Source organism: Pseudomonas sp. S2_E02 (genome assembly GCF_054668355.1).
On record NZ_CP162761.1, the window covers coordinates 5,347,501 to 5,462,843 of the forward strand.

The window sequence follows — 115,343 nt, forward strand, 5'->3', positions numbered from 1 at the left end:
GGAAAGGCGAAAAGAACCCCGGAGAGGGGAGTGAAATAGATCCTGAAACCGTATGCGTACAAGCAGTGGGAGCAGACTTTGTTCTGTGACTGCGTACCTTTTGTATAATGGGTCAGCGACTTATTTTCAGTGGCGAGCTTAACCGAATAGGGGAGGCGTAGCGAAAGCGAGTCTTAATAGGGCGTCTAGTCGCTGGGAATAGACCCGAAACCGGGCGATCTATCCATGGGCAGGTTGAAGGTTGGGTAACACTAACTGGAGGACCGAACCGACTACCGTTGAAAAGTTAGCGGATGACCTGTGGATCGGAGTGAAAGGCTAATCAAGCTCGGAGATAGCTGGTTCTCCTCGAAAGCTATTTAGGTAGCGCCTCATGTATCACTGTAGGGGGTAGAGCACTGTTTCGGCTAGGGGGTCATCCCGACTTACCAAACCGATGCAAACTCCGAATACCTACAAGTGCCGAGCATGGGAGACACACGGCGGGTGCTAACGTCCGTCGTGAAAAGGGAAACAACCCAGACCGTCAGCTAAGGTCCCAAAGTTATGGTTAAGTGGGAAACGATGTGGGAAGGCTTAGACAGCTAGGAGGTTGGCTTAGAAGCAGCCACCCTTTAAAGAAAGCGTAATAGCTCACTAGTCGAGTCGGCCTGCGCGGAAGATGTAACGGGGCTCAAACCATACACCGAAGCTACGGGTATCATCTTCGGATGATGCGGTAGAGGAGCGTTCTGTAAGCCTGTGAAGGTGAGTTGAGAAGCTTGCTGGAGGTATCAGAAGTGCGAATGCTGACATGAGTAACGACAATGGGTGTGAAAAACACCCACGCCGAAAGACCAAGGTTTCCTGCGCAACGTTAATCGACGCAGGGTTAGTCGGTCCCTAAGGCGAGGCTGAAAAGCGTAGTCGATGGAAAACAGGTTAATATTCCTGTACTTCTGGTTATTGCGATGGAGGGACGGAGAAGGCTAGGCCAGCTTGGCGTTGGTTGTCCAAGTTTAAGGTGGTAGGCTGAGATCTTAGGTAAATCCGGGATCTTAAGGCCGAGAGCTGATGACGAGTGTTCTTTTAGAACACGAAGTGGTTGATGCCATGCTTCCAAGAAAAGCTTCTAAGCTTCAGGTAACCAGGAACCGTACCCCAAACCGACACAGGTGGTTGGGTAGAGAATACCAAGGCGCTTGAGAGAACTCGGGTGAAGGAACTAGGCAAAATGGCACCGTAACTTCGGGAGAAGGTGCGCCGGTGAGGGTGAAGGACTTGCTCCGTAAGCTCATGCCGGTCGAAGATACCAGGCCGCTGCGACTGTTTATTAAAAACACAGCACTCTGCAAACACGAAAGTGGACGTATAGGGTGTGACGCCTGCCCGGTGCCGGAAGGTTAATTGATGGGGTTAGCTAACGCGAAGCTCTTGATCGAAGCCCCGGTAAACGGCGGCCGTAACTATAACGGTCCTAAGGTAGCGAAATTCCTTGTCGGGTAAGTTCCGACCTGCACGAATGGCGTAACGATGGCGGCGCTGTCTCCACCCGAGACTCAGTGAAATTGAAATCGCTGTGAAGATGCAGTGTATCCGCGGCTAGACGGAAAGACCCCGTGAACCTTTACTATAGCTTTGCACTGGACTTTGAATTTGCTTGTGTAGGATAGGTGGGAGGCTTTGAAGCGTGGACGCCAGTTCGCGTGGAGCCATCCTTGAAATACCACCCTGGCAACTTTGAGGTTCTAACTCAGGTCCGTTATCCGGATCGAGGACAGTGTATGGTGGGTAGTTTGACTGGGGCGGTCTCCTCCTAAAGAGTAACGGAGGAGTACGAAGGTGCGCTCAGACCGGTCGGAAATCGGTCGTAGAGTATAAAGGCAAAAGCGCGCTTGACTGCGAGACAGACACGTCGAGCAGGTACGAAAGTAGGTCTTAGTGATCCGGTGGTTCTGTATGGAAGGGCCATCGCTCAACGGATAAAAGGTACTCCGGGGATAACAGGCTGATACCGCCCAAGAGTTCATATCGACGGCGGTGTTTGGCACCTCGATGTCGGCTCATCACATCCTGGGGCTGAAGCCGGTCCCAAGGGTATGGCTGTTCGCCATTTAAAGTGGTACGCGAGCTGGGTTTAGAACGTCGTGAGACAGTTCGGTCCCTATCTGCCGTGGACGTTTGAGATTTGAGAGGGGCTGCTCCTAGTACGAGAGGACCGGAGTGGACGAACCTCTGGTGTTCCGGTTGTCACGCCAGTGGCATTGCCGGGTAGCTATGTTCGGGAAAGATAACCGCTGAAAGCATCTAAGCGGGAAACTTGCCTCAAGATGAGATCTCACTGGAACCTTGAGTTCCCTGAAGGGCCGTCGAAGACTACGACGTTGATAGGTTGGGTGTGTAAGCGCTGTGAGGCGTTGAGCTAACCAATACTAATTGCCCGTGAGGCTTGACCATATAACACCCAAGCAATTTGCGTCGAAGAGACCAGATTGCGGTGTGTGAAGACGAAACGAACCGAAAGTTCGATGTTCACAAACACCGAAAGCTGTCACATACCCAATTTGCTGAAGCGAGGCCACAAGGTCACGAGTCAGTACCCGAATTTCTTGACGACCATAGAGCGTTGGAACCACCTGATCCCATCCCGAACTCAGCAGTGAAACGATGCATCGCCGATGGTAGTGTGGGGTTTCCCCATGTGAGAGTAGGTCATCGTCAAGATTAAATTCCGAAACCCCAATTGCGAAAGCAATTGGGGTTTTGTTTTGCCCGCAGGAAAGTTCGTACAGCATTCAAGGATGTCGTCCGGCTGTCATACCCTGTCGACAATGCTAAGGTTCTGCCCTGGCTTTTGTACTTCTCCAAGGAAACCCTTATGCCGGACGCCCAGTCCCTCAACGCTGCATTCATGGTGGTCCAGAGCAATAGTCTGGACGAACTGCGCAGCCTTGTGATCAGCATAATGCGGCGCTATCCACTGGCCCCGCTGGAAAACGAAATCGCTCTGGTGCAGAGCAACGGTATTGCCCAGTGGCTCAAATTGGCCTTGGCTGAAGATCCAGAGGACGACGATCTCGGAGGTTGCGGTATTGCTGCCGCGATAGATGTGCAACTGCCGGGCAGTTTCATGTGGCAGCTTTACCGTATGGTATTGGGTCGAGATGAAATTCCTCCCAAATCCCTGCTCGATAAGGCCCCGCTGACCTGGCGCCTTATGCGTCTGCTGCCACAGGTCATTGATCGCCCGCATTTCGAGCCGTTGCAACGCTTCCTTACCCATGACACCGACCTGCGCAAGCGCTATCAATTGTCCGAACGCTTGGCGGATCTGTTCGACCAATATCAGGTGTACCGGGCCGACTGGCTGGAAGACTGGGCCGAAGGCCGGCATCAATTACGCACGGTCAGAGGTGAAGTAAAACCACTGCCCCCGACCAGTTGCTGGCAGGCAGAACTGTGGCGCGCGCTGCTAGATGACGTAGGCGAACAGGGCATGGCGCAGAGTCGTGCTGGCGTCCATCAACGGTTTCTCGAACGCATCAATAACCTCAACGAAGCACCTGCGGGATTGCCTTCGCGAGTGATCGTTTTCGGGATTTCTTCGCTGCCAGCCCAAGTGCTTGAAGCGCTGGCCGGGCTCGCACGTTTCAGTCAGGTTCTGCTGTGTGTACACAACCCGTGCCGGCACCATTGGGCCGATATCGTCGCCGACAAGGATCTGCTGCGGCATCAATACAAACGGCAATCGCGCAAGACCGGAATGCCAGCAGTGCTGGATCCTGAAACACTGCATCAACACGCCCATCCACTGTTGGCTGCGTGGGGCAAACAGGGCCGGGACTACATCAACCTGCTCGACAGTTATGACGATCCCAATAGCTATCGGGCGGCTTTTCGCGACGGCCGCATAGACCTGTTCAGCGAAACTCAGCCGCACAATCTGCTCAATCAACTACAGGACGATATCCTGGAGTTGCGCCCACTCAATGAAACCCGTGAGCACTGGCCTGCTGTCGATCTGGCACAGGACGAGTCGATCCGCTTTCATATTGCCCACAGCGCTCAACGTGAAGTCGAAATACTGCATGACCAGCTCCTGGCACGCTTCAGTGCCAATCCGGATCTGCGTCCGCGCGATGTGATCGTCATGGTGCCTGACGTCGATAGCTATGCCCCGCATATCCGCGCGGTTTTTGGTCAGCTTGACCGGCATGATTCGCGGTTTATCCCCTTCACATTGGCGGACCAGGGACAACGTGGCCGTGATCCACTGCTGATCGCGGTCGAACACCTGCTCAAGCTTCCCGACAGTCGTTTCCCGGTCAGTGAAATTCTCGACCTGCTCGACGTTCCCGCACTCCGCGCTCGCTTTGGTGTAGAAGAGCGCGACCTGCCGACACTGCATCGCTGGATCGAAGGCGCGGGCGTGCGTTGGGGCATGAGTGCCGAGCAGCGAGCGGGTCTGGGTTTACCCGACGAGCTTGAGCAAAACAGTTGGCATTTCGGCCTGCGTCGCATGCTTCTAGGCTACGCCGTCGGCAGTGCCAATGCATGTGAAGGGATTGAACCCTACGATGAGATTGGCGGACTCGACGCCGCACTGATCGGGCCGTTGGTGGCTCTGCTCGATGCGCTGGAACTCGCCCATCAACAGCTCACCCAACCCGCTCAACCCAAGGAGTGGGGATACCGTTTGCAGGCCCTGATGCAACTGTTCTTCAAGGCCAGTAACGAGCATGACGACTACTTGTTGACCCAACTCGAAGAGCTGCGCGAAACCTGGCTGGAAACCTGTGACGCCGTAGGTCTGGCGGATGAGCTACCACTGACCGTGGTTCGTGAAGCATGGCTCGCCGGCCTGGACCAAGGGCGTTTGTCTCAGCGTTTTCTGGCCGGTGCCGTGAATTTTTGTACGCTGATGCCCATGCGTGCCATACCGTTCAAACTGGTCTGCCTGCTGGGAATGAACGACGGCGACTATCCACGCGCACAGCCGCCGCTGGACTTCGACCTCATGGGCAGCGACTACCGTCCGGGAGATCGCTCACGACGTGAAGATGACCGTTATCTTTTGCTTGAGGCGCTTTTGTCGGCGCGCAATCAGCTGTACATCAGTTGGGTGGGACGCAGCATCCGCGACAACAGTGAGCGACCAGCCTCCGTGTTGATTGGCCAACTGCGCGATCACCTCGCCAGCGGTTGGCGATTGCTCGATGAAAACCGCGATCTGCTGAGTGCCATGACGCAAGAGCACCCGCTGCAGCCGTTCAGTGCGCGCTATTTTCATGAGGGCGATCAACTCTTCAGCTATGCCAGCGAATGGCAGGTTCTGCATCAACAGCATGAGTCTCAAAACGAAGCGCAGGTGCTGACGCCTTATGTACAAGATGAGCCGCTGAGCCTGGCGTTGTTGCAGGACTTTTTGCGCAACCCGGTCCGGCACTTTTTTACCCAACGTCTCAAAGTGTATTTCGAAGCGGCCGAAGCCCCCCTGGCCGATGAAGAGCCCTTCGTGCTGGACGCATTGCAGCGTTACACGCTCAGCGACAGCCTGCTCGAAGCTGCTCTCAGGCAACCGGACAATGTCGAACAGGCGCTGACTGCCCAGGCACGACGTCTGCAAAACAGCGGTCTGTTGCCAATGGCGGGTTTTGGCGAGTGCCTGCAACGAGAGCTGATCGAACCTCTGCCGGATCTACTGCAGCGTTATCAGCAACTGCTGACACTGTGGCCGACCCCGTTGAGCAGTGCCACGCCGGTCAACCTTGAATTACAGGGCTTGCGACTCGAAGGCTGGCTCGCCGGTTTGCATCAGCGTGCTGACGGAGGCCTGTTGTCGGTCACGACCATTCCCAACAGCATTGGCTCGATAAAAAGCCGTAAATGGCATCGTCTGATCAAACCCTGGGTCAATCATCTGGTGGCCTGCGCCAGTGGACTTTCCCTGAGCACCGCATTGGTGGCCAGCGATGACACGCTGCTGCTTGAACCGATGGAGCCGGATCGAGCGGTACGTTTCCTCGGCGATTTGCTCCTCGCCTGGCAGGCCGGGATGCGTCAGCCACTGCCGATCGCGGTAAAAACTGCCTTCGCGTGGCTCGCTCAGAGCGACCCGCTGAAGGCCGAAGCGGCCGCGCGTAAAGCCTATGAAGGTGACGGGCAGACCAGCGAAGGCGAGCGCCGCGAGAGCCCTGCGTTGTCACGGCAATTTGCCGATTTTGACGCATTGCTTGCCGAAGAGACGTTCTCCGGTTGGTGTGACGCCTTGTATCGCCCGTTGTTTGAAGCGCCCTGGCGTTCGCTGTCCACCGAAGGGGCTCGCGCATGAGTACCAAGACACCCCTCGCACTGGCATTCCCGCTACAGGGCAGCCAGTTGATCGAAGCCAGTGCCGGTACCGGTAAAACCTTTACCATTTCGGCTTTGTATCTGCGGCTTATCCTCGGGCATGGTGACGAGGCGTGTGGATTCGGCCGAGAATTGTTGCCACCACAGATTCTCGTGGTGACCTTCACCGATGCCGCGACCAAGGAACTGCGCGAACGCATACGCACGCGTCTGGCTGAGGCCGCGCGATTCTTTCGTGACGAAACGCCTGCGCCCGACGCGCTGATCGCCGAATTGCGTGATCAATTCGACTCCCCACAATGGCCCGGTTGCGCCAACCGCCTCGATGTCGCCGCGCAATGGATGGACGAGGCAGCTGTCTCGACGATCCACAGTTGGTGTCAGCGCATGCTGCGTGAGCATGCGTTCGACAGCGGCAGCTTGTTCACCCAATCCCTGGAAACCGATCACAGCGAGTTGCTCGGCGAAGTGCTGCGCGATTACTGGCGGCTGTTCTGTTACCCGATGCAGGGCGATGCCTTGAATTGGGTTCGCAGCAATTGGGGTGGGCCGGCGGCGTTGTTGCCTCGCGTGCGCGGCCTGTTCGCCAGCGAGCGTGACAGCGACGAGGGCAAGGCGCCTGCGGAGCTGATCGATGAATGTCTGCAAGAACGCCGTGCCGCGCTGATCGAGCTGAAAAGGCCATGGCGTCAGTGGGCAGACGAATTGCTCGCCATCTGTCATCAAGGTGTTGCGAGCAAAACTGTCGACGGTCGCAAGATGCAGGCGCGTTACTTCGAACCGTGGTTCGAAAAGCTCAAGGCATGGGCCGAAGATGAGTCCCTGGAACAACTGGATATCGGCACTGGTTTCACCCGACTGACTCCCGACGGGATGGCCGAAGCGTGGAAAGGCCATGCTCCCAGTCACCCCGGCCTGGACGCGATGCCGAAGCTCAAGTCGAGTCTCGATGCATTGCCAACCCCTGATGCCGCAGTGCTGCAACATGCCGCCAAATGGGTAGGCGCGCGCTTTGAAGAAGAGAAGCGGCGTCGCGCCGAGATGGGCTTCGACGACATGTTGTTGCGCCTGGATGCCGCTCTGCAATCCGACGGAGGCGAACGTCTTGCGACGTTGATTCGCGAGCAGTTCCCGGTCGCGCTGATCGATGAGTTTCAGGACACCGACCCGGTGCAGTACCGAATCTTCGAAAGTATCTATCGCATCGAAGACAACAGTCCTGAGACCGGCCTGTTCCTGATTGGTGATCCGAAGCAGGCGATCTACGCTTTCCGTGGTGCAGACATCTATACCTACCTGCGCGCGCGTCAGGCCACCACTGGCCGGCTGCATACGCTGGGCACCAACTTCCGTTCCAGCCACGGCATGGTCAACGCGGTCAATCATGTTTTCGCACGCGCCGAGTCCCGAGAGCAGGGCCGCGGAGCGTTTTTGTTCCGCGAGAAAAACGGCGACAACCCGGTGCCGTTCCTCCCCGTCGAATCTCAAGGTCGCAAGGAACAGCTGCAAGTTGCCGGGCAAGCTGTCGCGGCGTTGAATGTCTGGCTCTTGTCCACCGACCAGCCACTGTCAGGTGCGGTCTATCGTCAGCAGTTGGCGGCAGCGTGCGCCAGCGAAATCACCTCGCTGCTCAATGGTGGGCAAAACGCTAGCGCAGGGTTTATTCAGGACGGCAAAGATTTCAGAGGCCTGAGGCCGTCCGACATCGCGATTCTCGTGCGCGACGGCAAAGAAGCCCAGGCCGTGCGCGGAGAACTCGCCGCCCGTGGCGTTCGCAGCGTTTACCTGTCGGACAAGGATTCGGTATTCGCGGCACAAGAAGCCCACGACCTGTTGTCCTGGCTCAAGGCCTGTGCCGAGCCGGATGTCGAACGCTCCCTGAAAGCGGCATTGGCCTGCATCACCCTGAACCTGCCATTGGCCGAACTGGAACGTCTGAACCAGGACGAACTGGTCTGGGAAACCCGGGTCATGCAGTTCCGTGGCTATCGCGAGCTATGGCGCAAGCAAGGCGTGCTGCCGATGTTGCGCCGCCTGCTGCACGACTTCCATCTGCCGCAAACCTTGATGACGCGCACCGATGGCGAGCGTGTCCTGACCAACCTTTTGCACCTGTCGGAATTGATGCAGCAAGCAGCAGCGGAGCTGGACGGTGAACAAGCGCTGATTCGCCATCTGGCTGAACTGCTGGCAGTGTCTGGCCAGGCCGGCGAAGAGCAGATTCTGCGTCTGGAAAGTGATGAGCAATTGGTCAAGGTCGTGACCATCCACAAGTCCAAAGGCCTGGAATATCCATTGGTGTTCTTGCCGTTCATTTGTTCGGCAAAACCCGTGGATGGCAGTCGCCTGCCACTGCATTACCACGATGCAGAGGGCAAGGCTCAGATGAGTTTGAAACCAACTGCCGAGTTGGTAGCGCAAGCGGACGATGAGCGTCTGGCCGAAGACTTGCGCTTGCTCTACGTTGCGTTGACTCGCGCACAACATGCCTGCTGGTTGGGCGTGACGGATCTCAAACGGGGCAATAACAACAGCTCGGTGCTGCACCTCTCGGCGCTGGGTTATCTGCTTGGTGGTGGCGCATCGCTTGGCGAGTCCAGCGAACTGAAACGCTGGCTGCAAGATCTGCAACAGGATTGCCCGGCTATCCATATCGATGAAATGCCCCAACCCACTGACGAGCATTACCAGCCGCCACACAATGACGCCGTGCTGAGTGCCACACTGTTGCCCAAGCGCAAGGCCAGCGAAAACTGGTGGATCGCCTCCTACAGCGCTCTGCGCATCAGCGACGTGTTGAGTGGCGGCAGCGATGAAGCACCGGACAGCCCGCAAGCGCAAAAGCTGTTTGATGACGAACGCCTCGACCCCGATGCTCCACGGGAAATCATTGCCGGCGGTGCCGATATTCACCGCTTTCCGCGCGGTCCCAATCCCGGAACGTTTCTCCACGGTTTGCTGGAATGGGCCGGAGATGACGGCTTTGCCGTTTCCCGCGAGGCGCTGGAGGATGCGATTGCCCGACGCTGCAACCTGCGCGGTTGGGAGGGTTGGATCACCACCTTGAGTGACTGGTTGCAGCATTTGCTCAAATCGCCACTGCCGATTGCCGGCGGGCAGCCACCGGTTGTACTCGAACAACTGAAGCAGTATCGGGTCGAGATGGAGTTCTGGTTCGCCAGCCATAAAGTCGATGTAGTCAAACTCGACGAACTGGTGCGTCAGCATACGCATCGGGGCGTGGCCCGCGTGGCAGCCGAACCGGTGCAACTCAACGGCATGTTCAAAGGCTTCATCGACCTGACCTTTGAACACGATGGCCGTTATTACGTGGCGGACTACAAATCCAACTGGCTAGGTGTGGATGATCAGGCCTACACCGAGCAGGCCATGGAACAGTCAATCCTCGACAACCGCTATGACCTGCAATACGTGTTGTACCTGCTGGCGTTGCATCGCCAGCTCAAGGCGCGGCTGCCTGATTACGATTACGACCGACATGTCGGCGGCGCGTTGTATCTGTTCCTGCGTGGCACGCGTGCTGACAGTCGTGGTGTGTATTTCGCCCGTCCACCCCGTGAACTGATCGAGCGTCTCGACCGTATGTTTCAAGGAAAACCTGAACCCAAGTCCGAACCCGCCTGGGAACAGGGAGTCCTGCTATGAGCCGCACCTTTGCCGATTTGCTCCCCACGCCGTTGGCAGCCGACAGCCTGTCGAGGCTTTCGCCGCTGACTCGCGCCGATGACCTGTTGATATTGCTGACTCGTTGGGTCGAGCGTGGCTGGCTGCGTGCGCTGGACAAAGCGTTCGTCGCGTTCCTGCACGAACTTGAGCGCGACACCGATCCGCTGGTGCTGCTGGCTGCCGCCCTGACCAGCCATCAACTGGGCCACGGTCATGTCTGTCTTGATCTGTACGAAACCCTGAAGGCTCCTGACTTCGCGCTGTCGCTGCCCCCCGAAGGCGACGTGCAAGGCGGTGTGCTGTTGCTGCCGTCGCAATTGCTTGAGGCGCTCGACGGTGCTCACTGGTGCAAGGTTTTGGCCGGCAGCTCTTTGGTCGCGCTGGCGGCGGATACCAGCGATTTCGCACAGCAACGCCCGCTGGTATTGTCGGGCAAACGTCTGTATCTGCGACGCTACTGGACCTACGAACGGCGCATTGATACGGCGTTGCGCGAGCGCCTGCAGCAAGTCGAAGCAACACCGGACGATCTGCCGCAGCGCTTGAACGAACTGTTCGGATCAGCGAGAACGGGTGAGGTGATCGACTGGCAGAAACTCGCCTGCGCCATTGCGACTCGTGGTGCCTTCAGCATCGTCACCGGGGGGCCGGGGACCGGCAAAACCACCACGGTCGTGCGTTTGCTGGCCCTGCTGCAAGCACCCGCAGTCGCTACCGGTCATCCGCTGCGGATTCGTCTGGCGGCACCGACAGGCAAGGCCGCGGCGCGGTTGACCGAGTCCATCAGCCAGCAGGTGCAGTCGCTGAAAGTTACCGAAGAGGTGCGGGCGAAGATTCCTTGTGACGTCACCACCGTGCATCGCCTGCTGGGCAGCCGTCCCGGCACCCGCCATTTCCGCCACCACGCCGGCAATCGCTTGCCACTGGATGTGCTGGTGGTCGACGAAGCCTCGATGATCGACCTGGAAATGATGGCCAATCTGCTCGATGCCTTGCCACCCCATGCACGCCTGGTTCTGTTGGGCGACAAGGACCAACTGGCCTCTGTGGAGGCGGGCGCTGTGCTGGGGGATTTGTGCCGTGACGCCGAGGGTGGCTGGTACAGCCCGCAGACCCGACAGTGGCTGGAGTCGGTCAGCGGTGAGTCGTTGCAGGGCAGCGGCTTGCATGAAGACGTCGAAGGCGCTCACCCGCTGGCGCAGCAGGTGGTCATGCTGCGTCACTCCCGGCGCTTCGGCGAGGGCAGCGGGATCGGTCAGCTCGCGCGTCGGGTCAATCAACAGTTGCCGGATGAAGCGCGTCAGTTGCTCACCGCCGGACACTATGACGACGTGTATTCGTTGCCGCTCAAGGGCGAACAGGATCACAAGCTGGAGCGCCTGCTGCTGGAAGGGCACGGCGACGGCCCGCAGGGTTACCGCCATTATCTGAGTGTGCTGCGTGACCAGCGCCCACCCTCGGCTCGGCCCCTCGAACATCCGGACTGGGTCGTTTGGGCCCGCGAAGTCTTGCAAGCTTTCGACACTTTCCAGTTGCTGTGCGCCGTGCGCAAAGGGCCGTGGGGCGTCGAAGGTCTGAATCAGCGCATCACCGCCGCATTGCTCAAAGCACGTCTGATTGAAAACGATCAGCAATGGTACGAAGGCCGTCCGGTTCTGATGACTCGCAACGATTACGGTCTGGGCTTGATGAACGGCGACATCGGTATCGCCCTCAAGCTGCCCGAGCGCGAAGGGCCGGACGCGGGAAAACCGGTATTGCGCGTGGCGTTCCCGCGCAACGACGGCCAGGGCGGCGTGCGCTTTGTACTGCCCAGCCGCCTGAACGACGTTGAAACCGTCTACGCCATGACGGTACACAAGTCCCAGGGCTCGGAGTTTGCCCACACGGCGCTGATCCTGCCGGATGCCTTGAACCCGGTGCTGACCAAAGAATTGATCTACACCGGTATCACCCGCGCCAAGCACTGGTTCACCCTGATCGAATCCCGCCCGGGGGTGTTCGAGGAAGCAGTGCAGCGCAAGGTCAAACGCCTGAGTGGGCTGATGCTGGAACTGGAAGAGGGCGCCGTGCCTCGGGGGTGAAAATCCAGACGATTGACGGCGATTACTGACCGACCGGTCAGGGGGCGCTGTCTCGCTGGCGTTCCAGTGCTGTGCTATCGTTGCGGCATCATTTCGCTACGATCCAAGAGAATCCCTGCATGAAGGTGTCTGTCTGGGCGACAGAGCGCGTAGTTGTCTGCAAGCACGCGTTGCTTGTCGGTCTGCTCTGGTTGTTGACGGGTGCGGCTGTCGCACAGTCGCAAGCGCCGACGGGCATGGCCGAACAACGGGCCAAATCTGTCACTCAGGTTGTTCTTGGCATTCTCAGCTACGCGCGCTGGCCGGTGGAACCGGCGCAATTGCGCTTGTGCATCGTCGGCCCCACCGAATACACCGATGATCTGGTCAAAGGCACCACTCAAGCCACCGGCCGGCCGGTGACCGTACGTCGCCTGCTGGCCGACAACCCGGCCATCGTCAGCGACTGCGATGCGGTGTACATCGGCAAACTCACGGTGGATGAACGCGCTCGCTTGTTCGCTTCACTGATCGGTCATCCGGTGCTGAGCATCAGCGAAGGCGGCGATCAGTGCACGGTTGGCAGTCTGTTCTGTCTACGCGTTGGCGATGAACAGGTGTCTTTCGAGGTCAACCTCGACTCTGTTGCCCGCAGCGGCGTGCGTATTCATCCAAGCGTGCTGCAATTGTCGCGTCGCAAACCGGCGGCGCCATGAAACTGTTCCGAGCGGAAAAACGCCCGACGTTGGGGTCGGTCATCGGCCGAGGGCATTTGATTGTTGCGCTGGTGGGCGTGGCGATGGCCAGTGTTTCGCTGACATTGCTCGGTGTATTGGCGTTACGGGTTTACGCCGACCATAACCTGCACTTGATCGCCCGTTCGATCAGCTACACCGTGGAAGCTGCGGTGGTGTTCAACGACAAGACGGCCGCCAACGAATCGCTGGCGCTGATTGCTTCCGCCGAAGAGGTCGCTGATGCCCAGGTGCTGGACAGCCAGGGACAACTGCTCGCGCATTGGCAGCGACCGGAAAACGGCTTGTTCTCTGAGCTGGAAATGGAGATCACCCGCGCCGTCCTGGAAAAACCCATCAGCCTGCCGATCGAGCATCAGGACCGTGAAATCGGTCGCGTATTGCTCACTGGTCATGGCGGTAGCCTGATGCGCTTTCTGCTCAGTGGTCTGGCGGGGATCATCCTCTGTACCGCGATCAGCGCCTGGGTCGCGCTCTACCTGGCGCGGCGCCAGTTACGCGGCATCACCGGCCCCCTGCGCAGCCTGGCCGCCGTCGCCCACGCCGCACGCAGTGAACGTGCGCTGGACCGCCGCGTGCCGCCGGCGCAGATCGCCGAACTCGATAACCTCGGCAATGACTTCAACGCCTTGCTCGACGAACTGGAGTCGTGGCAAACCCATCTGCAAAACGAAAATGAAACCCTCGCTCACCAAGCCAGTCACGACAGCCTGACCGGTTTGCCAAACCGCGCCTTTTTCGAAGGGCGGTTGATCCGCGCGTTGCGCAATGCTGGCAAACACGATGAGCGCGTGGCCGTGTTGTTTCTCGACAGTGACCGTTTCAAAGGCATCAACGACAACTTCGGCCACGCTGCCGGTGATGCGGTGTTGGTGGCCGTAGCCAACCGCGTTCGTGCGCAGTTGCGCGAAGAGGATCTGGTGGCGCGGCTGGGCGGTGACGAGTTCGCTGTGCTGCTCACGCCGCTGCACAAGGTCGAAGATGCCGAGCGGATTGCCGACAAGATCCTCGCCAGCATGGACATGCCCATCGCGTTGCCGGGCGACACCAGTGTGGTGACCTCGCTCAGTATCGGCATTGCGGTTTTTCCCGATCATGGTGCCACGCCGGGGGCCTTGCTCGATGCCGCCGATGCGGCGATGTATCAAGCCAAGCGCCTGTCGCGCGGCGCCCAATTCACGGCCGGGGCGGAGCACCCGGTCGATTCCGTGCAAACCAGGAGCTGACTCTCGTGTCCACACTGACCATTCGATCTTTTTACGCTGTGCTGTTGATGGCCGTACTGGCCCTGACCGGTTGCCAGACCGCCCCGCAAAAAGGCCTGACCCCGGCGCAAGTCGCCGTGCTCAAACAACAGGGCTTTGAACTGACCGACGAGGGCTGGGAGTTTGGCCTGTCCGGCAAAGTGCTGTTTGGCAGCGACGTCGAAAGCCTGAACACGCAAAGCACCGAGATCGTTGAACGCATCGGCAAGGCATTGCTGGGCGTCGGTATCGAGCGCGTGCGGGTCGATGGCCACACTGACGCATCGGGCAAGGAAACCTACAACCAGCAACTGTCCCTGCGCCGTGCGAAAAGTGTCGCCAACGTCCTGCGCACAGTCGGCATGAAGGACGAGAACATCCAGCTGCAGGGCCTGGGCAGCAAAGAGCCGGTGGCGTCCAACGATACGGCAGCCGGTCGTACGGAAAACCGCCGGGTCTCGATTGTGGTCAGCGCCGACTAATCGGCGAACTGCATGTCGCGGGTTTGCCCCATCAGCAGGCCCTGATTACGCTCGGTCACCTCACGGATGTAATCCCACAACAGGGTGATCCGTTTCAACTTGCGCAGATCCTCCCGGCAGTACATCCAGAACTGCCGGGTGATGTCGATGTCCTTCGGCAATACCGGCAGCAGGCGCGGATCCTGTGCGGCGAGGAAGCACGGCAGAATCGCCAGAGAACGCCCCTGCTGTGCGGCGACGAACTGCGCGATCACGCTGGTGCTGCGCAAATGCGCGCTGGCGCCCGGCAACACGTTCGCCAGGTACAGCAGCTCCGAGCTGAACGCCAGGTCATCCACATAACTGATGAATTGATGCTTGCCCAAGTCTGCCGGGCGGCGGATCGGTGGATGTTTGTCGAGATATTCCTGAGTCGCGTAGAGCTGCAAACGGTAGTCGCAGAGTTTGCAGCAGACGTACGGCCCATGCTCCGGGCGTTCCAGGGCAATGACGATGTCGGCCTCGCGCTTGGACAGGCTGATGAAGTGTGGCAGCGGCAGGATGTCCACCGAGATGGCCGGATAGGCGTCGACGAAATGGCTCAGCTGCGGCGTGATGAAAAAGCTGCCGAAGCCCTCCGTGCAGCCCATGCGCACATGCCCGGACAACGCCACCCCGGAACCTGATACCTGCTCGCAGGCCATGTGCAATGTGCTTTCAATCGACTCGGCATAACCGAGCAAGCGCTGGCCTTCGCTGGTCAGGACGAAGCCGCTGGTGCGCGACTTTTCAAACAACAGCGTGCCGAGTGCCGCTTCCAGCGAACTGATCCGCCGCGACACCGTGGTGTAGTCGACAGCCAGCCGTTTGGCCGCGGTGCTGGCCTTGCGGGTGCGGGCGACTTCGAGGAAAAACTTGAGGTCGTCCCAGTTCAGCGAACCGAGGGAGGTGATGTTTTTTTGCATGATGGACGGGCTTATATGTGCGTTCTTATTAGAAGTTTGCACATCTATACTCCAAAAACAGTCCGACAACCAATTCGTGACACACGCCTCATCTCAAGGCGAACCCTTCGCCTTGGCTCCTACGATAAAAACAAGTTTCGGAGACCAGCATGAACGCATCGCTTACGCCCAACGACACCACGCTGCAGAAGGTCAAACTACTGATCGACGGCGAGTGGGTCGAGTCGCAGACCACCGAATGGCACGACATCGTCAACCCGGCCACCCAACAAGTGCTGGCCAAAGTGCCGTTTGCCACCGCCGCTGAAGTCGATGCCGCCGTCAGCGCCGCCCAGCGTGCTTTCCAGACCTGGAAACTGACTCCGATCGGCGCGCGCATGCGCATCATGCTCAAGCTGCAAGCGCTGATCCGCGAGCACTCCAAACGCATCGCCGTCGTCCTGAGTGCCGAGCAGGGCAAAACCATTGCCGACGCCGAGGGCGATATTTTCCGTGGTCTGGAAGTGGTCGAGCACGCGTGCTCTATCGGCAGCCTGCAAATGGGCGAGTTCGCTGAAAACGTCGCCGGCGGCGTTGATACCTACACCCTGCGTCAGCCAATCGGCGTGTGTGCCGGCATCACCCCGTTCAACTTCCCGGCAATGATTCCGCTGTGGATGTTCCCGATGGCCATCGCTTGCGGCAACACTTTCGTTTTGAAGCCTTCGGAGCAGGATCCGCTGTCGACCATGTTGCTGGTGGAGTTGGCCATTGAGGCCGGCGTTCCGGCGGGCGTGTTGAACGTGGTTCATGGTGGTAAAGATGTGGTCGATGGCCTGTGCACGCACAAGGACATTAAAGCGGTGTCCTTCGTCGGTTCGACGGCCGTCGGCACCCACGTTTATGACCTGGCCGGCAAGCACGGTAAACGCGTGCAATCGATGATGGGCGCGAAGAACCACGCCGTGGTGCTGGCCGATGCCAATCGCGAGCAGGCGCTGAATGCACTGGTCGGCGCCGGTTTCGGTGCCGCCGGGCAACGTTGCATGGCCACCTCGGTAGTGGTGCTGGTCGGCGCGGCGAAACAATGGCTGCCAGATTTGAAAGCGCTGGCGCAGAAACTCACCGTCAACGCCGGCAATGAGCCGGGCACCGACGTCGGCCCGGTGATCTCGAAGAAAGCCAAGGCGCGAATTCTCGACCTGATCGAAAGCGGCATCAAGGAAGGCGCCAAGCTGGAACTGGACGGCCGCGACATCAAGGTGCCGGGCTACGAGCAAGGCAACTTTGTCGGCCCGACCCTGTTCTCGGGCGTGACCACCGACATGCAGATCTACACCCAGGAAATCTTCGGCCCGGTACTGGTGGTGCTGGAAGTCGACACCCTTGATCAGGCGATTGCGCTGGTCAACGCCAACCCGTTCGGCAATGGCACTGGCCTGTTCACCCAGAGCGGTGCGGCGGCGCGTAAATTCCAGACGGAAATCGACGTCGGCCAGGTCGGCATCAACATCCCTATCCCCGTGCCGGTACCGTTCTTCAGCTTCACCGGTTCGCGCGGTTCGAAACTCGGCGACCTCGGTCCGTACGGCAAACAAGTGGTGCAGTTCTACACGCAGACCAAGACGGTCACGGCGCGCTGGTTCGATGACGACAGCGTCAACGACGGCGTAAACACCACCATTAACCTGCGCTGAGGAATCGACCATGAAAATCGCATTTATCGGTCTGGGCAATATGGGCGCGCCAATGGCACGCAACCTGATCAAGGCCGGCCACTCGCTGAGTCTGGTCGACCTGAACAAAACCGTGCTGGCGGAACTGGAGCAACTGGGCGGCAGCATTCGTGCTTCGGCCCGTGAAGCTGCTGAAGATGCCGAACTGGTGATCACCATGCTGCCGGCGGCGGTGCATGTGCGCAGTGTCTGGCTCGGTGAGGACGGTGTGCTGGCTGGCATCCGCCAAGGTGTGCCAGCGGTGGATTGCAGCACCATCGATCCGCAGACCGCTCGCGATGTGGCTGCCGCTGCGGCGAAACAAGGCGTGGCCATGGCCGACGCGCCGGTGTCCGGTGGCACCGGTGGCGCGACGGCGGGGACGCTGACCTTCATGGTCGGCGCCACCCCGCAACTGTTCGCCACCCTGCAACCGGTGCTGGCGCAAATGGGCCGCAACATTGTGCATTGCGGCGAAGTCGGCACCGGGCAGATCGCCAAGATCTGCAACAACCTGCTACTGGCGATCTCGATGGTCGGTGTCAGCGAAGCGATGGCGCTGGGCGATGCGTTGGGCATCGACACCTCGGTGCTGGCCGGGATCATCAACAGCTCGACCGGGCGTTGCTGGAGTTCGGAGATGTACAACCCGTGGCCGGGCATCGTCGAAACGGCGCCGGCCTCGCGTGGTTATACCGGTGGGTTCGGTGCGGAACTGATGCTCAAGGATCTGGGGTTGGCGACCGAAGCAGCGCGTCAGGCGCACCAACCGGTGGTGCTCGGCGCGGTGGCGCAGCAGTTGTATCAGGCGATGAGCCAGCGCGGTGACGGCGGGAAAGACTTCTCGGCGATCATCAACAGCTATCGCAAGCCTGCAATTGAAGGGCAGCGCTGAACAAACTGCGGGAGCGAGCCTGCTCGCGATGACGGCGGTTGCTTCAACAAGGAAGTGACTGACGGTCCGCTTTCGCGAGCAGGCTCGCTCCCACAGGGGATTTGCGTATATCAGACATTGTTTGCCGGGAAATCACGTCGGGTGATCTCCCGGCTTTTTTGCATCAGGCAAACACGAAATATTTACGCACGGTCTCGACCACTTCCCACGTGCCTTTCATCCCCGGCTCAACCACGAAAATATCGCCGGCGCGCAGATGAATCGGCGCCATGCCGTCCGGAGTAATCACGCAGTAGCCTTCCTGGAAATGGCAGTACTCCCACTTCACATAATCGACGCGCCATTTGCCCGGTGTGCAGATCCACGTACCCATGATCTTGCTGCCGTCTTCGCTGGTGTAGGCGTTGAGGTTGACGGTGTGCGGGTCGCCTTCGAGTTTTTCCCATTTGCAGGCATCGAGTACCGGCAGCGGATGAGTGTCGCGTAGAACGGTGATAGGGGCGGTCATGTGTCGGCTCCAGACAAGGCGATCAAACGGAAGCTGCACCCTATAGCGCCGTGCCTTGGCCCAGATGTCTGTGCTCGACATGCAGATATCCAGAAACGCTGCCAGGTTTTACGAATGGAGACGTAAACCTTCCAGCAAAATCAATTAACGGCAGTATTGATCTAAAACAAAGGCTATGAAGTTATAACTATTTTACTTGTCTGGTTTTTACTTTTAGTACGTCTGTTCCGTTGCGTCCTTAGTTGCTTTCGATAGTCAACCTGCCTGATACCGCGGGCGCCCCACCATACCCCGTCTTTGTTAAGTAAATAAGTCGCTCACCGCAACAAGGAGGTGCGGTTTCAGTGGGGGGTTGCAGACTTTTTTCGAGTTGTAAAAAAACCTTGAATAGTTCGTTGACTCTCCCCTTAAGGGCAGAGTTTAGATTCCCGCCGCGTGAGAAGTTGCTGTGGGAAAAGTTACTTTTCATAAGTCGAATTCATGAAGTAGTCACGACATATAGGGAGATAGAAATGAACAATCCATTGGACTTGGAACATGTCGTTGCCAGCACTCGCGAAATCCTCGCACAGCTGTTGGTGATGGATGCGAATGACATCGAAGAAAACAGCAGCATCGTCGAAGACCTCGGTGCCGACTCGCTGGACATCGTCGACCTGAGCTTCCAGCTGGGCCGCCAATATGGCTGCACACTGCCGAAAACCAGCGTGCTTGACCATGCGGTGGCGGTTTGCGGGGATGCCAGCGAGTTTCTCGCCAGCGGTCGCATTACCGAAAGTGGCAAGCACCTGCTTGAGCAAAGCCTCAGCGCCTACACCCCGGATCAACTGAAAGCGGGCATGCAGCCGGCTCAGGTCTTCGCTGCGACCACCGTGCGTAACTGGGCCAACCAGTGCCGCAATCTCTTTAACTACCTGCCGGCAGCGTGCCCGGATTGCAACGCTCACCAAGCGGTTCTGAACGAGCGCCAACAAGTGGTCTGCGGCGCGTGCAGTGCACGTCTGGTGCCGGCGGATGGCGATGAAGTGTCCCGTCAATTGGTTGAGCAGTTTGTCACCACTCACACCAAAGAAGTGGTGTAGGAGTTCTCATGCGGGCACGAGAAGTCTATGTGAGCGGGTTCGGTCTGGTGGCGCCCATGGCGCTGGACGCTGCCACGTTGTTCGAGCGGATTTGCCGGAAGCAATCCTGTGTCCGCGAACATCCTCGGTTCAAGGCGCTGGGATTCAACAACAGCGCCGCCGGTTTTATCGACGATACGCAGTGGCAGCGCATCGGGGCCGGTTTCGGTGGCAACGCCGCGCTGCACCCACGGCAAAGTGTGCTGGCCGAATACGTTGCCCGGCAGGCGCTGGAGCATGCCGGTCTGACACCGGCAGACTTTGCCCACAGTCGCAGCGGTCTGTTTCTGGGCGCCAACAAGTACTGTGCCGACAGCCACGACCTGCAGCGGCTCAGCCGGTGCATGGATGAGGCCGGACGCGTCGACCTCGACCGTCTGCTGGACAGTCCGGCAGCGTCCAGCGCGACTTTCACCCGGCGGGTCGATCAACAGACGCAGCACCTGGCCGATCGGCTCGGCATCCGCGATCACATCTCGACCCATTCCGATGCCTGTGCCGCCGGCACCATGGCCATCGGCAGTGCTTACCGGGCGATCGAGCGCGGAGAGATCGATCTGGCTATCTGCGGCGCCGTCGAACTGATGGCCAACGAACTGCCTTATTACATGTTCAACAGCCTCGGCGCGCTCTGTCAGGCTGACTTGCCGGCGAGCGAACAAAGCCGCCCGTTTATGCCTGACCGTAGCGGTTTTGTCCTCAGCGAAGGCTCGGCGATGGTCATTCTCGAATCCGCTGAACACGCCCAACGGCGCAAGGCTGCGCCACTGGGCCGGGTGTTGGGTTACGCGAATGTCTGCGAGGCGCAGAAAATGACCTCCAGCAGTCGCGACGGCAGTAAATACGAGGAATGCATGGAAGCAGCAATCGAAGACGCCGGGCTGCTGCGCAGCGCCGTGCAACACGTCAACACCCACGGTACCTCCACGCAGGCCAATGACAGTTGTGAAGCGTTGGCGCTGCAGCGTCTGTTCGGCGGCTGCCAGGACTTCATGACATTCACCGCCAACAAGTCCGCCATCGGGCATTCCCTGGCAGGCAGTGGCGCGATCGAAGCGGTGCTGTCGCTGATGAGCCTGCGTGACGGTGTGCTGTTGCCCACCCTGAATTACGACCCCGAGCGCGCCGAATACCCTTCGCTGAAGTTCTTGAGCGAGCCGGTGCGACAGCCGATCAGCGTGGTGATGTCCAACTCGTTCGGCTTTGGCGGCATCAACAGCTCGCTGGTTCTGGGGAGGGCATGACATGAACCGAGCCATCTACCTGAATGCCGCTGCGGTGCTGAATGTGGCGGGCAGTGAATGCGCTGACTTGCTCGGCACACCCTGCGCGGCGCAACCGCTGGCCTTTGACGCACAGCGTCAGGCGTTTGCCTTGCCGACGCCGCGACTGGCCAGTGATCTGTTTGATCGCAAGATCCAGCGCAGCGTCGAACCGCAGGGCTTGCGCCTGTTGCATTGCGCCGCACGGCTGGCGCCAGCGCTGGCGGCGCTGCAATTGTCCGCGTCACGCATTGCCCTGACAGCGGCCATTCCTGAAGTCGACGCGCCGAGTCCTTGCTGGGATGCGGTGCAGGCGATCATCGAACAGCCGCAAAAACAACTGGCGCAGTTATTGGCCAACACACCGCCCCTGCATGCGCTGACCCTGCTCAACAGCAGCGTCATGGCCTATGTGGCTGAAGCATTGAATTGCCATGGGCCAATGGGTGGATTTTGTTCTCAGGACAACGCCGGGCTGGATGCGCTGATCGAAGCTTGCCAGCAGATTGGCGAGCGACATGCCGACGCCGCGTTGGTGGTCAGCAGCAGCCCGAACCTGACCCCGGCCCTGTATCTGCGCGAGCCCGATCAGGCGAACGAAGCGATTTTCGGTGAGGGCGCCGCCGCGCTGTTGCTGGCGTCGACACCAGCACCGGGTGCGGCACACGCCGTGCGCATTGCCGGATTTGCCCGTGGTTACAGCAACGATCCGCAACGCTCTGTGGCGGTGGGTCGGCGCGTCATCGATCAGGTCCTGAGCGTCGAAAAACTGCGGGTCGGCGACGTCGAGCATATCGTCGGTAATTGCGCTGACGGGCAAGTGATGAAGTTGCTCGAAGCTTTCCCGCGCGAGATTCGCAGTACCCGCGCCATGACCGGCGAACTGGGCGCCAGCGGCTTGCTGACAGAGGCCGCACTGACTTTGCATCTCAGCGGTGATACGGCGGCGGCACCGGGTTACACGCTGCTCGTCAGCCACATTCGCGCCGGTCATTGGGGCGCATTGCTGTTGGCCAGTGAAACCATGGAGAAGCACGCATGAGTGCGACACGGATTGTGATCACCGGCATGGGCGCCGTCACCGGTTTCGGTTTCGAATGGCAGACCCTCTGGGAAAAAATGCTCGGCGCCGAACATTGCGTGCGGCCATGGCAGCCGGACGACTTGCAAGAGGCGTCGTTCGCGGTGCGTTATGCCGCGCCTGTCGACATGCGCCTGTTGCCGGAAAAACTGCACAGCCATCCGGCCTGGACGATGCCGCTGGAAAAGCGCAGTCGGTTTGGCTGGGTGGCTGCCACGCAGGCAGTCGGTGACAGCGGCTTGCAGCCAGAACAGTTGCGGGGCGCGGCGGTGCTGTGTGCTTCGGGAGCACCGCAGCACATGCTCGCCGACATGCTGCTGACTGAAGCCCCGAATGGCGGCACCCCGAGTTGGTCGTACCTGATGCCGCGGGCCGGGCAAGTGAATGCCGATGGCTCACTGCGCCAGAGCAACGATCGTCTGGCGCGGGTAATCGCCGACGACCTGGGCTGTGAAGGACCGGTGATCAATATCAGCAGTGCCTGTGCCGGTGCTTCACAAGCCATTGGCAATGCCTTCCAGATGATTCGTCGCGGAGAAGTCAGCGTTGCGCTGGCGGGTGGCGCCGACTCGGTGCTCAACCTCGACACCATGGCCGCGTTGTATCTACTCGGTGCCGCGTCGGGCGAGCAGCGCTGGGGCGCGGATCTGTGCCGTCCGTTCGATCGTGACCGCAGCGGTCTGATTGCCGGCGAGGGCGGTGGTTTTGTCGTGCTGGAAAGCCTCGAACATGCCTTGGCCCGTGGCGCCACGCCGTATGCCGAGGTGTTGGGTTTCGGCAGCAGTCTGGATGCCTACAAAGTCACCGCACCGCAACCGGAAGGACGCGGTGCGGCACTGGCGATGCAGGCCGCGCTGGATGACGCCGGTTTGCGCGCGCAGCAGATTGATCTGATCAACGCCCACGGCACTTCGACACCGCTCAATGACGTGGCCGAGACCCTGGCGATCAAAAGCGTGTTCGCCGAGCACAAGCATTATCGAACCCTGGCCGTCAGCGCCAACAAATCACAGTTCGGTCACCTGATCGCGGCCGCTGGCGCCCCTGAATGCATCGTCACCGCGTTGGCCTGCCTCAACGATCTGGTCACGCCAACGGTGAACCTGCATGACGCCGACGAACAGTGCGATCTGGATTACTGCGCCGGGCAAGCCGTCAGCCGCCGAGTGGATTACGCGTTGAGCAATTCCTTTGGTTTCGGTGGCCTCAATACCTCGCTGGCCCTTGGCAAATATCGGGAGCATGGAAAATGACTGACGCCACTGTACGTGTCGCGATCGCCGGCAGCGGTTGTGTATTGCCCACCGGCTGGGGCGTTGAGGGTTTCTGGGCGGCGGCCCGCGAAGGGCGCAGCGCAATCTCGCCCCTGAACTCGTCGCTGTTCCGCAGCGAGCGGGTGACTGCGTTCGGGCACATCGCTGATCGAGATCATCAACGTAGCCGTCAGGACGTTGCGCAAAACCTCCAGCGTTACTGCCCGCCGGCGGTGATCTGGGGCGTCAGTGCGGTGCGCCAGGCGTTGGCCGAGGCCGAGCTTGAACCGGGCCGCGACAACGTGCGTTTTGGTCTCTATTGCTGCCAGGGCGGTTACACCCATCCCTCGCTCGCGTCTTACGGTGAACTGCTGCACGAATGTCAGACCGAGAGCGGTGCCGACATGCAGCGTCTGGCCAAACGTGTGTTGCAGGAGCGCGCGCTCGATCCGTTTCTGGTGCTCAAGAGCCTGAGCAACGGTTTGCTCGGCGTCGTCAGTCTGGCCTTGAAGCTTGAGTGCGAATGCAACGCCTACATGCAAGGCGTGGCCGGCAATCTGGCGGCGCTGCGCGAAGCCTGCGCGGCGTTGCAGAGCGGTCGGATCGATGCGGCCATTGTGGTGGGCGCGGGTAGTGAACTGGATCCGCTGGCCCTCGCCGCACTGGCCGAGGCGGGGGTGATCAGCACCGACGGTTCGCCAAGCCTGCGTGCCTTTGATCGCCAGGGCCGTGGCGGCATTGCCGGCGAAGGTGCGGCGGCGCTGGTACTGCGCCGCGCCGATGATCTGCCGGGCGGGCCGCAAGCCTGCCTGACAGCACTGTTCGCCCATCCGCGTCTGGACTCGCTGAGCTTGCCGGACAAACAGGTGGATCTGCTGATCAGCAGCGCCACTGGCGATCCGCACAAGGATGCCGATCTGGCCCGCACGCTGGCGCGAACCGGCGCCGCGCACATCACCAGCAGCACGCCGCTGACCGGCATGCTCAGTGGTGCACCGAGCCTGGTTGATCTGATCTTTGCCCGGCTGGCTTTGCAGGCGCAGAGCATCCCGCCGGTCAGTGGCCTGGAGCAACCGCTGGATGCGCATCTGCCGTTCGTTATCGGCGGGCCGCGCGATGCCGTGCTCCACGATTGCCTGGTCATCAACCGCGACGACAACGGTTTTAGCGCCGGTTACCAACTCGAATTTCACGCGGCTGACTGACCGTCGGCACGCAACGAAACGCAGCTGATTTTTTACTCAAGGGATAGAACTGTCATGGATTACCGCGATTACGTACGGCCGAAATTCGTTGAATTGATGCAGGCCCTGGGCCTGGAGTGCCAGTTCCACAGAGCGCTGGGCAGTAAATTGTTTTACCGCGACCGCCAGGGCGAAGAGGTGACGGTTACTGACTTCCTCGGCGGTTACGGCGCCGCGCTGTATGGCCACAACGATCCGCAATTTGTCGATCAACTCGTCGACCTGCTGCGTGCCGATGTGCCGTTCAATGCGCAGATGTCGGTGCGCGGTGCGGCCGGTCAATTGGGGCGTGAGCTCAGTGAAGCGTTCAACCGTGAGCTGAACAACAGCGAACGCTACATTTCGACCTTCTCCAACAGTGGCGCAGAGTCGGTGGAAATCGCCGTCAAGCACGCCGAATACCGTCGTCAGAAAAACCTGCAAAAGCAATTCGACGAGCGTGATTTCGCCCTCGCCAATCTGGTTGCCAGCGACAAGGCTTACGTCGAACTGGACATCGACGATCTCGATTTGCCCGCCGGCCTGCTGCCGCAGAATCTATCCTGCGTCACCGTGCGCCAAGTGGCCGAAGCGGTGCGTCAGCACAACCTGGCGCAACTGCATGTCGAGCCGGTGTTCCTCGCTGTACGCGGCAGCTTCCACGGCAAACTGGTGAACACCGTTCAGTTGACCTATGGCAAGCAGTACCGCAAGCCGTTCGCCCGTTTCGGCCTCAACGTCGAGTTCATCGACCCGCAGCAACCCCAGCAATTGCAAGAGCTGCCGGCCCGCCACGTGCGTCACTGGCTGAGCCTGGAATGGAGCGGCGAAACCCTGCAGGTTCGCCGTGAGGCGTTCAGTGCGATCACCGCCGTATTACTTGAGCCGATTCAGGGCGAGGGCGGCATCAACGAGTTTGCCAATGAGTTTTATCTGGGCCTGCGGCGTCTGTGCAACGAGCAGCAATGCCCGCTGATCATCGACGAAGTGCAATCGGGTTTCGGCCGCACTGGCACCTTGCTTGGCGCCAGCCATTTCAACTTGCAGGGTGATTACTACTGCCTGTCGAAAGCGCTCGGCGGTGGCCTGATGAAAATCGCCGCGACGGTGATTCGCGCCAGCCACTACGAAAACGATTTCAGCTACATCCACAGTTCGACCTTTGCCGAAGATGACGCGTCCTGCCACATCGCCCTGTCGGCCTTGCGCCGTCTGTTCGAGAACGACAGCGCGATGCTCAAGGACGTGAACAAGAAGGGCGAGTACCTCAAGGCTTCGCTGCTGGAACTCAAAGCAGCGTACCCGGACGTCATCGCCGACGTGCGTGGGCGCGGCTTGCTGCTGGGCTTCGAACTGCACGACCTGACCGGCACCAGTTCACTGGTTCAGGCCTCGGCGCAGTACAACGATGCGCTGGGCTACATCATCGCCGGCTACCTGCTGCAATTCGAATCCCTGCGCGTGGCGCCGTCGGGCAGCAACGCCAATGTGATTCGACTGGAGCCGCCGGTGTGCATCACCTTCGAAGAAATCGACGGCTTGATCGGCTCCCTGCAGAAAGTCTGCGACATGTTGCGCCGCCGCGATGCCTTCCCGCTGGCCGCCGGGGTGTGTGCCGACAGCATCGCTGATGTACCGGCGCGTGAGGTCAGCTTCAAGGAGGCCGAAACCCGCCCAAAGTCTGATGAGAACGTGCGCGTGGTGGCCCGCGTGGCGTTCATCAACCATTTGATTGATTCGGACATGCTCAGCGACGTCGATCCTTCACTGTCGACCCTGAGCGCTGAACAGAAACGCGAGTTCATCAAACGCATGGCCCCCGAGCGCCGTGCCGCGCCAATCGGCCCGGTGCAGATTCGCTCGAAACTCGGCACCGCCGTGGAGTTCACCCTGTACCCGCTGTGCATGGATTCCGACGCCATGGCGGCGTACATCGCCAGCGGCGATCTGCAAACCATCCGCGAAGAAGTCGGCAACCGTATCAAGGATGCCCGCGCCGAAGGCTACAGCGTCGCCGGGCTGGGCATGTACACCTCGATCGTCACCAACAATTGCCAGGCGCTGCAGATTCCCGACATGGCGCTGACTTCCGGCAACGCGCTGACCATCGGCATGGGCCTGGAAGCCATCGAACAGGGCTGCAAACAGCAAGGCCTTGAGCTGGGCGAGCAGACCGCTGCAGTGGTCGGTGCCGCCGGCAACATCGCCTCGACCTACGCCTCGCTGCTGTCGACCAGCGTCGAGCACCTGATCCTCATCGGTAGCGGCCGCGACGGTTCCCTGCGTCGTCTGGAAAAAACCGCGCAACAGATTTACGCCGAAGCCGCCCGCGCGATTCTCAAGGGTGTCGCCGAACACGATCGCCTCGCCCGTCGCCTGCAGCAAATTGATGGAATCGATGCGCTGTTGCAGGCCCACGGCAGCAGTGCCGATCTGGGGCTGCGCGTAGCGAAACTGGTCGAAGAACGCTTGGGCGCGAGCGCCTTCATCACCGTCAGCAACGATCTTGATGTGCTGAAACAGGCGCGCATCGTGCTCTGCGCGGCGAACGCACCGCAGCCGTTTCTCTTTGCCGAACACTTCGCCGAAAACAGCGTGATCTGCGACATCGCCGTGCCGCTGAACGTTGACCAGAACCTCACTAGCCAGCGCTCCGACGTGCTCTACATGCACGGCGGCATCGTGCAGACGCCGCTGGGCGATGGCCTGGTGAAAAACGTTCGCGCCTATCTCAAACAGGGTCAGTTGTACGCGTGCATGGCCGAGTCGGTGCTGATGGGCCTGTCCGGGATGAAACAGCACTACTCCTATGGCGACATCAGCCGCGAGCAAGTGCAGCAGATTCGTGCACTGGCGGCGACTCACGGCTTCAGCCTCGCGCAGTTCAAAACCGACAACTCGCTTTAAGGAACGGTCATGCCGAATAAAGTAGCAGTGGTGACCGGTGGCAGTCGCGGCATCGGCCGGGCGATTGTCCAGACCCTGGCCGGGGCGGGTTATCAGATCGCGTTCAGTTACGTGCGCGATGAAGTCGCGGCGATGGCCTTGCGCGATGAGGTACAGGCGTTGGGCATCGATTGTCTGGCGTTGCAGTGCGATGTCAGCAGCGGCGACAGCATCAAGGCGTTTTTCGAACGGGTCGATCAGCATTTTCAGCGTATCGATCTGCTGGTCAACAACGCCGGCATCACCCGTGACGGCTTGCTCGCGACGATGTCGGCGCGCGACCTGGTCGAGGTGATCCAGACCAACCTGATTGGCACGATGCTCTGCTGTCAGCAGGTGGTGCCGGGCATGTTGCGCCAGCGCAGCGGTTGCATCGTCAACATCAGTTCGGTGGCGGCGCAGAAGCCCGGCAAAGGCCAAAGCAACTATGCCGCCGCCAAGGGCGGGGTCGAATCGCTGACCCGTGCCTTGGCGGTGGAGCTGGCGCCGCGCAACATTCGCGTCAACGCGGTCGCCCCGGGCATCGTCAAGACCGAGATGAGTACGGCGCTGATCGGCAGTCAGGAAGAAGAAATCCAGTCGCGTCTGTTGATCAAACGCTACGCCGAACCGGAAGAAATCGCCGAAGCGGTGCTGTACCTCGCCGATCGCGGTTTGTACCTGACCGGGGAGGTCCTGTCGGTCAACGGCGGGTTGAAAATGCCATGAGCCGGACCATTCTGATCACCGGTGCGGCCAAAGGCATCGGCCGCGCGGTTGCCGAGAACTTTGCCGCCGACGCCGACAATCGCCTGATCCTGCTGGATCTCGATCTGGCCGAACTGCAGCGCTGGGTCGATGAGCAACAGGAGCAAATCAAGGCGCGGGTCGAAACCCACGCGGCGAACATTGCCGACCTGCCGGCCATGGAGGCGTTCTTCAAGAAGCTCGGCTCGCAAGTCGAATACGTCGATGTGCTGGTCAACAGCGCCGGCATCTGCAACGAGAACGAACCGGAAGATCTGCACAACTGGCACAAGGTGATTTCGGTCAACCTCAATGGCACGTTCTACGTGACCTCGTTGTGTCTGGCGCTGATGCCCGACCGTGGGCGGATCATCAACATGTCGTCGATCCTCGGTCGTGCCGGCAAGGTGCGCAACACCGCGTACTGCGCGTCCAAACACGGCATCGTCGGCATGACCAAGGCGCTGGCGCTGGATCTCGCTTCGCGGCAGATCACCGTCAACGCGATTCTGCCAGCGTGGATCGATACGCCGATGTTGCAGGGTGAACTGGCGACGCAAGCGGCAATTGCCGGTTTGACCCAGGAGCAGATCGTGCGTAACGCGAAGAAGAAACTGCCGATGCGCCGTTTCATCCAGAGCGAAGAAGTGGCGGCGATGGTGCGTTACCTGGCCAGCCCCGAGGCTGGCGGGGTGACCGCGCAGAGTCTGGTGATCGATGGCGGTGTCGGGTTGGGAATGTAGCGATGCTTCGATTTCACAACAGTCACATTGTGGGTGCGGTGTGGGCGTGCATGGCTGCGCCCGCCGCGATGGCCGAATTTACCGTCGCTGATCTGAAGCCCGATTACGCCGACGGAGAAGTCGGCGTGGCCACGGCCATGCGTCTGCACGGCGACGATCAGGTCACGCAAAAAGCCGTGTATTTCAAAGCCAACCTGGAAGACAACTGGGAGGGCGGTTACTACAAGGCCAAGGGGCGCGTGCGTTACGACGCGCGCTATGACGGCAACAATCCGTACAGCGAACGGGCGCGCGACAAGTACCGTTTCGACGCTGATTGGCGGCACCTCTACGTCGGCCATTCGCTGGGTGACGGCGAAGTGACGGTGGGCTGGCAGCAAGTGGTCTGGGGCCGCGCGGATGAATTGCGCGTGCTCGATCAGATCAACCCGCTGGACTATCGCGACGGTCTGACGCCGCTGCTCGAAGACAGCCGCATCGCCGTGCCCATGGTGCGCTTTGCGCAACCGCTGGGCGAGTGGGAGCTGGAGGCGCTGTGGATCACTGACTTCGTGAAAAACCAGGCGCCGGTTGAGGGCAGTGAATTTGCCGCGCCACTGTTTGCTACGCCGGACCCGCAGTATTTCCTGCTCGACTCCAAGCCCGGCTATGACGGCGACAAAGGCTATTCCTATGGCCTGAGCGCCAACGGCCGGATCGGCGCGGTGGACACCAGTTTTGTCGCCTTGAGCGCGCGTCAGCAGGACCCGGTGTACGCGGTCGAAGGCCTCGCCGACGACGGCCGTACGCGGCTGGAACGGCAGTTTCCCCGTTACACCATGGGCGGTGCCGGGCTGGCGATCGACGCCGGGCACAGCATCGTGGTGCGCAGCGAGGTGGCGTATTTCGACAACTGGCGCGTGACCAATCCGACGCGTGCCTACGGTGCGGACAGCACGCCTATGGTCAAGTCACTGCTGGGTGTCGACTACCTGTTGCGCGACTGGCTGATCTCCGCGCAATGGCAGGAGCAGGTGTTGCTCGACTGGCAGGACGGCATGTTGCAGGACAAACGCGAACCGCTGTTCACCCTGTCGGCCGAAGGCACCCATTGGCAGGACCGTCTCAAGAGTCGTCTGGTCGCTGCTGCCTCACCACCGTTTCAGGACAACGCATTGCTGCAAGGCATCTTCACCTACAAGCCGGTGGACTACATCAAGCTCGGCCTGGAAGTGGATGTGTTCTTCGGCAAACCCGACAGGTCTTTTGGCGAGTACAGCAAGCGCGATCAAGTGCGGCTGTCGGCCGGTTATCTGTTCTGACCCATCACGCCTGCCGCGCTCGCGCAGGTGCACTCATCCAACGAAAAGGAAGTTGTTATGTTGCCGTTTTTGAAAAGTCTGACCACCGCCGCTTTGATCCTTGGCAGCGCCTGCGCCAGTGCCGCCGAGGCTGGCAATGCCGATGAGATCATCCGTCAGGTACGCGATCGCAATGACGGGAACAGCTTCATGTCCCAGGTTTCGCTGATCCTGCATGACAAGAAAGGTAATACCCGGGTTCGCGAGTTCACCTATCTGCAAAAGGATTACCCGGACAGCGACAAGTTCAGCATGTACTTTTCCGCGCCGACTGACGTCCGTGACGTGGCCTTCCACATCGAAAACCCGCACGAAACCCTCGGCCTGGAAGACAGCCAGTGGATGTACCTGCCAGTCAGCCGCCAGACCCGCCGCATCTCCACCACCGACAAGCGTGGCTCGTTCATGGGCAGTGAGTACTCGTACGCCGATCTGGACAAGATCCGCGTCAAGGATTACTCGCAGAAGCTCGTCGGCGAAGAACAGATCAAGGGCCGCGACTGCTACGTGATCGAGCGCGAACCGGCGTCCCCCGAAGTGCTGGCCAAGACTGGTTACAACAAGCTGAAGGTGTGGATCGACAAGCAGAACTTCCTGGTCATGCGTCAGGATTTCTTCGACGTCAAAGGCGTGCTGATCAAGCAGATGCGCACGCAGAAAGTCGCGACCATCGATTCGATCGACAGCATCGTGCTCAGTGAAACCGAGCACTTCATCGACGGCACGCGTTCGGAAATGCGCTTCAACCAGTTGCAGTACAACGTCTCTCTGGAAGACCGCCTCTTCACCCAGACCGCCATCAAACGCGGGCTGAAAACCGGTGACCTGCCGGACTTTGCCGTGTCTGCCCGCTAAGCGCCGACCCCGACGACCTGGAACCGCATGATCATGGAAAGATATCTGAATTTCGTCGAGCGCTATGCGCGGGCGATTGTTTTCCTGCTGGTGGCGATTACGGCGTATTTCACTTATACGCTGGGCGCGCTGGTGTCCGACACCAACCCTTATCTGCTCAAGGAAAGCCACCCGGCGCGCAAGACCATCATCGATTTGCAGGGTGAATTCACCGGCACGTTCGACTCGGTCATGGTGGCGCTGAACAACCCGCAAACGGTGTTCAACAAATCGACGCTCAACGCACTGTTTTCGATGTCGCAATCAGTGCGCAAGATGATTCTGGCCAACGATGCCGACAAGGAGCAGTTGGCGCAAATCGTCGCCCGGCATGCAGACGACAGCCGTGCGCAGTTGTTGACCCGGGACATTCTCGAGGATGGCTTTTCGCAGAACGATTACGCTAACGCCAAGGCCTTGCGTGATCATGCCCAGAGTCAAAACTGGGATTCCCATGATCAGCTGTTCCTGACCTTTCTCGCCGAGCGGATCAACCCGATCCGCGAAATGGCCTCGATGGGCGACCTGGAAAACATCGTCCTGACCGACGACGGCGAGCTGTTGATCCACAAAACCCTGAATGCCTATGACATGGACCCGGCGCTGGTCGAGTCGCAGATCATGGGCAACGAATTGATGGTCGACGGGGTGGTGTCCAAGGACAAGAAAGTCGCGATGCTGGTGGCCGAACTTGGCACCAAGCAGGACGACGCTCAGGCGCAATTGCGCGCCTATCAGATCGTGCGCGGCATCGTCGCGCAATATCAGGCCGAACACCCGGAGTACAAGGACGAAATCTTCATTGCCGGCATGCCGATCTTCATCGCCGCGCAGCAGGAGATCATCGATCATGACCTGGCCGTGCTGTTTCCGATCGTGTTTTTGCTGATTACCTTGCTGCTGATTTTCTTCTTCCGCAAACCACTGGGCGTGCTGCTGCCGCTGTTCAACATTCTGTTCTGCACCATCTGGACCTTGGGCCTGATGGCGCTGTTGCGGGTGCCGTTCGACCTGTTGACCAGTGTGCTGCCGGTGTTCCTCTTCACCATTTGCTGCTCCGATGCGATCCACGTGATGGCTGAATATTACGAGCAGAAAAACGCGGGCAAGAGCAATCGTGAGGCCAACCGTGAAACCCAGCGTCTGATGGTGGTGCCGGTGGTGTTGACGACCGTGACGACCATCGCCACGTTCATGATTTCCACCACCAACAACATTGTCAGCATCCGCAATTTCGGCGTGTTCATGTCGATCGGTCTGACGGCAGCGTTAATCATTTCGCTGCTGCTGATTCCGGCGTGGATCGCGATCTGGGGCAAGGATCAGCCGCAGCAGGCCAAGGCTGAAGTACACAAGGAATCGATCATCTCGCGGTATCTGGTGGCGTTCTGTGCCTGGATGATCCGCTTTCGCAAACCGATCCTGATGGTCATTCTGCCGCTGCTGGCACTGGCTACCGTGTTCACCTTCCGCGTCGATATCGAAGACTCCGGCATTGCTTACTTCAAGCCGGAAAGCCACATTCGCGTGTCGGATCAGTTCATCAACCACGCCAAAGTAGCGGGCACGGCGCCGGGCTGGATCGCGATCGACAGCAAAGAGCCGCGCGGCGTGCTGACCACCGAAGTGGTGCAGTTCATCGACAAGCTCGACCACTTCATCAAGCAGCAACCGAACGTCAGTTACGGCTACTCGCTGGCCACGTACGTCAAGCGCATGAACCTGGTGCTCAACGACATGAACCCGGAGTATCTGCGGGTGCCGAATGCCGTGGAGAAGGTCACCTCGGTCAATGACGACGGGCAGGTCGAGCAGTTTGAAGTGCCGGGCAATTCGCTGATCGAGCAGCACGTGATGCTGTTCGAAAACGGCGGCGGTTCGGACCTGAACAACGTGCTCAACGCCGATTTCTCCAAGGCCTTGACCCTGTACACCATGACCTCGTCCGTCGCCAGCGACTATCAGGGCATGCTCGATCGCCTCGATGCCTGGTTGCTGGTGAACAAACCGGCCAACCTGGAAGTGACCCACGCCGGCACGCCGTTGATCTGGACCGGGGTGTTGCAGGAAATCACTCAGGGCCAGGTGCTGAGTTTTTCCCTGGCCTTGCTGGTCGTCACGCTGATGATGATGTACTGGCTCAAATCGGTGCGCCTCGGTGTGCTCGGCATGCTGACCTTGCTGACCACGTCGGTGACGGTCTATGGCTTCATGTTCCTCTTCGGTATTGAGCTGAACATCGGCACGACGCTGGTGACGTTCCTGGTGGTCGGCGTGGTGGATTACGCGGTGCACCTGCTGTCGCGCATCAAGTTGCTGGTGCAGCAGGGCATTGAGATCGACGCGGCTATTTTGCAGGCGATGCACAGCGTTGGCCGCTCGACGGTGATCAACGTGGTGATCTTCTCCGTAGGCTTCATGGCGCTGCTGTTTTCCGACTTCAAGCCGATTGTCGATCTGGGTGCACTGGTGGCGATGGCGCTGTTTTCCAGCGGGGTCATGACCATTGTCCTGGTGACGCTGGTGTCACCGTGGTTCTTTGCGGCGATAGCACCGGTGCATGCGCCGGTTCAAGCGCTGCGCACAGAAGGGGAGGCGGTACCGGGCTGATTCGCCAACGACCGGGCGCGCCTGCCCTGAGACGACGGGCGAACCCGGTCATGCGGCGCAGCAGGGTTTTCAGTTCAGTGTATTGACCGGGTTTTTTTCGCCATAGCGGGCGATGCGCTCGAACTGACATTCCTGGCGGGCGTCGTTGAGGTTGTGTTCAAACGCCTCAAGGCCATCATGCAATTGCTGCAAATCGCCGATCTGGGTCACCAGTTCGGCTTTTTTTTCGGCAATGGCTCGTTGCGCCATGTCCCACGGGAATTCGTCGCCGCGGTAGTTGTTGAGGATCACCTGCAGCTCTTTGAGCTTGAAGCCCAGTTGCTGGGCGCACTTGATGAACGTCAACACTTCGACACTTTGTTGGCTGTAGATACGGTATTTGCCTTCACGCTTGGGCTCGGGCAACAGACCGATTTCTTCGTAATGGCGAATGCTTTTGACTGTGGTGCCCGACAGCTGGGCGGCTTTGCCGATATACATAAGGTCCGTCTCGATGGTCAAACATAGCGTAGCGCGATCGGGCGTCATGCCGGATCGGCGGCGATTATATGTCCAATATCATCTGAAAATGGCAACTGCGCGTAAATGACGTGCACAGGCGACGGACGGGCTCGTGGAGGAAGCCCGAAGAGGCACTGACGGCGACTTGTGCGCCGTCAGTTGAGGCGGCTGGAAAGCCTTAGACGGCGGCGGTCACGCGCGCCTGTTCCAGCCAGGCATCGCGCTGGTTTGGCTTGGAGCCAAGGATCGGCCCGAAGGTCAGGGTCTTCAGTGGCTTGATGCCGCAGAATTCCAGCGTGGTCTTGCGCATCTGATTCAGCCCCGGCATGCCGTAAATCCATTTGTAGTACCAGTACGGCGTGTCCATGGTCACCAGCAAATGCGCGGTGCGGCCTTTGAGCAGCTTGTCGGGGAAGGCTTTGCCTTCGCGGTATTTGAAGGCGAAACCCGGCAGGAAAATCCGGTCGACGAAGCCTTTCAACAGTGCCGGAATCCCGCCCCACCAGATCGGATAGACGAATGTCAGATGTTCAGCCCAGGTGATATCGGCCTGGGCTTGCAGCAGGTCCGGCTCCAGTGGTTGCACCTTGTTGTAGCCTTCGTGCAGGACCGGGTCGAACTCCAGCGCATCCAGACGCAGCAGCCGCACTTCATGCCCGGCGTCCTTGGCGGCCTGAACGTAAGTCTCACTCAATGCCCCGCAAAAGCTGTCGGTGGAGGGGTGACCCAGTATCACGAGCATTCGTTTGCTCATTGTGTGTACTCCTGAAATGAAGCTCACAGGATAGAGTCTGCCCCTAGCGGTAGAGTCAAGGCACCAGCGCATCAAACAAGGCCCGGGCGTAACCGGGCAGGTGGTCGAAGTCCCGTGCGCACAGTTGCAAGGTGCGATGCGCCCAGACTTCGTCCAGCGGCCGGCACGTTACCGAGTGCACCGCCGCCCAGCGCTCGATGGCCACCTTGGGCACGATAGCCAGCCCCGCACCTCGCGCCACCATGCGCATGACGCCCTCGAAGCCATCGGCACGGATCCGGATCGACATGCGCTGGCCGATGTGCAGCGCCTGTTCCTCCAGGTGAATCGCCAACGCGCTGTGGCTGCCAAGCGCTACGTAGTCGTGCGCCAGGGTTTCACCAAACGTCAGCGACGCCTGACTCGCCAAAACATGCTCAGGGGGCAGGATCAGCACCAATGGATCGTCGCGAAAGGGCCGGGTCTGCAGACCGTGGGTGTCGACCGCATCGGAGACGATCCCGAGGTCCGCCGCGCCTTGGCGCAAGGCATGGGTGATGCGCGCGCTGGGCAACTCCTGCAAGTCGATGTCGAGATTGGGATGATCGCGCAGGAAGTCCGCGAGTACTTCCGGCAGGTATTCGGTGATCGCCGTGGTGTTGCACAGCAAACGCACCTGACCTTTGACGCCTTGGGCATAGTCGGCCAGATCCTGCTGCAGGCGTTCGGCCTGTTGCAGGAGGATGCGCGCGTGCTGGGCCAACGCTTTACCGGCCGGCGTCGGGGTGACGCCACGACGGCCGCGTTCGAGGAAATCGATGCCGAGCGAGGCTTCCATTGCGCGGATTCTGGCGCTGGCGGCGGCCAGCGATAAATGGCTGCGGACGGCGCCAGCGGTGATGTTGCCGGTGTCGAGGATGTGCAGGTAGAGGCGCAGGTCGGTGAGGTCGAAGTGCATGAGGGTGGCCTCTGGTTTTAGGGTGTTCGGGCTGGCCCCTTCGCGAGCAAGCTCGCTCCCACAGGGAGTTGCGTACGACACACATCCAATGTGGGAGCGAGCCTGCTCGCGAATGGGCCAGAAGCCTCAATGGAATAATCAGCCTCTTGCTAAAAGAGAGGCACCATCAGTATATGGCAGATTTTCAGCCAACCCCGACTGGCGCACAGTAGCGCCATGAACACACTCGCGGACTTCTATCAAAACCTCGGTCTGGCCCTGTCCTTACTGGTCATCCTGACGTTCATCCTCGCCGGCCTGATCAAAGGCGTGATCGGCCTCGGCCTGCCCACCGTCGCCATGGGCTTGCTCGGTCTGGCTATGGCACCGTCGCAGGCAGCCGCGTTGCTGATCATCCCGGCAACACTGACCAATGTCTGGCAACTGGCATTCGGCGGGCACTTGAAAGGACTGAGCAAACGCCTCTGGCCGATGCTGCTGATGATTTTCCTCGGCAGCGGAATAGGCACGTTATCGATCGGCATGGCGGGCGGGCATTGGGTGGTGCGCGGGTTGGGCGCGGCGTTATTGCTCTATGCGTTGAGTGGTTTGTTTCTGCCAACGCTGAGCGTCAATCCGCGCCATGAAGGCTGGCTGGGTCCGGCGTGCGGTTTGATCACTGGCGTAATCACCTCGGCCACCGGCGTCTTCGTGATTCCGGCGGTGGCGTACCTGCAAGCGCTGGGCTTGAACCGCGATCAACTGGTGCAGGCACTGGGCCTGTCATTCACCGTTTCGACGCTGGCATTGGCCGCAGGATTGCTCTGGCGTGGCGCCCTCGGTGGCGGCGAACTGAGTGCTTCGCTGCTGGCGCTGATCCCGGCCATTCTCGGTATGTTGCTGGGCCAATGGCTGCGCGAACGCATCAGCGCCGTGCTGTTCAAGCGGGTGTTCTTTATCGGTATGGGCGCGCTTGGCGCCCATTTATTGATCAGCGGTTAGCCGAAGCTTCGCTGAGCATTTCAATCTGGCGGATATCAAAATCACGTTCCAGATAATCCATGCGCCGCTCAAAGAAAGCCTTCATATGCGGCAGGTTCGAGTGCACATCCAGATGCGCCTGCGACGCCCAGATCTCGTAGAAGATAAACAGCGTCGGATCTTCCTTATCACGCAGCATGTGGTACTCGACGCAACCTGGCTCGGCGCGGCTCGGTTCGACGTAGGCGCGAAACAGCGCTTCGAAAGCCTCGGATTGTTCCGGGCGGGTCTTGGCGTGCAGGATAAAACCCAAACGTTCACTCATCACAACGACTCCTCACATTCAGAATGCCGCGGATGTTATTGCAACAATCGGCGATGGATTCGTGCTTTTTGATCAAATGTATTTTGCGCGATCGGGCCTTATTCCGCGCGAGGCGGATCGTTAATCTGCCGCCATTCCAGTTTCCCTTCTCCATCCAGCCCAATGGCTGCGCCGAGGCTTTCTCATGAAAAAAGTGCTGTTGCTCAATGGCGGTAAAAAATTCGCCCACTCTGACGGTCGCTACAACGCCACTCTGCATGAAGCCGCGTTGAGCGTGCTGGATCGTGGCGGCTTCGATGTGAAAACCACCTTCATCGACGAGGGCTACGACGTTGCCGAAGAAGTGGCGAAATTTCTCTGGGCCGACGTGATCATTTATCAGATGCCGGGCTGGTGGATGGGCGCGCCATGGACGGTGAAAAAGTACCTCGACGAAGTCTTCACCGAGGGCCACGGCAGCCTCTACGCCAGCGATGGCCGCACCCGTTCCGATGCGTCGCAGAAGTACGGCAGCGGCGGTCTGATTCAGGGCAAGCAATACATGCTGTCGCTGACCTGGAACGCACCGCAGCAGGCCTTCGATGACCCGACTGATTTCTTTGAAGCCAAAGGCATCGACGCGGTGTACTTCCCATTCCACAAGGCCAACGAGTTTCTCGGTATGACCGGGTTGCCGACGTTCCTTTGTGTGGATGTGATGAAGCGGCCGAACATCGAGGCTGATGTGGCGCGTTACGAGCAGCATCTGACCGAGGTGTTTGGCCTCAAGGGCTGATGCTCGGCTACTATCGAAGGCCTGAGCCTGCGGAGCAGGCCAATCGATTTGAGGACACCCGTGAAAGCCAGATCCGATGAGTTGCAGATTTTCGTCTGCGTGATCGAATGCGGTTCGATTTCCGCTGCCGCCGAACAGGTCGGGCAAACGCCGTCGGCGGTCAGCCGCACGCTGTCGAAGCTGGAAGCCAAACTCGACACCACACTGATCAACCGCACCACGCGGCGCATGGATCTGACCGAAGAGGGCAAGTATTTCTTCGAGCAGGCCAAGCTGATTCTCGATCAGATGGATCAACTTGAAGAACGCCTGTCCTCGCGCCAGCAAACGCCGTCCGGGCGCCTGCGGATCAACGCCGCGTCACCGTTCATGCTCCACGCAGTGGTCCCGTACATCGACGAATTCCGCCGCCTCTATCCGGACATCCAGCTCGAACTCAACAGCAATGACCTGATCATTGACCTGCTGGAACAAAGCACCGACATCGCCATCCGTATCGGCACCCTCGCTGACTCGACGCTGCATGCGCGCTCGCTCGGTTGCAGTCCGCTGCTGATCGTCGCCAGTCCGGCTTACCTGAAAAAACATGGCGCGCCGCAGCAAGTCGCGGACTTGAGCGAACACACCTTGCTCGGCTTCACTCAGAACGAAGGCCTCAACCAATGGCCGCTGCGCTACGTGCACGGTGACCGCTGGCCGATCAACCCGGCGATCGGCGCCTCCAGCGGCGAGACCGTGCGCCATCTGGCGCTGGAAGGGCAGGGCATCGCCTGCCTGTCGCACTTCATGACCATCGATGACATTCGGGCCGGGCGCCTGAAAGTCTTGCTCGCTGAATTCAACAGCGGTTATCGCCAGCCGATCAACGCCGTGTACTACCGGAACTCGCAACTGGCGTTGCGCATTCAGTGTTTCCTCGACTTTATCCAGAGCAAACTCGCCGCTTACGCCAGCGCCGATTTCAAGGGCTGATTCGTGACCTCTGCGCAAGAGTGAATTGGTCGAGGGCGGGTTTTTCCTCGGACCCACAGGCCGATACTCGACCCATCACTTATTCACGCAGGGAGTTTCTCCATGAACGTATTCGTCACCGGCGCTGCCGGTTTTATCGGCGGCTCCATCGCTAGCGGTCTGGTCAAGGCCGGGCATCAAGTCACCGGTCTGGTGCGCAACCCTGAACAAGCGGCTGAGCTCAAGGCGCTGGGCATGACCCCGGTCATCGGCACCCTCGACGACAAAGCATTGCTCGCCGAACAGGCCCGTGCTGCCGACGCAGTAATCAACGCCGCCAGCAGCGACCATCGCGGCGCCGTCGAAGCGTTGCTCGATGCTTTGCGCGGTTCCAGCAAAGTGTTCCTGCACACCAGCGGTTCGAGCATCGTCGGCGATGCATCGGGCGGCAAGTCCAGCGATGTCATCTACTACGAAGACAACTTGCCAGAGCCGACTGTCGACAAAGCAGCGCGCGTGGCAATCGATAACCTGATCCTCGCAGCGGCGAACGACGGCGTGAACTCGGCGGTGATCTGCAACACGCTGATCTACGGCCACAGCCTGGGCGTTATCCGCGACAGCGTGCAATTGCCGCGTCTGCTCAAACAGGCGCGTAAAAGCGGTGTGGTGCGCCACGTTGGCACTGGCCAGAACATCTGGTCCAACGTGCACATCGAAGACGTCGTCGCCCTGTACCTGCTGGCGCTGACCAAGAACGTATCGGGTACTTTCTACTTCGTCGAAAGCGGCGAAGCATCGTTCATCGACATGACCACCGCCATGGCCGAAGCCCTGAACCTGGGTCAACCGCAAGACTGGCCGTTGCAAGACGCCGAAGCCGAATGGGGCTACGAAATGGCCAACTACGGCCTCGGTTCCAACAGCCGCGTACGCGGCAAACACGCCCGCGAACTGCTGGGCTGGGCACCGAAACGCACGTCGGTGGTTGAATGGATTCGTAACGAAATGGTGTGATCCGTACGCTACGTCCCACAGGTTTTGCGCATTCTGTCTGGAAGAGTGCGATCAAAACTGTGGGAGCGAGCCTGCTCGCGAAAGCGGTCATTCAGCCAATGATGATATTGACTGTTACGACGCAATCGCGAGCAGGCTCACTCCTACAGGGGGCTGTGTTGGCTGTAAAAGTATGTAAATCCCGCCCCGAAATTTTCATTAGTCACGACAAGACATATCCATTAGCGACACGTCTTGCCTCTCCACGAAAATTACTTTCATGCGGTTTGAAATCTCGATCTCGAAATGATTTATGAGTTTCACAACCCATTCGAACGTGACCCTTTCGAGGAGTACCGCATGACGCCTTCCTTCGGCTATTGGCTGCTGGTCTATGCCGCCGTCGCCATCATTGCGCTGATCGTGTTGATCGCCCGTTACCGGCTCAACCCGTTCATCGTAATCACCCTGATTTCCATTGGTCTTGCGCTGGTCGCGGGGATGCCGCCGTCGGGTGTGGTAGGGGCGTATGAGGCCGGGGTAGGCAAGACGCTGGGGCATATTGCGCTGGTGGTCGCGTTGGGGACGATGCTCGGCAAGATGATGGCCGAGTCCGGCGGCGCCGAGCAGATGGCGCGTACGCTGATCGACAAGTTTGGCGAGAAGAACGCGCACTGGGCGATGGTCTGCATCGCCTTTTTGGTCGGGCTGCCGCTGTTCTTCGAAGTCGGTTTTGTGTTGCTGGTGCCGATTGCCTTTACCGTGGCACGTCGCGTCGGCGTGTCGATTCTGATGGTCGGCCTGCCGATGGTCGCCGGCCTGTCGGTGGTGCATGCGCTGGTGCCGCCGCACCCGGCGGCGATGCTCGCGGTGCAGGCTTATCAGGCATCGGTCGGGCAGACGTTGCTGTATGCGATCGCCATCGGCATTCCGACCGCAATCATTGCCGGTCCGCTGTACGCCAAATTCATCGTGCCGCGCATTCAATTGCCGGCGGATAACCCGCTGGAAAAACAATTTCTCGACCGCGAACCGCGCGACAAACTGCCGGGTTTCGGCATCACCATGGCGACCATTCTGTTGCCGGTGGTGCTGATGCTGATCGGCGGCTGGGCCAACCTGATTTCTACCCCGGGCAGCGGTTTCAATCAGTTTCTGTTGTTCATCGGCAACTCGGTGATTGCGCTGCTGCTGGCGACTTTGTTGAGCTTCTGGACGCTGGGTATCGCCCAGGGTTTCAACCGTGAATCGATTCTGAAATTCACCAACGAATGTCTGGCACCTACCGCCAGTATCACCCTGCTGGTCGGTGCTGGCGGTGGCTTGAACCGCATTCTGGTGGAGGCTGGCGTCACCGATCAGATTGTCGGTCTCGCCCACGAATTCCACCTGTCGCCGCTGATCATGGGCTGGTTGTTCGCGGCGTTAATGCGCGTCGCCACCGGTTCCGCGACCGTGGCCATGACCACCGCATCCGGCGTGGTCGCACCAGTGGCCATTGGTCTGGGTTATCCACACCCTGAACTGTTGGTGCTGGCGACCGGCGCTGGCTCGGTTATCTTTTCCCACGTCAACGACGGCGGCTTCTGGTTGATCAAGGAATACTTCAACATGACGGTCGCGCAGACGTTCAAGACCTGGACCGTGCTCGAGACGTTGATCTCGCTGGTCGCGTTCGGCCTGACCGTCGGCCTCTCTTACCTGCTGTAACCGGAGCCCGCCGCCCATGGACATCCTCTACCAGATCCGCGCCCGCCAGGATTCCTTCAGCGCCGGCGAAGGTCGCATCGCCCGGCTGATGCTCGACGACGTCGGTTTTGCCGCCAGCGCCAGCCTCGAAGACCTCGCGCAACGCGCCGAAGTCAGCACCGCCACGCTGTCGCGTTTTGCCCGCACCGTGGGCTGCCGCGACCTGCGTGATCTGCGCCTGCAACTGGCTCAGGCCAGCGGCGTCGGCAGCCGTTTTCTCGACCCGGCGGGCACGCCTGAGCAGTCGGCGTTTTACGGGCAGATCGTCGGCGACATTGAATCCACGCTGCGCCAGCACCTGGCCGGATTCGACGAATCGCGCTTTGCCGATGCGGTGAAAATGCTCGGTCAGGCACGGATGATTCACGCCTTCGGCATGGGCGGTTGCTCGACCCTGTGCAGCGACGAATTGCAGGTACGCCTGGTGCGCCTCGGCTACCCGATTGCCGTGTGCCATGACGCGGTAATGATGCGCGTCACCGCCGCCAGCCTCAACGCCGAGCAAGTACTCATCGTCTGTTCGCTGACTGGCATCACCCCGGAATTGCTCGAGACTGTCGAACTGGCGCGCAACTACGGCGCACGCATTCTGGCGATCACCCGCGCCGACTCGCCACTGGCGCAATTGGCCGACATCGTCCTGCCGCTGCAAGGCGCAGAAACCTCGTTCATCTACAAACCGACGGCGGCCCGCTACGGCATGCTGCTCGCCATCGATGTGCTGGCGACCGAGCTGGCACTGGCCAATCCTGAAGACAATCAAGAACGTCTGCGGCGGATCAAACTCGCCCTCGACGAATACCGTGGCGGCGACGATCACCTGCCGCTGGGAGACTGACATGCTGTACGACACGCTGATTCGCAACGCCCTGATCATCGATGGCAGCAACATGCCCGGTTACCGCGCCGACGTGGCGATCCGTGAGGGCCGCATCGAGCGTATCGGTGACTTGCACAACGTCACGGCAACCGAAGAAATCGACGCCGCTGGCCGCGTGCTGGCGCCGGGTTTCATCGATGTGCACACCCACGACGACACGGTGGTGATTCGTCAGCCAGAGATGCTGCCCAAGCTCAGCCAAGGCGTGACCACGGTGATTGTCGGCAACTGCGGGATCAGCGCTTCGCCCGTGACATTGAAGGGCAATCCACCGGATCCGATGAACCTGCTCGGCACAGCGGCGGCATTCGTTTATCCACGCTTCAGCGATTACCGCGCGGCGGTGGAAGCGGCCAATACCACGCTGAACGTGGCGGCACTGATCGGCCACACGGCGCTGCGCAGCAATCATCTGGATGATTTGTTCCGTACCGCGACGCCAGAAGAAATCGCCGCGATGCGCGAGCAGTTACGCGAAAGCCTTGAGGCTGGTGCGTTGGGTTTATCCACAGGTCTGGCGTACGCCAGCGCCTACAACGCCTCCACCGATGAAGTGATGCAACTGACCGAAGAACTGACGGCATTCGGCGCGGTGTACACCACGCACCTGCGCAGCGAATTCGAACCGGTGCTGGAGGCGATGGAAGAAGCGTTCAGCATTGGCCGTCACTCGCGTTCACCGGTGATTATTTCCCACCTCAAGTGTGCTGGCGTCGGCAACTGGGGGCGCAGTCCGCAATTGCTCGCCTCATTGGAAGAGGCCGCTAAAACCCAGCACGTGGGGTGCGACTGCTATCCCTATGCGGCGAGTTCTTCGACGCTGGACCTGAAGCAAGTCACCGACGCGCATCGCATCACCATCACCTGGTCGACGCCGCACCCGGAAGTCAGCGGTCGCGACCTGATCGACATCGCCGCCGAATGGAATCTGCCGCTGCTCGATGCCGCCAAACGCCTGCAACCGGCCGGCGCGGTGTACTACGGCATGGACGAGGCGGATGTACGAAGAATCCTCGCCCACCCGTTGTCGATGGTCGGGTCTGACGGACTGCCGGAAGACCCGTTCCCGCATCCGCGCCTGTGGGGCGCTTTCCCACGGGTGCTCGGACATTTCAGTCGTGACGTCGGGCTTTTCCCGCTGCACACCGCCGTGCACAAGATGACCGGATTGTCGGCGGCGCGATTTGGTTTGAAGGAACGCGGTGAGATTCGTGAAGGCTATTGGGCGGATCTGGTGCTGTTCGATCCGGCGACCGTGCGTGATGTCGCGGACTTCAGTGATCCGCAGCGGGCTGCGCAGGGGATTGATGGGGTTTGGATCAATGGCGTGTTGAGTTACCGCGATGGACAGGCGAATGGCAGGAGAGAAGGGCGTTTTCTGGCACGCGAAGGTGATTTGCGCCAAGGGTTTCATTGATTCTGATGGCGCCACGTCTCATGGTGGCACTCTGAGATTAAAGAAAGTCATCAACAGGCCGAATTGCTGACATCCACCCCGTCTACACTGTCGGGCCAACCAGTCAGGGAGCACCCCATGAGCTTCGGCAAAACCACCCCGATCCTGCGGATCTTCGATGAAGCCAAAGCTGTCGAGTTCTACGTCGATTTTCTGGGTTTCAAGATCGACTGGCAGCATCGCTTCGAGGCGAATTTTCCGTTGTATCTGCAGGTGTCGCGTGGCGAGTGTGTGCTGCATTTGTCCGAGCATCATGGCGACGCGTGTCCGGGTTCGGCGCTGCGGATCGAGACGGATGAGCTGGAGGCGTTTCAGCAGCAGTTGGAGGCCAAGGATTACAAGTTTTCGCATCCGGGTATTCAGGCGATGCCGTGGGGGAGCCAGGACATGACGATCGTTGATCCGTTTGGTAATCGGTTGGTGTTTACCAACGCGATTTGTCTCTGAACTGAACAGCCCCTCACCCTAGCCCTCTCCCGGAGGGAGAGGGGACCGATTCGGGGATGCTTGAGAGATGCACCGACCTGAACCTGCTCGGTCGAATCCATAATCAACTCGGTCATTCAGGTCGATGTCTAGCGCCAGACAACTCGGTCGGCCCCCTCTCCCTATGGGAGAGGGCTGGGGTGAGGGGAAAATGGCACACCGCAAAAAGAAGCCCGCCACCTAACCATCACAGTTGGGGCAGCGGGCTTTTTTCGTTACTCGGTCGGCACTAACCTGTCCAACACGCGATTGACGGCCATTTCCGCCACCATCACCACTTGCGCAATACCCTGCAGCGTCTTGCGGTGTGTGCCTTCAACCTGCGCGGCATGGTTGTTGAGCATGACGGTCGCCGAGCCAAGCGTTTCGCTGGCGTCGGCCAGCAGGGATTCGGTGCCTGCCTCGGGATTGGCCATGTACAGCGTGTTGGGGGAGTAGGGCGTTGCCATGAGGTCGGCGTTCGTCGGACCGAGGTAGTGGTCGAGCGCGCGCTCGGCGGCTTCGTGGAATTTCTTTGAATCGGCGGATTCGTAGGGGGAGGCCGGGTCGGTGACCGGCGGGTTTGGCGTTATCTTGAACATAGCTGTGTTCCCTTTGTTGAGCGGCAACCCTTTGGCTACTAAACGAAAGGGTGGCAGCTGCACGCAGGTTAGTAGACCGGGGAACTCAGCTAAAAGCCGGCGCGCCGAAGCGCCCTGCGTACAGCCACCATCAAGCTCAGGTACGCGAGTACCTGTGATGAATGTACGACCAGCAGAATTACCGCCGGGCTACTAAACCCGATCACTGGGAATCAGTGACGCAATCAAGTTACGCAGCATGCTCAGGGCGCACAAGCCGGCGGATTCTGGCGCAGGCGTAGGTTACGGCGCAAGGATTTGTGGGCTGTTTCGCGTAACGCTGAGTGTCTTTAAACACCTGTGATGCGGGATGTTTATTGCGCTCAAGTATCGAGGATTTGCCTGTAGGAATTGGGTGCTGCAGTTGGCGCATTCGCGAGCAAGCTCGCTCCCACAATGGATCTGCAGTGAACATCGAATTTGTGAGCCGCCGAGATCTACTGTGGGAGCGAGCCTGCTCGCGATGAGGCCCATGCATTCACCCCCGATGCATCTGCCGAAACTCCCCCGGCGGCATCCCGCGCCGACTCTTGAACGTGCGGTGAAACGAGCGGGGTTCGGTAAACCCCAGATACTGCGCAATGTCCTGAATCGGCAGCGTGCTATTGAGCAAATAATGCTCAGCCAGCTCCTGACGCAAATCATCGAGAATCTGCTGATACGACGTCCCCGCCTGATGCAACTGCCGCTGCAACGTCCGCACCGAAACGCTCAACTGTTCGGCGACCTGTTCCTTGCGCGGCAACCCCTCCTTGAGCAACTGCCGCAGGATGTTTTTCACCTGCTGCTCAAGCGACGCATCCTCCAGCGTCGCCATCAAGCCCAGCGCATGTTCTTCCAGCGTTCGCAGCAACTGCGCATCGGCCTGACGCAACGGCAGCTGCAAATACGCCAGCGGCACGACCAGCGCCGAATACGGCTGATCGAACAACACCGGGCAATCGAAAAACGCCTCGTATTGCGCAGGCGTCGCTTCGGCCGGGCACGAATGTTCCAGCCAGACACCGGCCGGCGACATCTGCGTGTCGGCGATCCAGCGCGCATAGTGCAGCCAGGAACCGAGGACGTTTTCCACCAGATGCCGACGAATGCGCGGGCGCTGATAGCGGCAGGTCCAGATCAGATGCACGTGACCGTCCTGCACCTCGGCACGGCTGACGCCCATGTCGCCGACCAGTTTCTCGAACGGCATGATCCGGCTCATCGCATCGCCCAACGTCGCGCAGTTCATGGTGATGTAACCGAGCACGCTCCACGAATTGGGCAGGACGAAATTCGCCGCGTTGAGCCCGAACAACGGATCGCCCGAGTGCTCGCAGAAATAATCCAGCAAGCGTTCATGCGCTTCACCGGGCAAACGCAGGGTGTTGTCGCTCAACTGCTGCGCCTGCAAACCCGCCGCCGCCAACGCCGGCTCGATGGCCATGCCCAGTTGTTCGGCGTGGCGCAGGTATTTGAGCAGGGGCGGAACCGAGGTGTAGCCGAGCGATTGCATGATCCCATTCCTTTGATCAACGGCAGCGGAGGCGGACGAAATAGCCTGAAAGGTAATTTGAAACCCCGACTAAAGTAAATGGCTGACGCTTGCGCGACGTTTGACTCAATTGGCTACACGAACTGGCCGGATGCGACCGTGACACTTGGCGGCCGCTGGCTAGTATGGAGGCCTGAAATATCACTGATCTGACGGTAAGAAGGACACACGCATGCGACGCTGGAACGGCTGGGGAGATGCAACCACGGTGGTCGAACTTCCGGCCCAGGGCGCGGAGTTTCTTCATGAGCGCCTGGGCGAGGGGCGCGCGCTGCCCGATGCGACGCTAGAGGCGGCGCTGGCGCGTGTGCCGAATTCGCGGTTGCAGGCGCACACTTTGTACAGCGTCGATGCCCATGATCGTTTGCTGCATGCGCGGGGCCAAAGTCTGCCGGACTGGCTGGCGTTGCGCGAAGGTGCGCTGGGCCATTATCCCGATGCGGTGGCCTTTCCCGAGACCGCTGAGCACATCCGCCAGTTGCTGGCACTCGCCCATGAACAAGACGTGTGCCTGATTCCTTATGGCGGCGGCACGTCGGTGGCCGGGCACATCAATCCGCCGCAGTCGTTGCGGCCGGTGGTGACGGTGTCGCTGGCGCGGATGAACCGCCTGATCGACCTCGATGAACAGAGCCTGCTGGCGACGTTCGGCCCCGGCGCGAGTGGGCCGCAGGTCGAAAGTCAGTTGCGTGCGAAAGGCTACACGCTGGGGCATTTTCCGCAGTCCTGGGAGCTGTCGACGCTGGGCGGTTGGGTCGCCAGCCGTTCCAGCGGTCAGCAGTCGCTGCGCTATGGCCGGATCGAGCAGTTATTCGCTGGCGGAACCCTGGAAACCTTCGCCGGGCCGCTGGAGATTCCAACCTTCCCGGCCTCTGCCGCCGGTCCTGATCTGCGCGAAGTGGTGCTCGGTTGCGAAGGCCGTTTCGGGATCATTTCCGAGGTTAAAGTGCGGGTCAGCGCGCTGCCCGCCGATGAGCGTTTCTACGGTGTATTTCTGCCCGACTGGCCGCAAGCGCTAAGGGCGATCCGCCAATTGGCTCAAGCGCGCGTACCGCTGTCGATGCTGCGCCTGTCCAACGCCGTGGAAACCGAAACGCAACTGGCGCTGGCCGGTCATCCGCAACAAATCGCCTGGCTGGAAAAGTATCTGAAACTGCGCGGCGCCGGTGCGGGCAAGTGCTTGCTGACCTTCGGCGTGACCGGCAATCGTCGACAAAACGCGCTGTCGCTGAAACAGGCGCGACAACACCTCAAGGCCTTCGGCGGCGTGTTCACCGGCACCTTGCTCGGCAAGAAATGGGCGCAGAACCGCTTCCGTTTCCCCTATCTGCGCGAGAACCTGTGGAACGCCGGTTACGTGGTCGACACGCTCGAAACCGCCACCGACTGGAGCAATGTCGACCACCTGCTCAACCTCGTTGAAAACAGCCTGCGCGAGGCCTTGGCCGCCGAAGGCGAGCGCGTGCACGTGTTCACCCACCTGTCCCACGTCTACGGCGAAGGTTCGAGCATCTACACCACCTACGTGTTTCGCCCAGCAGCGGATTACCCCGCGACGCTGGCACGCTGGAAGGCGCTGAAACACGCGGCCAGCCAGACCATCGTCGACAACCACGGCACCATCAGCCACCAGCACGGTGTCGGCAAGGATCACGCGCCGTACCTGCTGCGCGAGAAGGGCGCATTGGCGATGGACACCTTGCAGGCGCTGAGCAAACACTTCGATCCGGCCGGGCGCCTCAACCCCGGCACGCTGCTGCCGGAGTGACGGCCATGAGTCAGGACTGGAACGCCGCGTGGCGCCAGCAGATTCTGCCGACGCTGGCCGAGGAAAGCTGGGATCTGATCGTCATCGGCGGCGGTATCAGCGGCGCCGGCATCCTGCGTGAAGCGGCGCGTCGAGGTTGGCGCTGTCTGTTGCTGGAACAGCGCGATTTTGCCTGGGGCACGTCCAGTCGATCTTCGAAAATGGTTCATGGCGGTTTGCGTTATATCGCCAAAGGGCAATGGCGCCTGACCCGTGATTCGGTACGCGAACGTCAGCGCTTGCTCGACGAAGCGCCGGGGCTGGTCGAGCCGATGAGTTTCCTGATGCCGCACTATCGCGGCGGCTTTCCCGGGCCTCGTGTACTGGGCGGTTTGCTGAGCGTGTACGACGCCTTGGCGGGACGGCGCAGCCATCGCTTTCATGATGCACAACAACTGCGTTATCTGGCGCCGGGCGTGAGGGAAAACGACTTGCTCGGTGGCACCTGTTTTGTCGATGCGCTGACCGATGATGCGCGGCTGGTGATGCGTGTGTTGAGCGAGGCGCGGGCCGAGGGTGCGGTCGTGGTCAATGGCGTGCGCGTCGAACATCTGCTGCGGGAAAACGGCCGAGTGTGTGGCGTTCAGGTCGAGGATTGCGAATCCGGTTCGTCACTGCGATTGCGCTGCGACGTGCTCGCGGTGGCTACTGGCGCCTGGGCTGAACGCCTGCGCCCGGCAGAGGCGCCACGGCAATTGCGGCCGTTGCGCGGTAGTCATCTGTTACTGCCAGGTTGGCGTTTGCCGGTCGCACAGGCGTTCACTTTCATGCATGAGCGCGACCGGCGTCCGGTGTTCGTTTTCCCGTGGGAAGGCGCGACGGTGGTCGGCACCACGGACCTCGATCATCGCGAGGATCTGGATCAGAGCGCGAGCATCAGCGGCGAAGAACTCGACTATCTGCTGGCGGCTTGCACGCAACAGTTTCCCGGAGCGCAAGTGAACGCTTCGGACGTGCTGTCGACATGGTCGGGCGTACGTCCGGTAGTCGGCAGTGCGGCGGGCAATCATAAAGACAAACCGTCGAACGAAACCCGCGAGCATGTGCTGTGGCAGGAGCCCGGTTGCGTGACCCTGGCTGGCGGCAAACTGACCACGTTTCGCCCGCAAGCCATCGAAGTGCTTAAGGCCTGCGCGGCGATGCTCGAGCGTCCTTTCATTGACGACGCCGCGCCAGTGTTTGCCGCTGTGCCTGCGCTGGCGATCCCTGAATTGAGCAACCATCAGTGGCGACGCCTGGCCGGACGGCATGGCCGCGACCTGCCGAGGCTGGCGCAACTGATCAAAGAAGTCAGCCACGAAACGGTCGATGCTACGGACACGTTGTGGGCAGAACTGGCCTTCGCCTGCGAAGCGGAAATGGTCTTGCACCTCGACGATCTGCTCCTGCGCCGCACGCGTCTGGGCCTGCTGTTGCCGCGCGGTGGCGAAGCGTATTTCGCCGCCATCCGCCAACTCTGCCAGCCACGACTGGGCTGGAGCGACGAACACTGGCAGCAGGAAGAACAGCGTTATCGGGCGTTGTGGCAACGCCATCACGGTTTGCCGGATGCCACGCCTTGATGCCCCCAGAAGAGAGCTCCATGGATAACCACCCGAACAAGCGTTACCTGCTGGCCATCGACAACGGCACCCAGAGCGTGCGCGCGCTGCTCTTCGATTTGCAGGGCAATCTGCTCGGCAAAGGCAAGGTCGAGTTGCAGGCGTATTACTCGACGCAGCCGGGTTGGGCCGAGCAGGATCCTGAGTATTACTGGGCGAAACTCGGCGAGGCGTGTCAGCAGGTCTGGCAGCAAACGGGGATTGATCGCGCGCAGATTGCCGGCGTTTCCCTGACCACGCAGCGCGGCACGGTGATTAACGTCGATGCCGAGGGCAAGCCATTGCGCCCGGCGATTCTGTGGCTCGATCAACGCCAGAGCGAGGTCGAGGGCGGCATCAAAGGGCCGTGGGGCTGGCTGTTCAAACTGGTCGGCGCCCAGGCCACCGTGGATTATTTTCGTGCTCAGGCTGAGGCGAACTGGATCGCTCAGCATCAGCCGGAAGTCTGGGCGGCAACAGACAAGTTTTTGCTGCTGTCCGGTTTTCTCACCCATCGCCTGTGCGGGCGTTTTGTCGACTCTGTGGGTTGCTGCGTCGGCTACCTGCCGTTCGACTTCAAACGCCTGAAATGGGCTGCGCCGAGTGACTGGAAATGGCAGGCGCTGGCGGTGCGCCCCGAGCAATTGCCGACCCTGCACAAACCCGGTGAAACCCTCGGCCACATTAGCGCCGAGGCCGCTCGCCATACGGGTATTCCCGAAGGCTTGCCGCTGATCGCTGCCGGCGCCGACAAGGCTTGCGAAGTGGTCGGGTCCGGCGTGGTCGATGCGAGCACGGTGTGCCTGTCCTACGGCACCACGGCGACGATCACCAGCACCCGCTCGCGCTATCTGGAAATCGTCCCGTTGGTCCCGCCATATCCATCGGCGGTGCCGGATCAGTACAACTGCGAGGTAATGATTTATCGCGGTTACTGGATGGTCAGCTGGTTCAAGAACGAGTTCGGTTTGCGCGAGATGCAGCAGGCCAAAGAGCAGGGTATCGAGCCTGAGCAGTTGTTCGATGCACTGGTTGATGCGGTGCCGCCGGGCTCGATGGGCCTGATGCTGCAACCGTATTGGTCGCCGGGGATTCGTGAGCCGGGTGTCGAGGCGAAAGGCGCGATGATCGGCTTCGGTGATGTGCACACCCGTGCGCATATTTATCGGGCGATTCTTGAGGGACTGGCGTATGCGTTGCGTCAGGGCATGGAGAATATCGAGCGGCGTTCGAAGGTCTCGGTCAAGAGGTTGCGCGTGGCCGGTGGCGGCTCGCAGAGTGATGCGGCGATGCAGCTCACGGCGAACATTTTCGGCCTGCCGGCGGAGCGTCCGCATGTGTATGAGGCGTCCGGTCTGGGCGCGGCGATTTGTTGTGCGGTGGGGTTGGGGCTGCATGCGGATTTCCCTACGGCGATCGCTTCAATGACCAGAGTAGGGGCTGTCTTCACCCCACAACCCGATGCGCAAAAAATCTACGAGCAACTGTACAAAGAGGTCTACCTGCGCATGTATCGCCAACTCAAACCGCTGTATCAGAGCATCCGCAAAATCACCGGTTACCCCGCTTAGCTGACCACCAAAAATCCCTTGTAGGAGTGAGCCTGCTCGCGATAGCGGAGGGTCAGCCAGCATCTATTTGACTGACACACCGCTATCGCGAGCAGGCTCACTCCTACAGGGGACGGTGGTGTTTTTGATATCGGGTAATTGGCGCCATCGGAGACTTTTTCTGGTGAGATCGGACAGTGTCACCAGCGGGGTCGGTTGTTAGGCTCATCCCCCACGGCACCGCCAATAAGAACGAAAAGCAATGAAGCTGACCTTCCTCCTGTTGCTGCTTTGTGCAACCGCCCCGAGCGCCTGGGGCTGGTCGAACCATACGGTCGGCAGCTATCTGGCGTTGCAGGACCTGCCAGCGTTGCGCGACGCGCCAGCGGTTGCAGTCGAGCCACTGGAGCAGTTTCTCACCGAGCAATATCCGGCCGTGCTGGCGCTGTTGGAGCAACAGGAAAGCTTCGCCCGCGCGCACTTCACTCAGTACCCGCCACGACCTGACAACCTGAAATTGCCCGCAGTGCCGAGTGACAATTTACGCCACGACTTTCTCACTGCGCTGCGCATCAACCCCGAGATTCACTTGGCAATGGTCATCCAGCCATTACCCGGCAAAGACCTGCCCGAGCGCGAGCATCTGCAAGCTAACCAGGTCATGGTCGAGCAAACCCTGTCACCGTGGAATCGTCAGCGTTTCATCGTGGTCACCGATCATGAAAAAGTCGCAGCCCTGGCCGTGCTCGCCAGCGCTGCCGACGAGCCGGATTACGGCCACGACATCAACCTGTTCAGCGACAACCCTGGCGATGTCGGCGCGCTCTATGGCTTCGGCCCGCAACCGTTCGGCGATGCTCGTTTCCAGTACAGCTCACAGGCGCCGTTCCACATGGGCTTCTTCCATGAAAGCGCGGTGGTGTATGCCGCTGCCGGTTTCCTCGAGCGCAGCTGGCCGGACTGGCGCGCGTATCAATACCTGGGCTTGGCGCGACTGGCGTTTGCCAGCGGTCATCGGTATTGGGGGTATCGCTTTCTCGGCTGGGGCCTGCACCACATTCAGGACCTGACCCAGCCGTATCACGCCAAGCCATTGCCGGGCGTCGACCTCGCCAGTCTTCTGCTGCTGGAAGGCAAGGCGCTGGCCGGTTTCGCCGCCGACAAACAAGCCTCCATCGAGCGCGTCGCCACACGGCACATGGAAGTCGAGAAATATCAGTCGACCTGGCTGCGCCGCGTGTTGCGTGCCGGTCAGCCGCATCCGATGCTCGCGGCTTACGCCGATGTGGCTCAGGACAAAAGCTACCCGCCGTACTCGGTCGACTACCTGCGCGAAGTGGTCAGCGCCGAAGCCGTCAACGACTCCGCAGCCTTCGACGAGGCCATCGGCCAGTGGCTTGCAACGGCGCCGGTCAGCAGTGATTTCAGCAGCGGCAACCAGCTGCATCGCGAAGACTTCGACCACCCGGCACTCAACCAGCAGCTATTGAAGTTGCTGGGGCATTTCGGCGCTCACAGCCGGATTTATGTCAGCGCGGGATTGGCGCCGTAACGCAGCAACGCACACCACAACAATAAAAACAGGGAAGGAGGAACACATGATCAACACTCGATTGCGCCTGACGGGCGCCGCGCTCCCCGGTGTCGGCCTGGCAGGGCTGCTGCAGTTGTGCGCAGTCGATGCGGCGCACGCGGTGGAATTCAGCCTGATGGACAAGCAGGTCACCGGCTCCCTCGACACGACCTTGTCTTACGGCCGTTTGTGGCGGGTGCAGGGCCGCGACAAGACTAACGATGACGTCAACACCAACGACGGCAATCGCAACTTCGATACCGGGCTGGTTTCCGAGGTGCACAAGATCACCTCCGAGCTTGAAGCCAACTATCAGAACTACGGCGTGTTCGTGCGCGGCACCGCGTTCTACGACACGCAACTGATGGACAAGCGCAACGACTACTACGACAACAACAGCCCCTCGCAACCGAGCCAGAGCTACCCGCAGGACAACCATTTCACCAGCCAGACCCGCGACATCGCCGGCAGCCGCATCGAGATGCTCGACGCCTATGTGCACGGCAGCTGGGACGTCGCGCAGATGCCGGTAACCGCGCGCGTCGGTCGGCAGGTGTTCAACTGGGGTGAGGGGATTTTCTATCGCGGCGGGATCAACACCACCAACCCGGTGGACGCCGCCAAGTACCGCTTGCCCGGCGCCGAAGTCAAGGAAGTGCTGGTGCCGGTGGAGGCACTGAGTTTCAACATCGGCCTGACCGATTCGCTGACCATGGAGAGTTTCTACCAGACCAACTGGAAGGAAACCCGCATCGATCCGGTCGGCACCTTCTACTCGCAGACCGACCTGTTCGCCGACGGTGGCAACACCGGTTACAACAACTTCAGCGGCACAGCGCTCGACACGCCGGTTCCGGGGTTCGGCAACGTCATCGGTTTGTACAGCGCGCTGGGCAACAACCCGTTGCTCAACTCCGCCCTGCAAAGCACCGGGCTGTACGCCAATGGCGTGACACCGGCCTACGGCAACACACTGAAAGTGGCGAGCGTCGGCAAGGACTACAACGCACGCAATGATGGCCAGTTTGGTTTTGCCTTTCGCTATATCGCCGAACAGCTCAACAGCACCGAGTTCGGTTTGTACATGGTCAACTACCACGCCAAGGAGCCGACCATCGCGGCGGACCTGGGCGGCTACAAAGGCATCGACATGGACGCGCTGACCAACCTGTTGTCCGGTGTCGCCGGCAGTCAGGCCGGGGCGCTGGCCAATGGGTTGGCGACGGCCGACGTGATGGGCAATATCCAGGCGCATCGGCGTTATGCCGAAGACATCCGCATGTACGGCTTCAGCTTCAACACCACACTGGGCGAGGCGTCGGTGTTTGGTGAAATTGCTTATCGGCCGAATCTGCCGATCGGCGTTGCGGCGACCAACGATTTGATTGGCGACCTGGCCAACGGTGCTGCGGCGGCAGTGACGGGCAAGTCGATCAACGTCGGCGGGCAGATGGTCACCCTCGACAGCCAGATCAATAACGCCGAGCGTGTGGAAGCGTTCAATACTTCGCTGGGGACCATCTACAACTTCGGCCCGACGGCTTCGTTCGACTCGCTGTTCGGCATCTTCGAGCTGGCCTCCGAACACCTGCGCGGCAGCAGCCTGCAATACACCGCGTATGACGGCAGCCGTCGCTACTACGCCGGCACCGGTAACTATTCCTATGTCTCCGGCGGTGATCGCGACGATCAGGTCAACCGCAATTCCTACAGCTACACGGCGATGCTCAACGGCACCTGGAACGACGTGTACGCCGGGGTCAACGTCTCGCCCTACATCGTTTACAAGGACGATTTCGAGGGCAACAGCTATCAGGCCGGCAACACCATCGAAGGTCGCAAGGCCTACACGTTGGGGATAAAAGCCAATTACCAGAACAAGCTTGAAGCCGAGTTGCAGTACACCGAGTTCTACGGCGGCGGGCAGAACAACGGCATCCGCGACCGCGATAACGTCGGGTTCAACCTCAAGTATTTCCTTTAAAGGCTACACACAGCCCCTGTGGGAGCGAGCTTGCTCGCGAAGAGGCCGGCACATTCAACATCAATGTCGACTGAGCCACCGCTTTCGCGAGCAAGCTCGCTCCCACAGGTTTCGCATTCTGGAGAAAGTCATGATTCACACTTCAAGACTGACAAAAACATCGCTAGCGCTGTTTCTGACCCTGGCTGCTAGCACCGCTCTGGCCGCCATCACCCCACAACAAGCCGAACAACTGAAAACCACCCTGACCCCCATGGGCGCCGAGCGTGCCGGCAACGCCGCCGGCACCATTCCCGCCTGGACCGGCGGCATCACCCAAGCCCCGGCCGGCTACAAACCCGGCCAGCACCACCCCGATCCCTACGCGGCGGACAAACCGCTGTTCACCATCACCAAAGCCAATCTCGACCAATACAAAACCCACCTCAGCCCCGGTCAGATCGCCCTGTTCAACAGCTACCCCGACACCTTTCAGATGCCGATCTACCCATCCCGCCGCTCCGGCTCAGCGCCGCAATGGCTGTACGACAACACCCTCAAGAATGCGACCTCGGCCAAATTGCTCGAAGGCGGCAGCGGCTTCTCCGATGCTTACGGCGGCGTGCCATTCCCGGTGCCCAAGGATGGCGTTGAAGTGCTGTGGAACCACATCACCCGCTATCGCGGCATCTACGTCGTGCGCCGCGCGTCCGAAGCGCCGGTCCAGCGCAACGGCAGTTTCGCGCTGGTGACCTCACAGCAGGAAGCGCTGTTCAACTACTACCGCCCGAACGGCCAGTTCGCCGACCTGAAAAACATCCTGTTCTACTACCTCGCCTTCGTGAAAAGCCCGGCGCGACTGGCCGGTGGCGCCGCCCTCGTGCACGAAACCCTCGACCAACTCAAAGACGCACGCCAAGCCTGGATCTACGACGCCGGCCAACGTCGCGTGCGCCGCGCACCGAACCTCGCCTACGACACGCCGATCGCATCCTCCGATGGCCTGCGCACTGCCGACGACACCGACCTGTTCAACGGCTCGCCGGATCGCTACGACTGGAAGCTCAAGGGCAAACAGGAAATCTACATCCCCTACAACAACTACAAAGTCGCCAGCCCCGACGTGAAATACGCGCAACTGCTCACCCCCGGCCACCTCAACCCGCAATACACCCGCTACGAACTGCACCGCGTGTGGGTGGTGGAAGGCAACCTGAAACCGGGCTCGCGGCATATCTATTCCAAACGCGTGCTGTTCCTCGATGAAGACAGCTGGGGCGCGGCACTGGTTGATCAGTACGATGGACGAGGCGAGTTGTGGCGCGTATCGATGGCCTACCTGAAAAACTTCTACGACCTGCCGACGACGTGGAGTGCGCTGGATGTTTTCCACGATTTGCAGGCGCGTCGTTACTACGTGCAGAACCTTGATAACGAAGAAGCGGAGACAGTCGATTTTGCGCAGCCGGTGCCGGAGGATGCGTACTTTATGCCGTCGGCGTTGCGGCAGCGTGGGACGCGGTAAGTGATTGCGCTGGCTGTTCTTGGGCGGATGGATGTTAGTCTCGATCAATGATTTTTAGTTGATAGCAGGAGTCATCATGGCCAGCATCACAATTCGAAATATTGATGGTCCGCTCATGGATCAGTTACGGATTAACGCGGCCCAGAACGGAAATTCCATCGAGGAGGAAGCTCGCATGATTCTGGGGCGAGCATTGATTAGAAGGGATAGCGCTGGAGGCTTGGGTAGCCGGATTCGCCAGCGCTTTTCCTCGGTCGGAGGGATCGACCTTGCTTTGCCTTCACGGCAGGAAAAAGCCAGGGTTATGGATTTTCCAGATTGCTGATGCTCGAAATGCGCACGCGCTGAAGAATACTTTCATGTAGGAGTAGGAACTGCCGAAGGCTGCGATCTTTTGATCTGGCTTCTGATTTGTTCAAAAGCGAAGATCAAAAGATCGCAGCCTGCGGCAGCTCCTACATTAGGCGGAGTTTTTTTCGGGACATCGGGGTGATGGGGCGGACGCAATCGCGAGCAGGCTCACTCCTACAGGGGATTGGTGTAGTTCACATAGTCTGTGATCAACACCATTTCTTGTAGGCCTTCGCCTGCTCGCGATGCGGTTGTAGCTTCAGCGCTGAATCAGGATCAAACGCGGAAGTGGCTGACCATTTGCTGCAATTGACCACCCAGGCGCGCCAGTTCAACACTCGACGCCGCCGTCTCATCACTCGCCGCTGCGGTCTGTTCGGACACGTCGCGCACGTTGATGATGCTGCGGCTGATCTCTTCAGCCACGGCGCTCTGCTGTTCGGCAGCAGCAGCGATCTGCTGGTTCATCGACTGGATGTTCGACACCGTACGGGTGATGTTTTCCAGCGATGCGCCAGCCTTGCGCGTCAGCGCCACGCTGCTGTCGGTCAGCGCACGGCTGTTGCTCATCACGGCCGAGACTTGCTGGGTGCCGTTCTGCAGACCGGCGACCAGGCCTTCGATTTCTTCGGTGGATTTCTGCGTACGCTGGGCCAGACCACGAACTTCATCGGCGACCACGGCAAAACCACGACCGGCTTCACCGGCACGCGCGGCTTCGATCGCGGCGTTGAGGGCGAGCAGGTTGGTCTGTTCAGCAACAGCCTTGATCACGTCCATGACGCTGCCGATCTTGTCGCTTTCCTGTTGCAGCACGCTCATCGCTTCGGTCGAACGCACCACTTCGCTGGCCAGACGCTCGATCTGCGCGATGGCTTCGTTTACGACTTTGTTTTTAGAGCTTGTTGTCAATGAAAAGAAATGAGCTTGACGTGTAAAGGATAGGATTAAGACGTCGGTCTGATGGTTGGAAAGTTCATGTATAGACGAGATGCAGAAACCAGTGGGTGTTAGTTGATGCTGAATAGATAGTTTTGTGTTTCATAAAGCGGTACTTCACTTGTGAGTAACAGTCTGGATAATCATATAACTAGCTTGTTCGTTCCATTATCGGCCTGCCATGATCAGCTAAAAGACGCGGGGGAATTTCAAAGGCACGTGAAACTTGTTGATGAACTCTGCGCATATGCAGACCGCGAGGACCATACGGCGGCACTTCTTGCACAGGTGACGTAGCGGATCTATTAATACGAGACTGAAACTGTTTTATTCGTGCTAATCCTCATACCACTCCAGCATAACGGTTAGATTGAATTCGTCTAAAAGCCTGGTATTTCTTACAGGTGTAAAAATTTTTCGGGATTGTTATGTTCGGCGTGCGAGTGGAAATAACATATGCAAGCCAAGAGGTGCGAGCCATGAGTGTGAGAATTTATATAGGTGGCCTTTCGTTTAATATTACGGACGATTCGCTGAGAGACGCATTCAATAATTATGGCGAGATTGTAGACGCGACTATAATTAGGGAAAGAGAAACAGGGCTGTCTCGTGGGTTTGGTTTTGTGACTTTTTCAGACGACGTCTCTGCCCAAAGTGCTATTGATGATCTAGATGGAAGTGAGTACGAGGGTCGTACCATAACAATCAGTCGTAGCAGATAAGGACATAAAAACGAAGCACTAGATGTTCTGAACTACAAAGCCTTTGTTGTCAAAGGCTTTGTAGTAGATGGTATTCAGGTGATGAAATCAAACCCGGAAGTGGCTGACCATCTGCTGCAATTGACCACCCAGGCGCGCCAGTTCAACACTCGACGCGGCGGTCTCATCACTCGCTGCGGCGGTCTGTTCCGACACGTCGCGCACGTTGATGATGCTGCGGCTGATCTCTTCAGCCACGGCGCTCTGCTGTTCGGCAGCAGCAGCGATCTGCTGGTTCATCGACTGGATGTTTGACACCGTACGGGTGATGTTTTCCAGCGATGCGCCAGCCTTGCGGGTCAGGGCGACGCTGCTGTCGGTCAGGGCGCGGCTGTTGCTCATCACGGCGGAGACTTGCTGGGTGCCGTTCTGCAAACCGGCGACCAGGCCTTCGATTTCCTCGGTGGATTTCTGCGTACGCTGCGCCAGGCCACGCACTTCATCGGCGACCACGGCGAAACCACGACCGGCTTCACCGGCACGCGCGGCTTCGATCGCAGCGTTGAGGGCGAGCAGGTTGGTCTGTTCAGCAACAGCCTTGATCACGTCCATGACGCTGCCGATCTTGTCGCTTTCCTGTTGCAGCACGCTCATGGCTTCGGTCGAACGCACCACTTCGCTGGCCAGACGTTCGATCTGCGCGATGGCTTCGTTGACGACTTTGTCGCCTTCACGGGCTTCGCCGTCAGCGGCGGCAGCCGCTTGCGAGGCTTCTTCGGCGTTGCGCGCGACTTCCTGCACGGTGGCAGTCATCTCGTGCATCGCGGTGGCAACCTGATCGGTTTCGACTTTCTGGCTGTTCACGCCGGCGCTGGTCTGCTCGGTCACGGCCGAGAGCTCTTCAGCAGCGCTGGCGATCTGGGTGACGCCGTCGCGGATGCCGCTGATCAAGTCACGCAGGGTCACGCCCATGCGCGCGATGCCTTGTTGCAGCACGCCGAGTTCGTCGCGGCGGGTGACGGTGACGTTCTGGGTCAGGTCGCCGCTGGCAATGCGCTCGACCACGGCGAGGGTTTCTTGCAGCGGACGGGTGATCTGACGGGTGATGATCACCGCAGCAATCACGCCAACCAACAGCGCCAGCAGGGTGCTGATCAACTGGAAGGTACGTGCCTGAGCGCTTTCGACATCGCGGCGGTCGAGTTGAATCTGGTACAGCTGCTCGCTGGTGTTGACGATCGCGGTGCCTTGATCGGTCATTTCCTTACGGGCCTGCACGGCGTCGGTGTTGGCGTTTTTGTACGCCATCAATGCGCTGCGATAGTTGACCAGTGCGGTTTCCAGTTGACGCAGGGCGTCTTGCTGAGAGTCGGCGAAATGCACGTTCAGTTGCTTGAGGCTGGCGATTGCGACATCCAGTTGGCCGACGGCTTTCTGCTCGGTTTCGGCGTTGGTGGTGGCGGTGTAGCCGCGCACTTCGTAGCGCGCGAGGATGAACGCTTCCTTGGCGGCGGTGATCGCCTGGAACTGTTCGAAACGCTGCTCGCTCATGTCCATCTGCTGCACGCGTTTGCTGATCGACTCGATCTGGTTGTACGCGGTCTCGGCACTCACGCTCATGCTGTCGCGCGCGCTGTTGCCGGTGCGGTAAGCGTTGCGCATTTTGTTCAGCGAGGTCTGGTATTCAGCGATGGTCGCTGCCTGCTCCTTGAGCAGCTTGACGTTTTCCGGGCTCTTGAAGCTGTTGATCAGCTTCTGTTGTTGCGCAGCAAAACTTTCAAGGGTGGTCTGCACGTTCTGTGCGGCGGTTTCATCGCCATTGGTCAGCATGTATTGCAGGCGCACCACGCGCAGTTTGGTCAAGCCGGCATTGAGCTGGGTGATGTCGCTCATCCAGTTGCTGCGGTCGATCAGGCCACCGAGGCTGGTCCAGCCTGTCAGGGCCAGTACGCAGGTCAGGGCCAGCACCAGGCCGAAGCCCAGGCCCAGTTTCATGTTCACGCTGATGTTGCCGAACCAGCTATTCATCAAAAATCCTCCAGAAACGTTGGGTTTCTTGTCGTCGGTTAGGCTGGAAGATTGTTGTTTTTTTGAGCCAGCAAGGGTGTTAGCAGGTTTGTATCGGCCGCATTTCCCAGAGCTGAAAGGATTTTGTCCTACGGAGTTTGTAACAACGGATCCCAAGACTTTTTTCACATGGGTTTCACTGGTTGCCCACGCGCGCCTCTGTACCTTCGCCGCATCGAATAAACCCGAGATGCACAGTGGCGAGGCGGTTTTTGTGGAATTGAGACTGAGTCTGTTCGGCGTCAAACGCTCGATCGATTTGAGCTTTTTGGCGCGTTTTCGCAACACTTGGGTGGTGTTGGCGGCATCAGTGTTGGTGATCCCGCTGACTCTGTGGTTGCTGGCGCCGGCGGCGGTGCCAGACCTGGCCCACGGCAATGTCGCCGGTGCGCAGGCGTTGGCGGCAGGTTGGGCCAAGGGCGAGATGATCGTGCTGGTGCGTCATGTCGAGCGTTGCGATCACTCCAAAGCCGCGTGCCTGAGTGGCAATGACGGCATCACCGATCGCTCGCGCAGTGTCGCGGTGGCGGTCGGTGCAAGGTTCGAACAACTGGGCCTGAACAACGCCGACATCTACAACAGCCCGTCGATGCGCACGGTGCAGACGGCCGGCTACATGTTCAATCATGCCGCCAGCGGTGACGATTGGTTGATCAACTGCCGGGGGCGCATGTTGCAGGATGCGCTGGCCCACAAGATCCCTGGGCGCAATCTGATTCTGGTGACCCACAGCGAGTGCATGGCGCAAATCGAGAAAGACCTCAAAGTTTCGGCCTCGGACATGGGTTACGGCTCGTCATTGTTTGTTTCTGCTGCCAGCCCGGCGGCTCCCAAGATGCTCGGCTTTATTGAAGCCTCCGACTGGCGCACGGTGAATACCCGATGAAATCCCGCTTCTACGCTTACAACTTTGGTATTCCGCTCGCTTGTGCGGCGCTGGTGTTCCTGATGTTCGACATGACCAACATCGACATCGCCTTCAGCAACCTGCTGTTCGATCCGCTGACCCAGAGCTTCCCGCTCGACAAAATCCACTTCTTTGAAAAGCTCACGCACAAATGGGCGCGGATCATTCCCAACTGGACGGCGGAAATCGCCCTGATCGGCGCGCTGCTATCGGTGGTCTGGCCATTGGTCAATCCGCACAAACGTCCGCGACTCGGCGCAATGCTGGAGCGCAGCAAAGTCGCGCCAGTGCTGCGATTTGCCGCTGATCATCGTAGGGATTTTCTGTTTGTGGTGGTCGCATTTGCCGTTTGCACCGGGGTGATTCACTTCCTCAAGTCCCACACCAGCGTTTACTGCCCGATCGAGACCACGCTGTACGGCGGGAAAATGGCCCACATCGAGTGGTACAGCAACTTTCAACTGTTCCATGAAGCCGGCAGTGGCCGTTGCTGGCCGGGTGGCCATGCGTCGGGCGGCTTCACCATGCTGGCGCTGTATTTCGTGGCGAGACGTTATCAATGGCGTTTTTCCAGTGCCATCTTGTGGGGCTCACTGTTGCTGGGATTGGTTTATGGCACTACTCGCGTCCTGCAAGGCTGGCACTACATGTCCCACACCTTCTGGGCCGGAATCTTCGTCTGGCTGGCGTGTTTGCTGACGGCGCTGGCTTTCTACGGGCGGGCACGGCTGGATGTGCCGGTGCTGGGCAAGCGTGAGCAGAAAGCTTTCAGTGCTCAGCCAGAGGTCTCTCTCTGAACCCGTTCAGATGAAGTGAAAGAACCGCCATCACGGCGGTTTTTTTATGGGGTTGCGCGGGCTTCAATAGCCGACGAAGTAATACGCCTGGCGCCCGACCATCATGGTTTTGAGCACTTTCAGTGGCGGCGCGGGCTCACTGTCACCAGCCATCACCACGACATGCGAGGGCGAGGCCGTGAGGAAATCTCGCAACTGCGCTTCGGTATCCAGCCCTTTGAGCACTTGCTGGGTATAGAAGACCGTCGCGCCACCGACCCGCTCGTTGGCCTGAAACAGTGCGACTTGATGCCCGGCGGTTTGCAGCGTCTGAATCTCTGCACTCAACGGCAGGAACGAAAGCTTTTTGTCGGCATGAGGCAACGCCCACTGCGCGGCGGCGAGGTAACTGCCGATCACCAGCGTGAGCACACCGACTGCCAGTGTCTGACGCTGCCTGGCGATTCGGCCTACGAATCCATTACCGGATTCATACTGCTTCAAGCGCTCGAACAGCACGGCTGCATACTCCGCTGCGATCACCGCGGCGGCCGGTGTCATCGACATCAGGTACACCGTGCGTTTGCTCGACGCCAACGTCAGCATGATGAACTGCGCCACGATCCATAGGCTGAAAAACAGCAGGTAACGGTTGGCCTTCAGTTGTTTGCGGAAATGCCAGAGCCCCAGGTACACCAGAATATTCCACGGCAGAAAGGCTTCCGGCAGTTTGGCGAGGTAGTAGTAGAACGGTTCGTAGTGCCCGGCCTCGACGAACGAACCGCTGAAGCGCCCGACGCTGTTGGTCAGCAGCACCTCTTTGACGGCCTGCGCGCCGCCGTGCTGGAAGAGGATGACGAGCCAGATCAGCAGCGGAATCAAACCGAGCAGGGTCAGGAAACCCGGTCGCAGCCAGTCCGCGAGTTTCAGGCGCTTGTCCATCAGGTTGTCAGCCAGCAGATAAGCAAAAATCACCACTCCCGGCATCGCCAGCCCCAGCACACCTTTGCTCAACGTGGCGATGGCGATCCCGACGACAAACAGCAGCGAGTTGCCCAGAGTCGAGGCCCGCTGCGCCTGATAAAAAGCCAGCAGCGCCGTGGTCACGCCGAGGGCGAGTAATGCATCCTCGCCGACGCCGCGCACATTGCTCCAATAACTGGCCATGGTCGCGAGCAGAATGCCTGCGGTCCAGGCAATCATTTTCGGCCGCTCGAAACGCCGCAACATGCCGTACAGCAGCATCACGCTGAGCAACCCGGCAACGGCCGACGCCAGCCGCACGGCCCACGGTGAAACACCGAACACACGCATGGCGCCAGCATCCAGCCACAGGCTCAGCGGTGGTTTTTCCAGAAACGGTTCGCCGAACAAACGAGGTGTCACCCAGTCGTCGTCCAGGTGCATCTCCATAGCGATGCCGGCGACGCGGGCCTCGGTGGAACCTTGCAATTGATGGTTGCCCAGCGCGAAGAAAAACAGCAGGGCGGCAAGCAGAAACAGCGAAGTGACGGCACGCGACATAGGGTTCAGGCAACCGAAAGGGGCGGGAGGCCTGAGCATACGTCGGCAATCCTTAACAAATTGTGAAACTCACGCCAAAGGTTTCGACCAGCGCTTTTCCGGTGTCTCGAACCTTGAATTGACCCGCGCCGTCAGCACGTGATCCTGCCAGCGCCCGGCAATATTCAGATACGCCTTGGCGTAACCCTCACGTTCGAAGCCCAGGCGCTCCAGCAAGCGTGCACTGCGTTCGTTGCCGGGAATGTAGTTGGCCATGATCCGGTGCAGGTTCTGGGTATCGAACATGTAAGCGATGCCAGCCTCCAGCGCTTCCTGCATCAAACCTTGACCCTGTTGGGCCTCGTCGATGTGATAACCCAGATAACACGCCTGAAAGGCACCACGAATGATGCCGCTGAAGTTGCAGGCGCCGATCATCTGCTGGCCGTCCGGGGTCAGCAGCGCGAAATGCATGGCCAGCCCGGCCTCGAATGCGCTGGCCTGCACGTCAAGGCGTCGGCGAATTTGCTCGGTGGAAAAATATTCAGTGGTGCGGATGGGCGACCATGGCGCCAGGTGGCGCAGGTTGCGTCGGTAGAACTCGCTTTCAAGCTCGGCCTGCTCCGGTGCAAGTATCGCGAGCGTCAGGCGTTGGCAGGGCAGGGTCAACAGCGGCATCGGGCGCTCCGGAATGGGGGATCTTCCGGCAGAGTCGCGCAATCCGCCGGGTTACGGCAAGTCGTTGCGACGCAGGGGCTTTGTTTCAGGCAAAAAAAAGCCCGCAGGAGCGCGGGCGAACCGTAGTTTCTTGAATGAGCGAGCGGACTGTACAAGGGTTGGCCGCGCAGCTGCAGTGAAGAAAAATTCATCTCGATGGGCGGCGCCAATGCAGTCCGATGCGCAACCGAGCGCCGGGGTTTCGCCCGTCAATGGCGGGTTTCAGGCCCGGTAGTGTTCAGCGGTTTCTGCGGATCCAGATTGTCCCGTGCCCGACAAATCAGGATCTCGGCCAGTGCGCTCAATTGCTTCATGGCCACCGCCACATGACGTTTCGAGCCGTCGAACTCATCGGCAAAGGTTGCGCTGATGGCCGCTAGGGAATCGAGGATCTCACTGGCGTGGGTGAGCAGGGTCAGGGTGTCGACATCGTCGCGCACCCTGATGAGCTGATTGAGCGGGATGCTACGGCGCCGCTTGTGCGCTTCGCTGCGTGCGCTGGTATTCGATTGCGGTTGGGTGCTGGACGCTGGCGCATCGGACGGTGCCGGGCCAACCAGCGAAAGGCGGGGGATTTTCTTCATGACGTAGCTCCGTGGAGTGAACATTCACTGCAATTGCGGCTGCCAAACCGTCCGCTGGATGGCAGTGGTCGTGGAGCGTAACGCCCTGAGGAACTGTGCACCAGTTCATCAAAGTCGACGCGTGTTGCGGGAATTTTCCTAGGACGTTCGATGTGGGAAGGAGGGCGTGGCGGCAAAACCAATGGCAATCACGGTGATCACGGACGTCATTTCAAGGCAGGTGATCAGCAGCAAAGTCAGCCTCTGACCGCGCGCGCAACTGCCCCTTGCGACACGCCGTCTGGAAGCGTTCGAAGTCACGTTCGTTTTGCGCGGTGTAATGTTGCGCGTACTTCAACAGCGCATCCGCCAGCGCTTCACCTTTGCCGATGTAGCCACTGATTTGCGCAGCGAGGCCGGAGGCCTTGGCATGTGCCCGGGCGAGGGCGCGGCCGCAAACGCGACCATAAGCGGCAAAGGTTTCAGCATCGAAGTTTTCCAGTTCGGCGGAGATCTTCATGTCGCGTAATTGCCGCACGTAGAATTGCCGACCGCTGGGGCCGGTCGTCCAGCCCAGAAACAAGTCACTGGCCGCCTGCATCAGGCGCTGCCCCTCGACCACGCGCTGCCCTTCATGGCGCACCCGCGCTTTGCTTTTGACGTAGTCGGCGAGCACCGAACGCCGGGCTTCCTTGAATTGCAGGAACAGCGGGAACTCCTGATCGTCGGTCAGCAGCGCCACCAGACAACGCGTGCCGACACTGCCGACGCCCACCACTTTGAACGCCAGATCCTGCACGTGAAACCGCGACAACAACTCGCGGCGGTCGGGTTGCAACGTGCTGCGATACTCGCGCATGAAAGTGTCGAAGAGCGGCCGCCAGTCCGCGAGCCGCAGCCAGTCATCCTCGGCATCCAGCAGCGTGGTGTTTTTGTGCAGGTGAAAAATTTCCGGCAGGTCATCGCGAATGATCAGACGCCCGTGGGCATCGCGCTCGCTGATTTTCGGCAGCAGCTCGGCGTGTGTGCGCCGTTCGGCCTTCTCGATGGCGCGCTCTACATGTTCAAGGGTACTTTTGCGTGCCTGCGCCAGCAGGTCGTTGTAGCTGATCGACTCGTACCAGTTTTCCAGCACGCTTTGCTCGGCGCATTCCATCAGCGTGGTCTGATAGGCGCCGACCATTTCACGGCACACCTGTTCCTCGACCGATTCGCCGTGGCGCAAGTCACGGGCGGCCACCACGAAACTTGCCGCGAGACGCTTCAGATCCCACTCCCACGGCCCGGGATGTGCTTCGTCGAAATCGTTGACGCTGAACAGCAGATTTCGCTCAGGCGTGGCGAAACCGCCGAAATTCATCAGGTGGCAGTCACCACAGATGGGCAAGTTCAGGCCCATGTTCGCCGTGCCCGCCAGATCGTGCGCCTGCAACAAGGCATTGCCGCGAAAGAACGTGAACGGCGACACCAGCATGCGCCCGTAACGCAGTTCGACCAGCGACGCGACGCGGCCCTGGCTGGAGGCCTTGATCAACGGAATCGGGTCACGGTTCATTTTTCCGGTGGATGCCTGAGCGCTGCGCGGGCACTTCTTGCGCGCGTCTTTGCCTTGTTGCATGCGATCTTTTAGAGAGGTCATGGGGGCTCGGTGTGGCGGAAGGGGCGCTGTAAGTGTAGAAGCGCTTTTGGGGTTTATCCGCTGGCTTGAGTCCGGTGACAATCCCCATCTCGATGTTCGCAACATAGAGGCTGTGTCGCCCCAGCGCTCTGGATTGCGCGGATCAAATGTTGCTGGAGGGGCGTGTGTGCTTGAAGGAGAGGGGATCCTTCAGGGAACGGTTCACATAATTCTCACCTGAGTTTTGCCATGATCGTTGCCAATATTTCATCAGCCCGAGCGAGTGATCCCTTCATGAATGTGAGCGTGCTCTACGCGTTGGTTGCAGCAGCGTTGTTTGGCGCCAGCACGCCACTCGCCAAGCTGCTGGGCGTACAGATTTCACCGATTCTATTGGCCGGTTTGCTCTATCTGGGCAGCGGTCTGGGCTTGACCGTCCTGCGTTTCGCCCGCGATCGAGGCTGGCAGCGGTCCGGACTCGGAGCCGGCGAATGGCCGTGGCTGGTCGGAGCCATCGGCTTCGGCGGCGTGCTGGCGCCAGTGGCATTGATGTTCGGTTTGACCAGAACGTCCGGTGCGAGCGCGTCACTGATGCTCAACCTCGAATCAGTGCTCACGGCGCTGCTAGCGTGGGTAGTGTTCAAGGAAAATGCCGATCGGCGAATCGTGATCGGCATGCTCGCCATCGTGGCCGGCGGTGTCGTGTTGTCTTGGCCGCAAGAGACCGTGTCGGCGCAGGACTGGACAGGCCCGCTGGCCGTCGCCTTCGCCTGCTTTTGCTGGGCCATCGACAATAACCTCACGCGCAAAGTCTCTGCCTCGGACGCACTGTTCATCGCCGGCAGCAAAGGCCTGGTCGCCGGTCTGGTCAACTGCGGCCTGGCCTTGCTCATCGGCACGCAAATGCCTGCGGCCACCACGCTGGTGCCCATCCTGCTGGTCGGATTTCTCGGCTACGGCGTCAGCCTGGTGATGTTCGTCCTCGCCCTGCGCGGGCTGGGCAGTGCACGCACCGGCGCATACTTTTCCACCGCGCCGTTTCTGGGCGCAGCTATATCGATTCTGCTGCTGGGCGAGTCGGTATCGCTGATGTTCCTGCTCGCCGCAGCGTTAATGGCCGTGGGGGTGTGGATTCATCTGATGGAAAACCATGCTCATGAGCATCAGCACGAATTGCTCGAGCATGATCATCGCCACACACACGACGAGCATCATCAGCATACGCATGGGTTTGAATGGGATGGAACGGAGCCGCACAGCCATCCGCATGTGCATACGCCGATGCGGCATAGCCATGCGCATTTTCCGGATGTGCATCATCGGCATGAGCATTGAGGTGTGTGGGGAGGGATTGGTTTTTGGCGGTAGGGGCTGGATGGGATGGCCAGATGCGACAAAGCCCGCGCTAGGCGGGCTTTGTCGTTGAGAGTTGGTGGGCCGGGGTAATCTGAAACGATTAACTATGTTATTGAAATATATTATAAAAATCCGGTTTGATATCTGATTGGAATACCTTTTGGAATACCGAGTGGCTGGATTTGAGCTCAGGATCCCGTGGCGCTCCTTGTGGCTGACCTCGTGGTCTCTGCCGGTGGAGCGGTATTCAAACATCGGCGAGGTATAAGCCAGCGTCAGCCTCCATCCTCACCAGGTTCTCAATGATTTGAGCGCGTTTCACGCCATGCGTCTCAGCTAGCGCATCAAGCTGAGCGATCACCGCTTTCGAGAGCATGACGTTGACCTGCTTCTTGTCTGCGGCGCGTTCGTCGAACTGCTTACGGCTCCATCGCTTCTTGATCTCTCGAATCATCGCCGCCCGTTCGTAACGGCCTACATCAGCCTGGTCGAAGAACATCAGCAGCTCTTGGTGGTTGCTGATTGGCGCTTGCCTGGATAGCGGTGACAGATGCTTCCTCTCAAGCCATTCCCAGGCGCAAACACAGCGCCTTTCGCTCTCCTTTTTATCGGCAAACCACTCGAACTCGATGTCCTTCGCCTTGTGCCTACGCCAGTCCCGGTGAAGGTCATCGACCTGGGATGCCTTCTCAGCAATATCGACATCCCAAAGGTCAACCATGGCGATGAGGCGATCCCTGCCAGTGAGGTGGACTAGGCCGCGATGCAGGCGCAGGTCAGTCATCTGTTCGATCTCGCGGATCAGCCACCGGTGCTGCCGTTCATCCTCTTCGATCCAGTCCAGCTTTTCGTTTGGAAGTAGGAATCGGTCCTTCTGTCTAGGGATGCGGGACTGGAAGAACCTCTGACCCCTCAGGGCCCTGGCTATCTCGTCACGCATGGTGAGGCCGTTGCAGGTTCTGAGATCAAGCCTGGCCTCTCTGTAATAGTAGAGGAACAGCCACAACCAGATGTCGTGGCGATGGTTTCGATGAGGCTCTTGGAGGAGCTCGCTCAGCCTGTCCGCATCCTTATTGGATGCGCGATTGTTGATTTCCATGTCATCTCATCTGGATCTAGGGGCGGCTATGGGGGCAAAATCTAGATGATTCTACACTGATTCTATGGCTGTTCTAGATGGACTCTTGCCGCTTTCTATAAGTATTCTATAGCGATTCTAGAATTATATTTTTCAATTATCTCCAGATTTCATTGGAGTTTATTGAGGTTATTGCAGGTTTCAGAGTCTCTTTTAGCTTTCCCTTGTGCAATAGGAGAGCTCAGCACGCGACGCCGCTACTGGAAGCATGGCTTTGCTAGCCACGCTCAGGCGGGCGAAAGTGCATGGGGGAGACTGGTCTGATGTACAAACTCAAGCGGGATGTTTTGCTGGGCGTGGCGTGAGTCCGGGCGGTTTCTGAATGAGCTCGGGTAGTCACAAGGTGGGGCTAGGGTCTGAGTCAGCGCTCGGGACCAGAGAACTGTACGTATGTACGTTCACAGCTTGTAGGTGTCATGGAGGGGTGTCTGCAGATCAGCTCATCAGTGTTTTTCTACCGGCTCTGCCAATCCTCTGAACGAATACGAGGAGCCCCGTTCATGAGGATCATCCGTCTGAAAGAAGTCATCGACTCGACCGGCCTTGCCCGGTCGACCATCTACAAATACATCGCGGAAGGCACCTTCCCGAAACCGGTGTCATTGGGCGACCGCTGCGTCGGCTGGGTCGACAGCGAAGTGCATGACTGGATCCTGGCAAGGATTGAGGAGCGTGACCTGGCTGAGGGGGTTGCGGTGCGCTCCGCGGGCCACCTGAGTGTCGCCAGCTAGAACCGACTATCTGCGCCATGACTGGCTACGGCTGGTCATGGCGCTTATGTCGTTTGGGATTCTCAGCTAACTCTCCCAAGGCCAGAATGGATCAATCTTTCGGCTGGCGCGGCAAAGTTGCTCCCCGTTACCTTGCCCGGCTGGGATGGTCGCTGGGGCTCGGATCGGGAACTAGTTATATAGATCTAGACTATCAGTTTATAACCACTCAATAGGCTGAGCTCTAATGGCAACACGAACTCTATCACCCTGCCTATGGGTTAGGTCATCGATTAAAAAATACACAACACGTACCTGGTATGCGAGATCACCAATCAGGTACACATCCATGACCGAACGAAATACCAACACCCCTCGATCTCAGTCCGATACTGCTATCCGGATTGAGCGCCTCATCAACGCCATCCAGCGTACAGATAGCCAAGCCTACCGAGTCACATACTCGAAGCATGGAAATGAGCGGATCAGTGAAACCAGGCTGTCAAAATACTTCGATGGGATCGTGCAGATGTTCGCGCTGTTCGAGTGTGATCTGGAGTATCAGTACAGCTGGCACTTGAGCCTTTTTCAGGAAGCCTGCCAGGCTATTGGGATTGAGCGTAGCCCCTTTGGCATTACCTGCTTGAACGAGGGTGGAACGCGCTATCTGAGCACCAGTGAAACGCTGAATGAGCTGACCAAAAGCATCCGTACTCTCCTCACCCAAAAGCGATATACGCGTCGGGAGCACGACCAGCGCTACCAGGCTATTCAGCAAGAGATCGAGGTCGGCCGCTACGTTGATGCCGTGCTTGATCGCTACGCCCGTACCTGCGTGGTCAGGGTAGATCTGTATTACCGAACTGAGACCCAAGCTAGGTTGCGTGTGGAGCACGTATTCGACGACCTGAATCGGTTGATTGCTGAGCGTGAACGTAACCTGATTTTCGATCATGAAACCGGCTACATCTGCAGCGTTGAACAAGGCGAGGATCGTGGGTATCACATCCATGCTGCTTTCTTTTTCAACGGCGCTGAAGTGAGTGCCGACATCTACAGGGCGCAGCGGATCGGTGAGCTGTGGCAGCGCATCACCCGTGGTCAGGGCTGCTTCAACAACTGCAATCTCGAAAAAGATAAACATCAAGACAGGCTGGGGATTGGCCTGATCCACAGGCGTGACCTGAGCGCGCGGGGTAACGTGCATTACGCTATGCGTTACTTGGTCAAGAATGATCAACATCTGCGGCTCAAGCCAGTAGGCGCTCGTTGCTTGCGTAAGGGGCTGGTAAGGAAGGTTTTCGGGATGACTAATCGGTCCATTCATGGGCGAACGTAACTCATTAGGTAGGTTGGGTTGATAGCTCAAGCTCGCGCTGGTGATCCGATGTGTTGCCAGCGTGCCGGGTGCTAGCACCGTGCCTGTGGAGTCCTTGTCAGCCGATGATTTAGGCTACGGTCGTGAATCTAAGGCTGGCGTGAGTGCTGTGGGATGACAGAGAAACGGGAGCGATGCCGGCAGCATTACCGGTCGGTATGTGCAAGGAAGCAATCTGAGCTCAGTAAGGGTTGTGCTCTTGATGAAAGCCTGCATCATTTCTCGGGTAAGCGGCCTACAGGTAAAAACCCCACTGCACTTGACCACGCGATAGGCCTGACGTCGGCACCGTTTTGGCGTGGTGTGGCTGCGGTCGCTCGCTCCGAGCTGGCCAGCTTAGCCCTAAGGCGTTGGGGTCTGATCAAGATCTTTGGTTCAGGTTGGGCTGCAACGGTCAGCATGCTGAGGCGGGCCTGTGGACCTGGATCGTCGATGCCTCCATTGAGATCGATGGGCAATCAGTCGATGCGTTCAGAGTGGTATCCCGTGAGGCACTAGAGGTCATTCTGCGTGATGAGAAGCAGCTCCTCCGGCGGATGGATCAGTTTGACGAGGAGGGTCAGAATTCATTGTTCCCTGACGGATTTGCTGGACGATTTATAGCTGTTGTCGAGTCAATGAGCTGTGGCAAGGCATGAGCTAGCACTCGGACGGTAATGGTCTGGTTCGGTCTGCGATCCGCCTGGGATTGAGGGGCACTTTGCGGCAAAAGCTAACCTCAGCTCTAGATTAGTGGTTATCAGAATGCAACGCACATAAAATCAAAATAGGGTAATGTTCGTACTCTAAGAGTGGGTATGTATTATCCCTCAGAGGTAAGCACAAGCATTCGCTAACCCGAACGAGCCAGCCAGGATGTCGAACGAACAGTTTGCAGATCTAACCCAGCCACAACGCGATCGACTCGCGTTCGTGGAATTGCGCGTGCGCTTCAGTGGGGAAATACGCCGCCAGGACTTGGTCACGCGGTTTGGTATCCAGTCCGCCGCCGCATCCAGGGATCTGGCGCTATACAAGGAGCTGGCCTCCGGCAACATCGACTACGACTCCAAAGGCAAGTCCTACGTCCTCGGGCCGGACTTCCAGTCGGTCTTCGACTTCCCACCGGAGCGGGTGTTGTCGTGGCTGACTCAGGGTTTTGGTGACGGCGAACCGATGCGGCTCAAGGCGTGGGTGGCCAGCGAGAGCCCGTCCCGGCTCACCCTCCCGGATCTGGATGTGCTGGCGAGCGTGACCCGTGCGATCCACCAGGCGTGTCCGCTTAGAATTGAGTACCACTCCATCTCCAGTGGCTGCACCGAGCGAGAGATCGTCCCATTCGCACTCATCGACAACGGCCTACGCTGGCACGTCCGCGCCTTCGACCGGAAGTTCCAAGAGTTCCGGGATTTCGTCATCACCCGGATCACACACGCCGTCGTGCTCAAGGGGCTGCCAGTTGCGGCCTACGAGGTGAGCAATCAAGACATCCAGTGGACCCGGATCGTCGAACTGGAACTGGTACCGCATCCAGACCAGCCCCGGCCGGAGATCACCGAGATGGACTACAGCATGGATGGTGGCGTGCTGCGCATGAAGCTACGTGCTGCCACAGCTGGGTACATCCTGCGCCAGTGGAGCGTCGATTGCTCGCCAGACCACAGCCTGCGGGGCCACGAATACCGACTCTGGTTGAAGGATCACCTGGCGCTCTACGGCGTAAAGAACGCACTGCTGGCTCCGGGTTATCGATCGCCAGACTCACAAAACATCACGGGCAAGGCCGACTGATGCGCCGCGCCAATACAGAACAACCGACTTTGACTGGATTCCCTACATGCCCTTAACCCTGCCACAGTTAGAACGCCACCTCTTCAAAGCCGCCGACATCCTGCGCGGTAAGATGGACGCCTCCGAGTTCAAGGAATACATCTTTGGGATGTTGTTCCTCAAACGCTGTTCCGACGTTTTTGATCAGCACCGCGAGAAGATCATTAAGGAGGAAATGGCGGCGGGGTTGAGTGAGGCCGAGTCCATCGACAGTGCCAACCAGAAAGACTGGTACATGGAGGAAGGCTCGTTCTGGGTGCCGCCCCAGTCTCGCTACGAGTACCTGCTCAATGATGCCCACCACAACATCGGTGACTTCCTGAACAAGGCACTTGCCGGGCTGGAAACTGGCAACACTAGCCTGTACGACGTACTGGAGCACATCAACTTCACTCGCAAGGTCGGCCAAAGCAAGATTCCTGACATCAAGCTGCGCTCGCTGATCAACCACTTCAGCCTGCACCGCCTGTGCAATGAGGACTTTGAGTTTCCGGATCTGCTGGGCGCCGCCTATGAGTACCTGATCGGCGACTTCGCCGACTCCGCAGGCAAGAAAGGTGGCGAGTTCTACACGCCGCGCTCGGTGGTGCGGATGATGGTTCGCCTGATCAAGCCGGAGTTGAAACACCACATCTATGACCCCTGCTGTGGTTCGGGCGGCATGCTGATCGCCGCCAAGGAATACATCGACGAGCAGGGTCAGGAAGGTCGAAAGGCCAATCTCTACGGGCAAGAGGCCAACGGTACGGTATGGTCCATCGCCAAGATGAACATGCTGCTGCACGGTATCAGCACCGCCGACCTGCACAACGAAGACACGCTGGCCAAGCCGCAGCACGTCAAGGGCGGTGAGCTGCGCCGCTTTGACCGTATCCTCACCAATCCGCCGTTCTCCATTCCTTGGGGCACGACCGATAAAGACAAGAGCGGTCAGTCCGCCTGGGCGCCTGAATTCCGCGCCGAGCGCTTCAGCTATGGCGAGGTGCCGCTGGGGGCCAAGAAGGCCGACCTGATGTTCCTGCAGCACATGGTCGCGGTCCTGGCCGATGGCGGGCAGATGGCCACAGTAATGCCACACGGTGTGCTGTTTCGGGGCGGTGAGGAAAAAACTATCCGCGAAGGCATGATTGAGGATGATCTGCTGGAAGCTGTTATTGGCGTCGCACCGGGTCTGTTTTATGGAACCCAAATTCCAGCTTGCGTATTAGTGCTACGTCAGCGCGTGCAGAATGGAGCGGAACGAGTTAGCGGCAAACCTAAGGAACGCCAAGGCAAAGTTTTGTTTATTAATGCGGATCGTGATTTTTTCCAAGGCCGTGCTCAAAGCTTCCTGATGCCCGAGCACATCGAGAAGATTGTCACCACTTTTGAAGCCTTTAAAGCGGAGCCGGGTTTCTCGGCCATCGTTGATACCGCCACGCTCAAGGCCAACGGCTACAATCTGAACATTCGCCGCTATGCCGACAACGCGCCACCGCCCGAGCCGCATGACGTACGCGCCCATTTGCTCGGAGGCATCCCAAAGGCCGAGGTGGCACATCCGGACAAGACAGCCCTGTTCGATGCACATGGCTTGAACCCGATGGATCTCTTCGTCGAACGGGACGCGAGCTACTACGACTTCAATCCGGCGTTCACCGCGAAGGCCGACCTGAAACCGGCCATCGAGTCCAACGCCGGGCTGCGGGCCAAGGAAGCCGCCATCCGCGCCGCCTTCGAAGCCTGGTGGACAGCACACAGCCAGCGCATCACCGACCTGGCGGGGGCGCAAAGCTTCGTGGCCCTTCGCAACGAACTGCTGGCTAGCTTCAGCGGCTCACTGGAGCAGATTGGCCTGCTCGATCCCTTCCAGGTGCGCGGCATCGTGGCCGGTTTCTGGAACCAGACCAAATACGACTTCCTTACCCTGATGGCGCGCGGTTCACACGGCGTGGTCGATGCCTGGCGCACCAGTATCGTTACCGCGCTGGAAGACAAGACCACCAAAGAAAGCCCGCTGGAGCACAAGCTGGTCAAATTCCTTATGGGTAGCTTCGTTGCTGAGCTGGAGGAACTGGAGGCCAAGAAGCTGGAGCTAGAAGGTCAGATCAAGGCAGCCACACCGGATAGGGGCGAAGACGGCGAAGAAACGACCGACGCTGAAGACGCCGATGGAGAAACCGCCATAGATGAGAAGCAGATTAAGGCTTGGAAGAAGGATCTGACGGCGTTGAAGAAGGTCATCAAGGCCAAGAACGACAGCTTGACCCTGGAGCTCAATAAATCGGTTGATGGGCTGGATGGCGACGCCGCAAGCAAGCTCTTGCTCACCATCTTGCACAACGACATGCATGGCATCGTCGAGCGCTACATCACCGGCCAGCGTCAGCTGATCGTGGCAGCGTTCGAGAAATGGTGGGACAAGTACAAGGTGACGTTGACCGAGATCGAGCGTGATCGCGACGTTGCGGCCAGCCAACTCCAACAGTTCCTGAAGGGGCTCAAATATGTCTGAGTCACCAACCGCGCCGCCGCGCCACCAGTATGACGCCTTCCTGCAGCAGTTGCCTGGCGACTGGGAGCAGAAAGAAATCACCCAGCTCGGGGCTGTCGTTGGCGGCGGCACACCATCACGCGAAGTGCCTTCCTTCTGGCATGGGGCAATCCCCTGGGTCACTCCTGGCGAGGTCAGCGGCGAAGAGGCCAAGCTGCTTCACGATACTAACGACCACATCAGTGCATCGGGTTTGGCCGGTAGCGGAGCAAACCTGCTGCCTGCCGGGTCGCTGCTGGTGACGACGCGTGCAACGCTGGGTGCCCGCGTTATCAACGCGGTGCCGATGGCGACAAACCAGGGCTTCAAGTCCATCGTGTTCAAGAAGCCCGAGGAGGCCAGCTACTACTTCCACCTCTTTGAAAAGCTGAAGCCCGAGCTGGTACGCCGCGCCTCAGGCACCACCTTCTTGGAAATTTCAGGCGCCGAGTTTGGCTCCATTAAGGTGCCCAGCCCATCGTCTGACGAGAAGCTGAAGATCGCCCAGTTGTTAGATACCCTAGATACGGCCATCCACCAGACAGAGGCCATTGTCGGGAAACTAAAGCAGGTCAAACAGGGCTTGCTGCATGACCTGCTGACGCGTGGCGTGGACGCCAATGGTGAGCTACGACCCAGTTACGAGGATGCTCCAGATCTATATCAAGAGTCGCTGCTGGGGTGGGTGCCAAAGGATTGGGAGGTCGTGACGCTAGGACAGATCGCGGCAAGATCCTCAGGTATTTTGCAGACGGGTCCATTTGGCTCACAGCTTCACGCGTACGAGTACGTTGCCGATGGTGTGCCCGTTGTCATGCCTCAAGACATGGTCGATGGACGTCTTTCCGTCCAACAGATCGCACGAATCACCACACGCAAAGCGGTTGCGCTCTCTCGCCACCGACTAGTTCAAAACGACATAGTTTTTTCTCGTCGAGGTGACTTGTCGCGGTGTGTTGCAATTGAAGACGAGCACACAGGATGGTTGTGTGGCACAGGGTGTCTTCTTGCGCGTCTTCCCAGGAAAGAGATAAACGGCTTTTGGTTAGCGCTTGTGTATCAGCAACCCGGTGTCCAGTCGCAAGTTCTTGGGCGTGCAGTCGGCTCAACGATGGCAAATTTGAACACGTCAATTCTTGCGGAACTGACCATTGCGCGGCCGATAGTAGATGAGCAGAACGAAATTACTCGTCGGTTGAAGGCAGCGACTCAGCGTATTAATCAAGAGTTGGCTGATTTAGCAAAGCTCAAGCAACAGAAGATTGGCCTGATGGATGACCTCCTCACCGGCCGCGTCCGAGTCACGCCGCTGCTGGCGCAATAAGAAGAAGGTCCAGACCATGGGATGGGAACTCAAAGACGTCGAAAAGCCATTCGTCGAGCAACTGGAAGGCCTGGGGTGGACGCACATCGCGGGCAGCATCGACGTGCCCGCTGTCACCGGGCGAGCGAACTTCACGGAGGTGATCCAGGAAGGAGTGCTACGCGCGAAGCTTGCAGATATCAATCTGCGCGAGGTGGATGGGGCATTCATGCCTTGGATGGATGAGGGGCGGGTCTCCGAGGCGGTCGCGGCTATCACGCGCATTGCGCGGCCCAAGCTCATCGAAGCCAACCAAGCGGCGACGGAGTTGCTGCTGCTGGGGATCACGGTCGACGGCCTGCCGGACTGGGACGGTGGGCGTGGCCAGACCATTCGCTTCATCGATTGGGACACGCCGGAGAACAACACCTTCACAGTCATCAACCAGTACCGCGTGGATTGCCCTCCAGGTTACAGCAGCGGCAAGGCCTTCATCGTGCCGGATTTGGTGTTGCTGGTGAACGGTATTCCGCTGGTGGTGGTGGAGTGCAAGAGTCCGTCCGTCCCTGAGCCGCTGGCCGAGGCCATCGACCAACTGCGCCGCTATAGCAACCAGCGCCATGCCAATTACGAAGTGGAGGACTACGAGGGCAATGAGCCGCTGTTCTTCACCAACCAACTGCTGATTGCGTCTAGTTTCGACGAGGCGCGGGTGGGCGCCATTGGCGGCTTGTTCGAGCACTTTGCTAGCTGGAAGACCGTGACCCCGGCGCGCGAAGAGGACATTGCCGCCAGCCTGGGGGTGCCGGCACTGTCAGAGCAGCAGCGGCTGGTGGCGGGCATGCTCACCAAGACGAACCTGCTGGACATCATCCGCCACTTCACCCTGTTCATGCAGGCCGGTGGGCAGACCATCAAGGTGGCGTGCCGCTACCAGCAGTTCCGTGCCGTGAACAAGGCGATAGCCCGCCTGCAAAGCGGCAAGACCCGTCTGCAGGACGGCGAGTACGACCGGCGCGGTGGCGTGATTTGGCACACCCAGGGTTCGGGCAAGTCACTGACGATGGTGTTCCTGGTGCGCAAGTTGCGCACCAACGCCACCTTGCGCCGCTTCAAAGTGGTGGTAGTCACCGACCGCAAAGACCTGCAGGATCAGCTCAGTGCCACGGCGACACTGACTGGCGAAGTGGTTGAAGTTGCAACGTCGACAAAAGCGGTGCAGAAGCTTGTGAGCCGCAAGGGCCCGGGGCTGTTGTTCGCCACGATCCAGAAGTACCGTGACCCCGACGCTGCTGGTGAGCCTGGCCTGACCGAGGACGACATCCCGGAAGGCTGGCAAGACGGTCAGATGGCTGTGAAGGAACCGGCTGCTGCGGCCTATGTCGCTAAGCCAGTAGCCAAGACCTTCGAGGTATTGAACGAGGACGAGACCATCCTCGTGCTCATCGATGAGGCGCATCGCACCCAGGCTGGTGACTTGCACGCCAACCTGCTGGCCGGGCTGCCGAACTGCGTGCGCATCGGCTTTACCGGTACGCCGATCATCATGGGCGACAAGAAGCGCACCCACGAGATCTTCGGTGAGTTCATCGACCGCTACACGATCAAGGAGGCCGAGGAAGACGGCGCGACCGTGCCCGTGCTGTACGAGGGCCGCACCGCACAAGGTGCGGTTAAGGACGGTGCCAGCTTGGACGAGTTGTTCGAGGACTTGTTCCGCGAGCGCAGTGCCGAGGAACTGGAGGCGATTAAGCAGAAGTACGCCACCAAGGGACCGATCTTCGACGCCCCGCTGCTGATCGCGGACAAGGCGCGCGACATGTTGCGCCACTATGTGACCAACATCCTGCCCAACGGCTACAAAGCGCAGGTGGTGGCCTACAGCCGTTTAGCGGCGGTACGTTACGTGGCTGCGTTTGAATCCGCACGCGCCGAACTGCTGGCTGAGGCCGAGGCTCTTCCACCCGAAGACAAGGCGCTGGACGACGAAGTGCTGTGTCAGCGTCCGCCCAAGGTGCAGGCCATCGTGCAGGCTTGGCGCTACCGTGACACCCTGAAAAAGATCGAATTCGCGGCGGTTATCTCAGGTAGCAACAACGATGATCCGGCCTGGAAGTACTGGACTGAGGTGGCGGCTAACGAGACGCGGATCAAACGCTTCAAGAGGCCGCTGTTTCATGCCAAGCCAGAGAAGACTGATCCGCTGGCATTCCTGGTTGTGAAATCGATGTTGTTGACAGGCTTCGATGCGCCGATTGAAGGAGTAATGTATCTAGACCGCCCGATCCGCGAGGCCGAGTTGCTGCAGGCCATTGCCCGGGTGAACCGCACGGGTTTCGGCAAGCGCAGCGGCATCGTGGTGGATTACTACGGCGTCGCCCAGCATCTGAAAGAAGCACTGGCGGCCTACGCCGACGAAGACATCCAGGGCGCCCTGCAGAGCCTGAAAGACGAAGTGCCGGCATTGCGCGACCGACACCTGCGCGTGGTGGACCTGTTCCGCCGCCGCGACATTGAGTCAATCGAAGACGTTGAGACCTGCGTTGAAGTGCTTGCAGACGAACGGCTACGAGCTGAGTTCACCGTCAAGCTCAAGCAGTTCCTGGGTTCGCTGGACATCGTGTTGCCGCGCCCTGAAGGCCTGCCCTTCTCAAAGGACGCCAAGACTCTCTCGTACATCTACGCCCGAGCCCGCAATCGCTACAAGGACACGCCGGTTCTAGGCAAGGACGTAGGCGCCAAGGTCCGCAAGCTGATCGACGACCATGTGATTTCGCTGGGTGTCGATCCCAAGATTCCGCCGATTGCGCTGACTGACGCGGAGTTTGACACGCATCTGTCGCGCCAGGCGAATGACCGCGCCAAGGCGTCTGAGATGGAACACGCCATTCGCTCTCACATCCGCAAACATCTGGATGAGGACCCGGTGCTGTTTCGCAAGCTCAGTGAGCGACTGAACGAGATCCTTAAGACGCTGGCGGATCAGTGGGATGACCTAATTGCGGCGCTGCAGAAGATCATCAGCGACATGCGCGCGGGTGCCTCCAGCGATGAAGCAGGCCTGCCTGACATGCCTGAACACTACGTGCCCTTCCTGCGCATGCTGCTGGAGGCCGTGGTGGGCACCGAGCGCCCGAGTGATGAGCAGTTGCTGAAGATCCGCGACCTGACCGTGGAGCTGGTCGACATGATTGCTGGCGAACTGACTGACACCTTCTGGGAGCCGCACAAGCGGCCAGCGCAAGACGCTTTGGGGGCGCGCATCTTCAGAACGCTCCGCACATCCCGTCTGGTTGCGCCTGGTGATGTATCCGCCCTGAAAGATCGCGTGCTGGAATTGGCCCGCGCCAACCATGAGAGGCTGACCAAGGCATGAGCGTGCTGACCGTAGACGACCTCTCCTTCGAGCTTAAACCCAGCGGTCGGCGCAGAACGCTGCAGATCACCGTGGATCGCAACGGTGAGTTGGTGCTGTCGGCACCGCCGGATGTCGAAGAGGAACGTCTGCGCGAGTTCGTCCTTGAGAAACGCTTCTGGATCTACACCAAGCTGGCACAGAAGGATCGACTGCAAAAGGCGGTTCCGACCAAGAGCTACGTCGATGGCGAGGGCTTTCTGTACCTGGGTCGCAGCTACCGACTGCGATTGGTGGATGAGCAGGACACGGCTTTAAAACTGCTGAATGGCCGCTTCATGTTGCGCCGCGACCTGGTCGAGACCGCACGGGCCCATTTGGTTCAGTGGTACTGCGCCCGGGCCAAGCTTTGGCTGTGGGACAAGGTGCAGGACTACGTGGCACGCATGGAGGTCCGGCCCGTTGGTGTGAAGGTGCAGGATTTGGGCTACCGCTGGGGATCATGCGGCAAAGGCGAGTGGTTGTACTTCCACTGGAAGACCATCCTGTTGCCCCCGCGCATTGCCGAATACGTAGTGGTGCATGAACTGGCGCACCTGCATCAACCGCATCACACGCCAGAGTTCTGGCAGCGGGTCGAACGCGCTTTGCCCGATTTCGAGCGGCGAAAGATCTGGCTGGCAGAACACGGCATAGACGTAGAAGGGATTTGAGACGATGGCACAGAACTATTTCAACAATGACCATTTCAAGCTGCTGAACAAGTGGAAGGGGACGGTCTATGACAAGACCAACCCGGAGCAGCAGCGCGTCTACGAGGAGCTGGGGCAGGCATACGACGTCACCAAGCAGTGGGCAGAGGCGCTGCAAGAGCAACTTTTTACGGATGGGTGGACCAAGACCGTTCGCAAGCCCACAGATCAATGGCAGAAGAAATTCATTCCCTACAACTGGGCCCGGATCTACCCGTCAAACAATGCACCTGAGGGGCTGGCTTACACTGTAGGAATCGATGCCGACCTTGGTTTTGTAGTCAAAATTGATCTGGTAGATATCAAGGTCGATGACCCGGTATTGCGCAAGAAGTACGAGCAGATTCGAGGGCCGCTGAAGTCTTCGCCCATTGTGGCCATCAAGTCTGTCGACGACGGTCTCGCACTTGATTTTACTGCGCTGGTCGACTGGAGCGCGGAGGCTATCAAGAACTTCAAAATCAGCTACGACGATCTGGCTGATCAGTTGGGGCTGTCTGCTGATGCCGACAACGAAAGCCTGCTGACGCACTTCCAGGGGCACGAGGATTTCGTCGAGCGCCAACCACTGTGGACCGCCACGACGACAGAGCTATTCGGACGACTTGCCCGTGCCGTCAACGAAATGGGGTTGGACTGGTGGTTCACTCGGGCCACCAACAGCCAGCTACGCTTCGGACGTAAGGAAAAGGGAGCGATCAAAGGCGGGCCAGTCGGATGGCTGTTCTTGCGCAAAGATAGCATCCGGGTCAGTTGGTCTGCCTTTGCTGGGCTGGATGAGCTTGAGCAAACCGATCTCACCAGCGAGCTGGTTCAGCTCTTCGAAGCTGCTGACAAAGATGAAGGCAGTTGGCCGGCCAAGCTCGGACCGCGCGCGGGGCGCAACGGCTACTGGCCCGATGACTACGACATTGAAGACGAGCCCAAAAGCGACAAGCCACCAAAAAACGTCATCTACTACGGCCCGCCCGGTACCGGCAAGACATTCGACCTGCAAGCTCTGCTCGTGTCGGATTACACCGATGCCGAGTACGGCGAGCGCTACGAGTTCGTCACCTTCCATCAGTCCTACGGGTACGAGGAGTTTGTCGAGGGCCTGCGCCCCGTGATCGCCAAGCGTGGCAAAAAGCGCGCGGCGGACAGTGAGCCAGCCGCCGCGTCAGATGGTGAGGTGCGCTACGAGATCAAACCTGGAGCCTTCTTGAGATTGTGCGACCGGGCGCGCAAGAACCCGTCTCGGCAGTACGCGATGGTGATCGACGAGATCAATCGAGGGAATATCAGCAAGATCTTCGGCGAACTCATCACACTCGTGGAAGTGGACAAGCGCGAGGGTGCCAAGTATCCCGTCGCTGTGACGCTGCCCTACTCCGCAGAGAGTTTCAGCGCGCCTTCGAATGTTGATGTGATCGGGACCATGAACACAGCAGACCGATCATTGGCACTGGTTGACACCGCGCTTCGCCGTCGCTTCGAGTTCATTGAGTCAATGCCAAAGCCGTCGGTTCTGGCAGGCACCAGCGTCTCCCACAACGGCGTGGACATTAACATCGAGCAGTTGCTGACCATGCTGAACAAGCGGATCGAGGCCCTGTACGACCGTGACCACACGGTGGGACATGCCTACTTCACGCGAATCAAAGATCTGCCAGAATCCGATAGATTCAATGAGCTGAAGGCCGTATTCAAGAACAAGATCATTCCGCTGCTGGAGGAGTATTTTTTCGAGGACTGGCAGAAGATTCGACTGGTCCTGGGGGATAACCAGAAGCCGAAGCAGGAGCATCAGTTCGTGCATGAAATCGGCCGCGAAGAGGATCTACTGGTGCTCTTTGGCCGTGAGCACGAGCTGGATCAGTACGCGATTCGTTCTCGCTACCAATTGAACGCTGCTGCTCTTGATGAGCCAGACGCGTATGTCGGCATTTATGCAGTCAAACCTGACGTGACCGCCGGATGAATTCCCTGACGATCTTCGAGTTCGACAAGGTCGTCGAAGCAAAGGCCGGAGCGGTCGGGCTTACTGTGCCAAAGCGTGTCTTCGCATGGCTGGACACACAGTCTCTTAGAAGTGATGAAAATGCCCTTGGCTGGCTCAAGCCGACCCAACTGAAGGGCCAGCGCGCTATTCAGGTCACCAGCTATGTCGGCGTTATTCGTGCCCCATGCGGATTCCAGATCGAGGTACTGCCAAAGACTGGAAGGAATACGTCACCTGATGAAGCGCGTGCACTCCTCATCGAGATGTTGAAGTGCCTGGCCGGGTTTCGACACATCAAAACAGCCAATGCAGACTTGGTCGCTGAACGCATGCCTCTCCTGGAGGTGTTCATCCGGCAATTTCTGTTGGCCGTCGGTTCGCTGATCAAGCGCGGGCTGCGCAGTGACTATGTCGCGCGACAGGACAACCTCTTTGCACTTCGTGGCCGGTTGTTAGTGTCGCGACAGATCTCCCAGAATTTGATCAGGCGAGATCGGTTCTTCACCGAGCATGACGAGTTTTCGCAGGACCGCGCAGAGAACCGACTGATTCACACGGCGCTTCGCCATGTGCTCACTCTGTGCAGATCGCAAGAGAGCCAGCGTGTCGCTCGCGAACTCGGTTTCGTCTTCACGGATGTTCCGTTGTCAGTTGATGTTCCCTTGGATATTCAGCGGATCAGACTGGATCGAGGTATGGGCTATTACGAGTCTGCACTGGACTGGGCGAAGCTGATCCTGCAGGGCCTCAGTCCTATCTCTGGAATGGGAAAGCATCATGCACCGTCGCTGCTGTTTCCTATGGAGGCGGTGTTCGAGGCCTATGTCGAGAAGCACTTGGCGAGGCAACTACGCGATGATTTCGTCCTGAAGGCACAGGCAAGCAGCCAGCACCTCGTTGCGCACGGCGATCAGCGATGGTTCCGCTTGAAGCCCGACCTGTTAGTAAAGCAGAAGCAAACCACACACTTGGTCCTGGACACGAAGTGGAAGCTGCTGGATTCGGCGAAGAAGAACGGGCGCGAGAAATACCAACTTAGCCAGGCAGACTTCTATCAGCTGTACGCCTATGGTCACCACTACCTGGATGGCACCGGGGACATCGTATTGATCTACCCGAAGACGGACGCTTTCAACGATCCACTGCCAGTTTTTGATTTTCCGAAAACCAATGGGATGCGGCTCTGGGTGCTGCCGTTTTGCCTGAAAAATCGGCAGTTGATGCTTCCTACTTCACCTGCGCTCAATGACTTTTTTATCCGGTCGGTTATGAACGACCTAGCTCTGAGGCAAGAGGTTTCTTAGTCGGCTGCTGCGTTAAACAGAAAAAAAGAAAAGATTTGTAAAAGCCAGGACGGCTAGCCTTTTGGCTGCTCGTCCTGGCTTCTACAGACTTTAGCGTGAAGATCGTTGCAGTCGGCTGAAGACCCAACATGCCAACAGCACAGCTGCCAGCAATAACGGAAGTCGCACTACCAGAATCATCAATGCTAATGCGGTCACGCAGCCGGCGAAAATGCTGGTGAACATGATGACTACGGTCAGTAGCCGGAACACCTCATTGATCGACTGCTTCATAGCTGACCCCGTTCAGCCAGCGATACACAGCCCTCGCGGCCTACCACGATATGGTCAAGTGTGCAGATACCAACCATATTCAGGGCATCCCTTAATTTGCCGGTCAGTATATGGTCGGCCTGACTCGGTTCGGGATCACCAGAAGGGTGGTTGTGCACCAGTATGACAGCAGCGGCATTGTCTGCCAGGGCGACCTTGACGACCTCTCTGGGGTAAACGATGGCGTCATCCACAGTGCCTCGGAATAGTTCGCGGAGGGCGATCACTCGGTGTCGGCTATCCAGCAGCAGTAAAGCGAACACTTCATGCTCGTAGCCGGCAAGTAATGTTTGCAGGTGGCTGAAAACCTGTTTGGGCTCGGTGAGTCGGCGACCGCGACTTAGGCGCTGGCTCGCTAGTTGGTGGGCCATCAGCAGGATGTCGGTTTCGGTGACCGGTGATTCGATCAGGTAGGTGCCGGTGCTTTCACCGGCCTTGAGTTTGTGCAAGCGCATGTTCAGCTCCAGGGCTGGGGGCCGCTGTTAGGCGTTAAGGGATTGGTGTTGGCATTGGCTTCCAGCTTTTCCGCCAGACTGGGTTTGCCCGGCGGCTGCGGTGTGTGTTTGGGGGATGGGGGCTCGCTGCCATTCTCGACGGAATAGAACTCCTCGACGATGACGCCGACGTCTTCCTCGCTGTCCTCGAACGCGCCATTGCCGAAGCCGCGCTGTGCTGCTTTATCCAATGCGGCCTGATCGAAGCCTGCTGCTTGCCGCTGTGAATCCAGCTCATTGGCGGCTTGCAGCGCCTCCGTCATGTCCATACCGCCGCGTACCGTCAGGTCTACGTAGAAGATCGGCGTGCCATGGCTCTGCCGTGTCGATTTTCCGCGCAAACGCAACTCTAACGGCAGATAGGCCAGGCGGTTTCCTGAGATGGCTTGGAAATACTGCAGGCGTGCTGCCAGGGTGCGGATGCTGTTGAATCCGGTGGTACGGAACACAAAACTGCCCAGCGGATCTTCATCGCCAATGACCACGTTCAGTCGGCCGTAGGGCTTGCAGGTACCGCCTTTGGCCAGGGGACAAGCATCCGGAGAGGGGCAGGGCAGCGACTGCATGCCGTCCTGGGTGGCGCGCTTGCAGGTTTCGCCATTGCCAACACAAATGGGTCGCCCGGATTGCCGGTCGAACAAGGTGTAGTCGGCGCGAAAGTTCAGCTCCGGTTCGTTGAACAGCAGGCGTACCGGGATGCTGCGCAGCTTGTCTTCCTTGCCCTGCCGCAACTCATAATTGAGCGGGTGCAGCAACCAGCCGTCCTTGCCTTGTACCTGGGAGGTGATGGTGAACTGGTCATCCTTCTCCGGCAGGCGCTTGGCGTTCTTCTCGACGACCTTACCGATGGAGATGCGTCCAAGCACTGGGGGCGTGATAGCCAGACCTTTGAGCATCGTAGTTCTCCTGAAAATGAAAAAAGGCCAGCCATGCAGTGCGAACTGCATGGACAGGCCAAGGGGAGGGAATGGTTGGGAGAGGTTGAAATCAGCCGACCATGAAGCGCCGCGCACCGGGTTTCAGCAGCGGGTACTTGGCCTGCAGGTAGGGCTTGTCTTGGAGCAGTTGAGCGACATCGAGACCGATGCCGTCCTTGGCCTTGCGCCAAGAGACGTAGCCGTTGGTAAACTCTGCTCGGCTGGCATCGCCCATGGCCTGCTGCAGCATCTGCTTTAGTTCGGCCTCGCGCTTTTCCTTGTCAGCAATCGATTGGCGCAAGGCTTTGAGCTCGACGAAGGCTGCAGTCAGCCCGGCATGGCTACTGAAGTCGACGACCTGGCCGTTGTCCTCCGGATAGAGGCAGCGCAGGGCCGCTTCGGCGGAAGCCGTGCCATCGGCCGGTGGTGGCGTATCGGTCTCCACGTAATGCCAGAACTTGCGCTCCAGCTCGATCAGGCGAGCGATCATCTGCTCGTCCCGCTCAATGCGATGAATCTCTAGCGTCTGGCCGCCCAGCAGCACCGCAACATCTGCCGCCTGCTTGCCGGTAACGGCGAGCTGGTGCATTACCTGCAACTGCACATACTCGGGCACGCCCTCTTTCCAGAGGCGTGCCCCATTTATGCCGGTGGTCTTGCATTCGAGGATCTGCACATCGCGGGCACTGATCACCTCGCGGTCGATGTTGGCCAGCATCCAGGGCAGTTCAGGATCCGGGTGCTGCAGCACCGCGTTGATGCGACGTACTTTGTTCTTGCTTCGCTTGCTGTAGTGCCAGGCCACTATGGGCTCCAGGACGTTTCCCCAATACATCGGACTTTCCTCATCGTGGGGATCGGCCTTCGGCAGCGTGGTATCTCGGCCGGTTTTCTCCAGCCACAACTCCAGCTGCGATTTATAGGGGTTCAGAGCAACCGCAGCTGCAGCATCCGAACTGCCGATGCCTTGCTTGCGTATCTGCAGCCAATCCTCGCGCGGCAGCTCCTTTGTGCTAATCAGTCGCAGGGCAGGGCGTTTTTTGCTGGTGCTGCCGTTCAATGACGTTGCTTTCATGGTATTCACCTGCAGACATAAAAAAGCCCGACCAGCACAAGGCTGACCGGGCGCGAGGGGGGATGAGGATTACGCGGCGAGCTGCAGCGCTGCATCCAGCGCGCGTTGCTTTATCTGCGCGCCCTGGCCGAACCAGGCCGAGTCCATGCGGTACTCGTTGCTACGGGCGCGACGTTCGTGGTCGACGTACTCGGTTACGGCGTTGAGCAGGCCCCAGACGGTATCGCGAGCCGAGTCCAGCTGACTGCCTCGGCCGCGACCTTCGTACAGCTCCTGAACCTTTCGCAGGGCGCGTTCGTTGGGCAGTACCTCCGGCAGTGCGCCGGTCGGATTGGTCTCGCACAGCACGCTCATGAAGAAGCCCAGCGCTTCATGCCACTGTACTTTGCGTTCGGCCAGCGCACGCATGCGGTACATAAAGTCGTCCCATTGCGAGACGGCGATGCCGAGCTGCTTCTTTACTGCCTTCGGGTCGAAGCGGGTGTTGTGCGGCACCTTGATCGCGCGGCTGGTGCCGTCCAAGGCGATGGTCAAGGTGTTGTTGCAGACCACGCGCACGGTGGTGGGGGTTGCAGTGGTGGCCAGGGTGCCGTCGCAGGACGTGGCCAGCAGCAGGTAGCCGTTGACCTGATCGTTACCCTTGAGCGCAGCACCTTGACCGGTACGCGCCAGCGCCCAGAACTTGCGACCGCCCTTGAGTACCCCCGCAGTCTCCAGCTCGTAGCCGGAGACCTCGGTGAGATCACGGTAGAACTCCAGCACCTCTCGTGGCTGCACGGTGTGGTAGCGCTGGGAAACCACCGACAACGGTTCTTTGGTGTCCGAGCGGAAGAGCACTTTCTGCTCGGGGAAGGAATGGATCGCGCCCAAGTGGCCGGCGGTCTCTGATTTGAAATGAACCGGGCTTTCCTGGATCTCCCAGTTCATGCCGGCTTCGCGTTGCCAAACTTCGATGGGTTGCTTCTGAGTGAGCTGATTGCCCAGGCCATGCCAGGGAGTTTCGCCAGCATAGGCCATAGTTTCGACGAGATGAGCCATGGTTGTAATTCCTTTAGGTGCAAGCCGGCATAAAGCGCCACGCAGAGCGCAGCAGCATCCGGACGTAATAAATTGAAGGGAAGTTGACTTGGTTAGGTCGGGAGATTGAAACGGTGGCCACATAGCAAGCAGAGGTTGTGGGCCAGGACATGGCGATCGAGCGACTCACCCAGTTGTGCGCCAAGAGCACAGCCGCCGACACCGCCGGCCAACCCGCCGAGGATGGCACCCGATACCGAACCGAGGCTGATACCGACAGGGCCAGCGATAGCGCCAATAAGCGCGCCCGCTTGGCCTCCAGCCAGCGCAGCACTGACGCCGCGCGCAGCACCACCCACGATGCCGATGGCCGCGCCGACTTTCATGGCGTGATGGAAAGAAGCGACTTTGGGGGAATGACAGCGAGGGCACTGCAATGACATGGGGCGAACCTTCTTGGTAGTGGTGTCATTGCTGTTATGTGTGGTTGAGAAATTTTCGAATCGAATCTGGGCTTTGGATGAAAGATATGATCCGAGCCTCGATCACCAATGATGGCTAGCAAAAAGTCGTTAAGGCCTTGAACAGCCAGGGGCGATTGGCCATTATCTAAATCTGTGCACGACATTCGGATGGTTGGCACGCCTGCCCGCTCCGTTCACGAGCGTTACTCAAGCGGCTTTGCTCAAGGAAGGATCCGTATGGAAATGCTCTTATCTGTAACTTTTATGGTGGTCACTTGACCTTTTCGTAGCCATATACATTTCCTAGGACGTACATGAGCGCATCAGCCGAAAACTCGACTTCGATCGTCATCGATCTCGATCACAGCGATAGCAATGCAAAGCTTGAGGTAAATCAGCTCGTTCAGCATCAGAGCTACAGCACGCTTGCGAAGCGCATTAAGACAGATTTAGATAGTGCCAAGAAGCTCCGTCAGCTCCAACACGCCTCTCGAATAGAAAATGAATATCCGTATGGCAGCGGATTGGTTTACTTCATTGATGGTACCCGCGGTGCAGGAAAATCTACGTTCTTGCAAAGCGCCTTTGACGCACTGGGAAATGAAAAGACCGAGCCCAGCGTCAGCCGATTGGCCTATATCGATCCAAGTCGCATTGAACACAGTGAAATCATACTACTGAGCATCTTAAAAGCCCTTAAAGACCGCATTAAGTGTGCTAAAAACGGCTCTAGCTTGGACCAGGAAAACCTACTCAAACACTTCCGCGAGCAGTTCAAGAAACTAGCAGGAGGGTTAAGCCTTTTTACCCAGAACCATGATCAACTTCAGGATCTAGACCCGGAACTGTTTTTTGAGTGGGGCTTGGAGCGGGCAGGGCACAGTGCGGAGCTGCGCAAAAACCTCCACGCGCTTCTCGATTTGGCCTGCCAGGTTCTAGGCACTGATGCGCTCCTCCTCGCCTTTGACGATGCCGATACCCATGCGCATCACGCGCGTAGCGTGCTCGAATGCATACGTAAGTACCTCGATACTCCACGCCTAGTGGTCCTTGTAACCGGCGACATTGAACTGTATTCATTAATGGTCAGGGATCACTTTTATGAGAGCCTAGGCGATGCCAAGCATGGTCAGGCGAAGGAGCGCGCAGACCAGCGTCATAAGATGGTCGATCATCTAGAAGACCAATATCTCCTCAAGCTTTTCCCCATGCACCGTCGCTTGCAATTGCGGCCGCTGTGGAATCTTCTTCAATATGATGAAAACCGGTTCCGACTGACCCATTCTCAATGGGATAAGCAGTTAACTCCAAATGAATTAGTCGGCACTTTGATCCGGCGCGGCCTGCGAATCAAAAATCCGCGTGATCTTGATCTCTATCGAGAATTCCTACTAAAACAGCCATTGCGCTCGGTGCTTCAAGTGCTGTCTCGATGCGCGCCCTACTATGACCCAGAAGGCCCTGACACATGGAGTCAAAACCTTTCCGAAGCGCTGAGCGAGAGCTTACGCGCGCTAGCTTTGGGCAGCTTGTATAAGTTTGGTGTGGATGTTGACGCCATCGCAGCCCACGAACTACCTGCACTTACCAAGGCCGTGTTTGACTTGGCAATACGCGACGGCGATTTCGACACGGCTGTGTACCTCCGCCCCCAACCAAGTGACGCTGATCTCAAGAACAGCTTCGCCGCACTTTCCGCGGATGTAACACGTTTATGCGCGGAGAAACCGGCGGCGCTAATCGACTACATGCTGGCTGCACCTGGCAGCGTGGCGCTGTTCGGACGGGTGTTAAGGCGCAAGGGTAAAGAACTCCAGACTGCAGAAGCTCGTCAGACCCTACGCATACAGTTCGAACAATATATGGGCATCGGACGCAAAGAGGACGCCTTGAATTGGGCCCGTCACGCTGTAGCAATTCTCTCTGCACCTCATGGAGCTAACCCGAAAAACCCACTGGTCTACTCCGGCATCATTGGCCTTAACAAAGGCAAGCCTGACCACGCCCCTATTGAGAGCGAATCTGGCTATAGGTCAGCTCTTAGCGTCATCAGAGAGTTCAACGAACTACCAGCTTTCGCGCTCAGCCTTGTGGATGTATCGGGGACATCATCTCGGACCTATGCATCGATTTACAATATCCTTGGCCTTATAGCCCGGTTGCTCTCACTTCAACCGAAAGGTGGCCAATACCCTGTACTTAGTGTGTTACCGAAGCCGTTTCCTCCGTTGAGTGTATCCCAACCACAATGGGAAGCCGACACGGCTGATGAAGAGGAGCTCGAGCAAGATGCGTCTGAGGACGCAGGAAAGCTCACCACACTCGAAACAGCGATCAAACATTGGCTTACCGTAACTGTAGAAACCCGCAAACAGTTGAACCCATCGGCTGTACTGATCGGAAAGATCTGGACCCGCCTGTATTTCAGTCTTGAGAAAGTGTGTGAGGCCAACCGATCGAAGGTCTCCTCTATGTCGACGGGAACGGGAACGGCCAGCCTCATGGAGCTTTTTGCGTTGTGCGTCATCAATGCTGTCTACATCGAGGAGCAGGATCACCATTTAAGTAGCAGTACAAATTCTACTGACAGTAGTTCTGCGTTGGATCGTACTAATCCGCAGACGTCAGCCAAAGCTTTTATTGATAAGTTCAAGGATATCAGTGACTCTCGCAAAGAGCTCCCTCTGACCTACCTCATTGCAACCTGTCCCTTGCTATTAGGGCTATTGCAGGCAACTCCTAAAGCGAAGGAATTGGTCGATTCTCTTCTGTCCTGTCTCCCTGCTTCATTGGATGCGCATGAAGAATCAAGCGATTCACGGCCTGAAAATTTAGCGCTTCAAGCTAAAGATTTGATGTGCTCTACGAACACTTGGAAAAAAATCAACAAAACATACATTTCCGGTACTAAATGGAAAAATATGCCTACCCAGGACCGTCCTCAAGATAGCTCTGATGAGGAGTCAGTAGGACCTTGAATAACGACATGCGCGAACAACCTATCTCAGTTCTTGCTCAGATAGGCACGACGCTTCTTTCCAGTAACAAGGTACTTGCCTTGTTGCGGCAGACGCCGTTTCATCAGCCTCTTAGCTTGCGAGAACTACGTGAGGCGGCGTATCTGGGGCATTTACCTTGGTCGGCTCGCTTACCTGATCACGTTTTTGAACATAGCTGGCAATTGCTGGCACAACAGGCTGCTAACAGAGACAGAACTTGCCTATTGATAAATGCATTGCAGGCGATGAGCGATGAGTTTTTGGAGCACCGGCACGGTGCCTTGTATGTTAAGCAACAGAAGTTTGGTGCTTGGCAGCAAAGTGTTGTCAGTCGCATATCAGGCTTGCCTTTGCTGGCGGCTGCAAAAGCCTCAGTGCTGCCTCACCCACAGCCTGCAATCGAGATGCGGCCCCAATGGCCCTGGGAGCCTCCGCAAAGCTGGGCTAGCAAGAATCTGCCTGTCGTCAGCCCATACGACCCTTTTGTAGAAGATTACTTAGGCCGTGAGGGACTGCATGAGACGCATATGCATCTTAATGGGAGCACGCATGCGGAGAATTGTTGGCTGCGGGCACTTCGTACGCCCAAACAGGAAACCAAGGACTTCAGTCTAAAGTGGAACAGCCTCAGCGCGTCCGACGCAGTAGCAGTTCGTGAATTAGCGCGATCCATCGACCCGGACCTCTCGCCTGCTGAATTGCATCGTCAACTAGTCGCAGCCAGCCGCTTGAGAAAGTGGCTGGTGGCGGCAGCGACCGGTACGCTCAGCGCAGAAGTCAAACTTCCCCATGATCTCACTGAGCTGATGGACGACGAAAGCCTACAAAAGGAAGTGCCGGAACCAGTGCCGGCACAATTGCAGCTTTCAGCGAAAAGTAGCGCGGCGGACGAGTTGTATTGGATACAACAATTTTTACGCAAGAGCATGAATCATTCTAGCGTAGCGCTCGATCGCATGTTCCACACTTATCTAGTTCTCCAAAACCAGTATTATCGCCTTCTGGTGCAAAGCGAAGAGCAATTTGGTTTCGATCAGTTTCAGAAGTTCACGTACAACCAGTTGCGGGAACCCGCCGAGGAGGACTATCTGCCTCGTTTCTGGGCCATGCATGGCAAAGCGAATAACGTAAGTCGCACTACCTATCTCGAAGGTCGACTGTCCCCTAAAAACACATTACGTAAGAACCACAAACTGCTCAAAGCTGTTTTGGGCGGTTATTGGTGTTACCTAAATAATCAAGATCCTCAGGGGCGTGGAGTAAATCCGTCGCCCGGTAAACTTGGTGAGTTGCTGGAGAGGCTAGAAGAACATTTTCGCAAAACGTCGCCCCTTGATCGCTCGCACCACCGCCTTGCTTTAGTTGTGCATTTCATAAAAAAATCTTGGACGCCCGGCCGAAAGGCAGGTCCGTACCGCTTTTATAAGCAACGTTTGGAGCTTGAACTTACAACTAATGTATTGCTGGAATGCCTAGCTCGCTGGCCCCGCCTGAGAAGCTGGATACGCGGAATCGATGCCGCCGCAAATGAACTACATGCTCCTCCTGAGATATTTTCCAGTTGCTATCGTGTGTGCCAGCGGGCAGGCCTCACTCACCGCACCTATCATGCTGGTGAGGACTTTGCGCACCTTTTGAGTGGGCTTCGCACCATATATGACGCATTGGAGCTTCTTGATCTGCGTGACGGTGACCGCATAGGTCATGGAACAGCGATGGGTATCTCGCCCAAGCTGTGGCTGGAGCGTATGCCGGGTCAGTTGGTGATCAAGAAAGGCGAATGGATGCTGGACTTGCTGGCCGCGTGGCGTCTGCTTCGTACCATACCAAGCGCAGCAGTCGCAGCCGCGCGTGTGGCGGATGATTTGACTAAATGCGCAGGCGAAGTGTTCCGCCGAGAAATGAGCTGTACCTCACTAGAGGCAGTTATGGAGCTCCGGCACCTAAACATTCGCTTTGTACAGGCTGCCCTAGAAACAGATTGGTCCCCAGGCATAACTCCGCTAAGTGATCTCTGGCAGAGTGAGGCGCAAAGGGTCATGGATGCTAAACGAAGCCGCCCTCAACACTTAAAGCTGTTGTGGGAATGGCTCAGCGATCGAGATTTGTGGGAGCGAAGTGAGACACTGCAGAGTGTTGACGCGGCTTATTTCGATGAGGCCACCTATCTGCATCTCCAGCAGGCATTGATGCGTGAAGTCGCTCACCGCAATGTGATCATCGAAACACTGCCATCAAGCAATGTGCGCATCAGTCAGTACAACAGTTTTAGTGAGCACCACTCTCTACGCTGGATGCGTGCTCCGGGCTTTGTACAAGAAGGAGATCCAGAAATTATGGTTTCTCTCGGGTCGGACGATCCAGGAATTTTTGCTGGAGATCTGAACGGTGAGTTCTACCAGCTATATGGAGCTCTGCGCAATCACGGCCTAAACGACCGTGCGGCGCTGGCGCTCCTAGCCCCAATCAATGAGCGTGGCCGCGCTTATCGTTTCCATGACCCATTTCTTGGCTAAGTATTGGCCACAGATGTAGGACCGCCCTTTCTGTCATTCAACAGGATGAGTCTGTTAGAACTTTGGGGGGCAGTCTCCTGGAAGCCACGCATGGCATGTCTTGCCCGTGTCTATCGGTTGTTGCCGCCGCTTCTTCCTGAAGTTGGCCTAGGCGCTAGGTTTTCGTTCCGGTTCTGACCCTCAGACCTGATCTAAAACCTTTCTGCACAGCTTTGAAAGAGCGTTTCCGGAGGCTCAACGTATCGAGACGACTTTTCGGTCACGGTTTGCGGTCATTGCTGACACAGAGAAATTACCGGTGGCAGCATCTTGGATATGTTCGCTCCACCAGCACATCATCGGTCGTCTGCGCTCGATGTAGTCCGCTCGGTTGTAGGCGCTCCGAACCTCGTCCTTGTCAACGTGGGCAAGCGCTACCTCTATAAGCTCCGGATCCCAGCCTTGCTCGTTGAGGATGGTACTTGCCATTGAGCGCATGCCATGGCTCACCAGGCGGCCCTCGAAACCCATACGTTTTAGCGCCATATTGGCGGTCTGGCTGTTGCAGTGAGTGCGAGGATTGCGGTCTGCAGGGAAGACGTACTCACGGTGTCCACTATAGGGTTTGATCGTTTCCAGCAATGCCAAGGCTTGGCACGTGAGCGGGATAATGTGTGTGCGACGTTTCTTCATGCGCTCCGCTGGGATCGTCCAGATCTTCTTCTCGAAGTCGATGTCAGCCCAGCGGGTGGTGGCAGCCTCTGCTGGTCGGGTCATAGTGTGGAGCTGCCATTCGATTAGGCATCGGGTTGTTCTTTTAATGCTGGCATTGGCAATTGCCACCATGAGCTCGTTTAGCTCATCGGGAGGCAGTGCCGCCATATTTTTCTTTTTTGGTTTCTTAAAGACCGAGCGGATCCCGCTAAGTGGATTGGCATGGATGAGCCCGTAATTCACCCCGTAAGTCATGATCTCATTGAGGCGTTGGGTCAGCCGTTTAACAGTCTCCAAACTACCTTTGGTCTCAAGAGGCCTGAGCAAATTGATAACCTTAGGGGCGTTGATAGCTGAGACCGGTGTGGTGCCCAAGTCCGGGAAGACGTGCAGCGTGAGCGAGCGCCAAATATCTTCGGCGTAGTCAGCTGTCACTGAGTCTTTCTTTAGCTCAAACCATGCTGTCGCAACGTTTTGAAACGTGTGCTCTGTCGCGGCTTTTCTTAATTGGCGATCAGCATCGCGCTGCTCTTTCGGATCTAGTCCCTGAGCCACAAGCTCCCTGGCTTCAACAGTCCGTTTTCGTGCTTGGGCCAGACTTACTTCGGGAAAGGTGCCTAACCCCATGTTGATCCGTTTTTTGGTCACGGGGTGGATATAGTTAAAATTCCAAAGTCTAGAGCCATTGATTCTCACTCTCATTTGAAGGCCGTTGCCATCCGTGAGCGTGTAGTCCTTTTCTTTAGGCTTGGCGGCTTTGACTTTCATGTCTGAAAGGCGCGTGGCTTGGGCACACATGGTGTATTCCAATGCTGTTTGTGTATTCCAAAAATTACCAGTTGGGAGCTTGGAATACCACTTGGAATACACGTTTGCATGGATGTCTGTGGACGCTGATGGATCCTGATGGCGCTTAAATCCTTGTATTTACTGGATTTCAGACACAAAAAAAGACGTCCGTAGACGTCTTTAGATGATGAAGTGGTGGAGCCGGGGGGATTTGAACCCCCGTCCGCCAGTACTCCGCTGTCGGTACTACATGCGTAGCCGTTTCTATTAAGTTAACCCTCAGCGACCCGAAGGGCAGGGTGCTTTGGGCGAGTTGTGTAAGTTTTAGCCGCTTCGTCCACAACGTACTGCACGGCGATTCTGTTCTATATGACAATCATTTCGGGTTTACAGACATCCCCTGATGATTGCTGGACCCGAAGGTACCAGGAGCATTGTCAGCTGCAATTAAGCAGCGAGAGCAACACCGTATTGGTCGTCATTGGCAACTATAAGTAGTTGCAACAGTGGATTTACGACTTCTGTTACCAAGTCGGCATGCACCTAAAGTTTCGCAACCGGCGTCGAATCCTAAACGGCCCCGAACTCATTGCTCAGTACATCTGTTTGAGCAACAAGCGTGTGCAGTGTACGCCAATCGGCCTGCAAGGCCAACCCGAAGGTTGGCCGGGAAGCTGATCAGTTGTTGGTGCCGGTGGATTTGCGCAGTTCCACGATGGTTTGCGAGGTTTCCGCAATGCAATCGTCGATCTTGCCTTGGGCCTTGAGTGCCTTGGCCTTGGCCACACTGGTTTCAGCGCGCTGACTCAGTTCCGGATTCGCTGACAGCTGCCCCTTGCCATTCTCAATGGTCTGAATATTGGCATCACACAGGTCAGCAGGCTTGCCGTCAGCAAACGAAGCGGACGCCATCATCGATGCAGTAACGAACAGACCTAACAGTACAGAACGTTTCATGTGTATCTCCTTGAACCGAGTGGGTCCAGACTTCGCTGGCCGTCAGGACGGGCAACCGTATGGAAGAAAAACCCCGATCAGCCGGGGTTATTCTGTGGACTACAGTCGAACTCAAGGGTTCTATTTTTCTTCAGCAGGCCTTCCCCCGGGTCACGCGATCTACCAGATAGACCAGCCCGTGGTAGTCAATTCCGCCATGTTGCGTCAGACCGATTTCACAGGTGCGGCTGGTGGAAATTCCCTCGCTGCAATGCTGCACGGCATCCTTGAGCGTGCGCAGCGAGTGGCTGTTCAGCTCCGGCGTGGTGAAGCCCTTGTCGCCGGCAAATCCGCAGCAGTGAATGCCTTCCGGGATCACCACGTTGTTGCTGCACTTGCGCGCCAGATCGATCAACGCCTGGCTTTCGCCCAGATGCTGCGTGCTGCAGGTCACGTGCACGGCAATCGGTGCATCTTGCGGGGAGAACTCGAGTCGATCGAGAAGGTGCGTACGGATGAAGCGCACCGGGTCGTACAGATCCAGACGGATTTCTCCTACGTCCTGAACCAGGCGCAACGTGCACGGACTGGTGTCGCAATAGATCGGATCGAGTCCGCCGCGACTGGCGTGCAACAGGGCGCTGATCAGCTCTTGGCGTTTGTGTTCGGCCTGTTCGGCGTAGCCTTTTGAGGCGAAGGGCTGGCCGCAGCAGAGGTTGTCCTGATTGTCCGGGAACACCACTTGGTAACCGGCCTTTTCCAGCAAGCCACGGGTTTTGTCGTACAGCGACATTTGCTCTTTATCACCCGCCGCCGGCCCCATGACTCGCGAGACACACGCTGCGAGATACACCACGCGCGGACGTTCGTCCGAGACGCTGGGGCTGAAGCGAATGGCCTTCTCCGGTTGCGGCATCGCATTCGTCCACAACGGCACCTGGCCTTTGGACAGGCGCGTAATGGTTGCCGAAAGTTTCGCCAGACGCGGTGCGCCGAGCATCATCCGCGCACCGTTGGCCACATGCAGGGTGAAGCGTGCGCCTTGCAGGGTCTTGGCGAAATTTCCTTCGATCCAGTCAGCGGTTTTCTGATGCGTTGCGTGTCGGGCTCGGAGTTTTTTCACCAGCTCACCGGTATTGATGCCTACCGGGCAACGTTGCGCGCACAGACCGGTCGCGGCGCAGGTGTCGATGCCTTGGTACTCGTAGGCTTTTTCCAGTTCGGTGGTGTCGACACCTGCACGTTTTTTCGCCTGAATATCGCGCCAGATGACGATGCGCTGGCGCGGGCTCAGGGTCAGGCCTTTCGACGGGCAGACCGGTTCGCAGAAGCCGCACTCGATGCACTTATCGACAATCTCGTCGGCTGCTGGCAGCGGCTTCAGGTGCTTGAGGTGGATCTGCGGATCTTCGCTGAGCACCACGTCGGGATTGAGAATGCCGTTCGGGTCGAGCAGACGTTTGAGCTGCCACATCAGTTGATAGGCGTCGCTGCCCCATTCCAGTTCCACGAATGGCGCCATGTTGCGCCCGGTGCCGTGTTCAGCCTTTAACGAGCCGCCGAACTCCACCGCCACCAGTTGCGCGACGTCGTCCATGAACGCTTGATAGCGTGCGACTTCTTCCGGGTTGTTGAAGCCTTGGGTGAAGACAAAGTGCAGATTGCCTTCCAGTGCGTGTCCGAAAAGGATCGCTTCATCGTAGGCATGTTTGTCGAACAGCTCGATCAGGCGATTGACGCCGATCGCCAGTTGTTCGACCGGGAAGGTCACGTCTTCGATGATCACCGTGGTGCCGGTTTTGCGCACTGCGCCCACGGCGGGGAAGGTGTCCTTGCGGATCGCCCAGAGCTTGGCGTTCTCGGCAGGGTCTTCGGTAAAGTCGACCTGCTTCTCCACTGGGAAGCCGCTGAGCGACGCCATGATCTGCGCCAGTTGTTCCTGCAGCAAAGTGGACGATGCGGCGCGGGATTCGATCAGCAGCGCGCAGGCATTGTTCGACAGCTGTTGTACGAAAGCGGGCATGCCCGGTTTGTCTTGCACCGAGCGTAGGCTGCGTCGATCCAGGAGTTCTACGGCGGACACCGGTTGGCTTTTCAGTACGGTGACCGCGTTGCAGCAGGTTTCCACATCCGGAAACACGATCAGCGCCGAGGCCTTGTTCGGGTGGTCGATCACCGTGTTGTAAGTCACCGCGCTGATAAAGCCGAGGGTGCCTTCGGAACCGACCAGCAGGTGGCTCAAGATATCCACAGGCTCATCGAAATCCACCAAGGCATTCAGCGACAGCCCGGTGGTATTTTTCAGACGGTATTTGTGGCGAATTCTTGCAGCCAGTTCGGCGTTTGCGCGGGTTTCGCGTCCCAACGTCGCCAGGCGTTCGAGCAGATCACCGTGGCTGGCGTGAAACGTTGCAACACTGGCAGCGTCTTCGGTATCCAGACGCGTGCCATCGGCCAGCACCAGCCGAATCCCGGCCAGCGTGTGGTAGGTGTTTTGCGCGGTGCCGCAGCACATGCCGCTGGCATTGTTAGCGACGATGCCGCCAATCTTGCAGGCGTTGATCGACGCCGGATCCGGGCCGATCTTGCGCCCGAACGGTGCCAGCCATGCGTTGGCCTGTGCGCCAATCACTCCCGGTTGCAGGCGAATCTGCATGCCTTGGCCGCGAATCTCGCGGGCGTTCCAGTTATCCCCAAGCACGATCAAAACAGAATCGCTGATCGCCTGACCGGAGAGGCTGGTGCCCGCCGCACGGAAGGTCACTGGAACATGGTCGCGCTGAGCCAGTTTTAGCAGCGCCACCACTTCATCTTCGGACTCGACGCGGATTACCAGCTTCGGGATCAGTCGATAAAAACTGGCATCCGTACCAAAGGCCAGAGTCGATAACGGGTCATCAAAACGGCGTTCGGCTGGAATCAGTTGTTGCGCATCACGCAGGAAATTCACCGGAAGCGTCATTGGTCCTCCAGGATCAGCACCACGAGGTCTTTCGGGCCGTGGGCGCCGTAAGCCAGCACTTGCTCGATGTCCGCTGTTTTCGACGGGCCGGACACCAGCAACGCATTGGTCGGCATGCCCTGGGCCCACACGAATTCCTCTTGCACCTGATAGAAGTTGTCACGGATTTCGCTGGCCTTGAGCAGGGCGAAATGTACCGGCGGTACCAGGCTCATCAACCGCGGTTCTTCGCGGGTTGGCCAGAGGATCAAGCTGCCGGTGGCGGCGATTGCACCGAGGGTGCCGGTGAGGCTGGCCGGGGTGTCGTTGAACAGTTCGGCTTTCCACTCTTCCATCGGCCGGTCGTAGGATTTCAGTATCGGTAGATCAGGATTGTTCGCCCAATGCTGTGTGATTTTCTGCCCGTGCGCTGTCGTCGGCGCGATCAACAGACTCGGCAACTGGCGGTCGCGCAGCAATTGCGCAAGCAGTGCCGGCCATTCTTCGCCCGAGGTCAGGTGGATTTCGGTGTGCACCCCTTCCATCAATTTGCGCAGTTGCGGGATGCGTTGTTCGGCGCTGTAGGTGTAAGGCTGCGTCACCAGATCGACATCGAAGTTGTCGGCAATCGGTGTGGCGCCAGTCAGACTTTTCCGCAGTTTGCCGAGGATATTTTGCTTGGCGCTCATCAGCGGTCTCCCTGTTTGGCCAGATGCTCGCGGGCCATGTCGTGCAGTGAGCGGGCAGCGGGTTTCGGCGCGCTGTGGTTTTGTGTCCACGGGCCGACATTGCTCGGGGTCAGGGCACGCAGGCGCGTGGCGAAGAAGCCGAACAATCGATACAAGGTCGGCGAGCTGTTGAGTCTGGCCCAGGCGTTCCAGATGAAACGTTCCTTGCGCGAATACTTGCTGCCCTGACCGCGCATCACTTGATTCGGGCTGTCCGGGGCTTTGACGTTCTCTTCGCGCAGGCGCCGCAGGATTGCCGGGATCGGAATTTTTACCGGGCAGACTTCACCGCAGGCACCGCACAGCGACGAAGCGCTCGGGTGATCGGGGACTTTGGCCAGACCGACCATGTGCGGGGTGATGATTTTGCCGATCGGTCCCGGGTACACCTCGCCATAGGTGTGGCCACCGACGCGGGTGTAGACCGGGCAATGGTTCATGCAGGCGCCGCAGCGGATGCAGTTCAAGGTCTGACGCAATTCACTGTCGGCGAAAGCCTGGCTGCGACCGTTGTCGAGCAGCACCAGGTGCACTTCCTGCGGGCCGTCGAGTTCGTGCTCCTTGCGCGGGCCGGAGATCATGTTGACGTAAGTGGTGATCGGAATGCCCAGCGCCGAACGCGTCAGCAGTGACAGCAACGGCACCACGTCGCGTAGGTTTTCCACGACTTTTTCGATGCCGGTGACGGCGATGTGCACCGGCGGCACGGTGGTGGTCATGCGCCCGTTGCCTTCGTTTTCCACCAGCAGCAGGGTGCCGGTTTCGGCGACGGCGAAGTTGACACCGGAGACGCCGATGTCCGCTTCAAAGAATTTCTGCCGCAGGACCCTGCGACCGATCTGAATGAGTTGGTCAACGTCCTTGGTGTATTCCACGCCAAGTTTGTCGTGGAACAAGGACGCGACCTGACCGGCATTCTTGTGGATCGCCGGCATAATGATGTGTGAAGGCTTCTCGTGGTCGAGCTGGACGATGTATTCCCCCATATCGGACTCCAGACATTCAATGTCCCGAGCCTCGAGGAAATGGTTCATCTCCATCTCTTCGCTGACCATCGATTTGCCCTTGATCACTTGCCGCGCCTCGTGAGCGCGGATGATCGATAAGACGATGCCATTGGCCTCGTCCACCGTTTCCGCCCAGTGCACTGTCACACCGTTGCGGGTCAGGTTCTGTTCCAGTTGCTCGAGCAGGTCGGGCAGCTTGGACAGCGCGCGGGCCTTGATCGAATTGCCCAGTGCGCGCAAATGTTCTCTTTCGTGGGCATCACTGAAAGCGGCTGCCCGCTTGACCATCAGTGAGTCCATGGCAGTGCGGAAGTTGTTCCGTAGCTGCTGATCGCCCAAGGCATTGTGTGCCCGGGTGCGGAAATCTTCTTCTACGGCGACCGTAGGAATAATCGCGGAAGTGCTCATTGCGCACCCCCGGTTCGTTGCCACAAGAAGCTCGCGAGATGTTGCCCGCGCAGCGCTTCTTTTGTTTCTCCAATGCGCCGTTGATGTTCATCAAACAGCCACAATCGGCGCTCAACACCTTGTGCGCGCCTGAATCCTTCAACGCTTGGGTCTTGTCAGCCACCATCGCGCCGGAAATGTCTGGCATACGGACGCTGAATGTCCCACCGAAGCCACAGCATTCGCTTTCGTGGTCATGGTTGACCCGTTCCACGTTGCTCAACTGCGCCAACAACTCGCGGCCGTGCAGGTGGGTGTTCATTTCCCGCCGTGCCGAACACGAAGTGTGCAGCGCGACTTTGACCGGTTCGCCGCTGTCCTTGAGCTGCACCTTGCAGACGAACAGCAGAAACTCGGCCAGTTCATAGGTGCGGGCCGCAAGTGCCTGAACCTGTTTCAACGTCTCCGGCTCGTCCTTGAACAAGTCGGCGTAATGCTCACGCAGCATGCCGGCGCAGGAACCCGACGGCACCACCACCGGATAATCCCCGGCAAACAGCGCCAGTTGCGAGCGCGCTACCATCCGCGCCTGCTCGGTGTAACCCGAGGTGTAGGCCGGTTGGCCGCAGCAACTCTGCCCTTGCGGATACTCGACCCGGATCCCTTCGCGCTCCAGCAAGTGGATCGCGTCCATCCCGGCTTCGGGGTAGAACAGGTCGACCACACACGTGCCGAACAGGTAGACCCGCGACGGTTTCTCGCTGGGGTATTGCCGAGGTTCGGGCAGTGGCGGTGCCACGCGGGTCGCGTTTGGCACAGCGTTGTAAAAAAGCTCGCTCATCAGGCGTGTCTCCGGGTGGGCCCGGTTATCCGTCTGTGGCGGCTGCTGAATATAAAGAGCGTTGCTTTCAGCAGCCTTACAGACCGGGTTGTGAATTGCTGACGCCGAAATCACGGATCGGCGTCGGTTATTTCTGTTTCGCGTGTAGGTTTAGTGGACCAGCATGCCGGTGAACCAGTAGGCCTGAGCCAGGGTGATCAAACCGACAATCGTTGCAAAGAATAGGCTGTGCTTGAGGGTGAAGCGGAACAGATCCGACTCCTTGCCCACCAGACCGGTCGCGGCGCAGGCCACGGCGATCGATTGTGGCGAGATCATTTTTCCGGTCACGCCGCCGCTGGTGTTCGCCGCCACCAACAAGGTGTCGTTGACGCCTATCTGGTGAGCGGTGGTCGCTTGCAGCGAGCTGAACAGGGCGTTGGATGAAGTATCCGAACCGGTGAGGAATACGCCCAGCCAGCCGAGGAACGGTGAGAAGAACGGGAACGCGGCGCCCGTACCGGCCAGCACCAGCGCCATGGTCGAAGACATGCCGGAGTAGTTGGTGACGAAAGCGAACGCCAGCACCATGCCGATCGACAGGATGGGCCAGCGCAGTTCGTAGAAGGTCTCTTTCAAAGTGGTAAGACCAGTTCTGAAATTGATCTTCAAGACCAGCATCGAGATCAGCGCGGAGAAGAAAATCGCCGTGCCGGTCGCGGAAATCGGGTCGAGTTTGAACACTGCTGGAATGGCGGTAGGGGTGGCCACGATCGGTGCGGTTTTGATCACCAGTTGATCAAGGTGCGGAATCGCGAAGTTGAACACCCAGCTGTACATCGAACCGCCAGCGGCGAACATCGCTTTGAAAGGCTTCAGCGTCCAGATGGTCACCAGTACGGTTAGGATCAGGAACGGCGACCAGGCTTTGAAAATTTCCCCGAGGCTGTAAGGCGACGCCACGGTGGTGCGCTTCTGGCCGAAACCGCCGACGCTGGCGGTGATCGCTGCGCTCGACGTGGCGCCGGCGATTTGCGCGCCTGCGGTGCGTTTGGGCTGCCAGATTTTCAGGAACAGGGTCAGCGATATCAGGCTGGCCAGCGCCGAGGTGATGTCCGGCAATTCTGGCCCAATGAAGTTCGAGGTGAAGTATTGGGTGATGGCGAAGCTCAGGCCTGCAACCAACGCTGCCGGCCAGGTTTCACGTACGCCGCGCAGACCGTCCATCATGAACACCAGCCAGAACGGCACGAACAGCGACAGCAACGGCAGTTGGCGACCGGTCATGGCGCCGATCTTGAACGCGTCGATACCGGTGACTTGGCCGGCGACGATGATCGGGATCCCCAGTGCACCGAACGCTACCGGTGCGGTGTTGGCGATCAGGCACAGGCCGGCGGCGTACAGGGGATTGAAGCCCAGTCCGACCAGCAACGCGGCAGTAATCGCCACGGGTGCGCCGAAACCGGCGGCACCTTCCAGGAACGCTCCGAAGCAGAAACCGATCAGCAGCACTTGCAGGCGCTGGTCGTCAGTAATCGATAACACCGAGCTGCGAATGACCTCGAACTGACCACTTTTGACCGTCAGTTTGTAAAGGAACACCGCCGCGACAATGATCCAGGCAATCGGCCACAGACCGTAGGCGAAGCCATATCCGGCAGCGGCGAAGGCCATGTCGACCGGCATGTGGAACGCGAAGATCGCTACGGCAATCGACAGGGCGAGGGTGATGCTCCCGGCCACGTGGCCCTTGAGACGGAACACCGCCAATGCGAGGAAAAAGAACACGATGGGAATGACGGCCGCGAGTGCGGACACGCCGAGACTGCCGAGCGGGCTGTAGAGCTGTTGCCAGGTTTGCATATGGGGTGGCCCCTAATTGTTGTTGGTCAGGCACTGTCAGCGTTCTTGGATAATTGGTAAGACCAATTTACAATCGCTGTTGGCTAGGGTAAAAGCCTTGGTGTCGGTGTGTCAATTTGCCGCTCTAAAACTTTTGTCGAACAAGCGGTGCAGATCGCATCTGATCTGGTTTGCGCAAGTGGCGTCTGGTAGGTGTCGGCAAGGCGCCGATAGGCGAGAATAGAGAGCCCGGCGAGCGGTCGGGATCGTGGAGAAATGAGTTATGGGGTTTGATCAGATTCGGCAGCGCCGTTTGTCTGACGATATTGTCGAGCGACTTGAGGGGATGATCCTCGAGGGCACGCTGAAGTCCGGTGAGCGGCTGCCAGCGGAGCGCACGCTGGCAGAACAATTTGGCGTATCACGGCCGTCGCTGCGCGAAGCGATTCAGAAACTGGCGGCCAAAGGTCTGCTGGTCAGTCGTCAGGGCGGCGGCAACTATGTCGTGGAAAGCCTCGGCTCGACGTTCAGTGATCCGCTGCTGCAGTTGCTCGAAAGCAATCCTGAAGCACAGCGCGATCTATTGGAGTTTCGGCATACTTTGGAGGCATCGTGCGCCTATTACGCCGCATTGCGCGCCACCGATGTCGATCGTGAGCGACTGACCGCCGCGTTTGAAGAGCTGCAGGACTGCTATTCGCGGCACGATGAAGTCAGTCGGGCGGAGGAGGGCGCGGCGGATGCGAAATTCCACCTGGCGATTGCCGAGGCCAGCCATAACGCCGTGCTGTTGCACACCATTCGCGGGCTGTTCGATCTGCTCAAGCGTAACGTCGTCACCAACATCGGCGGCATGTACAAGCAGCGCACGGAAACTCGCGACATGCTGATTACCCAGCATCGGGAATTGTATCTGGCGATTATTGAAGGTCGCGCGGAGCAGGCGCGAGAAGTCTCCAGCCGACATATCTTGTATGTGCAGGAAGTGCTGGAAGAGGTGCGGCAAGAGGTTCAGCGCATGGCCCGGGCAGAGCGGCGCAAGGGGATGTGATCAGTTGTTTTTGTGTTGATGCTGCAATAGCTTCCGCGAGCAAGCTCGCTCCCACATTGAAATGCATTCCAAGGTGGGAGCGAGCTTGCTCGCGAATACGCTTTAAAGGCAGAAGAAATTAATCTTCCTTGCCCTTGTTGCGCACGGCACGCTGCAGTTCGCGACCGGCGTCGCGCTCGCGCTCGGTATCGCGCTTGTCGTATTCCTTCTTGCCCTTGCCCAGAGCAATTTCGCACTTGACCATGTGCTTGCTCCAGTACCAGGACAGGCAGACGCAGGCGTAACCCTTTTGCTGCACGGCGGCGGCGAGCTTTTCCAGCTCGCGGCGGTTGAGCAGCAATTTGCGTGTGCGCACCGGGTCAGCGATGACGTGGGTGCTTGCGGTCATCAGAGGCGTGATGTGGCTGCCGAGCAACCATGCTTCGCCATCCTTGAGCAGGACATAGCTGTCGACCAGCTGTAGCTTGCTTGCCCGCAGACTTTTTACTTCCCAGCCGGCCAGGACCAGACCAGCCTCGAACTTGTGCTCGATGAAGTAATCGTGTCGCGCCTTTTTATTCTGCGCGATGGTCCCTGTTGGGTGTTTCTTCTGTTTAGCCATAGGGGCGGCATTATATGGAGATAAACCGCCGTCGGCTACGGTGATGCTGCGTGCTTGAGCAGGTTGAGTGAATCCCGGACAATGCGGCCTCTTTTTCTAACGCTTGGGCGTGATAAACGATGTCGACAGACAAGGTTTCTGTCCACGGCAGTTGGGCTAGCCGCTGGGTATTCATACTCGCCGCGACCGGTTCGGCCGTGGGACTGGGTAGTATCTGGAAGTTCCCCTACATGGTCGGGGTCTACGGCGGCGGCGCCTTTGTGCTGATGTTTCTGGCGTGCATCGCGCTGATCGGCATCCCGGTCATGCTCGCTGAAACCCTGATCGGCCGGCGCGCCCGCCAGAGTCCGGCGAACGCCTTGAAGGTGCTGGCGCTGGAAGCCGGGCACTCGGGCAAATGGTCGTGGGGCGCATTTGCCGGGATGATCACAGCGTTGTTGATCCTGTCTTTCTATAGTGTGGTCGGCGGCTGGTCGCTGGACTACATTGTCGATATGGGTCGCGGCGACTTCCAGGGCGCCACAGCCGATCAGGTCGGCGCTTATTTCGGCAATGTCATCTCCAATCCATGGCGTCTGACACTTTGGCATACGATTTTCATGCTGCTGTCGGCCTTCGTCATCGCCAAGGGCGTGGTCGCCGGGCTTGAGCGCAGCCTGCGCATCATGATGCCGCTGCTGTTCGTGATGATTCTGGTGTTGCTGGGTTACAGCATGACCACCGGGCATTTCATGGAGGGCGTGCATTTCATGTTCGACTTCCACCCGGAAAAAGTCCTCGACGGCTTGTTGCCGGCCATGGGGCACGCGTTCTTCTCGCTGAGCGTCGGTGTCGGTTCGATCATGATCTACGGTGCTTATATGCCGAAGAGCTCATCGTTGTCGGGCACCGTTGTCGGTGTGGCGCTGCTCGATACCTTTGTTTCGCTGATCGCCGGTCTGGCCTTGTTCCCGATTGTATTTGCCGGAGGCCTGAACCCTAGCGAAGGACCGGGGCTGATGTTCGTCAGTCTGCCATTTGCCTTTGGTAATGTGGCGTTCGGGCAGTTGATGGGCGTGGTGTTCTTTGTGCTGGTGGCGATCGCTGCCTGGAGCTCGGCGATCTCCCTTCTGGAACCGATGGTTGCCTACTTGGTTGAGCGCACCAAAGTCAGCCGCGCGTGGGTGACTTTCTGGCTTGCCTTCACTTGCTGGTTCGTCGGTCTGGGCACGGTGTTCTCCTTCAATATCTGGAAGGAAGCCAAATTTTTCGTGAACGAAGGCGGGATGTTCCATCTCTACCAATGGGGTGCGCAGAGCGGTCTGGACTTCTTTGGTGTGATCGATTTCTTCACCTCACGGATCATGCTGCCGCTCGGTGGCTTGTGTTTCGTGCTGTTTGCCGGATGGGTGATGGGGCGTGAAGCGGTACGCGACGAGTTGTCGATCCGCAATCCGCTACTGTTCGCCCTGTCTTTGTTCTTGATGCGCTACGTGGCGCCCATCGGCATTCTTGTAGTGTTTGCCGCTCAGCTCTGGAAGTAACGCTCACATGACGACACATATTCAACGATCGGCGTTGCTGCCGTACCCGGCGCAATTTCTCTATGACCTGGTCAACGACGTGGCGCGCTACCCGGAATTTCTGCCGTGGTGCTCCTCGGCGGAAGTGCTGGAAAGCTCGCCGGAGCATATGCGCGCCAGTGTTGGCGTGGCCAAGGGCGGCCTCAGTCAGCATTTCGTGACGCGTAATACGCTGGTGCCGGGGCAGTCGATTGAAATGAACCTGGAAGAAGGCCCGTTCAATCAGTTGCACGGTGTGTGGGTGTTCAAGGTGTTGAACGAGAAGGCCTGCAAGATCAGTCTGGATCTGTCGTTCGATTACGCCGGACCGCTGGTACGCGCGACGCTGGGGCCGCTGTTCAATCAGGCTGCGAATACGCTAGTGGACGCGTTCTGCCAGCGCGCCAAGCAGATGCATGGTTGAGCCGGTGATCGAGATAGAGGTGGTATACGCGGCGGTGGATCGTCAGGTATTGCGCTCGTTCAGTGTCAATGAAGGTGCGACGGTGCGGGCTGCGGTGCTTGCGTCGGGTATCGCTAGCGAGTTTCCCGAGTTGAATCTGGCGGAGTGCCCGCTGGGCATCTTTGGCAAAGTGGTTGCTGACCCGGACTCGCGGGTTATTCAGGCAGGGGAGCGCATCGAGATTTATCGCCCATTACTTGCCGATCCGAAAGAGGTTCGACGCTTGCGAGCGGCCAAGGCTGCCGAGGCCAAAGCGCGAAACGCGTAAAAAAGCCAAATCGCAGGCAATAAAAAACCCGGAATTTCCGGGTTTTTTATTGCGTCTCAAATTATTGCGGCGAGGTGTCCAGCGGCTCTGGTGTTGGAACCGGAACGGTTTCCACACCATCGACGTCCTTCTGGATCTGATCCAGCAAGGAACCTGGCTTGACCGGTTTTTCCGGTTTTGGCTTCTCGGCGTTTTCAGCAGGAGCGGTCACGGTCGTGCCATTGTCCTTGCCGAGAATGGCTTCATCACGGCTTACGCCCGGCATAAAGTCACCGGACAGGCTGACAAGCTGGTCGTTTGAGTTGAAAATAACGCTGATGCGTTCCTGTTGGCGTTCACCGCCACCCGGTTGCAGGCTGTACAGATAATCCCAGCGATCGGCATGGAACGTGTCGACAAGCAGAGGGTTACCCATGATAAACCGTACTTGCGGCCGGGTCATTCCCGGGCGTAACTGGTCTATCATGTCCTGCGTGACGACATTGCCCTGCTGGATGTCGATTTTGTAAACCCCGGGGAATGAACAACCGGCGAGTGCGAGCAGTCCCACAAAGGTGAAACTGGTTAGCAAGAGCTTGGTGTTTTGCATCGGTGGGCGACTTCCACTATCTTGGCTGGGACAACGTAAACGCCGATCATACCCGCATTAAGAGAAGCTGCGAAGCAGCATCGCGAGAAAGCTGACCATGGTTGAAAATAGCGAACTACGCAAAGCCGGCCTCAAAGTGACCCTGCCACGGGTCAAGATCCTGCAAATGCTCGACTCTACAGAGCAGCGTCACATGAGTGCCGAGGACGTCTACAAGGCGTTGATGGAGGCTGGTGAGGACGTCGGTCTGGCCACGGTTTACCGTGTTCTGACCCAGTTCGAAGCGGCTGGCCTCGTGGTCCGTCACAACTTCGACGGCGGCCATGCGGTATTCGAATTGGCCGACGGTGGCCACCACGACCATATGGTCAACGTGGAAACCGGTGAAGTCGTCGAATTCGTCAGCCCGGAAATCGAAAAGCTCCAGAAGGCAATTGCCGAGGAGCACGGTGTTGATCTGGTAGATCACAATCTGGTGCTGTACGTGCGCAAGAAAAAGTAAGCATGTCGCGCGAATTTCACATTCGCGAAACGAACGAAGGCGACCCAAGGGTCGCCTTCGTGCTTTCTGTCATTGCTAAACCTTGGCAGTGACCACCATTTTTTTCGCGTGGGCCAGGGATTCCTTGGTCAGATCGATGCCGCCGAGCATTCGTGCCACTTCTTCTATACGGTCATTCTTGCTCAGTTTGGAAACGGCAGTGTGCGTTGCCTCTTCACCGCGCACCTTGTGCACGAACAGATGCTGATGGCCTTGCGCGGCCACTTGCGGCAAGTGCGTGACAGTCAGTACCTGGCCGCGATCGCCGAGACGGCGCAACAGTTGGCCGACAATTTCTGCGGTCGGGCCACCGATGCCGACGTCCACTTCGTCGAATACCAGCGTCGGAACACGGGATGTCTGTGCGGTGATGACCTGAATCGCCAGGCTGATCCGTGACAGCTCACCGCCGGAAGCGACTTTCGCCAGCGCCTTCAGCGGCTGGCCCGGGTTGGCGCTGACCAGCAATTCGACCTGTTCCAGCCCGTTGGGCAATAACTCGTCGCTGCTGTTGGCCTTCAATTCGATGGTGAAGCGACCCCCCGGCATGCCCAGTCGCTGAATTTCCTGCTCAACAGCACTGGCGAGACTGCCGGCGGCCTGATGACGCAAATCGCTCAGTTCTCGGGCTTTCTCCTGATAGTGGCGGGCGTAGGAGGCCAATTCTTCACCCAGGCGCTCAATGGATTCGTCATTGGCGTTGAGGGTTTCGATCTCATCCAGCAGTTTCTGCTGCATTTCGCCGACTTCGGTGGGTTGAATCCGGTGTTTGCGCGCCAGGGTATAAATAGCGTCGAGACGTTCTTCCAGATATTGCAGGCGCGCCGGATCGGCATCGAAGTTATCGAGGAAGCGATTGAGTTCGCCAACGGCTTCTTCGACCTGAATCTGTGCGCTGGTGAGCAAACTGCTTGCTTCGCCCAGTGCGCCAACGGAATTGTTCACGCTCGACAGGCGATTAAGGCTGGCGGTCAGTGCATTCAATACATTGCCGGAATCGCTTTCGCTGCATTGTTCGACCACTTGCCGACAAATGCCCAGCAAGGTTTCGGCGTTGGTCAGGTTTTTGTGTTCCTGCTCAAGTTGCTCCAGCTCGTTATCACCGAGGCCGAGGTTTTCCAGCTCTTCAAGTTGATAGCTCAGCAATTGATGGCGGGCGCGTTGTTCGTCGCCGGAATTGGAGAGGCGCTCCAGCTCCTGGCGAGTCTGGCGCCAGCGCTGGGCGGCGAGCTGAACCTGGCGGGCCAGGTCGGTAGCGCCGGCGTACTCGTCCAGCAGGCGGCGGTGAGTATCGGTTTTCAGCAGGGACTGGTGTTCATGCTGGCTGTGGATATCGATCAACAACTCGCCCAATGACTTGAGGTCGCCGAGCGGGCAGGGTGTGCCGTTGATGTAGCCGCGTGAACGACCTTCCGAGGTAATCACCCGGCGCAGAATGCACGGGCCGTCGGTCTCCAGGTCACGCTCGGCCAGCCATGCGCTGGCTTCAGGGATGTCCGCCAGATCGAAGGTCGCGAGGATGTCGGCCTTGTCGGCGCCGGGGCGCACCACGCCGCTGTCGGCACGATCGCCGAGGGTCAGGCCCAGCGCGTCGAGCATGATCGACTTGCCGGCGCCGGTTTCACCCGTGATCACGCTCATCCCGCGATCAAGTTCGAGATCGAGATGTTCAACGATGGCGTAGTTATGTACGGACAGGTGCACCAGCATAAAGGCCGCTCCCAAGCTAAAGGTCTGGTTATTTATACAGTGTTTTGTTTCGCCCTGACAATGCCCTCCCTTAGGTCGATTTGCTTGAACCGAAAATCTGCTTAGCGCATTGAGGAATGAAGATTCGACACTTTTTTGTAGGGTTAATGTTTGAAGGCCCTTGAAGCCTGATTTTGCGGCCCCATATATCGGGGCAGAAGCGCGAGTCAGGCTCGCGGACGAAATTGAAAGGAGAATTCTATGGCTGACGAACAGACAGTAGATACGCAAAACCCAGAAGCCAATCAGGCGCCCGAAGGTTCGGGTGATGACCTGGCGACCCGTGTACAAGTGCTCGAAGAGCAATTGGCCGCCGCGCAGGATCAATCTCTGCGTGTTGCTGCCGATCTGCAGAACGTCCGTCGCCGTGCCGAGCAGGATGTCGAGAAGGCGCACAAGTTTGCCCTGGAAAAATTCGCTGGCGACCTGTTGCCGATCGTCGACAGCCTGGAGCGCGGCCTCGAGCTGTCGAACCCGGACGACGAAAGCATTCGTCCGATGCGCGAAGGCATCGAGCTGACGCTGAAAATGTTCCATGACACCCTCAAGCGTTATCAGCTGGAAGCGATCGATCCGCACGGCGAACCGTTCAACGCCGTTCAGCATCAGGCGATGGCCATGCAAGAAAGCGCCGACGTAGAACCGAACAGCGTTCTGAAGGTGTTCCAGAAGGGCTACCAGCTCAACGGTCGCCTGCTGCGTCCGGCCATGGTTGTGGTCAGCAAGGCGCCTGCGCCAATTTCGCCTTCGATTGACGAGAAGGCTTGAAATTAGCCGCAAGGCCCCCATTTAGAAGTCAAGCGTTTAAGTATTACCGCAGTCAGCCACCACTGCTGCGGCAAAAAATCCAAAGTTTCGGGAGAGTTAACATGGGCAAAATTATCGGTATCGACCTGGGGACCACCAACTCCTGCGTCTCCGTGCTGGAAAACGGCAAAGCAAAAGTTATTGAAAACGCTGAAGGCGCGCGTACCACGCCGTCGATCATCGCTTACGCCAACGATGGCGAAATTCTGGTAGGTCAGTCGGCCAAGCGTCAGGCTGTGACCAACCCGCACAACACCCTGTACGCAGTAAAGCGTCTGATCGGTCGTCGTTTCGACGAAGAAGTTGTGCAGAAAGACATCCAGATGGTTCCTTACAAGATCGTCAAGGCTGACAACAACGACGCCTGGGTTGAAGTGAACGGCCAGAAAATGGCACCGCCACAAATCTCGGCTGAAATTTTGAAAAAGATGAAGAAGACCGCCGAAGACTACCTCGGCGAGACCGTGACCGAAGCGGTGATCACCGTTCCGGCCTACTTCAACGACAGCCAGCGTCAGGCGACCAAAGACGCCGGCCGCATCGCCGGTCTGGACGTAAAACGTATCATCAACGAACCGACCGCAGCCGCTCTGGCTTACGGTATGGACAAGGCCAAGGGCGATCACACCGTGATCGTTTATGACCTGGGTGGCGGTACCTTCGACGTTTCCGTGATCGAGATCGCTGAAGTTGATGGCGAGCACCAGTTCGAAGTTCTGGCCACCAACGGTGACACGTTCCTCGGTGGTGAAGACTTTGACATTCGTCTGATCGACTACCTCGTTGACGAATTCAAGAAAGAAAGCGGCATGAACCTCAAAGGTGACCCGCTGGCCATGCAGCGCCTGAAAGAAGCCGCTGAGAAAGCCAAGATCGAGCTGTCGTCCGCTCAGTCGACCGACGTCAACCTGCCGTACATCACTGCAGACGCGACCGGTCCTAAGCACCTGAACGTGAAGATCTCGCGTGCCAAGCTCGAAGCACTGGTTGAAGACCTGGTTCAGCGCACCATCGAACCTTGCCGCATCGCCATGAAAGACGCCGGTCTGGACGTTGGCGCGATCAACGACGTGATTCTGGTCGGTGGTCAGACCCGTATGCCGCTGGTACAGAAGCTGGTTACCGATTTCTTCGGTAAAGAAGCTCGTAAAGACGTTAACCCGGACGAAGCTGTTGCCATGGGTGCTGCGATTCAGGGCGCTGTTCTGGCTGGTGACGTGAAAGACGTTCTGCTGCTCGACGTCAGCCCGCTGACCCTGGGTATCGAAACCATGGGTGGCGTGATGACCGCGCTGATCGAGAAAAACACCACGATTCCTACCAAGAAATCGCAAGTGTTCTCGACTGCTGACGACAACCAGGGCGCTGTGACCATTCACGTTCTGCAGGGCGAGCGTAAGCAAGCCACTCAGAACAAGTCCCTGGGCAAGTTCGACCTGGCCGACATTCCACCAGCTCCACGTGGCGTGCCGCAGATCGAAGTGACCTTCGACATCGACGCTAACGGCATCCTGCACGTTGGTGCGAAAGACAAGGCCACCGGCAAGACCCAGTCGATCGTGATCAAGGCCAACTCCGGTCTGTCCGACGAAGAAATCGAGCGCATGGTGCGTGACGCCGAAGCCAACGCTGAGGAAGACCGCAAGTTCGAAGAGCTGGCCGCTGCCCGCAACCAGGGTGACGCACTGGTTCACTCGACGCGCAAAATGATTGCTGATGCGGGCGACAAAGTCACCGCCGAAGAGAAGACTGCGATCGAAGCTGCTGTGGTTGCTCTGGAAGCCGCTGTCAAAGGCGACGACAAGGCTGCCATCGAAGCCAAGGTTGAAGAGCTGTCGAAAGTCTCCGCTCCGGTTGCTCAGAAGATGTACGCCGAACAGGCTCAGCCAGCTGATGGCGCAGCCCCGCAAGGCGAATCGGCTGAGAAGGCTGACGACGTTGTCGATGCAGAGTTCGAAGAAGTCAAAGACCACAAGTAAGTTGTTGGTCGGCCGGTTGACTGCCTTTAGGCAGTGACTGGTAGGATGTCGCCGCGCGGGAGCTAGCTCCCGCGTTGGCGTATCTGGAATACGCGAATTTTTACAGCATGCGACAAGGTTCGGATGTTGGCGGTATGGCCGGGAATGCTCCTGCTTTTCGCGCCGCAAGTACCGCAAGAAACAAAGACCAGGATCGTTGAATTGACGTGAGTTGGGTCCGGGCCTGTATTGGGGCTCAACGAGTTTGGCCATCCTCAGGAGGGGTTTGCCGAACGTCCTCAAGAGTGCAGAAGACTTATGGCAAAGCGTGACTATTACGAAGTGTTGGGTGTTGAGCGCGGCTCAAGCGATGCGGACCTCAAGAAGGCTTACCGTCGTCTGGCGATGAAGCACCACCCGGACCGTAATCCCGATGACAAAGCGTCGGAAGAAATGTTCAAAGAGGCCAACGAGGCCTATGAAGTGCTGTCCGACTCGAGCAAGCGTGCGGCGTACGATCAGTACGGCCATGCCGGCGTCGACCCGAGCATGGGTGGCGGTGGCGCCGGTTTTGGCGGTCAGAACTTCTCGGACATCTTTGGTGATGTTTTCAGTGATTTCTTCGGGGGCGGTCGCGGCGGTTCCCGTGGCGGCGCTCAGCGTGGCAGCGACTTGCGCTACACCCTGGAGCTGAATCTGGAAGAGGCGGTGCGCGGCACGTCGGTGAATATCCGCGTTCCGACACTGGTCAACTGCAAGCCGTGCGATGGTTCCGGCGCCAAGAAAGGCTCGTCGCCATCGACCTGCCCGACCTGCGGTGGCATCGGTCAGGTGCGCATGCAGCAGGGCTTCTTCTCGGTGCAGCAAACCTGCCCGCGTTGCCATGGGCAGGGCAAGATCATTTCCGATCCGTGCGACTCCTGTCACGGTGACGGTCGCGTTGAAGAGTACAAAACCCTGTCGGTCAAAGTGCCGGCCGGCGTCGATACCGGTGACCGCATTCGTCTGTCCGGCGAAGGCGAAGCGGGTACGCAGGGCGGCCCGACGGGCGACCTGTATGTGGTTATCAATGTCCGCGAGCACGACATCTTCCAGCGCGATGGCAAGCATCTGTTCTGCGAAGTGCCGATCAGCTTCGTCGACGCAGCACTGGGCGGCGAACTGGAAATCCCGACCCTCGACGGTCGCGTCAAACTGAAAATCCCTGAAGGCACTCAGACCGGCAAGCAGTTCCGTGTACGCGGCAAAGGCGTGGCGCCGGTGCGTGGCGGCGGTGCAGGCGATCTGATGTGCCGCGTTGCGGTCGAAACGCCGGTCAATCTGAACCGTCGTCAGCGCGAACTGCTGGAAGAATTCCGCAGCTCGCTGGCCG

General features: G+C 58.7%; 86 protein-coding genes, 2 rRNA genes, 1 other RNA gene and 2 pseudogenes (2 of these 91 only partly in view). 59 read left to right on the top strand and 32 right to left on the bottom strand.

Translation table 11 applies throughout. The features are described 5' to 3' along the window. From AB4O01_RS23925 to AB4O01_RS23960, 8 genes are all read left to right on the top strand, one after another. Nucleotides 1–2,436 (top strand): 23S ribosomal RNA (locus AB4O01_RS23925); it begins 458 nt to the left of the window's first position. Nucleotides 2,437–2,587: 151 nt separating this feature from the next. After that, a 5S ribosomal RNA gene (rrf, locus tag AB4O01_RS23930) occupies nt 2,588–2,703 on the top strand. Between the two features lie 154 nt (nt 2,704–2,857). Beyond that, nucleotides 2,858–6,310, top strand: a complete 3,453-nt coding sequence (gene recC / locus AB4O01_RS23935) for an exodeoxyribonuclease V subunit gamma (RefSeq protein WP_093442400.1) — start codon at nt 2,858–2,860, stop codon at nt 6,308–6,310. Continuing rightward, entirely contained in the window at nt 6,307–9,996 is a 3,690-nt protein-coding gene (recB, locus tag AB4O01_RS23940; protein WP_460089791.1) for an exodeoxyribonuclease V subunit beta, read from the top strand. Before recC ends, recB begins: the two co-directional genes overlap by 4 nt. Beyond that, entirely contained in the window at nt 9,993–12,101 is a 2,109-nt protein-coding gene (recD, locus tag AB4O01_RS23945; protein ID WP_460089793.1) for an exodeoxyribonuclease V subunit alpha, read from the top strand. Before recB ends, recD begins: the two co-directional genes overlap by 4 nt. Nucleotides 12,102–12,220: 119 nt before the next feature. Next, a complete protein-coding gene (locus AB4O01_RS23950) occupies nt 12,221–12,796 on the top strand; it encodes a YfiR family protein (protein WP_093442386.1) in 576 nt (191 codons plus the stop codon). Then, complete coding sequence (locus AB4O01_RS23955; protein ID WP_460089795.1) at nt 12,793–14,061, top strand: diguanylate cyclase domain-containing protein; 1,269 nt, start codon at nt 12,793–12,795, stop codon at nt 14,059–14,061. Before AB4O01_RS23950 ends, AB4O01_RS23955 begins: the two co-directional genes overlap by 4 nt. Before the next feature lie 47 nt (nt 14,062–14,108). Then, nucleotides 14,109–14,561 (top strand): OmpA family protein, encoded by a 453-nt coding sequence (locus AB4O01_RS23960; RefSeq protein ID WP_095051054.1) that lies wholly within the window; start codon nt 14,109–14,111, stop codon nt 14,559–14,561. Here AB4O01_RS23960 and AB4O01_RS23965 read toward each other — a convergent pair. Further along, complete coding sequence (locus tag AB4O01_RS23965) at nt 14,558–15,505, bottom strand: LysR family transcriptional regulator (RefSeq protein ID WP_093442376.1); 948 nt, start codon at nt 15,503–15,505, stop codon at nt 14,558–14,560. The genes AB4O01_RS23960 and AB4O01_RS23965 overlap by 4 nt on opposite strands. Nucleotides 15,506–15,654: 149 nt before the next feature. Here AB4O01_RS23965 and AB4O01_RS23970 point away from each other — a divergent pair, with 149 nt between their 5' ends. Continuing rightward, nucleotides 15,655–17,181: a CoA-acylating methylmalonate-semialdehyde dehydrogenase gene (locus AB4O01_RS23970; RefSeq protein ID WP_038357437.1), complete on the top strand. Its 1,527-nt coding sequence runs from the start codon at nt 15,655–15,657 to the stop codon at nt 17,179–17,181. Nucleotides 17,182–17,191: 10 nt separating this feature from the next. Further along, nucleotides 17,192–18,094 carry a 3-hydroxyisobutyrate dehydrogenase gene (gene mmsB, locus AB4O01_RS23975; RefSeq protein ID WP_093442369.1) on the top strand — a complete coding sequence of 301 codons (903 nt, stop codon included), beginning with the start codon at nt 17,192–17,194 and terminating at the stop codon, nt 18,092–18,094. Nucleotides 18,095–18,257: 163 nt separating this feature from the next. Here the strand turns inward: mmsB and AB4O01_RS23980 are convergent, their stop codons facing one another. After that, nucleotides 18,258–18,602, bottom strand: coding sequence for a cupin domain-containing protein (locus AB4O01_RS23980; RefSeq protein ID WP_003177747.1), 345 nt, complete (start codon nt 18,600–18,602; stop codon nt 18,258–18,260). A 512-nt stretch (nt 18,603–19,114) separates the two neighbouring features. On the opposite strand from AB4O01_RS23980, the gene AB4O01_RS23985 reads away from it, so the two are divergent. The 11 genes from AB4O01_RS23985 to AB4O01_RS24035 are packed head-to-tail and all read left to right on the top strand — an operon-like array spanning nt 19,115 to nt 33,801. Beyond that, nucleotides 19,115–19,684, top strand: a complete 570-nt coding sequence (locus AB4O01_RS23985; protein ID WP_460089797.1) for an acyl carrier protein — start codon at nt 19,115–19,117, stop codon at nt 19,682–19,684. Between the two features lie 8 nt (nt 19,685–19,692). Further along, a complete protein-coding gene (locus AB4O01_RS23990) occupies nt 19,693–20,967 on the top strand; it encodes a beta-ketoacyl-[acyl-carrier-protein] synthase family protein (protein ID WP_093442363.1) in 1,275 nt (424 codons plus the stop codon). 1 nt (nt 20,968) lies between these two features. Next, entirely contained in the window at nt 20,969–22,027 is a 1,059-nt protein-coding gene (locus AB4O01_RS23995) for a beta-ketoacyl synthase (RefSeq protein ID WP_460089799.1), read from the top strand. Beyond that, the gene (locus tag AB4O01_RS24000; RefSeq protein ID WP_460089801.1) at nt 22,024–23,319 is read left to right on the top strand and encodes a beta-ketoacyl-[acyl-carrier-protein] synthase family protein; all 1,296 of its coding nucleotides are present in this window, start codon (nt 22,024–22,026) and stop codon (nt 23,317–23,319) included. The genes AB4O01_RS23995 and AB4O01_RS24000 overlap by 4 nt, the downstream gene beginning before the upstream one ends. After that, nucleotides 23,316–24,524, top strand: a complete 1,209-nt coding sequence (locus AB4O01_RS24005; protein WP_460089804.1) for a beta-ketoacyl synthase N-terminal-like domain-containing protein — start codon at nt 23,316–23,318, stop codon at nt 24,522–24,524. Before AB4O01_RS24000 ends, AB4O01_RS24005 begins: the two co-directional genes overlap by 4 nt. Before the next feature lie 54 nt (nt 24,525–24,578). Beyond that, on the top strand, nt 24,579–27,449 hold the full coding sequence (locus tag AB4O01_RS24010; protein ID WP_460089806.1) for an aminotransferase class III-fold pyridoxal phosphate-dependent enzyme: 2,871 nt from the start codon (nt 24,579–24,581) through the stop codon (nt 27,447–27,449). A 9-nt stretch (nt 27,450–27,458) separates the two neighbouring features. Then, a complete protein-coding gene (locus tag AB4O01_RS24015; RefSeq protein ID WP_093442345.1) occupies nt 27,459–28,196 on the top strand; it encodes a 3-oxoacyl-ACP reductase family protein in 738 nt (245 codons plus the stop codon). After that, nucleotides 28,193–28,957, top strand: a complete 765-nt coding sequence (locus tag AB4O01_RS24020; RefSeq protein ID WP_212623043.1) for an SDR family NAD(P)-dependent oxidoreductase — start codon at nt 28,193–28,195, stop codon at nt 28,955–28,957. The genes AB4O01_RS24015 and AB4O01_RS24020 overlap by 4 nt, the downstream gene beginning before the upstream one ends. A 2-nt stretch (nt 28,958–28,959) precedes the next feature. Next, a complete protein-coding gene (locus AB4O01_RS24025) occupies nt 28,960–30,258 on the top strand; it encodes a DUF1302 domain-containing protein (protein ID WP_460089809.1) in 1,299 nt (432 codons plus the stop codon). Between the two features lie 57 nt (nt 30,259–30,315). Continuing rightward, nucleotides 30,316–31,152 (top strand): outer membrane lipoprotein-sorting protein, encoded by an 837-nt coding sequence (locus AB4O01_RS24030; protein ID WP_093442334.1) that lies wholly within the window; start codon nt 30,316–30,318, stop codon nt 31,150–31,152. A 33-nt stretch (nt 31,153–31,185) separates the two neighbouring features. Further along, nucleotides 31,186–33,801: an efflux RND transporter permease subunit gene (locus AB4O01_RS24035; RefSeq protein WP_460089810.1), complete on the top strand. Its 2,616-nt coding sequence runs from the start codon at nt 31,186–31,188 to the stop codon at nt 33,799–33,801. A 69-nt stretch (nt 33,802–33,870) separates the two neighbouring features. Here AB4O01_RS24035 and AB4O01_RS24040 read toward each other — a convergent pair whose 3' ends face one another. From AB4O01_RS24040 to AB4O01_RS24050, 3 genes are all read right to left on the bottom strand, one after another. Further along, the gene (locus tag AB4O01_RS24040; RefSeq protein WP_034154373.1) at nt 33,871–34,281 is read right to left on the bottom strand and encodes a MerR family transcriptional regulator; all 411 of its coding nucleotides are present in this window, start codon (nt 34,279–34,281) and stop codon (nt 33,871–33,873) included. Nucleotides 34,282–34,480: 199 nt separating this feature from the next. Then, on the bottom strand, nt 34,481–35,056 hold the full coding sequence (locus tag AB4O01_RS24045; RefSeq protein WP_137218889.1) for an NAD(P)H-dependent oxidoreductase: 576 nt from the start codon (nt 35,054–35,056) through the stop codon (nt 34,481–34,483). 55 nt (nt 35,057–35,111) lie between these two features. After that, nucleotides 35,112–35,993, bottom strand: coding sequence for a LysR substrate-binding domain-containing protein (locus AB4O01_RS24050; RefSeq protein ID WP_093442329.1), 882 nt, complete (start codon nt 35,991–35,993; stop codon nt 35,112–35,114). A gap of 216 nt (nt 35,994–36,209) precedes the next feature. On the opposite strand from AB4O01_RS24050, the gene AB4O01_RS24055 reads away from it, so the two are divergent. After that, nucleotides 36,210–36,974 (top strand): sulfite exporter TauE/SafE family protein, encoded by a 765-nt coding sequence (locus AB4O01_RS24055; RefSeq protein ID WP_460089812.1) that lies wholly within the window; start codon nt 36,210–36,212, stop codon nt 36,972–36,974. On the opposite strand, the gene AB4O01_RS24060 is transcribed toward AB4O01_RS24055, so the two are convergent. Beyond that, nucleotides 36,964–37,278, bottom strand: a complete 315-nt coding sequence (locus tag AB4O01_RS24060; protein ID WP_460089814.1) for a putative quinol monooxygenase — start codon at nt 37,276–37,278, stop codon at nt 36,964–36,966. The genes AB4O01_RS24055 and AB4O01_RS24060 overlap by 11 nt on opposite strands. A 184-nt stretch (nt 37,279–37,462) precedes the next feature. Here AB4O01_RS24060 and AB4O01_RS24065 point away from each other — a divergent pair, with 184 nt between their 5' ends. From AB4O01_RS24065 to AB4O01_RS24095, 7 genes are all read left to right on the top strand, one after another. Next, nucleotides 37,463–38,053, top strand: a complete 591-nt coding sequence (locus AB4O01_RS24065; RefSeq protein WP_460089816.1) for an NAD(P)H-dependent oxidoreductase — start codon at nt 37,463–37,465, stop codon at nt 38,051–38,053. 60 nt (nt 38,054–38,113) lie between these two features. Next, nucleotides 38,114–39,025, top strand: coding sequence for a LysR family transcriptional regulator (locus AB4O01_RS24070; protein WP_116256485.1), 912 nt, complete (start codon nt 38,114–38,116; stop codon nt 39,023–39,025). Nucleotides 39,026–39,127: 102 nt separating this feature from the next. Then, nucleotides 39,128–40,021 carry an NAD-dependent epimerase/dehydratase family protein gene (locus AB4O01_RS24075; RefSeq protein ID WP_460089818.1) on the top strand — a complete coding sequence of 298 codons (894 nt, stop codon included), beginning with the start codon at nt 39,128–39,130 and terminating at the stop codon, nt 40,019–40,021. A 339-nt stretch (nt 40,022–40,360) separates the two neighbouring features. Continuing rightward, nucleotides 40,361–41,710, top strand: a complete 1,350-nt coding sequence (locus AB4O01_RS24080; RefSeq protein WP_116256499.1) for a GntP family permease — start codon at nt 40,361–40,363, stop codon at nt 41,708–41,710. A gap of 16 nt (nt 41,711–41,726) precedes the next feature. Further along, nucleotides 41,727–42,587, top strand: a complete 861-nt coding sequence (locus tag AB4O01_RS24085) for a MurR/RpiR family transcriptional regulator (RefSeq protein WP_186623020.1) — start codon at nt 41,727–41,729, stop codon at nt 42,585–42,587. A gap of 1 nt (nt 42,588) precedes the next feature. Then, on the top strand, nt 42,589–44,046 hold the full coding sequence (locus AB4O01_RS24090; RefSeq protein WP_460089819.1) for an N-acyl-D-amino-acid deacylase family protein: 1,458 nt from the start codon (nt 42,589–42,591) through the stop codon (nt 44,044–44,046). 117 nt (nt 44,047–44,163) lie between these two features. Next, complete coding sequence (locus AB4O01_RS24095; RefSeq protein ID WP_038357449.1) at nt 44,164–44,532, top strand: glyoxalase superfamily protein; 369 nt, start codon at nt 44,164–44,166, stop codon at nt 44,530–44,532. Between the two features lie 254 nt (nt 44,533–44,786). Here the strand turns inward: AB4O01_RS24095 and AB4O01_RS24100 are convergent, their stop codons facing one another. After that, on the bottom strand, nt 44,787–45,152 hold the full coding sequence (locus tag AB4O01_RS24100; RefSeq protein WP_099757938.1) for a DUF6124 family protein: 366 nt from the start codon (nt 45,150–45,152) through the stop codon (nt 44,787–44,789). Between the two features lie 517 nt (nt 45,153–45,669). Next, nucleotides 45,670–46,686, bottom strand: coding sequence for an AraC family transcriptional regulator GliR (gene gliR / locus AB4O01_RS24105; RefSeq protein WP_460089821.1), 1,017 nt, complete (start codon nt 46,684–46,686; stop codon nt 45,670–45,672). Between the two features lie 211 nt (nt 46,687–46,897). Here gliR and AB4O01_RS24110 point away from each other — a divergent pair, with 211 nt between their 5' ends. The 7 genes from AB4O01_RS24110 to AB4O01_RS24140 all read left to right on the top strand — a co-directional run bounded on the left by AB4O01_RS24110 (nt 46,898) and on the right by AB4O01_RS24140 (nt 57,048). Continuing rightward, nucleotides 46,898–48,493, top strand: a complete 1,596-nt coding sequence (locus AB4O01_RS24110) for an FAD-binding oxidoreductase (RefSeq protein ID WP_460089822.1) — start codon at nt 46,898–46,900, stop codon at nt 48,491–48,493. Between the two features lie 5 nt (nt 48,494–48,498). Continuing rightward, nucleotides 48,499–50,094 carry a glycerol-3-phosphate dehydrogenase/oxidase gene (locus tag AB4O01_RS24115; protein ID WP_460089823.1) on the top strand — a complete coding sequence of 532 codons (1,596 nt, stop codon included), beginning with the start codon at nt 48,499–48,501 and terminating at the stop codon, nt 50,092–50,094. A gap of 20 nt (nt 50,095–50,114) precedes the next feature. Next, a complete protein-coding gene (locus tag AB4O01_RS24120) occupies nt 50,115–51,683 on the top strand; it encodes an FGGY-family carbohydrate kinase (protein ID WP_460089824.1) in 1,569 nt (522 codons plus the stop codon). A 241-nt stretch (nt 51,684–51,924) separates the two neighbouring features. Next, entirely contained in the window at nt 51,925–53,214 is a 1,290-nt protein-coding gene (locus AB4O01_RS24125; RefSeq protein ID WP_460089825.1) for a phospholipase, read from the top strand. Between the two features lie 46 nt (nt 53,215–53,260). Then, nucleotides 53,261–55,219 carry a DUF1302 domain-containing protein gene (locus AB4O01_RS24130; protein WP_460089826.1) on the top strand — a complete coding sequence of 653 codons (1,959 nt, stop codon included), beginning with the start codon at nt 53,261–53,263 and terminating at the stop codon, nt 55,217–55,219. A 130-nt stretch (nt 55,220–55,349) separates the two neighbouring features. Continuing rightward, entirely contained in the window at nt 55,350–56,723 is a 1,374-nt protein-coding gene (locus AB4O01_RS24135) for a DUF1329 domain-containing protein (RefSeq protein WP_460089827.1), read from the top strand. Between the two features lie 76 nt (nt 56,724–56,799). Further along, nucleotides 56,800–57,048, top strand: a complete 249-nt coding sequence (locus AB4O01_RS24140; RefSeq protein WP_093435583.1) for a FitA-like ribbon-helix-helix domain-containing protein — start codon at nt 56,800–56,802, stop codon at nt 57,046–57,048. A gap of 302 nt (nt 57,049–57,350) precedes the next feature. Here AB4O01_RS24140 and AB4O01_RS24145 read toward each other — a convergent pair whose 3' ends face one another. Then, nucleotides 57,351–57,917 carry a methyl-accepting chemotaxis protein gene (locus tag AB4O01_RS24145; protein WP_460092311.1) on the bottom strand — a complete coding sequence of 189 codons (567 nt, stop codon included), beginning with the start codon at nt 57,915–57,917 and terminating at the stop codon, nt 57,351–57,353. Nucleotides 57,918–58,492: 575 nt separating this feature from the next. Here AB4O01_RS24145 and AB4O01_RS24150 point away from each other — a divergent pair. Continuing rightward, on the top strand, nt 58,493–58,735 hold the full coding sequence (locus AB4O01_RS24150) for an RNA recognition motif domain-containing protein (RefSeq protein ID WP_460089828.1): 243 nt from the start codon (nt 58,493–58,495) through the stop codon (nt 58,733–58,735). Nucleotides 58,736–58,822: 87 nt separating this feature from the next. On the opposite strand, the gene AB4O01_RS24155 is transcribed toward AB4O01_RS24150, so the two are convergent. Continuing rightward, the gene (locus AB4O01_RS24155; RefSeq protein WP_371748303.1) at nt 58,823–59,686 is read right to left on the bottom strand and encodes a methyl-accepting chemotaxis protein; all 864 of its coding nucleotides are present in this window, start codon (nt 59,684–59,686) and stop codon (nt 58,823–58,825) included. A 42-nt stretch (nt 59,687–59,728) separates the two neighbouring features. Further along, a pseudogene (locus AB4O01_RS24160) lies at nt 59,729–60,742 on the bottom strand (methyl-accepting chemotaxis protein); the annotation flags it as partial. Between the two features lie 253 nt (nt 60,743–60,995). Here AB4O01_RS24160 and pmrG point away from each other — a divergent pair. Next, nucleotides 60,996–61,667, top strand: a complete 672-nt coding sequence (gene pmrG / locus AB4O01_RS24165; RefSeq protein WP_257356977.1) for a lipopolysaccharide core heptose(II)-phosphate phosphatase PmrG — start codon at nt 60,996–60,998, stop codon at nt 61,665–61,667. Next, nucleotides 61,664–62,485 carry a phosphatase PAP2 family protein gene (locus AB4O01_RS24170; RefSeq protein ID WP_460089829.1) on the top strand — a complete coding sequence of 274 codons (822 nt, stop codon included), beginning with the start codon at nt 61,664–61,666 and terminating at the stop codon, nt 62,483–62,485. Before pmrG ends, AB4O01_RS24170 begins: the two co-directional genes overlap by 4 nt. Nucleotides 62,486–62,548: 63 nt before the next feature. Here the strand turns inward: AB4O01_RS24170 and AB4O01_RS24175 are convergent, their stop codons facing one another. From AB4O01_RS24175 to AB4O01_RS24190, 4 genes are all read right to left on the bottom strand, one after another. Next, nucleotides 62,549–64,027: an ArnT family glycosyltransferase gene (locus tag AB4O01_RS24175; RefSeq protein ID WP_460089830.1), complete on the bottom strand. Its 1,479-nt coding sequence runs from the start codon at nt 64,025–64,027 to the stop codon at nt 62,549–62,551. A 30-nt stretch (nt 64,028–64,057) separates the two neighbouring features. After that, complete coding sequence (rimJ, locus tag AB4O01_RS24180; RefSeq protein ID WP_099757950.1) at nt 64,058–64,645, bottom strand: ribosomal protein S5-alanine N-acetyltransferase; 588 nt, start codon at nt 64,643–64,645, stop codon at nt 64,058–64,060. 248 nt (nt 64,646–64,893) lie between these two features. Next, on the bottom strand, nt 64,894–65,268 hold the full coding sequence (locus tag AB4O01_RS24185) for a DUF6124 family protein (RefSeq protein WP_099757951.1): 375 nt from the start codon (nt 65,266–65,268) through the stop codon (nt 64,894–64,896). A gap of 211 nt (nt 65,269–65,479) precedes the next feature. Next, entirely contained in the window at nt 65,480–66,886 is a 1,407-nt protein-coding gene (locus AB4O01_RS24190; RefSeq protein ID WP_460089831.1) for a DUF2252 domain-containing protein, read from the bottom strand. 273 nt (nt 66,887–67,159) lie between these two features. Here AB4O01_RS24190 and AB4O01_RS24195 point away from each other — a divergent pair, with 273 nt between their 5' ends. Then, nucleotides 67,160–68,200 (top strand): DMT family transporter, encoded by a 1,041-nt coding sequence (locus AB4O01_RS24195; protein WP_460089832.1) that lies wholly within the window; start codon nt 67,160–67,162, stop codon nt 68,198–68,200. A gap of 268 nt (nt 68,201–68,468) precedes the next feature. On the opposite strand, the gene AB4O01_RS24200 is transcribed toward AB4O01_RS24195, so the two are convergent. Further along, nucleotides 68,469–69,320 (bottom strand): hypothetical protein, encoded by an 852-nt coding sequence (locus AB4O01_RS24200; RefSeq protein ID WP_460089833.1) that lies wholly within the window; start codon nt 69,318–69,320, stop codon nt 68,469–68,471. 539 nt (nt 69,321–69,859) lie between these two features. On the opposite strand from AB4O01_RS24200, the gene AB4O01_RS24205 reads away from it, so the two are divergent. The 9 genes from AB4O01_RS24205 (at nt 69,860) to AB4O01_RS24245 (ending at nt 84,463) form a co-directional block, all read left to right on the top strand. Beyond that, complete coding sequence (locus tag AB4O01_RS24205) at nt 69,860–70,090, top strand: helix-turn-helix transcriptional regulator (RefSeq protein WP_460089834.1); 231 nt, start codon at nt 69,860–69,862, stop codon at nt 70,088–70,090. Between the two features lie 328 nt (nt 70,091–70,418). Beyond that, nucleotides 70,419–71,408, top strand: coding sequence for a YagK/YfjJ domain-containing protein (locus tag AB4O01_RS24210; protein WP_460089835.1), 990 nt, complete (start codon nt 70,419–70,421; stop codon nt 71,406–71,408). Nucleotides 71,409–72,302: 894 nt separating this feature from the next. After that, nucleotides 72,303–73,217 carry a helix-turn-helix transcriptional regulator gene (locus tag AB4O01_RS24215; RefSeq protein WP_460089836.1) on the top strand — a complete coding sequence of 305 codons (915 nt, stop codon included), beginning with the start codon at nt 72,303–72,305 and terminating at the stop codon, nt 73,215–73,217. Nucleotides 73,218–73,263: 46 nt separating this feature from the next. Continuing rightward, nucleotides 73,264–75,750 carry a type I restriction-modification system subunit M gene (locus AB4O01_RS24220; RefSeq protein ID WP_460089837.1) on the top strand — a complete coding sequence of 829 codons (2,487 nt, stop codon included), beginning with the start codon at nt 73,264–73,266 and terminating at the stop codon, nt 75,748–75,750. Continuing rightward, complete coding sequence (locus AB4O01_RS24225) at nt 75,743–77,092, top strand: restriction endonuclease subunit S (RefSeq protein WP_460089838.1); 1,350 nt, start codon at nt 75,743–75,745, stop codon at nt 77,090–77,092. Before AB4O01_RS24220 ends, AB4O01_RS24225 begins: the two co-directional genes overlap by 8 nt. Before the next feature lie 16 nt (nt 77,093–77,108). After that, nucleotides 77,109–80,447: a type I restriction endonuclease subunit R gene (locus AB4O01_RS24230; RefSeq protein WP_460089839.1), complete on the top strand. Its 3,339-nt coding sequence runs from the start codon at nt 77,109–77,111 to the stop codon at nt 80,445–80,447. Continuing rightward, a complete protein-coding gene (locus AB4O01_RS24235) occupies nt 80,444–81,139 on the top strand; it encodes a M48 family metallopeptidase (RefSeq protein WP_460089840.1) in 696 nt (231 codons plus the stop codon). Before AB4O01_RS24230 ends, AB4O01_RS24235 begins: the two co-directional genes overlap by 4 nt. Nucleotides 81,140–81,143: 4 nt before the next feature. After that, nucleotides 81,144–83,138 (top strand): McrB family protein, encoded by a 1,995-nt coding sequence (locus tag AB4O01_RS24240; RefSeq protein WP_460089841.1) that lies wholly within the window; start codon nt 81,144–81,146, stop codon nt 83,136–83,138. Beyond that, nucleotides 83,135–84,463 carry an McrC family protein gene (locus AB4O01_RS24245; protein ID WP_460089842.1) on the top strand — a complete coding sequence of 443 codons (1,329 nt, stop codon included), beginning with the start codon at nt 83,135–83,137 and terminating at the stop codon, nt 84,461–84,463. Before AB4O01_RS24240 ends, AB4O01_RS24245 begins: the two co-directional genes overlap by 4 nt. A gap of 269 nt (nt 84,464–84,732) precedes the next feature. Here the strand turns inward: AB4O01_RS24245 and radC are convergent, their stop codons facing one another. The 5 genes from radC to AB4O01_RS24270 all read right to left on the bottom strand — a co-directional run bounded on the left by radC (nt 84,733) and on the right by AB4O01_RS24270 (nt 88,721). Beyond that, nucleotides 84,733–85,230, bottom strand: a complete 498-nt coding sequence (gene radC, locus AB4O01_RS24250; protein WP_460089843.1) for a RadC family protein — start codon at nt 85,228–85,230, stop codon at nt 84,733–84,735. 2 nt (nt 85,231–85,232) lie between these two features. After that, nucleotides 85,233–86,165, bottom strand: a complete 933-nt coding sequence (locus tag AB4O01_RS24255) for a recombination directionality factor (protein WP_460089844.1) — start codon at nt 86,163–86,165, stop codon at nt 85,233–85,235. Between the two features lie 91 nt (nt 86,166–86,256). Continuing rightward, a complete protein-coding gene (locus tag AB4O01_RS24260; protein WP_460089846.1) occupies nt 86,257–87,261 on the bottom strand; it encodes a YqaJ viral recombinase family nuclease in 1,005 nt (334 codons plus the stop codon). A gap of 69 nt (nt 87,262–87,330) precedes the next feature. Then, entirely contained in the window at nt 87,331–88,299 is a 969-nt protein-coding gene (locus AB4O01_RS24265) for a DUF932 domain-containing protein (RefSeq protein ID WP_460089847.1), read from the bottom strand. A 92-nt stretch (nt 88,300–88,391) separates the two neighbouring features. After that, the gene (locus AB4O01_RS24270; protein ID WP_460089848.1) at nt 88,392–88,721 is read right to left on the bottom strand and encodes a hypothetical protein; all 330 of its coding nucleotides are present in this window, start codon (nt 88,719–88,721) and stop codon (nt 88,392–88,394) included. A gap of 335 nt (nt 88,722–89,056) precedes the next feature. Here AB4O01_RS24270 and AB4O01_RS24275 point away from each other — a divergent pair, with 335 nt between their 5' ends. Further along, entirely contained in the window at nt 89,057–91,720 is a 2,664-nt protein-coding gene (locus AB4O01_RS24275; RefSeq protein ID WP_134334087.1) for a hypothetical protein, read from the top strand. Beyond that, on the top strand, nt 91,717–94,257 hold the full coding sequence (locus AB4O01_RS24280; protein ID WP_460089850.1) for a hypothetical protein: 2,541 nt from the start codon (nt 91,717–91,719) through the stop codon (nt 94,255–94,257). The genes AB4O01_RS24275 and AB4O01_RS24280 overlap by 4 nt, the downstream gene beginning before the upstream one ends. A gap of 234 nt (nt 94,258–94,491) precedes the next feature. Here the strand turns inward: AB4O01_RS24280 and AB4O01_RS24285 are convergent, their stop codons facing one another. The 8 genes and pseudogenes from AB4O01_RS24285 to AB4O01_RS24320 all read right to left on the bottom strand — a co-directional run bounded on the left by AB4O01_RS24285 (nt 94,492) and on the right by AB4O01_RS24320 (nt 104,424). Next, nucleotides 94,492–95,748, bottom strand: coding sequence for an integrase domain-containing protein (locus AB4O01_RS24285; protein ID WP_460089851.1), 1,257 nt, complete (start codon nt 95,746–95,748; stop codon nt 94,492–94,494). Between the two features lie 184 nt (nt 95,749–95,932). Then, nucleotides 95,933–96,321, bottom strand: a transfer-messenger RNA (tmRNA) gene (gene ssrA / locus AB4O01_RS24290). A 96-nt stretch (nt 96,322–96,417) separates the two neighbouring features. Continuing rightward, on the bottom strand, nt 96,418–96,696 hold the full coding sequence (locus AB4O01_RS24295; RefSeq protein WP_460089852.1) for a hypothetical protein: 279 nt from the start codon (nt 96,694–96,696) through the stop codon (nt 96,418–96,420). A gap of 130 nt (nt 96,697–96,826) precedes the next feature. Next, on the bottom strand, nt 96,827–99,637 hold the full coding sequence (locus tag AB4O01_RS24300; protein WP_460089853.1) for an FAD-binding and (Fe-S)-binding domain-containing protein: 2,811 nt from the start codon (nt 99,635–99,637) through the stop codon (nt 96,827–96,829). Beyond that, entirely contained in the window at nt 99,634–100,305 is a 672-nt protein-coding gene (locus AB4O01_RS24305; RefSeq protein ID WP_460089854.1) for a LutC/YkgG family protein, read from the bottom strand. The genes AB4O01_RS24300 and AB4O01_RS24305 overlap by 4 nt, the downstream gene beginning before the upstream one ends. Beyond that, on the bottom strand, nt 100,305–101,759 hold the full coding sequence (locus tag AB4O01_RS24310; RefSeq protein ID WP_007915200.1) for a LutB/LldF family L-lactate oxidation iron-sulfur protein: 1,455 nt from the start codon (nt 101,757–101,759) through the stop codon (nt 100,305–100,307). Before AB4O01_RS24310 ends, AB4O01_RS24305 begins: the two co-directional genes overlap by 1 nt. Beyond that, a pseudogene (locus AB4O01_RS24315) lies at nt 101,756–102,579 on the bottom strand ((Fe-S)-binding protein). The gene AB4O01_RS24310 and the pseudogene AB4O01_RS24315 overlap by 4 nt, the downstream one beginning before the upstream one ends. A gap of 150 nt (nt 102,580–102,729) precedes the next feature. Next, complete coding sequence (locus AB4O01_RS24320) at nt 102,730–104,424, bottom strand: lactate permease LctP family transporter (protein ID WP_460089855.1); 1,695 nt, start codon at nt 104,422–104,424, stop codon at nt 102,730–102,732. 262 nt (nt 104,425–104,686) lie between these two features. On the opposite strand from AB4O01_RS24320, the gene AB4O01_RS24325 reads away from it, so the two are divergent. Beyond that, nucleotides 104,687–105,454 (top strand): FCD domain-containing protein, encoded by a 768-nt coding sequence (locus AB4O01_RS24325; RefSeq protein ID WP_007915207.1) that lies wholly within the window; start codon nt 104,687–104,689, stop codon nt 105,452–105,454. Nucleotides 105,455–105,572: 118 nt separating this feature from the next. Here the strand turns inward: AB4O01_RS24325 and smpB are convergent, their stop codons facing one another. Continuing rightward, nucleotides 105,573–106,055, bottom strand: a complete 483-nt coding sequence (gene smpB / locus AB4O01_RS24330; protein ID WP_007915208.1) for an SsrA-binding protein SmpB — start codon at nt 106,053–106,055, stop codon at nt 105,573–105,575. 119 nt (nt 106,056–106,174) lie between these two features. Here smpB and AB4O01_RS24335 point away from each other — a divergent pair, with 119 nt between their 5' ends. Genes AB4O01_RS24335 through AB4O01_RS24345 form a run of 3 tightly spaced genes read left to right on the top strand, consistent with a single transcriptional unit; the run spans nt 106,175 to nt 108,327 of the window. Beyond that, entirely contained in the window at nt 106,175–107,578 is a 1,404-nt protein-coding gene (locus AB4O01_RS24335; RefSeq protein ID WP_093435729.1) for a sodium-dependent transporter, read from the top strand. Between the two features lie 7 nt (nt 107,579–107,585). Then, nucleotides 107,586–108,020, top strand: coding sequence for a type II toxin-antitoxin system RatA family toxin (locus AB4O01_RS24340; RefSeq protein ID WP_016986510.1), 435 nt, complete (start codon nt 107,586–107,588; stop codon nt 108,018–108,020). After that, on the top strand, nt 108,013–108,327 hold the full coding sequence (locus AB4O01_RS24345) for an RnfH family protein (RefSeq protein ID WP_095049704.1): 315 nt from the start codon (nt 108,013–108,015) through the stop codon (nt 108,325–108,327). The genes AB4O01_RS24340 and AB4O01_RS24345 overlap by 8 nt, the downstream gene beginning before the upstream one ends. A gap of 61 nt (nt 108,328–108,388) precedes the next feature. Here AB4O01_RS24345 and AB4O01_RS24350 read toward each other — a convergent pair whose 3' ends face one another. Then, a complete protein-coding gene (locus AB4O01_RS24350; protein WP_093435741.1) occupies nt 108,389–108,916 on the bottom strand; it encodes an outer membrane protein assembly factor BamE in 528 nt (175 codons plus the stop codon). Between the two features lie 97 nt (nt 108,917–109,013). Here AB4O01_RS24350 and fur point away from each other — a divergent pair, with 97 nt between their 5' ends. After that, nucleotides 109,014–109,418: a ferric iron uptake transcriptional regulator gene (gene fur / locus AB4O01_RS24355; protein WP_003221515.1), complete on the top strand. Its 405-nt coding sequence runs from the start codon at nt 109,014–109,016 to the stop codon at nt 109,416–109,418. Nucleotides 109,419–109,493: 75 nt separating this feature from the next. Here the strand turns inward: fur and recN are convergent, their stop codons facing one another. Beyond that, nucleotides 109,494–111,167, bottom strand: a complete 1,674-nt coding sequence (gene recN / locus AB4O01_RS24360; RefSeq protein WP_007915217.1) for a DNA repair protein RecN — start codon at nt 111,165–111,167, stop codon at nt 109,494–109,496. 240 nt (nt 111,168–111,407) lie between these two features. Between recN and grpE the strand changes: the two genes are divergently transcribed. The 3 genes from grpE to dnaJ form a co-directional block, all read left to right on the top strand. Next, complete coding sequence (gene grpE / locus AB4O01_RS24365; RefSeq protein ID WP_007915219.1) at nt 111,408–111,974, top strand: nucleotide exchange factor GrpE; 567 nt, start codon at nt 111,408–111,410, stop codon at nt 111,972–111,974. 101 nt (nt 111,975–112,075) lie between these two features. Continuing rightward, complete coding sequence (gene dnaK / locus AB4O01_RS24370) at nt 112,076–113,992, top strand: molecular chaperone DnaK (RefSeq protein WP_007915221.1); 1,917 nt, start codon at nt 112,076–112,078, stop codon at nt 113,990–113,992. A 297-nt stretch (nt 113,993–114,289) separates the two neighbouring features. Beyond that, nucleotides 114,290–115,343 carry the 5' portion of a molecular chaperone DnaJ gene (gene dnaJ / locus AB4O01_RS24375; protein ID WP_016986506.1) on the top strand. Its footprint extends 71 nt past the window's final position, so the window shows 1,054 of its 1,125 coding nt (coding positions 1–1,054); the start codon lies at nt 114,290–114,292; the stop codon falls past the right edge of the window.

Coding starts and splice junctions, on each gene's coding strand:
- recC (WP_093442400.1), top strand. CDS start 2,858: ATGCCGGACGCCCAGTCCCTCAACGCTGCATTCATGGTGGTCCAGAGC.
- recB (WP_460089791.1), top strand. CDS start 6,307: ATGAGTACCAAGACACCCCTCGCACTGGCATTCCCGCTACAGGGCAGC.
- recD (WP_460089793.1), top strand. CDS start 9,993: ATGAGCCGCACCTTTGCCGATTTGCTCCCCACGCCGTTGGCAGCCGAC.
- AB4O01_RS23950 (WP_093442386.1), top strand. CDS start 12,221: ATGAAGGTGTCTGTCTGGGCGACAGAGCGCGTAGTTGTCTGCAAGCAC.
- AB4O01_RS23955 (WP_460089795.1), top strand. CDS start 12,793: ATGAAACTGTTCCGAGCGGAAAAACGCCCGACGTTGGGGTCGGTCATC.
- AB4O01_RS23960 (WP_095051054.1), top strand. CDS start 14,109: ATGGCCGTACTGGCCCTGACCGGTTGCCAGACCGCCCCGCAAAAAGGC.
- AB4O01_RS23965 (WP_093442376.1), bottom strand. CDS start 15,505: ATGCAAAAAAACATCACCTCCCTCGGTTCGCTGAACTGGGACGACCTC.
- AB4O01_RS23970 (WP_038357437.1), top strand. CDS start 15,655: ATGAACGCATCGCTTACGCCCAACGACACCACGCTGCAGAAGGTCAAA.
- mmsB (WP_093442369.1), top strand. CDS start 17,192: ATGAAAATCGCATTTATCGGTCTGGGCAATATGGGCGCGCCAATGGCA.
- AB4O01_RS23980 (WP_003177747.1), bottom strand. CDS start 18,602: ATGACCGCCCCTATCACCGTTCTACGCGACACTCATCCGCTGCCGGTA.
- AB4O01_RS23985 (WP_460089797.1), top strand. CDS start 19,115: ATGAACAATCCATTGGACTTGGAACATGTCGTTGCCAGCACTCGCGAA.
- AB4O01_RS23990 (WP_093442363.1), top strand. CDS start 19,693: ATGCGGGCACGAGAAGTCTATGTGAGCGGGTTCGGTCTGGTGGCGCCC.
- AB4O01_RS23995 (WP_460089799.1), top strand. CDS start 20,969: ATGAACCGAGCCATCTACCTGAATGCCGCTGCGGTGCTGAATGTGGCG.
- AB4O01_RS24000 (WP_460089801.1), top strand. CDS start 22,024: ATGAGTGCGACACGGATTGTGATCACCGGCATGGGCGCCGTCACCGGT.
- AB4O01_RS24005 (WP_460089804.1), top strand. CDS start 23,316: ATGACTGACGCCACTGTACGTGTCGCGATCGCCGGCAGCGGTTGTGTA.
- AB4O01_RS24010 (WP_460089806.1), top strand. CDS start 24,579: ATGGATTACCGCGATTACGTACGGCCGAAATTCGTTGAATTGATGCAG.
- AB4O01_RS24015 (WP_093442345.1), top strand. CDS start 27,459: ATGCCGAATAAAGTAGCAGTGGTGACCGGTGGCAGTCGCGGCATCGGC.
- AB4O01_RS24020 (WP_212623043.1), top strand. CDS start 28,193: ATGAGCCGGACCATTCTGATCACCGGTGCGGCCAAAGGCATCGGCCGC.
- AB4O01_RS24025 (WP_460089809.1), top strand. CDS start 28,960: ATGCTTCGATTTCACAACAGTCACATTGTGGGTGCGGTGTGGGCGTGC.
- AB4O01_RS24030 (WP_093442334.1), top strand. CDS start 30,316: ATGTTGCCGTTTTTGAAAAGTCTGACCACCGCCGCTTTGATCCTTGGC.
- AB4O01_RS24035 (WP_460089810.1), top strand. CDS start 31,186: ATGGAAAGATATCTGAATTTCGTCGAGCGCTATGCGCGGGCGATTGTT.
- AB4O01_RS24040 (WP_034154373.1), bottom strand. CDS start 34,281: ATGTATATCGGCAAAGCCGCCCAGCTGTCGGGCACCACAGTCAAAAGC.
- AB4O01_RS24045 (WP_137218889.1), bottom strand. CDS start 35,056: ATGAGCAAACGAATGCTCGTGATACTGGGTCACCCCTCCACCGACAGC.
- AB4O01_RS24050 (WP_093442329.1), bottom strand. CDS start 35,993: ATGCACTTCGACCTCACCGACCTGCGCCTCTACCTGCACATCCTCGAC.
- AB4O01_RS24055 (WP_460089812.1), top strand. CDS start 36,210: ATGAACACACTCGCGGACTTCTATCAAAACCTCGGTCTGGCCCTGTCC.
- AB4O01_RS24060 (WP_460089814.1), bottom strand. CDS start 37,278: ATGAGTGAACGTTTGGGTTTTATCCTGCACGCCAAGACCCGCCCGGAA.
- AB4O01_RS24065 (WP_460089816.1), top strand. CDS start 37,463: ATGAAAAAAGTGCTGTTGCTCAATGGCGGTAAAAAATTCGCCCACTCT.
- AB4O01_RS24075 (WP_460089818.1), top strand. CDS start 39,128: ATGAACGTATTCGTCACCGGCGCTGCCGGTTTTATCGGCGGCTCCATC.
- AB4O01_RS24080 (WP_116256499.1), top strand. CDS start 40,361: ATGACGCCTTCCTTCGGCTATTGGCTGCTGGTCTATGCCGCCGTCGCC.
- AB4O01_RS24085 (WP_186623020.1), top strand. CDS start 41,727: ATGGACATCCTCTACCAGATCCGCGCCCGCCAGGATTCCTTCAGCGCC.
- AB4O01_RS24090 (WP_460089819.1), top strand. CDS start 42,589: ATGCTGTACGACACGCTGATTCGCAACGCCCTGATCATCGATGGCAGC.
- AB4O01_RS24095 (WP_038357449.1), top strand. CDS start 44,164: ATGAGCTTCGGCAAAACCACCCCGATCCTGCGGATCTTCGATGAAGCC.
- AB4O01_RS24100 (WP_099757938.1), bottom strand. CDS start 45,152: ATGTTCAAGATAACGCCAAACCCGCCGGTCACCGACCCGGCCTCCCCC.
- gliR (WP_460089821.1), bottom strand. CDS start 46,686: ATGCAATCGCTCGGCTACACCTCGGTTCCGCCCCTGCTCAAATACCTG.
- AB4O01_RS24110 (WP_460089822.1), top strand. CDS start 46,898: ATGCGACGCTGGAACGGCTGGGGAGATGCAACCACGGTGGTCGAACTT.
- AB4O01_RS24115 (WP_460089823.1), top strand. CDS start 48,499: ATGAGTCAGGACTGGAACGCCGCGTGGCGCCAGCAGATTCTGCCGACG.
- AB4O01_RS24120 (WP_460089824.1), top strand. CDS start 50,115: ATGGATAACCACCCGAACAAGCGTTACCTGCTGGCCATCGACAACGGC.
- AB4O01_RS24125 (WP_460089825.1), top strand. CDS start 51,925: ATGAAGCTGACCTTCCTCCTGTTGCTGCTTTGTGCAACCGCCCCGAGC.
- AB4O01_RS24130 (WP_460089826.1), top strand. CDS start 53,261: ATGATCAACACTCGATTGCGCCTGACGGGCGCCGCGCTCCCCGGTGTC.
- AB4O01_RS24135 (WP_460089827.1), top strand. CDS start 55,350: ATGATTCACACTTCAAGACTGACAAAAACATCGCTAGCGCTGTTTCTG.
- AB4O01_RS24140 (WP_093435583.1), top strand. CDS start 56,800: ATGGCCAGCATCACAATTCGAAATATTGATGGTCCGCTCATGGATCAG.
- AB4O01_RS24150 (WP_460089828.1), top strand. CDS start 58,493: ATGAGTGTGAGAATTTATATAGGTGGCCTTTCGTTTAATATTACGGAC.
- AB4O01_RS24155 (WP_371748303.1), bottom strand. CDS start 59,686: ATGGGCGTGACCCTGCGTGACTTGATCAGCGGCATCCGCGACGGCGTC.
- AB4O01_RS24170 (WP_460089829.1), top strand. CDS start 61,664: ATGAAATCCCGCTTCTACGCTTACAACTTTGGTATTCCGCTCGCTTGT.
- AB4O01_RS24175 (WP_460089830.1), bottom strand. CDS start 64,027: ATGCTCAGGCCTCCCGCCCCTTTCGGTTGCCTGAACCCTATGTCGCGT.
- rimJ (WP_099757950.1), bottom strand. CDS start 64,645: ATGCCGCTGTTGACCCTGCCCTGCCAACGCCTGACGCTCGCGATACTT.
- AB4O01_RS24185 (WP_099757951.1), bottom strand. CDS start 65,268: ATGAAGAAAATCCCCCGCCTTTCGCTGGTTGGCCCGGCACCGTCCGAT.
- AB4O01_RS24190 (WP_460089831.1), bottom strand. CDS start 66,886: ATGACCTCTCTAAAAGATCGCATGCAACAAGGCAAAGACGCGCGCAAG.
- AB4O01_RS24195 (WP_460089832.1), top strand. CDS start 67,160: ATGAATGTGAGCGTGCTCTACGCGTTGGTTGCAGCAGCGTTGTTTGGC.
- AB4O01_RS24200 (WP_460089833.1), bottom strand. CDS start 69,320: ATGGAAATCAACAATCGCGCATCCAATAAGGATGCGGACAGGCTGAGC.
- AB4O01_RS24205 (WP_460089834.1), top strand. CDS start 69,860: ATGAGGATCATCCGTCTGAAAGAAGTCATCGACTCGACCGGCCTTGCC.
- AB4O01_RS24210 (WP_460089835.1), top strand. CDS start 70,419: ATGACCGAACGAAATACCAACACCCCTCGATCTCAGTCCGATACTGCT.
- AB4O01_RS24215 (WP_460089836.1), top strand. CDS start 72,303: ATGTCGAACGAACAGTTTGCAGATCTAACCCAGCCACAACGCGATCGA.
- AB4O01_RS24220 (WP_460089837.1), top strand. CDS start 73,264: ATGCCCTTAACCCTGCCACAGTTAGAACGCCACCTCTTCAAAGCCGCC.
- AB4O01_RS24225 (WP_460089838.1), top strand. CDS start 75,743: ATGTCTGAGTCACCAACCGCGCCGCCGCGCCACCAGTATGACGCCTTC.
- AB4O01_RS24230 (WP_460089839.1), top strand. CDS start 77,109: ATGGGATGGGAACTCAAAGACGTCGAAAAGCCATTCGTCGAGCAACTG.
- AB4O01_RS24235 (WP_460089840.1), top strand. CDS start 80,444: ATGAGCGTGCTGACCGTAGACGACCTCTCCTTCGAGCTTAAACCCAGC.
- AB4O01_RS24240 (WP_460089841.1), top strand. CDS start 81,144: ATGGCACAGAACTATTTCAACAATGACCATTTCAAGCTGCTGAACAAG.
- AB4O01_RS24245 (WP_460089842.1), top strand. CDS start 83,135: ATGAATTCCCTGACGATCTTCGAGTTCGACAAGGTCGTCGAAGCAAAG.
- radC (WP_460089843.1), bottom strand. CDS start 85,230: ATGCGCTTGCACAAACTCAAGGCCGGTGAAAGCACCGGCACCTACCTG.
- AB4O01_RS24255 (WP_460089844.1), bottom strand. CDS start 86,165: ATGCTCAAAGGTCTGGCTATCACGCCCCCAGTGCTTGGACGCATCTCC.
- AB4O01_RS24260 (WP_460089846.1), bottom strand. CDS start 87,261: ATGAAAGCAACGTCATTGAACGGCAGCACCAGCAAAAAACGCCCTGCC.
- AB4O01_RS24265 (WP_460089847.1), bottom strand. CDS start 88,299: ATGGCTCATCTCGTCGAAACTATGGCCTATGCTGGCGAAACTCCCTGG.
- AB4O01_RS24270 (WP_460089848.1), bottom strand. CDS start 88,721: ATGTCATTGCAGTGCCCTCGCTGTCATTCCCCCAAAGTCGCTTCTTTC.
- AB4O01_RS24275 (WP_134334087.1), top strand. CDS start 89,057: ATGAGCGCATCAGCCGAAAACTCGACTTCGATCGTCATCGATCTCGAT.
- AB4O01_RS24285 (WP_460089851.1), bottom strand. CDS start 95,748: ATGTGTGCCCAAGCCACGCGCCTTTCAGACATGAAAGTCAAAGCCGCC.
- AB4O01_RS24295 (WP_460089852.1), bottom strand. CDS start 96,696: ATGAAACGTTCTGTACTGTTAGGTCTGTTCGTTACTGCATCGATGATG.
- AB4O01_RS24300 (WP_460089853.1), bottom strand. CDS start 99,637: ATGACGCTTCCGGTGAATTTCCTGCGTGATGCGCAACAACTGATTCCA.
- AB4O01_RS24305 (WP_460089854.1), bottom strand. CDS start 100,305: ATGAGCGCCAAGCAAAATATCCTCGGCAAACTGCGGAAAAGTCTGACT.
- AB4O01_RS24310 (WP_007915200.1), bottom strand. CDS start 101,759: ATGAGCACTTCCGCGATTATTCCTACGGTCGCCGTAGAAGAAGATTTC.
- AB4O01_RS24320 (WP_460089855.1), bottom strand. CDS start 104,424: ATGCAAACCTGGCAACAGCTCTACAGCCCGCTCGGCAGTCTCGGCGTG.
- AB4O01_RS24325 (WP_007915207.1), top strand. CDS start 104,687: ATGGGGTTTGATCAGATTCGGCAGCGCCGTTTGTCTGACGATATTGTC.
- smpB (WP_007915208.1), bottom strand. CDS start 106,055: ATGGCTAAACAGAAGAAACACCCAACAGGGACCATCGCGCAGAATAAA.
- AB4O01_RS24335 (WP_093435729.1), top strand. CDS start 106,175: ATGTCGACAGACAAGGTTTCTGTCCACGGCAGTTGGGCTAGCCGCTGG.
- AB4O01_RS24340 (WP_016986510.1), top strand. CDS start 107,586: ATGACGACACATATTCAACGATCGGCGTTGCTGCCGTACCCGGCGCAA.
- AB4O01_RS24345 (WP_095049704.1), top strand. CDS start 108,013: ATGGTTGAGCCGGTGATCGAGATAGAGGTGGTATACGCGGCGGTGGAT.
- AB4O01_RS24350 (WP_093435741.1), bottom strand. CDS start 108,916: ATGCAAAACACCAAGCTCTTGCTAACCAGTTTCACCTTTGTGGGACTG.
- fur (WP_003221515.1), top strand. CDS start 109,014: ATGGTTGAAAATAGCGAACTACGCAAAGCCGGCCTCAAAGTGACCCTG.
- recN (WP_007915217.1), bottom strand. CDS start 111,167: ATGCTGGTGCACCTGTCCGTACATAACTACGCCATCGTTGAACATCTC.
- grpE (WP_007915219.1), top strand. CDS start 111,408: ATGGCTGACGAACAGACAGTAGATACGCAAAACCCAGAAGCCAATCAG.
- dnaK (WP_007915221.1), top strand. CDS start 112,076: ATGGGCAAAATTATCGGTATCGACCTGGGGACCACCAACTCCTGCGTC.